Raw genomic sequence first — 115,343 nt, 5'->3', positions numbered from 1 at the left:
CTATGAAGCATACCATTAATGAAATAATCAACAATTCTGACTTTGTAATTATGATCCTTGAGCACAAAATAATCCTTAAAGCACTCCATAATTGCAGGATCCGGGACATTCCTTTGCCGGACTAAATCAAATTCTCGGTCGAACCGCTCCAAGAAAATATCATTCAGTCGGATTCTGGAATAAATCGCCCCCTCCGCTTTAAGATAAGAGAGTAAACCACTCAGCACTGCGCTCTTGTTCTCTGTATATAAGTGCTCATTCCCCTGCTCAATCTCATAAAATACGGCTAACTCATTATAGAGAGCGAGCGATAGTTTATGCTCAGGACTTTCTCCGCGAAGGATCTGATCGGCAAAACTTACGAAATCGTCGAGATCCCCTGGATTCAGAAGTAAAAGCTTCCAAACCAGATCAGCATACGGCTGACGGGACTCGCCAAAATCTACATTCCCCATCCGACCCGAAACCAAATCGAATGTGAAGTCCTTCTCGATGCTGCGATCACCGGGACGGAGCGAGCCTTTTTCCACAAAGCTAAGATGAATATATTTACGGCTTTGCGGTTCATTCGCATACGTAATCACGCCTAATCTACGGCGGAATTCATACGGCAGCACGCTATATAAAATCTCTGTAAGCTCCACCGCACGTGCGGACAGCTCCGTGATAGGTACATTTAGAGCGATATAGATTTTTTTCTTACCTGCCACAGAGAGCATCACCGCTTGCAGCAATGCCTTAAATATCCCTTCATCAATCCCTAGCAAGCGTAATCCCGCTATAGGATCAGGTCGGCGATCCGTACGTATAACTGGAATAGCAGACAGCTCCGGCAAGGTTCCGCCCAGCTCTCCTTCATAACTTTTTGCGAAATCAGCATGCAGAAAGTCCCCGTAGCTCTGAATAATCTCCTCTGAACGTGAGGCTGGAACTACAAAGTTATGTGCAAAAAAGGCGCTCCGCTGGCCCGTAAAATCCGTCGCTTGATAACGACTCGTCCCAAGAACAGTGTCGCCATTCTCTGCATGGAACAGGTGCAGCGCACTAGGATATAGAGTCTCATCCTTCTCCCCACGCGCGGCCAGCTCTGCTGGAGCATCGTAGAGACAGAAGGGATGCAGTGTTTTTTTGATAAAATTATTGTCCAGACTGTCCGATTTCGCTACTGTATCAAAACCTTCAGTGGAACGAAATAATCCGCGGCGTTCGCGGGTATACATTTGTTGGGCGATCTTAGACCCTGAGAAAACATTCACGGGCCGTCGCTCCCCTCAATATACTTCAGCTTATGCAGCAGCCAAATAAACGGCTCGTCTACGCGAATCGGGCTTACTACACCCTCAATCTTCTGATTCACAGGATTACTGCCCAACGCAGATACCGCAAAATAGCCCGTATTCGAGAAGTACACATCCATCGTATCTTTAAAAGGTCTGTCCACCTTACCAATAAATCTGCGGATTTCTCCGTCGATGTTATGGAATTCATCCATATTCAATGTTTTGCGATGGACATAGTTATTGAACACATTACTGTTGGACTTGATGTAATCGCCATCCTCATCCTTCAGCGAATGCAGCATATCACTTTTCGCAAGAACGACTGCTGTTGGAATGTCAGTTTTGCTCTTTTCCTGATAAGCGATAAAATCACCGAACATCGTCAGCACAACATCACGCGGCTCGTCATATTGCGAGACCCATTCGCCCGGGCGATCACCGATGTTAATATGAATCTTCTCACGGATCGAACGGATTTGCAGTGGATCGACCATAAACAGAATACCGGCAGAGTTCTTAATATGTTGACCGTGTAGTCCGAGATAATCCTGATCCACCATGCCCTCACCCGCTACATCAAAGAACACAAGTGTCAGCGGCGGCTTTTCTTCATCCTTAAAAACAAATTGAAAGATAAACGGCTCCTGCATTTTCTCCTTCTGTGTGGAAGCTAGCAGATCCCCGCGTTCAAACAGCGGTTCTTCATAGAGCGTACGGAACTTACGGCTAATCTCCGCGTTGAGCGGCATACAAGCGGCATCGAAATGTCCTGCTGTCGTATGCTGCAAGGTATGAATCAGCGCGGTCATATATACCGACTTCCCGACTTGGGAAGCTCCGATAATCGAGATAATGTTACTTGGAACCTTACCTGCAGTCACAGGCAGCTCGTTATGGCAGGATGGACATAGCCGTCTGCGTGTAAGCACTCCATAGCGATCCGTAAGCCCTGTTAACACATGATCGGTATAATGATGGTATTCTTCCGGAATATCCGCCGGATTAATGATTGCTTCTATGTCATCCACCGTATCGAGCCCAAAGCGCTCACGGTATTTATTCAAGGCATCATCCTCGCCCAGCGCGTAATTCTCATCGTCCTCTCGGCTATGCATAGCCCGAAAGACCACATCCTCCGGAGAGAACTTGGTGAAGCAATACGGACACACAATATCGTAAAAAAGTGGCCTTGGCTCCGGCTGATTCTTTTTCATAAAACGGCTAAAAAAAGACATCTACTCATCCTCCCAAAAGTTGTATCTGCGTATCTTGCTATGGACAGGCATTGTCCAACACTCGCTTGTACGCATAGACTGATCTTACTCCGGCACCAGCTCGTAATAAAGCCCATACTTAGGACCGTCGGTGAAAAAGATGCGTACAAAATCATCCTTACCGATCTCAATCGGCGGGAGTACATTGCGTCCAGGGGCGAAATCCTGTACAAAGGGAAAGAGAATACCATCCTCTTTCCCTGCCGGATGTCCTCCCCGTTTCTTAACATAACAGAGGACATCTCGAGCCACTGGAACTTCTGCCGTAATCGCCATATGTACGGTCTTTTGTTTTCCGAATAATCCTCTTTTTTGTTGAACGGAATAATAGATTCTGGCTTTGCCTGCACTGACCACCACACGGTTCGCACCGTCACTTTGCCTCACCAGCAGTGTCTCTCCGTTCTCAGCAAGGCGAGCGTATATGGTATAGGAGACTAGGCCGATCTCATCCAATCGATCACGGTATCCATTGTTAGATTTGTATTCCTCACGAGTGTAGAGCTTCATTCCGACCGGAGGAATATCCCCGGTGCCAATAGAAGCCTCTTCTGCGGAGGTCTTATGGATGTACACCGCCTGCACGCCGTCCGGCCAGCGCCATCTCAGCGTACAGAACCGTTCATCCACTTGAGATGTCACATCCGTTATTACCAGAGCGGAAGCATTATCCTCGGCGTACCTCATTACTGTAAACCCCTTTCAACTACTAGAATCCTTTGCTATTCCGATTTCTCCGTCGATCAGGAAAGCTTTCTGACGGTGGATTAGGAGCTGCATTATTTCTTCTATTACGGTAAATACGTCCTTCACCTACTGGAATGACGCCTGTAAATAATGAGATGATTGCAGCCAATATAAGAACAGCAAGGAGGCGAATTAGGCCGTCAGTGAAATTGTGCCCGCTAAGTCCAAATTCCAGAATAAGCCCTGCGAACAACCCTGAGATAACGCCGCCAATCCCGAAGCTTTTTGCTAAATGACGGTTATCAAACATAATACCAAGACCGAGTCCAAGTGCAGCACCGATTAGCATCAGCGACAAAATACGAACTGCAGCATAGTATGGACTATCTGCCGTAGCATCACTACGCACCGTAAGCAATGTCCGATCTCCCAAACGATCATAGATTTGCTGGAATACATCACCCAAAAGAGCCGTATCTGTCACATCATAATAGTGACCGCCCGTTATTTTCGCAATATCCTGCAGCAACTGGGTACCGGCAGGATCCTGCATCCCCAGACCAATGGTATTTACGGCAATGCCACGATCTATATAGGTCTGTAATTCTCGTGAGGTGTCGAAATTACTGACTCCGTCCGACAGCAAGATGACCATAGCGCCTTGATTTTTTCTGCCGTCACTGTCTATCTCCTTAAGTGCTTCCGAGATCGCACCACTTATGTTCGTGCCACCCTCAGTTGGTTTCAAGTTATCAATGGCAGTCAACACCTTCTCACGATTCTGCGAATCCGAGAGTGGTGTTAACGGCTGGACGACTACAGCTTCGTGGTTAAATGTCACCACCGCTACCTGATTGTCATTGTCCATTCTCGCAATTAACGCCTTAGCGGCTGAATAACGGCTGTTATCAGGATCACTCTGCGCCATACTGCCAGAGTCATCGATAGCCATTACAACATTTTTAACCGGTTTAGCACCGCCAAAATTCAGCTCATAAACAAATTCTGTTAATGCTCCAACTCCAAGTGCAAGGACAATCATCAGAGGCAGGAGCTTCCAGGATAAACCTAGGTAGCGCTGCTTCCACGAGGCTCCGTTCAGCCGTGGCGAGATCATTTCTGCAAGCAGACAACCGATGCCGATACCGAGTGCTACTATGGCAAAATAAATGCCTACGAGCAAGATGGAAGGCAGATCGTTGTACCAGCTTAGCAGCCACTCGCCAAAAAGAAAGGCGACCCCGCCGCCGATCAGACTGAAGAAGAGCAGGAGCAGATTGATTTTTCTCTGCATCGTTATACTTCCTTTCCGGGAGAAACCTGAATTGTTCTCTGTGCAATAGAATGGAATAAAAGAAACATCTATTTCTATTCTATTGCATAATGTGCATTGGAAATAAGGAGAAATGTCCCTATTCCAGAAATTTACTTAAATCTATTGTATCAAATACAACAGAACTCTAATTAAAGGTTATATCCGATGAATCTATTGCACAAAATGCAATAAAGAGACTCAAAGTGAGGGTACCCATCTATTACGCCATCAGCGCATCTCGGGAAGCTGCTCTTCACTCACCCCATGAAGCTGATAGCCATTCTGAGCATAGGTTTCATAATAAACCTTACCATTACGGTAGTAGAGCAGGTCTTCTAAATGGAAACCACCCATCAGATTTAACTTCTCCACTCCGCTCCTACGCTGTTCATGCACGAAGCCTAAGCGATAGATGCGGGTCGTCTCATCCACACCAAATGCATAGCGCAGGAATTCAGATGCGCTGTCTCCGAAGAAATATTTTTCCTCATGACGATGCTCTTGCGTGTATTCGAACAGACGAACATTGATCGTCGCGCTATCCTCCAGATTATGGTACAGACGCTTGAACAACTCTTCCTTGGATAGAACCTGACGGTTCTCATAAGCAGCCGCAACATTTGCACGCCGCAGCAATTCTTCTTCGAAAGAAAGAGCAAACGGATCAGCCGTTAATATTTCCCGCTGACAAATGCCAATCAAACGCTCCGCTACTGCTTCTTTGCCTTGCTCTAAAAGCTTAGAAACGCTACCCATGTACTTGTCACTAAAGAATATTCCTGGCCCACGCCGGGTCTCGATCTCTTTCATTACTTCTTCTGTGACAACTCGATAGTATTCCATCACGTTCTGGCCAGTGGTTTCGTTCGTTCGCCCAATGCTGTCCATCACAGTAATACGTAACTCTTCTTCGAGCGTCTCCATAGCTTTCACACGGGCCACACATTCCACGTGAAGCTGCTCAAGCGCAGATTCCAAACGACTGCACAGCGCAAGCTCACTTTCCATGCATAATAGCTCATATTTTTTGCCATATACCGCAGAGAATAAGTAATGAATGAAGTTGCGTACCGTTCGTTTGTCAAAAAGCGGCACACGCTGGAACGGTTGGCGCTCCACACTTTCCGCATAAAGATCCTCAAGCTCATCCTGCGCGGAGACAAGTGCTGAACGCAATCCTGTCATATGCTGACGCAAAGCATGCAGCACACTGCCACCCTCATCACGATCAGCTGTCCAGTCCGCAAGCTGATAGAATGTTACTGCTGGCGTAGCTGTTTCCTGTGCCGTCAATAGGGTGCGCCATCCACGAAGAGGATGAATACCTTCTACTCTCCGGTTAGACTCTGCGACAAAATTATTACGGAAATAAGCTTCGCCCCCATCATCGAACAGCTGCTGTTCAGCTTCACGAAGTGACAACTGCTTCAGCTCATTGTAGGACGGACGTCCATGGCTCATTAGCCCCGTCATTTCACTAAGGCCGTCTTTCTCCGGGACTAGCTGCGCCCTATGCTCCCGCAAACTATCAGGATCCAGCCCTAATAGAGATTGACGCTCGCGCATAGTCCATGGACTACCCTCACGCATATCCGCTGCAAGGCGCCGGAAGGCGTGATACAGCACCGCCAAGGCAATTTGGACATTAGGTCTTCTCACGCCAGAAAAGCCTGCGGAGGCGTAGCCCTGTCTTCCTGTGCTACCTCTGATACCGCTTTTGAAGGTCATATTGTTATAGCCACCGTGTCCGGTTGCCTGATCAGAGGTCGGGCGGACACGGTTCTTAAGTAGACTAATATGGGAGATGATCTCATAGTTATCATCCATGCCGTGAGCCGACATCATGCCGCGCTCATTCTTATCGGAGAGCAGATACACAAGGTCAAATAAAGCGGAAGGACCATGACTCACTGGAATCGACAGACCATCCTCGGTTACAAGCAGCGGTGCATTAAACGTATAGTCCGTAGCTTGCATTCTGTCCAATTCACGCAGAAAAGCCAGCCCTACTGAGCTGGAATATCCAAAATTATCCCCTTGCTCCCGCTCATTGATTAAAGCGTAGAGATCCGTCTGTACCGACTTGAAGGACTGGCTGAGTATTGCTCGAGCCAGCAGTGTAATTTCTGGCAACAATACATTAAGCGGGTCATCGACCCGCGTAATGATAGAGAGATGGATCACGTCAAAAGATGAATATAGCCGTCCATAATCCGCTATACTGTTGCTCAGCCGCCGAATAACTTTATTCATTTCAGCAAGATAACGTGTATCCTCATGAAACTTGCGGTAAAGTTCATGACGCACAGTGCGTGGATCTGACCCTGCCATATCCGGCAAGGCCATGGCCAGCACCCGGTCTTTTCCTCCTGCATCAGAGCCCCTCTTACTTCTGTCTGTGTCCTCACTCTTCGTGCCTGACACAGCATGCAATGCCATAACACCGCCGGCGTTATCCCATTTTCGTTCGCAGCTATCCAGCACCGGACCGATGGCCGGAGCAACCTTGTCGCCTACGAACAGAAACAGGGCAGGGTAATGGATGCTGCTGCGTCCATCCCCTTTACTGCGCTGTGCCTCTTCCTGTACCGCATATTGTTCACCATAAGATAATGCCAGTGTTTTGATCATAGGCCTATTTCAACTTTCTGCGGATGCTGCCGAGTTTGCTAGTCATACTCTTGTAGAAACTATACATCTCATCGCCGCTCTCATACTCTACCCGTTCATACTCCAAGCTGTCGCGTGCTTCAAGGAAGGATACATACAGCCCTTCCAGCTTATAGAGCAATGGGGTTACGTCTTCAGCGGCAGTCATTTCACTCGCACGACGAGCTGCCTTACGCAGTAGAACGCTGCGGCTCTTCTCATCCAGCTCCCGGAAATGACGGTACACGGCATATTCCACGTAGCTACGTTCTTTCATCAAGTTGGCAAACGGCTCCCAAGCGTCCTCTTCTTCATCACGATCATAAACGTAGAGTGCGCCTTTCTTGATAATGCTGTCCGTGTACAACGCCTCGATGAATTGGTCCATCCACTTGTCTTCGTCCAGATATTGATGGAGCAGCCCTTCAAGCTCCGTTGCTTTTGCAGTCAGCTCAGCATATTTAGCTAGCTCAACACGAACACGAGAAATCAGCTGCGGTGAACGAATTAGATTCTCCTGTGCCATATCTTTGTTAATGCTGCCAAAAATATCTTTAATGCCTTCGCGTTCCAAGCCCTTCTCGCGCAGATTCTTAAGTTCATCAGCCGCCTTCTTCACTTCTCCGAGATTCGGACGTGAAGAATTTAACTGCATATCAAATCCACTCAACAGAGCATCCATATCAAATGGTTTCGTGAACACAACAGAGTATCTGTTGCTTGTGTTCTCGTCTACACCTTTTTCGATGATCACTCCGCTGGCCAACGCCTTTGCAAAGTCTGCACGTACACGTGCGTTATAATCACGTACACGAGAATTGACGTAGGTGTCACCCCATGATTTTTCCGGAATCGGAGAAGGCAGATACGTCCAGTTGTTCTTATCCGTCATCACCAGATGGCGGCCGATCCCTTCCTTATCGAGAATGGTCCGCTCATAGTTCTCTTCAAACACCCGCAGCGGCGTGTATACGAATAGTGGCACACCGTTGCGGGTGTTAAGCCAGAAAATACGGTTTTTCACTTGGCTTTCTTTGATTGTAAATTGTGATTTTCCAAGCGCATTATTCTGATAATTACGAATCCCTTTCAGGATGCCAGGTGCTTTAACAGGTACGGAAACGAAGCCCCATGATGGGAAATGCAAGCTGCCCGAGCTGTTGCTAAGGTGGAAGGTAGGCACGGCCTCTTCGTCCAATTTACCGGCAATAATCCGCTCTACGAACTTATCCAACGGCTCTTCATGGCCGAATTTCATCACAAGGAAATCTTCCATCGAACGGGTGATCAGATCCCCGAACTTATCACTAAGGAACTCTGAAATCGAGCGAACGATATCAATCTCCTGTTCCTTAACCCAACGTCCGGAATGCTTCAGCATTTCACGGGTGAAGTCGCGAATCAAGTCGTCGCCGTCCTTCTGATCCATGATTTTGGAGATCGTCGCCGAAATATCCGGCACGTTAACAATGTTCCAATAATAAGTTTTGTTTCCTTTATAATCCGCTTGCTCCTCGCCATTGATAAGGATGTCCCCATTCTTGGCAAAAATCGAGCTAAGCGCACTAAGAATCTCCGTAAACACACCATAAATCCGGCTGTTTTCATCGTTTAAGAGCTCGTATAAGTCCTCATAAAATTGAATCATTTGCTCAGTACGTTCTACATCGGCATGCAACCAATACTCATTGATTTTAGCGTCAATATAGGCATTTTTCTTCTTCTCTTTGGATACAAAAGCACTGCGTGCATCGCTCAGCTTCTCATCCGCACTGTCCTGTGCCGTCTCAATATCGCGTGGCAGACGCAGCAAGCTTTCACGTAAAGCCTCAATATAAGACTGAATCAGCTTCAAAATACAGAAGCCCTTCTCTGTGTACAGCAGGCGGGAAACGTAGAATGGCCCTTGCTCTGGGTGCAGGAAGATGCGCTCCAGCTCTTCACTGAAACGTCCAACAATTTCGCCAGGCAGCTGCTTTTTCGATTTAATATATTCCTCACGGGCACGAGCCAGGAAGTTCTGCTCCAGCTCTGTATCCATACTTACCACTTGATTCTTGACTACATTGGCATGACTCAGGCGTTCGCTGTTCTCGTAACCTGGCAATGGCTCAGGCACACGGGATTCAAAGGTTTTAATCATACTGTCGAGATCAATCCCAAGCTTACGTGCGAATTTCTCTACATCCTCTTGACCAGGCGCCTGCTGGAACATTTTTTCCATTTTATCAAACAAGCGGAAAGCCAGATAAGTCGTCATTTCCTCAATCGGAAGCACGGCAGACGAGGCACCGATAATGTTGTACTCATAGTTAGCTGGATAAGTCTTATTCATCTGCGCAATATTGGTGCGGATATTACTGATATAGTCATGGATGGCGAATTCTTCACCAGACTGTTTCTCTTCACTTGCCATAAAGTTCGTGATGTTCTCAGCCGTTACGTTCATACAATAATCATACGCATTCTCTAACAGCTTACCTTCGGTATTCGTTGCAGAGATCAAATGGCATAAATTAAACGGAGGCAGTGGAGAGTTTACCGTCAAAATATTCCCGTATTGCTGCTGGAATCGCTCCCCACGACTATCTACATTCATCCAGTAATCCAGCTCTTTTAGCGCCGCATAACCGTTCTTGCGAATATATTCACGCGTATGCTCACTTAGACTTTTATTAGACAGGTTCACGTCCGGTGTAAAGAGATAACCCAGTGTGTTCACACGGTCAATACCGGCTGATCCATAATCACGTTCAATAATACCGCGTACGATATAGGCAATATCAAGGAACGCTCCACTACCTGTACCCCCTGACAGACCTGTCAAAAGGAAGACCATCAGCTTTTTGTTCGTGCCTACAGATAAGGTCTTGATCTTCTTATCAATCGCTCCTACAACCTGATTAATCTTGGTGAACAAGAGCAGACGTCCAGCCTGCCGCACACCAGCGGCACCGTTCATACCATCTGTGATACTCAGCTCGGGTGACAGCCAATCCGTGATGTACGAATCAAGGATACTGCGGTTCTGCAGCAATCCGCCGATTTCAGCGTTCGCCAGCAATACAAATTCATTCTGTGGATCGAGTCCGATCCCTTTGTATTTCTTTCCGCGATCCTGTTCATTCGTTTCAAAAGCTAGAAACTCTACATTATCCGGCTTGTCCCGCTTCTTCTTGGATATCGGATCTTCCGGCAGCTTAAAGCGGCGGTTAATCTGATATTTAAGACGCAGCAGGGCATCAATGCCCGTGCCGCCTAGTCCAATGATCAGGATCGGATTATCAATCGTATCCACCCTGATCTTATCGCTGACAATCCCGCCGCCTAGTGATACATCCAATTGCTGTATATGCTCTCTTACTACTGGTTTCATATGCTTTATCCTCCTAAAAGTTTTGCGGAAGCTGTACTTCAGATTTCTTGCAAAACCACTTCTATACTAAATATTCGAGATAAATCGTCTTATCTACCGTGTGCAGGGACACTGAAACGCGGTCACCACTCTTCAGCTCAAGACCACGCGAGGCATCCGCAGCACGTCCGGATCTCTCTACAGTAATACCTTCTCCACTGCGTAACAGCAATCGGTCATTCTTAGCTGGTGTGAAAATAATACTCTCGCTTTCCTTCAGCTCAGGCGCTAATTGCAGCAGCTGATGAAGGGTGAACTTGCCTCTGAATCCAGCAAGTTTCTTATATTGTGGGTAGGTCTTCTCACCCGTATTGCCGTCTTTAACCTCAATTACCAGCTGTCCAACAAAACCACGTGCCGATTTCTTATTCAGCACATACCATGCCGCAGCGGCTGCCAACACCAGAAGAATACCACCAATAATGTAATACAAGGTATTGGACGATGCTTCTTTCAGAGGTTCTTCTTTGCCCGTTCCTGTCGAAGGACTGGTAGTTGCAGCGCCACCTGCCTTCGCGCTGATTTTTACAGGAGCACTTTCACGATAGAAACTGCTTTCCTCTGCACGAACCTTCAGCTCATAGTCATGGCTTTCTTTTACCTCGAAGGTGCCCTTAAAAACATCCCCGGAGTTATCCAGTTCGATTTCCTGTACATCACCTGTATCGATATCTGTAGCAAGCAGTACCGCCTTCATATCTTGATACAAATTACTGAGCGTTACCTGAGTACCATTGCTGAACAGGTGAGAGGTAATATCAATTTTATCACCTTTTTTATAGGTTGCTGATGGCAACGCATCGATCTTAAGCTCCAAATCGTAGTTAAAAACTAGATTAATATCAATTTTATCCTTTGGCACACCTTTGACCTGAAGCTTCCAATCTCCTTCTTGCGGTGACAACAGCTTGATCAAGCTATACGTAGAAGACTTCGACAGCACAACATCCTTGGACGGGATGGCGACAGCATTTCCTGAAGGATCAGTTAGCTTCGCGGTCACAGGCTGTGACGACATAATTGAGATATTGGCTTCCAAAACACTGCCGTTAGGCACGTTGACAGTCACATCCTGATAATCCCCATTTGCAGTGATCGACTGCACAGGTACTACCTTTAGCTTCAGATGACTAGCAAAAATTTCACTAAGTATTTGCGGAAGATCATCAGCGGAGTCCGTCGAAAATGCTTTACCACCTGTCTCAGTGGACAGATCAGCGAGTTTCTGTTTATTCAGCTTGCCGTCTGCGTTAAGACCAATCGTATAAATGGGATAGCCATTCTTCTTGGCAACCTCCACAGCGGCGTTCAGTTCTTTATCCGATTCGCTTTGCGTCCGGCCTGTTGTTTTGTTGAAATCGTTATTGCCGTCAGCTAGCATTACGATGATTGGCTCATGTTTCGGATCGCTACCATTCTGGAGCACCTTCACAGCTTCTTCCACACCGACAGCAATGTCGGTATAAGCTCCACGGTCCAGTCCATCAATAAAATCCTTCAAATCCTGTTTATCTGTCTCTGAGTTAATTTCCAGCAGGGCCTTCTCCCGCTGCACTTTGTCGGTATAGGCAACAATACCTACTTTATCACCTTGAGTGGATAGCATATCTATGAACATTTTCATCGCTTCGTTCGCGACCTTGTTCTTGTCACTAGTCTTCATGGAGTTACTGACATCGATAAGAAGCACCGCATCAATGTGAGATTGCGCCGACGTAGCCGCATAGGCCTTAACAGCTGCAAAAGGCGAGGCAGCTAGACAAAGAGCCAGGAGCAATGCCGGAAAGATACGTAGAAAGAGAGTCTTGGTTGTTCTAATACTTTGATATTTACGAAGCATAAATAGGGCTCCTCTTGTGTTATATTAGGCACATATGACAGCTTCAGCACTGTCGCTAAAATCTGTAAATAGTATGCCATTATGATATAATTAAACCTTGTAAACTTCAACTTTAGGACCGCCGGACCAAAGTAGCAATGATGCATAGAGTGATCATTCTATGAGACATCCGATCTGCAAGGCGTCCATGAGAAAGGACTGTTCCATGATTTCATACGTCATTCTTGGGATTACGTTCCTAATTGCCGTAATTCAGATTTCCATTTATGCCGCACATCAGCGCAAACCACTGACACGTGATGATATTAACGATCGACTGCTAGCCGCTTTGAACGGAGGCGATAAAGGCCGTGAATAAGAAAAGACCCGTTACCTTCCGGCCTTTCAAGGCCCCGCGTTATGCTTATGACAAGCTTCGTATTTGTCGCCACTGCGGACAATACACCGCTCTCGGTGAAGATCGATGCACCAAATGCGGTAAAGACTCACTAATTACGGTAGAAAAGCAAGCTGCATCTATTGCAGGAAGAAAAATGCATACGCGCCTCCTATTCATCTTACTGCTTACACTAGCCTCCGTCTATTTTGGGAATAGCATAGAGCAGATGATGTTATGTGGTGCCGGAGGGATTCTCCTCGCTGGACTATTGTACTATACGCAGCGAAAAGCACGGCAGAACGAGAATCTTCGTTCTCTTAACGAGCTGCTTGGACGAGGGATTGGCATCATCAAAGAGGGACTGGAGATCAACCGTCAGGAGGCTGTCTCCGTACTCCGTGAGGATGATGTGCTTGCCTACGAGAAGCTGCGCGAACTCTCCATCCTGCTTCGTGGTGACCGGATCGCACGGCAGCGTATCGCCTTGCTGCATGGATTTTTGCTTCGCAAGGATATGGATTTAGAACTGGAGCAGCTTCTTCTTAAGGATTTCGAGCCGCTGCTAGCCGAATATATCGGCGAGATCGCTAAGGTCCGTCCTGATCTGATCAAAGATCGTACACTACGATACGTAAAGAACTATGAAGTAGAAATTCGTCATATGAATAATGGTATGACCATCCTTACGGGAGTTGCCGGAGCTGCAGTAAGAATGAAGCGTTATGCCCTGCTCTATTCCAGTATGATCGGCCGATACGTGCAAGATCTGCCTAAAGACCGCTTTATGCGGTTATCCAAACTCATTGCTGCGAATCCCCATGAACCGTGGAACGGCTTGGACCAAAGAGTAGCTGACATTCGCGAAGCCAAATACCGCTGGGACCCCGAAGTTCAATAGAATAAAGAATGATGTGAAACTATGCTTTCTTATATTTTGAAAAAAGAGGCTACTCTATATGACGTTCAAACAATTAATAACCCTGCGAAACTTTATGATCATTTTGTGTATAAGTATGTTTGTGATGCTTGGACAGAAGGTTTTTCTCATCGCCGACAAAATACAAATAACCAAGGAAGCCGACCGTCTCTATGCTGCTGGCGATCTGATAAGTGCAGAGAATCAGTATCGCCTAGCGGCGGCAAACCATTCCATTCTTTATATGGAAGAAAAGGTTGCGAAGCGACTTGATGAGCTGTCACCAATCACGGCCATCCGCCAAGGTTTGAAGGCCTTGGTATCTTCCGCTAAAGCACAAGCTGCGACTAAAGATTTCACCGGATTTATGAAAAGTTATGATACTCTCCTCAGCTTAAAAGCTACATATATGAAGCCCGGTGGTCCTTATGAATCCTATTATCGCCAGTTATCGACCGATTCAGGCATTTCTGACCAGTTCACAACCTACTTCCGAGAATTTAAGGAGCAGTTTCTTACCGAACTTGCTCAGAGCCAAGAAGGAAACACGAGTGAAGAGGACACTTTTAAATGGAATCTGTTGCAGATTCCCGATGCTTATTACGGAAGCGCTGCATCCAAGGAGGAGTTGCTAGCCTCCAAGTTCAAAAGTCATGATACAGCTAAACTAAAAGCCTTAGCAGGCACAGGAAACTTTACAGGCATGCTGGAGAGCACCCTCTCCATGATGAATGCTTACAGCCAGCATAGTTACGAAGCGCCATGGGTACTTGGGCAGGCAGAAAGTAGCGGAAAGATCATCCTGAACAAAGATCTAGAGAGCGATAACATCACCGCCTTTGCTGGGCATGCTGTTGCTTATCGCAATTTTGCAGGATCGTCAGGGATTACTTCATCCAAAGTACTAACCTTAGTAGATACTAGTAAAGCTATACTACTTAAAAATGCCAAGCGCATGACCAGTAAAGGTCAATATGCTGAAGCTATTCAGCTATACAGTGATCTTGCTCCGTTAGAGGATACTTCTTCAATCATAGCCGCTACAAGATTGGCTTGGAATATTGCCGAGCCTGTGCGCCTTCTCCCGGGCGGTGAAGAGCAAGGCAGATATGGGAACGTCATCTCCAGCAAGGGACTACACGATAAGAAGGTCATTGTGGCTGGAACGGATAGCAATGGTGTCCTCTATTATGCAGCAATGAATAGCGACGAAAGTGTCATAACTTTAACTGGAAATATTTTACCAAAATTCGAGAGTCTGCGCAGTCTAACTTTTAATGACCAGCTTGCTGCCTCTTCAGGTTCTGGTGCCCCCGTGGTTCTGGCTGAATCTAAGGTCGAAGGTGGACGTACCCTTTTTACAGCATATGAAATGAAATCGGATGGTATTTCGCAGTTGTTTTCAGTGTCTGGAGATAGCTATGAACTGCAGTCCGATGATTCCTTACTCGTATCTAACGCGGATCTCGGAGTCGGTGTCGTTGGACAGACGGCACGTTATCGTAAAGTAGATGGCAGCTATCAATTTGCTGAGATTGTTCAGGAGTATGCGGTAATTTCAGCTTCCGATGTAGCGCTTCATCCTTTTGAAAAGGTATCTTTTCACTGTGAAATCGTCGCAGATAACTTCGGTAATATGCTGGCTTATTCGAATGGGGTTTATATTTTGCTTCAAGGAGACTTGGGTTCCGTTACAGGTAACGCGTTAGTTAGTGGTCAATATCAGAACGGTTATCAGCTTGTTGGAACGGAAATGGGAGAGCAATATGTGCCTGTGTTTGTGGTAGAATCCGTGGGTAGTATGAGTTTTGGACAGTAGAATATATGAGATAACTGCTTAGTCGAATTGAGAGATCGCTCATCGTGACGAATGTGAAACTTTATATACATGAACCTAGGATCACCATGTCCGCTTAGTTTTTTTGTCCAAGGGGTGTCGGTAGCCCGTCTATACTTGTGGTGTTCTTCTCTTGTCTATATTCTTTCAGACCTGCTTCGCCCTTTTGGATAGACCAACGTTGTAACGTCTCTCGCTCACCATCATAACTCATGAATGGGACCGAAAATCCGCAGGAAGTCTGTACCTTATGAACATCAATTAAAATGATCTGTCTAGCTCCAGGCAGAGGTGTAAAAATAGGGTACAGTGCTTCCCATTCTGATGAACCAGGCAGGATTACTGTCCCTGTTCCATACAGTCTCAGAATATTCGGCGGTCCTTCAAACGCACAAAACATAACCGTCACTCTTCCATTTTCCAGCAGATGTGCGCTCGTCTCATTACCACTACCGGTCATATCGAGATAAGCCACTTGATTAGGAGACAAAATCCGCAAACAATCATGACCCTTAGGTGAAAGATTAACATGCCCCTCTTCAGATAGCGGCGCTGACCCTACGAAAAAAAGATGCTGCCGAAGAATAAACTCCTGATGTGCAGGTAATATAGCCGTGAATTGTTTTCCCATTTGGTGTTCTCCGTTTCGTTTTGGTTTGTGTGTGATTTGTTTGGTGGGACTGTCATGCTCCATCGAACATATTAACTAAACCAGCTACTTCAGCTACACTTCCTTAGTTCAACTCCATCAAAGCTCATCCACTTCACTCACTCAAACAGCTACATCGTCTACTTCACTCCATAAAAGCTCATCGACTTCACTTGCTCCATCTACTTCCAAACGGTTTGGAGCATCATTAGGGTAAATGAAGGGTATTTCTGCCCCTCTTTCTTGCTTTTTGGGCTCTTTGAGGCAAATGTAGGGTATTTTTACCCCTCTTTCTTGCTTTTTGGGCTCTTTCCGGTAAATGTAGGGTATTTTTACTCCTCTTTCTCGCTATTTGGGATCTTTGGGGCAAATGTAGGGTATTTTTACCCCTCTTTCTTGCTTTTTGGGCTCTTTCCGGTAAATGTAGGGTACTTTTGCCCCTCTTTCTTGCTTTTTGGGCTCTTTCCGGTAAATGTAGGGTACTTTTGCCCCTCTTTCTTGCTTTTTGGGCTCTTTGCGGTAAATGTAGGGCATTTCTGCCCTTGAAGATTGCTACTTCAGCTAGACGCAGCTAATGTGGGAGATTTTTACCGTTCTGTTGCACCACTTCGGCCTAACACAGCGAATGGTACGAAATTTTTACCGTTTACTGGTTAACGACACATCCGCATTTAAATATGAAGCGTATTTACTCATTCCTTCTATTGATATATATTCGTTTTATTCGTTGAGTAACCCTTCACCCTCACCCAAGGGATTCAGCTCATCCGCGAAAAAAGGAACTGCCTCTCGGCAGCCCCAAATCCCCACGAAACATTTCTTTTAGCTAAAATATCTTTCACCCGATCTACTCAATCGCAATATAAATCTCAACCTGCGTGTTAGCAGGATCAAAATTCCGCGAATCATAAATTTCAAAATCGCCCGTGTAAGTTCTTACCTCTGTAGATGCCTTAAAATAAGCCCAAATATCCCCCCATGCTTGCGAGACTACTTCAAATACCGGACCTTTTTTCGTCGTAAAAACCATATACTTGCTCTCCGGAACAGCCGCACTCACGATGCCTCTATCCGCTAAATATCTCTCCCCAGCCACTTCATGCCCAATCACAACGGTATAAGCTCCTGACGCATCACTCTCATAATCTGTATACAAGGCATAGATATACTCAGGCTTAACCGTATCCATCTGCCCCGCAATATTACTTTGGAAATACGTTTCCCACAGCCGCGATAAGCCCCCATCGGGACCCATTTCTACTTCATTTGTCGTACGTATGCTAACCCCAGCCAATGTCATTTTCGGTTTTTGTGCAAAATAAGTATTCATTATTCTCCCTCATTTCCTGTAATTGAGTTCAGTATACACAAGGGAAGTGGACATCTGTCTGTCCAGTTAGAGCAGAATTATCGATTTGGGTTATAAAAGCATCAATGGGGTAATTAATAGTATGGAACTACACTCGAAGGGAATGACTCCAGCATGTCAAAAATTAAATTAGCCGTCATCTACTACAGTGCCACAGGAACTAACTACCAGCTAGCACAGTGGGCCGCGGAAAGCGCCGAGAAAGCAGGAGCTGAGGTAAAACTGCTGAAGGTGCAGGAGCTGGTTCCCGAGGACAAAATTGCGGCAAATCCGGCGATGAAGGCCCTGGCTGAGAAGACAAAAGATATCCCAGTCGCAACACCCGACGATATTGTCGAGGCCGATGCGATTATTTTCAGTTCTCCAACCCGTTACGGTAACATTGCTTCTCAAATGAAGCAGTTCATTGATACAACCGGAGGGATTTGGGGCAAAGGACTCACCGTAAACAAAGTCGTCAGCGCCATGAGCTCAGCACAGAATCCACATGGAGGACAGGAAGCAACGATCTTGGCACTCTACACATCGATGTATCACTGGGGAGCGATTGTCGCAGCACCAGGTTACACAGATCCCGTCACATTTGGAGCGGGAGGCAACCCGTACGGAACAAGCGTCAGTGTAGATGGAGACGGTAAAATGATCGAAGAGCAGGATCGGATCCGTGATGCTGTTTTTCATCAAGCGAAGCGCACCGTTGAAGTGGCCGGCTGGGTCCAAGCAGGCAAAAGTAAAAACGCCAATAGTCAGAACTAGACTTCCACCTATCGTTCGATATAGCAAACACCCCTCGGAGCTACCTTGTAGCGTGTAAACCGAGGGGTGTTGTTTATTTTATTTACTCTCCAGGATACTTAAGACCCCACTGCGCACGTATTTGATCCAGCAGTTTCAGAATCGCTAACGATTCATCCAGTGACATGACTGGGCTTTCTGTTAGCCCTGCTTGTAGACAACGGCCTACTTCCTCTGCTTCAAAACAATATCCAATAGAAGCTCGATCATCCACAAAGCTCTCTACCTTCTCATCCCCTATATAAAGCGAAGCAGATTTCGGGTTCACTAACGTCCCTTCAACAATTATACGACCCTCTGTTCCAAACACATGCGCTTCCTCCAGCATATTAAGACGAATGCCGCCGTTCAACGAAGCGGTTTTTCCATTGCCATAATTCAGCAGCATGGAGAAATGCTCGTCCACTCCAGTCTCACCAATATGCACCGTACTGGAGATAGATTCAGGATGAGGTCCAAACACCATCGAGGCAAAAGAAACCGGATAAATCCCAACATCCAGCAGCGCGCCTCCGCCCAGCTTCGGATTCAGCAATCTGCTTTCCGGATTCCAGTCGGTGCGAAATCCTAAGTCTGCCTTCACCAAGCGAACTTCACCGATTCTACCCTCGGCGATCCATTCTCTAACCTTCACAATCGCCGGGATGTAACGACTCCACATGGCCTCCATCAGGAACAGCTTATGATCTCTAGCGTAGGCCACCACTTCTTCCAATTCTCCGCTATTCACGGTAAAAGGCTTCTCACATAGGACAGCTTTGCCTGCACGTAGCGCCAATAATGCATTTTCTTTATGAAAAGGATGTGGCGTTCCAATATATACCGCGTCTACATTCGGGTCATTTACCAATTCCTCATAAGTAGCATAAGCATGTGGTACTTCATGATCCCTCGCGAATTTATCTGCACTTTCCTGTGAACGCGAACCCACGGCATATGCCACGCCATTGCTGGCGTGAGCTAAATCAGTAACAAACTGATGGGCAATCCAGCCTGTACTGAGAATTCCCCATCTTACCTTGTAAGCGTTATCCATTTTCATATGCATGTTCCTCCTAATCCTTCTGCTAAGTCTCTTTTAATTCTATCAGACCATTCTAATAAATGTATAGGAACTGATGCCAGCAAACACCACCGTCACCACCAAAATAGCAATATTCCAGATCCTGCTCAAAGCCGCTGAATGCTCGTTAGAACTCTGAATAAACGCTTTTTGCAAAAGGAACTGCAGGAGTTTCATGATTATAAATCCCAAACATCCAAGCCCGCTTTGCAAAATAACCACCAGACTAGACTTACTTACAAATCTATCAGCCATGTTCCCATCGTAATGGATCGGGACCCTATCAGGCATTTTGGAATATAGGAATAAATAAATAGCTACAGGAATTAAGGCTACCACACCGCTTAAGATCATCATCAGTTTGGTTTTGGACAACATTAATAACCTCCTTATACGGAACAATAATCTCTAGTTATTCTCCTTCCACTTCAATCAAAAATATCCGTTCCTTAAATCCACCACGACTTTCAGCTTTCTCCGCACGAAGCTCCTCCAGCTCTGCGCTATTACTTCCATGGGTCTCCGCCAGCGCTTGAATTACTTCCAGCATGTCGGCAAGCTCCTCTAGAGCTTCTTCATTACTCACTGCCCGAAAATACTCCTCCGACTCTTCTTTCAATTTTTTACGTAGTTCAGTTATGTATTCTTTGGGAAGCTATCAGGTTGGGAATTCCGTCACGCACTAGCTTTTCATATATGGGCACTTAAGTTCTTCCCTTCTACTTGATGTTCGGACTGCCTTCACACTTGATCTGACCCCACCACTAGCCGTGCTACAAAAGGAATATCTGCAGGAGCAAAAGTGAACTGACCGAGTGTAGTTGGAAACACCCACCTATATTCATCGTGATCGACAAGTTCAATTACACCTCCCAGATATCGGGCTTTCCAAGCAAACAGTCTGATCTCGACACTTCCATAGTTGTGCTCGTTCACGCCAAAGCTTTCATAGGGAAGGATTGTTATCCCCATCTCCTCCTGAAGCTCTCTTTGCAGACAATCTGCGATGCTTTCATCCTGCTCTATTTTGCCGCCAGGAAATTCCCACAGACCTGCCTGAGATTTACCTTGCCTGCGCCGAGCAATAAGAATCTGTCCTTCTTCATTATGTATAATCGCTGCCGCCACCTGGATCACAAGGAACACCTCCTTTATTGCTATTTATTAGACAGATACTTCTATTAAAACATACATTTCATTCCAAACCAAAGAGACTCTCCCAAAAGCTATTAGGCCCGGGAAAGTCTCTTCCGTACAGTTTCTCTATAAATTCACAGCAAAGTCTTCTTTACGGAAAGACTGCTGCTATTTCTTCAGCACAAGCTCTAATCGGACCTCAAGATTGTTCTCCGTATCCAGCACAACGGTGTGTGGATTGCTTAAGCCAAAATCAGAAAAAGCCACTGTAGTTGTACCCGACAGCATCAGCTGTCCACCACTGTACGCTGCTTGAGACTGGAAGGTAACATCCTTTTCTACACCCTTCACTGTAAGCGCTCCTTGCATTTCAACCGGCACAGTTGCTCCTTCGGTCCATTCCGTTGGCAGCTCCGAGAATGATTTCACTACAAACGTAGATTGCGGAAATTCCGTAACGGCTAGAAAGTCTTCCCCTTTTACATGCTCATCTCTTTGACCATTGCCAGAGTCCAGAGCGCTCATATCTACTGACCCTTCTCCAACCATCGAAGTAGAATCTTCTATATTAACTTTCCAGGTACCTTGAACTTTGTTATCCACGAAGTTTACTGTTTCTTTAGAGGTGGTTACTGACCAATATACTTTAGAAGCATCCGTAACCGTCCAATCACCGTTTAATTGATCGGCTGTGACCGCCATACCTACTGGTGCTCCAGTGTTAGTCGTGCTTTCTCCATTACCGGCAGTTGTAGCTTGCCCTGGAATCACGGACTCGATCTGTACATTATTGCCCAGCGATTTATCCAGCAATGTATAACCTGTGACTACTCCTACGATAATGACTCCGGCAGCGATCAAGGCTATTCTTTTTCTCTTCATCCTGTTCCCTCCAATATTCAAAATATTCTGTATATTTTCAAGCTCGTCCCTCATTCTAACAAAGCAATAAGTCGGGAAGAAGTCAGAGCAGAGCGAGCTATGATGTGTTAAACTTGTCGTAATTTTATAGATTGGAGGACCACCACATGATGAGATCCATTCTAATTGTTGAAGATGAGGAAGCTATCTCCAGGGTCCTCAGTGCCTATCTGAAAAAAGCAGGCTTCCATGTCACCCGTGTAGCCGACGGACGTGCTGCGCTGGAGTCTTTTGCTATAACACCTCCCTCATTAGTATTACTCGACATCATGCTGCCAAACATGGACGGCTTTGAACTGCTAAAGCTGATCCGTGAAAAAAGCAGCTGTCCCGTGATCATGCTCACCGCAAGGGACGGGATCAATGACCGACTAGCTGGTCTCGACGGTGGTGCGGATGATTATATGTCTAAGCCCTTTATTCCTGAGGAAGTGGTGGCACGGGTGAATGCTGTATTACGCCGTCCTTCGCAGTGGTCCGATGGCAGCCGCAAACGGCATTATGGCAGTTTGTTTATCGACTTTACTGCACGAGCTGTCTTTTTAAACGGGGTTGAGCTGAGTCTTAGTCCACGCGATATGTCGGTCATGTTATTTCTGGCTGAAAGACCTAATCAAATATGTACTCGCGAGCAATTAATAGAACATGTCTGGGAGATGGATTACGAAGGAAGTGACCGGGCCGTGGACTTGTCTATCAAAAGACTTCGCCAAGCGCTGTCGCATTGGCCAGTAGATGAGGGGGAAATCCGTACCCTGAGAGGAACAGGATATCAATTATGGACAACCTAAAGAAAAGCAGCCCCAAACGTACTTCGATTCTCTCCTATTGGACGATTCGTTACCTGCTCATCATTAGTGTTGGCCTCCTGCTAACTGCACTAACGACGTTCTGGTGGATCCAACAAGAAGCTATGAGTAACCGGATGCAGACTACTGGATTATTAGCACAGGAGATTGCCGACCGGAGCGTAAATCGTGAGGGTTCAATAGAGATCAGCCAAAATCTTGGAATGCTCATTGAAGACCGAAAACGATTCTTCAAGTTAACCGTAGAAATGTGTGTAATCATTACGGATCAGCAAGATCAGATGCTGTTCTCTATGCCACCACTAACTGAAGATGAGATGAGGCATAAACTTAATGATAGTCTTAACGACTCTCGCAGTCCGGAGTTCAAAGCTGCAGTAGCGTCCATAAAATCGGATGGGGAAACGCTGGGACAGGTGATTGTCCTTCAATCCAAGAAATCGCTGCGGCATATTCCGCAGGAGGAGATCATTTTTTTCTCCATTCTGTTGCTATTTCTAATCATATTAAGTTGGCTAACCATTTACCTCTTGTCTCGTAAACTGGCAAAACCGATCCAGAAAGTAGCCAAAGCAGCCGCTCAAATCAGCCATGGCCGTTATGATATTGTTCTGGATAAGGACGCCAAAGAACGAGAAATCCATGAACTGATGTTATCTTTTGAAGAGATGGCAGGCAAGTTACAACAATTTGAGCAGTCCCGTGCGGTTATGTTAGCCGGTGTATCCCATGAACTAAAGACACCAGTGACCTCTATTAAAGGCCTAATCCATGCCGTTCGTGAAGGGGTTGTCGAAGACGATGAAGCTATGGAATTTCTAGATATTGCTTTGCAGGAAGCTGGACGATTGCAACGTATGGTTGCCGATCTTCTGGATTACAACGCACTGACTGCAGGAATCGTTTCTGTCCGTCACGATCGACTGGATGCCGTGCCACTGTTATCCGAAATCGTGTATCAATGGAAGCTGACACAAGCGGATGAAGTCGAGGAGCCTGTGCTCCATATGCCAAGAACTCCCTTATTTTTGCGTGGGGACCCGCTTCGCATCCAACAAATCATCGTCAATTTACTTAATAACAGTGTACAAGCCAAAGCCCCAGACCGAATGGTGCAGCTTACAGTAGAGTTGCTTGAACAGCAAGGTCATGGCATGGCGGAGATTCGTGTTCAGGATAATGGGCTGGGCATCTCATCGAATCATAGTGAGCACGTCTTCGAGGCTTTTTTCCGAGGTAGCGACAAACAGAGCACACTACGTGGTCTGGGACTCGGTCTCACCTTCAGCCGTCTTTTGGCCGAATCTATGAACGGAAGCCTTGTGCTTGAGAAGCACTCCGGGGAAGGCTGTACCTTTGTGCTGTCTCTGCCGCTTGATCACTAAAAAATAGTCTGCGGGCCATCGTCATGGTATAATCATGTGCACAATCACACCGAAAACCGGAGGCTGTATATGCTTACTTTTGAACAAAAATTAGCGATTCTCGACTCTTACCCCCAACTGGAACGTAAAAACGTATCCCTTGGGCGCGTGAACTATCACTACGAGGAAAGCCAGCATGATAAGAAAACCGTTGCTTACCATCTGCATCCTAATGGGAATGGTTATGTGTTCGCAGGCTTATTGCGGGGCTATGAGGCAGATGATAAGGGCTTTGTGAACATTCGCGACTACTCGGAAGCCGAGCTGCGGAGTCTGCTGGATGCCTCCATCACCTCACTGTCTATCTACATTCCAGACGCCCCTGTAGCCAGCAAAAGAAAGAAAAAGGCTGCGGCTGCCGCCGACTCACTCTGGACTAATGATGAGGGCCATACACTGACTCTAAAGCTTGAGGATGATTTATGGTATGTCTATGCCGACCTTAATCTAGAAATGGCCTTTGAGACCCTTGAGGAAGCTAAAGAATATTTAGCGGAAGAGGGATTTACAGCGCAGGAGTAAGCAGGGGTAATAATAACTCCTATCAGAAAAAAATAAAAAGAGGTGTCCTAACAGCCATTTATTTTGGCCATTTGGACACCTTTTTTCAGTTGCGCGCTTGCAAGCTCTACCCAAAACTTCGCTAATAAAAAACATTAATAGCCCCTCTAACTACCGAGACCATCATTCAATAATTTGTAGTATAAAAAGAATACTACCACTAATACCCAAATTATGGTTAGATGAAGGGGAAGCTATATCCTAAAGGGAAAGAAGCGTGAACGCACATGAGTTTTGAAATCGTAGAAGCCACTATACCGGAGATCCAAGCTGCATTAGAAGCCGGAGAACTTACGTCAAAACAACTAGTTCTCATGTATTATGAACGCATAGCTGATCATGACAAAAATGGCCTGACGATTAACTCTGTGCTGGAGATCAATCCTGATGCATTATTTATCGCAGAATCTCTAGATGTTGAACGTACGATCAACGGCTCCCGGGGACCCCTGCACGGCATACCTGTGTTATTGAAGGATAACATCAATACAGGGGATAAAATGCATACTAGCGCAGGCTCGCTGGCTTTGGCGAATTCTTTTGCCGGAGAAGATGCGTTTATAGTTACAAAACTGCGTGAAGCCGGAGCAATCATTATGGGTAAAGCCAATATGACCGAATTCGCCAATTTTATGACAACCGGCATGCCCTCCGGCTACAGCTCCCGCGGCGGGCAGGTCCTTAATCCCTACAATATATCTACACCAACAGGTGGCTCCAGTGCTGGTTCTGCGGTAGCTGTCGCTTGTAACTTTTGTACAGTCTCTGTTGGCACAGAAACCTCGGGATCGATCCTTAACCCCGGTAACTTAGGCTCCATTATTGGCATTAAGCCAACCGTTGGACTGCTCAGCCGTTCGGGAATCCTTCCGCTATCCAATACACAAGATACTGCTGGCCCTATGGCCAGAACCGTTCGTGATGCTGTTTTGCTGCTAAACGCAATGCTTGGCAATGATCCTCAAGATGCAGCAATGGGAACGAATATAGGTAGAATCCACGAAGATTACACTGTATTTCTAGACGAGAATGGCTTGCAAGGCGCGCGTATAGGTATCCCGCGTGATTATTATTTCGAGGAGCTGACAGAAGAACAACTTGCACTGTTCAATGCTTCCGTAGATAGAATGAGAGAGCTTGGAGCTACTATTATTGATCCTGCGGATATTAAGACCGCCCGGGAAATTAGTTATTCTTCGGTGGTATTGAATGAATTCAAAACAGCCTTGAACGCTTATTTATCTCGCTTGGGCCCTGGGGCACCGATGCGAACCTTAAAGGATATTATAGATTTTAACCATGCACATCCTGTGGAGACTTTAAGATATGGTCAAGCTACGTTAATAGATGCGGAATATACCTCTTCCGGCACACAAACCGAACCAAAGTATTTGCTGCACCGTGCGACTGACCTAAAACTATGTAAGGAAGAAGGCATCGACGCCACTATGAAGGAGCACAATCTGGATGCCCTGCTGTTCCCCGCCGATTTCGGCGCCAGAATTACCTCCAGAGCAGGATATCCGTCCATCGTTGTGCCTTCCGGTTATACATCAGCCGGCGCCCCCTTCGGTGTAACGTTCTCAGCGAAAGCTTATCAGGAGCCTACACTCATCAAGCTCGCCTATGCTTATGAACAAAACTACAAGGTGCGAAAAGCACCATCGCTAAAGAGTTTTATCTGATCACTTCTTATATCAAAAAGCCCGTAAACGGTGATGGTCTCATTCACTGTTTACGGGCCTTTACTTTTCCAAAATCTACATATACTTACTCATAGTCACGTTGATTCTCTTCATCGGCAATATTCTGTATTTCATCAGAGTGAATTAGAAACAACTCATACTCTCCTTCAGCATGCAGCTTCAGCGCCCGCTCTTTAAAAAACTTCGGACTCCCCTCCGCCGCATCCTCATCATAAAAGAGCAATATTCCGTCACTTTTGCGGAACAACAAATCGTCTCTAGCCCGAAACTGCCAGCTACCGTCATAAGGAGCATTACTGACCGCCCCGAAGAAATCCGCACCCGCAATAATACGCCGATACTCGTTCTGCTTTTCTTCTTTCCATTTCTCTTCCTGTCCGGTATGCGCTGTAATGATCCCAAGCTTTAAGTCCGGATATTGCAGCTTAAGTTCGCTCACCACTTCGCATGCCCACAGATCCACACCATACTGGCCGGGCGTAATCACCCATTCCACGCCTTCTTCGATCAAAGGTTTTAATCGGTTAGCTAGTGCCTTTTTGATATAAGGAATCCCTAGATGCTTATTGTCAAAAATACCGAGCTCGTGCGCACGATACCCCGTTACTAGTAAAGTCTTCATGTGCTGCCTCTTTCCTGAACGTTGGCTTATCCTTTAAGTCTGCATATTTGTTCATTATATAACATTTGCATATTTCATTTCTTTAGGCAAACTCTCAGCGGAAATTAAGCAAACTTTCAGAACTGTTTGTTATATTTCTCCTAATCTATCTTTAACCTACTAAGGAGGAATAAAAAATGAGAAAGTTCGTTCCTATTCTAATATCTGGAGGCCTACTCGCTTCTCTATTATTGGCTGGCTGCAGCGCGAATTCAGAGGCCGAAGAAACAACTGCTGCAAATAACCAAGCAGACAGGGGTTCAGCAGCCAAACAACCACAAGCAAACGGCGATCAACAGAATGGCGGACCTAATATGTCCATGAATTTCGGTAAGATTAAGAGTGTAAGCGATACTACCCTTACCATCTATAAATCGGACATGTCTATGCCCCGACAAGGTGCTGGAGAAGGTGACGGGCAGAACAGTCAAGGCGGTACCCCACCGGAAAGACCTGATGGCGATCAAAGTACAGGAAATGGCGCTGCGCCCGAGGGTGGGATGCCACAAGGGGAAATGCCGGAAGGTGGCGGAGGACAAGGCGGTGGGCTACAGGGAGGTAGAATGCAGCAAAGCTTCTCCGATGAAACCACAGACATTACGATTGATGCGGATACTAAAATCGTAGCGGTTACCTTCGACAATGGCACGCGTCAAGAAAATGCGATCACCTTAGCAGAACTGAAGGCTGATGATATTATCCAATACACACTTAAATCAGATTCCACCGTGGCGGAGAGCATTATATTAAGTAATGGCAATCCGGGTGGAGCTACTCCAGATGACAGCGCGAGCAGCAGCAGCTAATGAAATGCTGCACCACAAAAAAAAGATCTTCGGGGACAAGCTGGTTCCCCGGAGATCTTTTTATATATACTATGAATTAGTTCTTATCCGACAAAATCAATACTCCACGGGCTGGCACAACAGCAGAACCGCTAACCTTATTGCCAGTCAGAAGATCCGTACGCTCAGTAGCACCAATATCCGCACTCAAATCACCAGTGGTGTGGTTCAGCAAGAATAGGTAGGATACGCCTTCCTTCACACGTTGCACAGATTCGATACCTTCCGGTGCAGTTACTAGCGGCTGAATGTTCTTGTCGGCACACAGATTGGCTAAGAATCCTTTCAAGAATCCCGCTTCTGGGCTGGTAGCCACGTAATACGCTTTACCTTCACCAAAGTTATTCACAGTCAAGGCTGGCATTCCTTTATAGAAATCAGATCCGTACTCTGCCAAAACCTCAGCACCTTCGGCATGAATCAGATCGCAGAGCAGATCACATTTGTAAGAACCACTCAAATTGCCCCACGCTTTGTCCATCACAATCTCATTGCTCATCCCTGGCAGCAGTGCATCAATTTCCTCTGCCCAAATCCCGAGTACGTTGCGCAGTTCCCCAGGGTAGCCACCTACGGTTACGAGGTCGTTCTCATTAACAATTCCACTGAAATAAGTCGTAATGAATGTACCGCCTGCTTTTACAAAAGCTTCAACCTTCTCAGCAAAACCCGGCTTAACCATATACATCACAGGTGCGATTACAATCTCATATTTGAACAGATTCTCTTCTACACCGATCATATCGGCTTCAATATTTTGTTGGTAGAGTGCATCATAATATTTATGAATCTCATTCACATAATCCAAAGCTACGGATGGTCCGCTTGAAAGGTTGATGGCCCAGCGGTTTTCCCAGTCATAAATAATCCCTACTTTAGCTGCACTCCGCGCATCCAATAGCTGATCTCCAAGCTGTCCCAGCTCTTTACCTAGCTCAGCGCATTCACGGAATACACGCGTATGCTCATGTCCCACATGCTCAATAACAGCTCCATGATACTTCTCACATGCACCAATTGAACGACGCAGCTGGAAGAACAGAACAGTGTCTGCACCACGCGCAACAGCCTGATAACTCCACAAGCGCATAACCCCTGGACGTTTCAAAGAGTTATATGGCTGCCAGTTCTGCTGGCTTGGCGTTTGCTCCATCAGCATGAAAGGTTGTCCATTCTTCAATCCACGCATGAGATCATGCGCCATGGCTGTGAAGCTGACCGGTGTATCCAGCGAAGGATAGTTGTCCCAAGAAATGACGTCCATATGTTTAGCCCACTCAAAATAGTCCAATTCATCATAAAAGCCCATCAAGTTAGTGGTAACAGGTACGTTAGGACTGTGCTCCTTAATCGCATCGCTCTCAATTTTGTAGCATTCCAGCAAGCTATGAGACATAAATCTACGGAAGTCTAATGAAATGCCTTGGAAGTTGGTGCGGTTGCCATCCCATTCTTCACTCAGCTCACTAGGCAGTACAATTTCTTCCCAATCATAAAACGTATGTCCCCAAAAACGTGTATTCCATGCTTTGTTTAATGCATCCAGAGAACCATAACGTTCCTTCAACCAGACACGGAACGCCGCTTCAGATAAATCAGAATAATCATAGTTACTGAACTCATTCGAAACGTGCCAAGCTACAAGCCCCGGATGATCCTTATAACGTTCAGCCAGCTTTCCTGCCAGCTTCGCTGCAAACTTGCGGTAAACCGGACTGTTTGGATTCGAGTTATGACGTCCACCGAACTTGCGTTTTCTGCCCTTCACATCAACACGAGTAACTTCAGGATAACGATGAGCCATCCAAGCTGGGTGCGCTCCTGTACCTGTTGCCAGACATACGTAAGTACCATTTTTATATAGTCTATCCATTAATTCATCTAGTGATGAGAAATCATAAGTGTCTTCGGAAGGTTGGATCAGCGCCCAGGAAAACACATTAATTGTGGCAACATCAATTCCTGCCAGCTTAAACATACGCTCATCCTCTGCCCATACAGGCGCATCCCATTGCTCTGGATTGTAATCTCCACCGTACCAAATCTTAGGTAATTTATCGTTAATCACACTTCGCACATCCTTTATAGTATAATTATATATATATTGTAATCGGTTAACCTGACGCTATAAATATAAAATAATCTTCCCAGCATATAAGAATATGGAACTAAGAGGAGATGGAATCATTGAAGGGAATCGTGCATCGTAGAATTGTGTTCCCCCATGAGGGTGGACAGGATCTACCTATCACATTAGACAGTATCGGTCACAATCATCAACAGGAAAAAGTATCCCGCTTAGATGGCTACGAAACCTATCATTGGCTCCAAACGGCGTCTGGTGAAGGGGTGATTCATTTTGAGAATAAAAGCTTCTCCCTTCCCGCAGGCAGTGGTGTATTACTTCTCCCCTATACTCCACATCGCTATGAAGCTTCGGCTGCTAACTGGAGCACCTCTTATTTAACGTTCGGAGGCAGCTCTGCAGGGTCTATTTTGGAGACGCTGGGGATGAATATGAATTCTTTTTACCGCTGGGAAAAAGAGGCGCCTCTCTCCAAGCTGCTAAGAGAAATACTTGATCAGTATGATGCCTCACAGGACATGTTTGGTCTGACTGCCTCCACTGATGCTTATCGCTTTCTGCTTACTTTAAGCAAATATGGGCAACTGCATAACAACACAACGATATCCCGTAATGTCGATAAGCTGCAGCCGCTACTGAAATGGATGGACAGCCATTATGGTGATCCTGATCTCGGACTTAACGATCTAGCCGGTCAGCTTGGCGTCTCAGGGCGATATCTCAACAATCTATTCATACAAACCTTTGGGCTATCTCCTTATGCCTATTTCGTACGGCTACGTATCCGTAAAAGCAAAGAAATGCTCGTAAGCCAGCCGGATCTTACTGTAAAAATCATCTCGCAGAGAGTAGGCTTCCGTGATGTTAGCCATTATGTTGCCACCTTTCGCAAGCAGTCAGGGACTACACCGGAGCAGTTTAGACGACTTCACTAATACTCTAAGGTGTACAGCTTAATCGCCTCCTGCGTAGTGAAATGCTACATAAGGTTGCTTATGACAGAGCTCATCGCTGTGTGGATCTCATTAGTATGGCATGTGTGTCAGAGTAACTGCATTTTGTACACTTAAATCAGCCTGTTCAGCACAAAATATCCATATAAGTGTATTCTGTGCAGTTATATTCTCAGCATTTGGCTGTGAACCGTGATACTTCGCATTATAGCTGCACTAAATACAACTAAATCCATTTCATAGGCCGAGAGCATAAAATAAGTGTAGAAAGTGCAGCTATTCTGTATCAAACCAACTCTCCGTTCCTTCCAGTTCAGCTATTCCGCATCGTACCAACTGACTTGTCTCGACAGCTACAGTCCCCGCCAAAATGTGTATTCTATTGCACTTCATACATTAGAATGCCCTTTTCCATCTCATTTCGAGCATTCTATTGCACTTCGTGCATTAGAATCTGGTGAAACCCATCAAAATGGACGTTTCCCACCAATCTGATTGCACAATCTGCAACAGATCTCAAATCCCCCCACCCAAAAAGGAATTCTATTGCACAGAGTGCAATCACATTCACATTCACATTCACATTCACAAGGATTAGAACATACGCCGAAGGAGATAAGAATGCCCTTCCCATCATCGGTTACTTAGAATCCCTACATCTCCAGAATATCCACACCATACGGCTCAAGCTGCAGCTCTCCTGAACAAATCGAGTGGTTCAGCAGACTGTTATACTCCTGCGGCAACGGGATCGTCACAGACTCCCGGCTCAAATTAAGCAAGAATAAGAAGCTTCCTTGATCTCCCGAACGCACAGAGGCCTGTACTCCATCCGGCAAACCCTCAAATCTAAACAGCCCCTGCTGTTTGGAAAGGCGCTCCAATAAAACTGACCAGAATCTCTCTTCCATATGAGTCCCAAAGTAATAAACCTGACCTTTTCCAAAAGCATTGACGGTTACAGCCGGAGTTCCACTATAGAAATCATCGCCATACCACGCAATCGGCCATGCCACAACAGGTCTCAGGATGTCGCACCACTGCGTGCATTCATATTGGTTCCCCTCAGCATCAACGACCTTATGGGTTTCAGCACCTATTGGATCATACTCCAGCACTTCAACCCCTGTGCAATAGCTCAGTAGCCCCGGTAGTGGCTGCATGACTGCGATGTTATTTGTAGTTTTCACGCCACTTCGATTGGTAATAAGCAAAGTTCCGCCAGCTAGTGCAAAATCCTCCAAACTACGTACAATCTCCTCATCCAGCAAATATAAATTCGGAGCAATCACTACTTTATAACCATCCAGCGATTGTCTAAAATCGATAACATCGCAACCCATACCGAGCTTCGTCACCGCACGGTGTATCTGTTTAATATTCTCATAATAATCGAATCCTTCAGCCTGAGGCTGAATATCCAGCGCTGCTTTTTCTTCATGAGAATGGAGTATAGCTACTTCATTCTTTAGCGTCGTTCCAGTCAGCTTCTCCCCGAGTGTATTAACCTCATGGCATAGCTGAGTGAACTCCGCAAACCTGCGTCCTGGGACATTGCTGTGATCAATCAGTCCGTGCCAGAATTGCTCTGCTCCCGCGACTGCACTACGCCAGCGGAAATGAACGACGGTATCCGCACCTCTGGCTATCGTCTGCCACGCATAAGCACGAATCATCCCAGGATACGGCGTTCTCCACATCGGCATCCAACAACCTGGTGAACCACTTAGCTGCTCCATGATCCAGAAGTTTTGACGTTTAATACCACGGGTTACATCTAGTGAAAGTGCTCCGCTATATGGTGTTGTCGCTTGCTTGGTTGGCGAAGTATTCGGATAATAGTCAAATGCAGCGACATCCAGATCAGCACCGACTGCGTACATATCCAGACGCTGCGGATAGCTATGAAAGTTATGAGTGATAAAATGCTGCGGACAAATAGACCGCAAAATATCAATCTGCGTCTTCTGGAATGCTACCACCGAATCCCACTGAAACCGCTGATAATCTAGCAGGAATGATGGATTCTGATGTGGTGATCCACCCAGTGGAACAGTAAGCTCATTCCAATCGCTATATTCTCCACTCCACACAACCGTTCCCCACTCTGCATTCACCCGATCAAGGCTGCCATATTTGGCTTTCACCCAATTGCGAAACGCTATATTACAAGCATCACAATGACAATCTAACATCCCGAATTCATTATCAGTCTGCCAACCAATAACGGCCGGGTGTTTACTATAGTGCTCCGCAAGTCGCTGCGTGATACGACTTCCGTATTCGCGCAAAGATGTACTATTATAGCAGCGGTGTCCGCGTACCCCCGGATGAAAGGTCTCTCCCTTCGCAAATAGCGGCAAAACGTCCGGAAATTTCGTAGTTAACCATCTAGGAGGTGTAGCTGTGGGCGTACCAATCACAACCTGTAATCCATACTTATGAAAAAGATCCAGCGCGCGGTCCAGCCAACCGAACTGGTAATTGCCCTCCGCTATCTCTAACCGGCTCCATGCAAACTCGGCGACTCGAACTACCTTGACACCTGTTTCCTTCATTAATTTGATATCTGGTTCCCACATGGATTCTTCCCAATGCTCCGGGTAATAGTCCACACCTATCTGAATAAGATCATATCGTTTCACCGGCGTCCTCTCCCCCTATCTTGTTATCACCAAAATAAAAGGCGCTCCCCGTCTCATAATGATGAGGTATACGGAGAACGCCTTTGTTAACCACTAGTCCATTTTAATCTTATGAACGAGCTTCACTTATTTCTTAAGCTTGTCCCAAGCTGCTTGCATGCCTGTCATCCAGCCATTCACATCAACCTTGCCAGCGATCATCTGTTGAATCACACTAGCAAATTCTTGAGTTACACCGTCAGGGAATTTAGAGGATTGCAAACCATACACTTTGTCTTCTTTTACATAGTTCCATACGTCAGATCCAAGCTTACCGATATCTTCAGGAGTTGCTTCGATGGTGGACAACGCAGGGATGAATTTCCATTTTTTAACGATGTACTCTTTACCCATATCTGAAGTTACCAACCAGTTCAAGAATGTTTTAGCTTCTTCTTTAGATCCGGAATCTTTGTTGATAACAAGGTTTGCAGGAATACCTACAGTCATTTTGTCATTCTTTGCAGCATCTTCATTGATTGGCATAGGGAACATACCGATGTTCATGTCAGGTGTAATGTTATCAACAAGGGTTTGTGCCCAGTTACCTTCTTGCATCATTGCAGTTTCACCTTTAGCAAACATAGCCAAGTGAGTGTTAGCATCTGTAGTCAACGGATTTTTTTGTCCGTATTTCAAAGTCAAGTTGAGCAAGTTGCTCCAATCTTCAAACACTTTGTTACCTACGATTGTACCCGTACCATCATTCAAGCTCTTAATGAAGCCATTTACATCATCTTGTTGAGCAAATGCTACGCTGATCCCTTGGTTACCAAGGAGCCACCATTCTTGATACGCATTACCAAAAGGAGTTACGCCAATCGCTTGCAATTTCTTAGCCGCATCTTCTAGTTGTGACAATGTTTTAGGAGTTTCAGTGATGCCTGCTTTTTCGAACAGGTCTTTGTTATATACAAAACCAATTCCTTCAAGGTTCATTGGCATACCGTACACTTTACCGTCTTTAGTCATTGGCTCTGCTGCCATAGGAATCAGATCTTTCACCCAAGGTTGATCGGACAGATCTTCCATCTTATCTCCCCAAAGCTCCATTTCAGCATATCCGCCATTTGAGAAAATGTCAGGCGCGTCGCCGGAAGCAAACTTAGTCTTCAGTGCTGCAGCGTAATCGGCACCACCACCAACGGTTTGAATATCCAGCTTGATGTTAGGGTGTTCTTTTTCAAATTCAACCTTAAGCTCATTAAGACCTTCAACGATTTCAGTTTTGAATTGAAAGATCTTAACCGTCTTTACTTCACCTTTATCTGTGCCAGCGCTTCCATTTTGTGAGTTACTAGAAGCGTTATTGCCTCCACCGCATGCTGTTAATGCTAAACTCATCGCCATTACTGCCGAAAGTGCAACTGCCGAGCGTTTCTTATTCATTATATTTTCCCCCTTAAGATAGTGGACTACTTATGAAATATTTGGAACGGAGGGCTCGGTGTTAACCTTTCACCGAGCCAGCCGCTATTCCCTCAACAATGTAACGCTGCATGAACAGATAGAAAATGATAATTGGAGCAATCCCGATTACGAGAGCCGGAAGCGCCATATCCCATTGTTTGGTGTATTGACCAAAGAAGGAGAAGGTCGCCAGCGGAATGGTCCGAAGTTCTGGTGCCTGAAGAATCAAGGAAGGCAGCAGATAGTCATTCCATATCCCAAGTGCATTAAGCACGATCGTTGTCATTACCATTGGCTTCAGCAAAGGAAGTACTATGCGGAAGAATACGGTAATTGGATTACATCCATCAACTGTAGCCGCCTCTTCAATTTCAAGCGGAACGGACTTGATAAAGCCGTGGAATAGAAAGATTGCCATTGGAACACTGATCCCTAGATTCGTGATAATCAAACCCAGGAAGGAGTTGTTTACTCCCATTACATTTACAACTTTCAAGATTGGAATCATGATCGTTTGAAACGGAACAACCATTGCGGCTACGAACAACAGTAACAAAAACTGATTAAATTTCGTATTCGCCCGAACCATACGATAAGAAGCCATCGCACTAAACAGAGAGATTAGAATAACACTGATAACAGTTATGATAACCGAATTTCGGAAAGCTTCACCGAAACGTGCCAATTTCCAAGCACTTGTATAGTTCGACCACATAAATGTCTGTGGCCAGCTTGCAGCATCACTCAGAATTTCACCGAACGATTTCACTGAGTTTGCTAGCAAGAAATAAAATGGAGACAGGAAGAGCAGGGCCAGAAGAATCATCAACACTTCCACGCCGATATTCCATCTGCTTTTTGTCTTGGCGTTCATTAAGCTTCTACCTCCTTGCTCTTCGTAATACGGACTTGAATCAGAGTGATAATCGCCACGATAACGAAGAACAGCAGCGCTTTAGCAGTACCCAGACCGTAACGATTGTTCAGGAAGGCTTCATTGTAAATATTCATAGCAACTGATTCTGTAGATTTGAACGGTCCGCCTTTCGTCAAGGAAAGGTTAAGGTCAAACATTTTGAAGGACCAAGAAATGGCCAAGAACAAACCAATGGTTACAGCCGGCATAATCAACGGAACTACAATGCTGCGTAGTACCTGCCAACGGGAGGCACCATCAATATCAGCCGCTTCCAGGACTTCTTTCGATACGTTACTGAGAGAAGCGATGTAGATAACCATTAGATAACCGGAAGACTGCCAAACAAAAACCATTACAATCGCCCAGAAGCCGGTTGTTGCATCACCCAGCCAAGGAAGATTAAAGAACGACCAGCCTGTGAGTTCTCCCATTGTTGCGAACCCTTTGATGAAGATAAATTGCCAGATGAACCCGAGCAACAATCCCCCAATAACGTTCGGCATAAAGAAGATCGTCCGAAGCATGTTACGTGTCTTTAATGGTTTCGTTAACAGATAAGCTAGGAAAAACCCTACCACATTAGTCAAAATTACACCTAACACAGTAAATCTTACGGTAAACCAAAAGGAAGACCAGAAGTCGGGGTCATTCGTAAATATAGTGGTGAAGTTTTGAAATCCTACCCAACTTACATTACCGGATACACCGTTCCAGTCTGTGAAGGAGTAATACATCCCCATGATAAATGGGATAATCGTTATTAAGGTAAAAAACAAAACTGCAGGACCAACGAAGAATACCTGTTGACCTAACTGGGACAACTTAGTGCCGCGCATTTATTGTCCCCCCCTTTCTTTTGCTCACTTACTTGTTTATGCTTTATACACATATTATCTGTTTTTTTGAGCGCACCTCACACCTACGGAAGTGATCTTTCAGGTGTAAAATATTGATCGGATGTGACAAATTTCGATGAAATGGAACACGATTCGCACAAAAATGATCGTTTTCATCCTACTTCCAACACTAATTTGTATTATGGCCACGATGTTTATAAGCTACCACTTTAGTACTCAATCCTTAAGAACAAGAGCAGTAGATGAGAATACGAACCTTCTCTTTCAAGGTACTAGAAACATTGAAAGTTTGATTCAGGAAATCAATCGACTCTCCCTTATCGTCTATTCAGATTCAGAATTCTACAGATCTCTCGAAGCTGGATACGAGGATATGCTAGCAAATGCACGAATTTATTCTTCTCTGAATTACATTTCATCATCTATGCCTGACATATCTCAGGTCTATTTATACGGTGTCAAGGACAGCAAAGCCACTCTGCTCACCCAAAATACACCGAAACGTTGGCAGGGTGTTCCACCTTATCCTGATTCCAAGATCAATACCGATTCTGCGGTATCCTTACAGAGTACGCATTTAAGTCATAGCTACGGCCTAACGGCACCGATCCCGCAATTTATACCGGAGCCAGTGTTTACCTTACACAGAAGAATCGAAAGAGTCCCTACCACAAAAGCGCTTGGTTACCTGTCGATTGATGTCAGGCTAACGGCTCTAACCGACATCATCAGTCAGTTATATGATCAGAAGCAGGAGAACATCTGGCTGCTGGATGGCAACGGAAACATTGTCTATGGGGACAATAGTGAAGAATACGGCAAGAAACTGAATGCAGCTTGGTACGATACGAATATCAGGGACAAGCAAAGCTCACAAGGATACTTTGAAGAGGACAAAGCTATGTTTATTTACCAGAATATCGAAGGTCCAGGGTTAAATTGGACGTTGGTGAAGCAGATTCCCGTATCTTATCTTTTTCGAGAAGCCAATGAGGCGGCAACGATCAATATAGCACTAATGGTCCTGCTGCTGATTACAATTACAACGCTAACGATCCTAATCTCTTTTCGAATCACTGCCCCGATCAAGCAATTGACCCGCTACATGAATCAGGTCCAGACCGGGAAGCTTGATATCGATATCCGTCCCATGGGCAAAGACGAGATCGGTGTCGTTACAGAACGGTTCCGCAGTATGATGGATACGATCAACAATCTGATCCTAAGAGAATACAAGCTGGAATTAACTAATAAAACGAATGAATTGCGGGCTTTGCAAGCGCAAATCAATCCGCATTTCCTTAACAACACCTTGCAGATCATCGGTACGCTTGCCTTGGAGCTTAAAGTACCCCAAATCTACTCTCTTCTTTCGGCGCTAGCGAAAATGATGCGCTACAGCATGTACAATGAGGAGAAGATTGTCACGGTTAAGGAGGAACTGGATCATGTCAAAGCTTACGTCGAACTACAGAAGGAACGTTTTGAAAATAAATTCAGTTTCCGTTACGATATGGAGGAAGCTCTTTTAGAGACATTTATGCCTAAGATGATTCTGCAGCCTATTGTAGAAAACTATTTCAAACACGGTTTTAACCATTCCCGCTCAGACGGATTTGTTGAGATCACCGCGGCCAAATTGGGCGACAAGCGAATGGAAATCTGTATTCAAAACAATGGAAATGCTATCCCTTCAGCGAAACTGGATCTTTTGCGGCAGAAGCTTCAACATTCCACTAGAACAGATATAGATTTATTAAGAAATACAGAGCAAGACAAGGAAGCTACAGGCTCTGGTATTGGTCTGCCGAACGTTCTGGCTCGGCTCAAGCTCGTATGCGGAGATAGCGCCATCTTGACGGTGGACAACCTCAGAGCAGGTGGAGTAGTTGTAAGACTGGAAATAGACATTATAGCGGAGCGTGAGACGATATGAAGGCGTTAATTGTTGATGACGAGGCGAGAGTCAGAAAAGCTGTTAGACTTCTTGTCGACTGGGACGCACATCAAATCAATGAAATTCTGGAAGCCGGAAACGGAAATGAAGCTATTGAGATCATTCGGCAAGCGAAACCAGCCTTGGTCATTATGGACATGATGATGGAATCCGGTAATGGCGTAGAATTAATGACATGGGTTAACGAATTTGCCGGCAACATCAAATTCATTGTGGTTAGCGGACATAATGATTTCGAGTTCGTGCGCCAGACTGTACGTCATGGTGGAATTGACTATATCCTTAAGCCCATTGAAGCGGAGGCAATCAATGTAGCAGTCGCTAAGGCAGTGGCTGCCTGGCGTTCAGAGGAAGCTGACCGTAGCGAACGCCAGAAGCAGAGCATCCAGCTTAATGAGTTCAAGCCCATCTATGGAGAAAAGCTGCTGTCCGCACTAATCGATGATCCGATCAACTCGGAATTATCTCTTCGAAGGTTGCGAAGCGATGGCATTATCCCGGAAAACGTCCTCTCTTCGCGCCTAATACTGGTGCAGACAGATACAGGAAATAATCTCCTACTTAACCGTTTTGGAGGAGACACCGGTCTCCTGAACTACGCTATCGTCAATATTTGTAATGAATTTTTGCAAGGTCAGCGTAAGGGTGTGGCTTTTCGTTACTGGGGAGGTCCTTCGGAGATTGCCATCATTCTATGGGATATCCAAACGTCTGTTGTCGAGCTTATAGGGAGAATTAATCAGGGGATCTACTCTACTTTGCAGGTCCGAATGCATTTCGGAATTAGCTGCATCGGTAACCTACCTAAGCAATTATCTTATCAGCGTGCAGAGGTGGCTGAGGCCTTACAGCGTAGAAATTTATTAATTCATGAGGATTACTGCCATTTTTCTACTTCCTCCGAAGAGTTTAAAGAGCGCAATGAAACCACAAAGACAGAAATTCAAGGACATGCATCGCCGACGATCTTCGCACATGTGAAGGAAGATTGGAAAATGGCGGTCATCAGCGGAAGCACTGATGTATTGTCCGCGGCAGCACAGCACTGGGTGGACGAGCTTAGCCGATGCGGAATTGTTACACCAGAGATTCTAAACTCGTGGAAGAATGATGCACTCTTATTTCGTTCCCAGTTGGTACGGGAAACGTTAGGCCCTGATGCCGATAGCGCACTAGTCGAGTTAGAACAGGCCGATCAGCTTCACCCAGCTCCTTATACGAATGGTTACTCGTTCTCCTTATTTGCTTGGCGTGACTGGTCATTTGATCTGATGGAGCGAATATCAGAAGTGATAGCCGCTAAACAAGCTAAAGAAAGCAATCCTATGCATGATATCGTGAAATATATCGAACTTAATTATGCCTCTGATCTATCCTTACAGGAGATTGCCGGAAAGTTTTTTGTTAGCCGCGAATATATTTCACGCCGATTCAAACAGGAATACGGCATTAATTTCTCCGATTTCATCGTTAACGTCCGGATAGATAAAGCTAAATTGCTTATGCAGAACCCTCGTCTAAAGCTGTCGCAAATTTCCGAAATGGTGGGGTTTCATGATGTGAAGTATTTTAGCAAGGTATTCAAGAAACAGGTTGGTGTATCACCCAAGGACTATCGAAACCAGTTTTAAATTTAATTAATACCACGCTACGAGAAAACGGTTATCTCCTTTATGGAAGACAACCGTTTTCTCGCAGAAATATAAAGATAATGTATAGCGTGAAACTTATATTTTCTTATATTTTTAAAAAGGCGTCCGCGACCGTCTTACCGGCTATGCCGTTCGGATGCGGGTCGTCTGTTCCACTCATAAACTCTGGTCTGATCCGGTGATCGTCTGGTGCAGGCAATGACAATAGGCTTGCTATATCAAACACCCGGCTCACACCTATAGGTGGATTAGACAAAATCTCACGATTCACCTTGCGCCAAGTTTCTTCTCTTTCACCCTGAAAATTGAACGGTGGCACCGTACTTAGAATAATATTAGCTTCAGCATTTGCCCCCTTGATCTTAGAAATAATGGTCTGCAAGTCACCCAGAAGCTCGTCCGCCGAACGGCAGCCAATATCAATATCATTTACTCCGAGTACGATCATCACTTCATCACTTTGCTTAGTTTTGTTTAGCCATGGACCATCTGCAGCGACATCATAAGCTCTAGCCCAGCCAGAGCCGAGATTCCATACACCAATATCCGTGCCAAGACCATCCGCAATTCTCGCGACCCAATATTCGTACTCATCCTTTAATGTCCGCACACCTTGAGTAATCGAATCCCCCAAGAATACTAGTTTCTTGGTAACAGATTTCTTATACCCAATGAAGCTTGGCAGTACCAAAAGATTATCAGACGCTGTAAAACCATCCGCTGATTGCTGTGCGGCAAGATTTCCGGGCGCGTCATAAGCTGAAACCAGCATCCCTTCAACATTGAAAGGAATCGATTTACCTGCAGTGAGTGTCTTAATCGTCCACGTAAACGCCAAGTAATGACCCTCCGGCAGAACAATGCTTGTCTCATCACTCCAGAAACATTCGCCAGCCGCAACGGTTTTTGAGGCTTTGCCCTCAAAGGTAAGTGCATGCTGTGTATTCTCAGCTATTGTTCCGTCTGGTTCTGTTCCTCCGTCAGCGATATAAGCTGTCTCGATAACCCAGTCGCCTCCAGGTTCACTGCCTACAGCTTCTTGCCCTTGATCCCATGTAGAATCCACCGCGTTGCTATGCCAGAACTTCAACTTCAACGTACCATTTTCCCTTAAACGAATATAAGTCCGGAAGGTATGCGTAAATGGTTCTTGCCTATTCATTATAAAATTCGCTGCAGTTGAAAGAACCGTTGCTGAGGTATATTCCGTCTGGTTCAATACTCCACTTCCCTTTGTTAAATTAGTATCCATAACGTTCCCCCGTTATTCAGTAAGATTGTAACACTAAAACCTCTCTAATAAACCAAGAGAACAGATCGTCCACCCAGTTTACAAGAGAGGTTATGGCTATATCAATATGCTTTAAGAAACAATCTTATTTCAATGTAATCGTAAACGATACGGTTTTTGCACCTGCGTTTACTTTTACTGTAGTTTCATCTACTTGCTCTGCACCTTCTACAGAAGCGATAGCTCCCAGATCTTTAAGTGAAAGCGAGAATTCTTTACCGCTACCTTCCGCAGTAACTGTTACCGTACTGCCTTTACGGTCAGCCTTCACAGTCAATTCAGGAGCACCTTTGAGATCACGAACGGTTGCAGAAGTCGTAGTGCCATCTTCAAGTGAATATAAGCCGAATTTAACGCCATTCGCATAGTCGTAATCCGGTTTGTTATCCACACTGCCGATTGCCAGCAAGGAATTCTGGCGAACGAATAGTGGCAGGCTAAAGAAATCATATTTCTCTTTGCGCCATGATCCACCTTGTACGGTTTCACCAGTAAGCAAGTGAGTCCAGCGCCCAGCCGGCAAGTAGTACTTCGCTTCGCCGTTTTCTTGGAAGATTGGGGCTACAAGCAAGGATTCACCTAGCATGTATTGACGATCCAACACTTCGCAAGTAGGATCTTCCGGGAATTCCATAACCATAGCCCGCATAGAAGCCCAGCCATGTTCATGAGCCTGTCCTGCTACATCATACAGATAAGGCATCAAGCTACATTTGAGTTTGGTGAAGAAACGGGTAACATCACAAGCTTCATCATCATAAGCCCAAGGCACACGGTACGAAGTGCTACCATGCAGACGGCTGTGACTGGACAATAGTCCAAACGCCAACCAGCGTTTAAATACATGTGCCGGAGCCGTGTTCTCAAAGCCACCGATATCATGACTCCAGAAACCGAAACCAGACAATCCTAGAGACAATCCACCGCGAAGGCTCTCTGCCATGGATTCATAATCTGCGTAGCAGTCACCGCCCCAGTGAACTGGGAACTGTTGGCCACCGGCAGTTGCAGAACGTGCGAACAATGCCGCTTCATTTTTACCAAGCTTCTCTTCTAGCACTTCAAATACAACCTTGTTGTACAATTGAGTGTAGTAGTTGTGCATTTTCATCGGATCAGATCCATCGAAGTAAACTACATCTGTAGGAATACGCTCGCCGAAGTCTGTCTTGAAGCTATCTACGCCCCCCATATCTACCAAATCACGCAGGTAGCCGGCATACCATTCACAAGCCGCAGGGTTGGTGAAGTCCACCAGTGCCATACCTGCTTGCCACAAATCACATTGATAAACGTCACCGTTAGGTTTTTTGAGCAGATAACCATTTTTCTTGCCTTCTTCAAACAAGCGGGAACGTTGCCCGATATAAGAGTTGATCCATACGCAGATCTTCAGCCCTTTATCTTTCAGTCGTTTCAGCATGCCTACTGGGTCAGGGAATACGCGCTCATCCCACTGGAAATCGGTCCATTGATATTCACGCATCCAGAAACAATCGAAGTGGAATACGCTCAGCGGCAGATCGCGCTCTGCCATACCATCTACGAAGGAGTTTACGGTTGCTTCATCGTAGTCGGTAGTGAAAGAGGTCGTCAGCCACAGGCCGAATGTCCAAGCTGGAGGAAGTGCAGGTTTGCCAGTAAGTGATGTGTAGTTGCTGATAACTTCTTTGATGGTAGGACCATCAATCACGAAGTATTCTAAGCTTTCTCCAGCTACGCTGAATTGCGCTTTTTTCACTTTTTCCGAAGCGATCTCATAAGAAACCAACTCAGGGTGGTTAACAAATACGCCATAGCCTTTGCTGCTTACATAGAAAGGAACATTCTTATAAGCTTGCTCGGAGCTAGTACCACCGTCTTTGTTCCAAAGATCTACGGTCTGTCCATTCTTTACAAAAGCGGTAAAACGCTCGCCCAAACCGTAAACGAATTCACCTACACCGAGATCCAGCTCTTCACGCATATACGTGTTGCCGTCTTGATCCGTGATATAAGCCATGGACTTGAAACCGCTGCCTGTAATTCTCTCGTCTCCACGATAGAAATCCACAGCCCATTGTTGGCCTTTGCGAATCACTACACGAAGTCCGCCGCTGATCAGCACAGTTTCGGAATCGTTTTCTTCAATCTTAACGTGATCTCCAGTACCTTTCGTGAGTTCGAAGACTGGACCGCGTTCTTGTACGCCATCATGATGAATAATCTTAACCCCTACCACACCTGGAAGCGGGGAATGAAATTTTACAGTAAGCAGGGTTGAATTCAGCGTCGCTGAACGCCCTGTGATTGGAGTTGTTTGAGTAATTGCTGTTAATCCATCTGGAGTCTTTTCTACAACATAATTTTGAACTGCACCGTTAATCGTGATACCATCACGCACCAGCCAGAGACCATCAGTAAATTTCATTGTGTACTTGCCACCTTTCAATTTGGTGTTTATAGTTGCATTATACCGATAAAAAATAAACAAAACTAATACTATATAGCTCATTTATAACACTATTTTGATGTTTTATCCGAAAGGAGTGGCATTTATGGACCGTACAACCCAGAGTTTGCTAAAAGAAGACAGAGTGCATGGCGATAGCATGTTTCCGCTTGCAGCTTATTGGATAGAATTACCAGCTGGAACACATGTCCTCGATACTCATTGGCATGAAGAAGCGGAGTTTTTTATGCTGCTCGAAGGAGAAATTCTGTTTCAGGTGGATACCGAATATTTCCCACTTAAAGCCGGTGAGGCTGTATTTATCGAGTCCGGTGATATTCACGCTGCCTATGTACTGAACGAAGATACGCCTTGCAAATTTTGTGCGCTCGTGTTTCTTCCTGATCTTCTCGCTAGTGCCCAATATGATACGATCCAGCAGAACACCATCTTACCCCTTCAGGAGAAAAGACAAAGCTTTCCTCGCCACCTAACACCGGCTGTGAAATGGCAGCATGAACTTCTCGGGCACTTAGAACGCATGATGGACGCCTACGCCGCGCAATCTCCCGGGTTTGAAGCTTTTATTAAAGGCACGTTACTCATCATGCTCTCGCTGATTGCTCCAGAGGATCGTTTTGTAAACCGCAGCCAGCTGGATGACGCTGATACTACTAAGATCAATCGACTTAAGAAGATTATTCTCTATATTCAGGATAACTATCAGGAGCCGATTAGAACTCGGGACCTCTCCGACCTTATCCCCATGAGTGAAGGACAGTTCTGCCGTTTTTTCAAAGAAATGACCCGTAAGACTCCAGTAGATTACATTAACTCTTACCGAATTCGCCAAGCCGCCGATCTACTGCAACAAAGCAACAGAAAAATATCCGACATCGCATTCGAGGTCGGATTCGATAATGTGAGCTATTTTATTAAAGTGTTTCGCAGAGCGATGAAATGCTCGCCTTCGGAGTTTAGGAAGGGGTCCCGTTGACATCTTGTTGTTCGACTTCTATTCATCGGTCGTTCTGAAGCTAATGGCTCTCTTTATTAATTCTTCCTGTTCATCTACCGATATATTATAGATAAATCTTATCGTCGTAGGAGGAGAATAAGCTATGCATATAACGAATATGACCTCTGCTATGGGAACGAGACTTAATGTAGCTGTTAGTCACCAAACTAACGATAAAACCATAAATTCAAACAGCAAGACAAGTGGTAGCGGAGACCACTTATCGTTAAGCAAATCTGCAAAAGCAGCTTTTCAAAATCAATCTAAAATGAGCGGAATGGTTGATTCTCTACTTAAACAAAAACAGAGTATCATCGATAGCAAGAACAGCCTAATTGAAAGAACCACCAAAAACTCACATAACCTTGATTCTATTCAAGATCAACTTAAGGAATTCGATAAACAGCTCCAAACGATTGACCAACAAATTGCGAAGTACACCTTTGAAGAGCAACAAAAGAACTTAGAAAAAGCTCAAAAAGAAGATCTATCGGATGAACCTAAAACCGAGCAAGAGATACAAAACGAAAGATTGAATACGATTGTTGCTATAAGCCAAAATGTTTCACAAATGGAGGTAGTTTCTTCTACCCATTCTAAGATGCATGGCGAGGCAAGAGTTCTGACCAAGGAAATCGAATCGGATGAAGCTCGTTCTACTCATTCTGCAACAGCCAAACGAGAGCAGTTATCCAAAATCGAAGATAGAATATCGGAAATGAATGAAACGTTAGGCGATACCATAAAAGACACCGGAGATAAAATTAAAGATCAGGAACGGACTGAGAAATTAGCCACCTACCAAGAAATTCAGCGTTTAGCCGAAGATTCTGATAAGTCGCAGCTAGAAATACTAATCTAACAAAGACAAAATTCTCTATATAGAAAAAGCAATCGGACCTCTACCACATCAAAGGGGTTGCCGATTGCTTTTTTATATGCAGATGATGTTATCTTTCAACTATTCCTTCCGAATCACGATAAAGCAGGTGCTGTCTGGCAAGGCCACTTCCTGTCCGCTCTCATCCATGAACCTTACTCTATCGCGCAGCGCTTCGGTATAACCTTCTTGCAAGTAATGCCGGAAGACTTCAATCTTCGCTTGCTTTCCTAAAGTCTGTTCAATAAATGAGGCAAACTCCGTAGGGGTAAAATAACCAAACTGTTCCTGTACTTCATGAATGTAAGCCTCTTCGCCCCAGGTATACGTATATAAAAACTCCATGGCATCATTAACAGGCATGAGTACTTCTTCTTCCCCTAATCTCTGATACTGAAGCTGACGTCCGGCAAAATCCTTCGCATAACGCTCCAGCCACGCCATACCGTCCTCCTCCAGAAAACGAACTTTCCGCAGCAATGCTGTGGGTTCGGTCATTATCCCATCGCGGATAATGATAACCCCGCCCACTGACAATACATCAAAAGCACTTCGCAGGGCGGCCGAGACGGTGTCATGATTGAACTTTTCACCATTAAGCGGCACATAAGAATATAGCTCATGCAAAATCGAAGAAAAAATTACCGTACCCACCGTTTCAGCCTCTACGAAATCTTCAAGGTTCAATGCATCTCCCTGCAGGACCTCCCACTGACGACCTTCCCGTTGCTTGCGCTGCCGCAGAGCTTCCACTACATTGCTCGATATATCAATGCCGATAGGGGTAACCTCTGGCATCCGCTCTTCCAGTAAATCCAGCAGCACACCGCCGCCTGGGCCGATATCCAGCACTTTTTTCCCAATGACATGCTCCAGAATCACAGCCTTATAATCTGCTGTATTATTCATTTGACTTAAGTAGGTATCTTCATTATGAAAACGGTCGAAGGCGTCCCTGCGTAGCTCGAACAAGTCGAATAACAGCAATACAGCACGTTTATACAAGGGCGATTTTTCAGCTTCCATACAGAATTCGATCAGCTTCTCTGCCGCTGCCGAGAATTGAAACTGAAAAAACACCGTGTCTGGCAGATGTTCCTTAGCGTATGGACGAAGCATTAGATGAGGATTCTCATCAGGTAAAGTCCCTTTTTCGATATCCTCCCATCTAAGCTCCGATAAATATTTTTCTATAATCCGCTTCTTATAAACATTGATCTTCTTAACACCCTTGTAGTCATAGTAAATACTGTTCATAACCTGCTCGAAGCTGATATGACGTAGGGGTTCATTCTGAGCCCTTTGAGCTGCAAGCAACATCACCTTCAGAAATTGCTCCAACGAGAAAGTCTGCATTGCAGATTCCACATACCAGAAGATAGTGTTACTTAAAGACTCCAACCGTTCCGCATGGAAGCCTTCCTGTGTCAGCTTTGCCCACTCCGTAGTGAAATCCTCTCCTCTAGAGATCGGACCTAGCCGCATTCTGCGCAGTCTTTCTTTCATCGGCATTGGACTAGCAAGTTCACCGGATGCAATCAGAGTGATAAGCTGTTTCACTTCATGCTCTACATTCAGCCATAGCTCGGGAGATACAGCTCCGATGATGCAATGATTGAGTACGGTTAGCAAGCGTTCAAGTTCCTCGGCAGTCAGTAACTGTTCCTCCACAAGATCACGAAGCGGCTTATTTACTTCCGGAGGCACCTCCCCGCGGATTTGCTGTCCTATCAGTCCATGGGTTTCAATAAGCCGATGAACCAGTGCGCTTTTGTCAGAGTCCGTACCGCTCAAATGTTTCCCGTATAACTGTGCGGAGCCAATGTTATGTACAAAACAGTTAATGCCTTCCTCCTGCCAAAGTAACCGCTCCTTCAATGTGCCACCCTTAGCTGCTTCTGACCAGATTAATGTTTCTTCCACAAGCTCTTTGATCCAAATCGAACGGGGAAGCTGGTCTAGCAGCTGCAAACTGCGTTCCACATAATCCAGCACGGGATTCCTGTGCTCCAACTCCTCCAGAGATTCCACACGCTCCAAATTTACAATCTGCTCCTCGGCTTGGACAATAAGCTTCAGCCAGAGGTTATCCTCCAAATGATCTTGTATTCCTTCACGGTATAAGGTGATGGCTTCCAACGATTTCAGCATATACTCCTCCTTCGCTCCAAAGTGGAGACTATAAAGACTTATTATTATATATACACTCCCGTTAATTAAAAAACAGAACCAGGATTCATGAAATTGCCATGTCCCGATTCTGTTTATATTCCAATCCTCAAGTTCCGAACCGTTGCCGATATCCGCACTTGCGGCACAGCTCTTCTACTGCCTCTCTACGAGAGAACCCGTAAAACAGATTGTTCGCTCGCTCACCCTCTACGATTTCTGAGAAAGGAGTCTCATGAATGTTTCCGAGGTTAATGACTCCTTCACCATCCAGACAGCACGGTACAACGGTACCATCCACAAGGATTGCCGCTTGGCTGCGTAGTGCATGACAGAACCCTTTTCCGTCATCTTCCGGCTCATTCAGTGCAGGCCATCGGAACTCATGGTCCTGATTGAGATATACCCGTGGGGCAACCTTGACGCCGCTGCCAGGTACAACCTTTTCTTCGATCTTGAAATCAAGGTTAAAGGCTTCCTCCAGCACAGCAAGGGTCTCACGGTTCCGATTCTTCTCCAGATTGGTCAGATTATCCTCCGTCAAATTCCACAGCCGGAAGGAAATAATGACCCCTTGCGCGGAGGCTTCCCGTACAAAAGAAATAATCTCCGACAAATACCCTTCGCGGTTCTCAGATCCTTCATGCCCATCAAAGCTATGCAGAGAGAAGTTCATCTGTCGAAGTGCAGGTTTGCCGAGAATCTTAGGGCCAGCCTTATGAATTAACGTACCATTGGTAGTAATATTGACCTTGAACCCTTTGGCATGTGCCGCATCCAGCAGCTCACCAATCTTGGGATGCAGCAATGGCTCACCTTTTACGTGAAGGTAAATATGATTACTATGTGGCTTAATTTCATCTAATATCGTATTAAAAGTATCGAGCTTCATAAAGTTCTTCGTTCGGGCGGTTGGTGGACAAAAGCTGCAGGCCAGGTTGCAGACGCTTGTTATCTCAATGTATACCTTTTTAAAAGTCTTCAAGTGCTGCTCCCCATTCTATTTATAGATCTGCGGCATAGCGGAGGCCGATCTGTGCTCTGGCTTCCTCCATAACTTCTGCTACTGCCAAGGAATTCGCATGTGTATTAACTTTGCTTTCCCGTTCACCATTCTTAATTAAGTTGATAAATTCCTCAACCTCATAATACATAGACTCGAATACTTGAGGCTGCGTAAGCTCCTCGACGGTTCCGTCGCGATAATGAATCTTTACTTGGTAAGGTTGGTTGATCTTATCGATCACCATTGTACCACTTTCCCCTTGAATCTCGGCTGGCAAATAGGAATCAGCGATCTTGGAATGCATCACAACTGCATCCATATCATCATATTGCATGACAATACTTCCTTCTCCATCCACTCCAGAAGAGAGCATTAGACCCACGGCCTTTACAGACTTCGGTTTCCCGAACAACACTACCATAGGATACAGGCAGTAAACACCAAGATCCATCAACGAGCCATTAGAGAAGGCTGGGTTAAAAGCATTTAATACCGTTCCCTGTCTATAGGCGTCATATCTCGATGAGTATTGACAATAGCTTGCAAAATAACGACGTACTTGGCCAATCTTATACAAATTGTCTCTGATCACTCCGAAATTCGGCATGAAGGTCGATTTCATTGCTTCTACCAACAACACATCATTGTTCTGAGCGGCTTCAATCATTGCTCTAAGCTCCGCACTGTTTGAGGCAGCTGGTTTCTCACAGAGCACATGTTTGCCATGATTTAAGCACATAATCGCCTGCTCAGCATGCATGGAGTTCGGGCTTGCAATGTAAATAGCATCGACATCTTTACTGGAAACCATATCTTCCAAATTCGTATAAATTGTAGCTCCAGCATATTTTGCAGCAAAGGCCTGACCTTTCTCCATTGTGCGGGAGTACACGGCTGTCAGGATAAACTCCTCATTCTCCAAGCCGGCTTGCACGAAGCGGTCTGTAATAAAGTTTGTTCCAATGACCCCGAAACGAATTGTCATGATAATCCCGTCCTTTTTAGTTCTTACTAAAGCTCTATATGCTATTTTCTCACTCTCAGGGTAGTCATGTCTACTTTTCAGGACAAATTTCCGACAAATTCCGATAGATCCACTTTGTGAAAAAAAGCACCACTCCTTCATCTTTTGTCGATATCAAACTATTCATAGTAAACAGCGACATTATTTGTCGAAAGATGCAGTAAAGAGGCTCCCATTCTTAACTTAAGAACAGGAGCCTGCTGAGCCATATGGACTTACAACTTATTTATAAAAAGCCTGCAATTGACGCACAATTTCATCCTTGTCATGATCCACTACGGTTTGGTGTTGTGGCATCTCGAACAACGCTTTAATTTGTGCCGGGAACTCCTGCTTAATGTCAATCAGAGTAATCGCCTCGTCAAACTTAGCTGGATGTGCGGTCGCAAAGGTAATCCCAATCTCATCCGAGCCATTAAAAGCTTCGTAAGCTGCGATTCCACATGCAGTATGCGGATCAAGTAGGTAGCTATATTCTTTTTGATACTTAGCAATTGTATTCAAGCATTGATCATTCTTCACGCCAAGCGCTGCAAAATCCTTCTGCACCTGCTGAAGCGCCTCGCCTTCAACCGTAATCTTGCCCTCGGTTTGCAGCTTGGACATATACGCGGATAGTTTCTCGGAATCCTCGCCTACCAAATAATATAGATAACGCTCAAAATTGCTCGCCACTTGGATATCCATCGAAGGACTGTATGTGCTTGTGAAGCTGCCCGGTTTGTATTCACCCGTGTTCACGAAACGCTCCAAGATGTTATTTTCATTCGTAGCAATAATCAGTTTGTTAATTGGTAATCCCATTTGCTTCGCCAAATATCCGGAGAAAATATTACCGAAGTTGCCGGAAGGCACGCTGATGTTAATCTTTTTCTCGCTGCTGCCATCGACATGCAAATATGCATAGAAATAATAGACAGTCTGCGCCAGAATACGTACAAAGTTAATGGAGTTGATCGCACGCAGATGATAGCGACTCTTAAAGTCGAGATCCGCGAACAGATCCTTAATCACCTTTTGGCAATCATCAAAATTACCATGAACAGACAGGTTCAGTACATTGCTGTCATCAACCGTAGTCATCTGCAGCTCCTGCACTTTACTAACCTTTCCATGCGGATGAAGAATACAGATCTTGATTCCTTCTTTGCCGCGGACACCCTGAATCGCAGCCGCCCCAGTATCCCCCGAGGTTGCTCCGAGGATGTGGATGATCTTGTTCTGCTTTTTGGAAATATACGAATACAGCTCACCCATAAACTGCAGTGCTACATCCTTGAAGGCAAAAGTAGGGCCATGGAACAATTCTAATACATACAGGGAATCATTCACTTGGTGAATAGGCGTTACTTCTGGCGTGCGGAAATTGCCATAACTAGTATTGACCATTTCCTGCAAATCTTCTAAAGGAATCTCATCATTAGTGTAATAGGCGAAAATCTTCAGGAACAATTCCTGATAGCTAAGACTTCTCCACTCTTCTAAAGTAGCTGCTGAAACGACAGGAATCTCGGAAGGAACCATCAATCCGCCGTCATCGGCAAGTCCCATCAACACCGTATCGATAAAGCCTTTAGGTTCCACATTGCCTCTTGTGCTTATATACTTCATGCTCATCCTCCTGAACCCCTCTATATACTATATATAATTATAAGTTTCACTTAATCGTTGCCTGTTTTCCCTATATACTACCACGTTTACGCGCTAAAGTCCGTTAATTCTTTGTCTTATTTTGCAGCTCTTTCCAGACGGTTTTGTTGCTGTACTGCCGTTCCGTGCTGACATCCTTGCCGAACCATTCCGGCGCCTTGAAGCTTTCCGCTTCCTCCAAAGATTCAAATTCAACCTCCAGAACGGACAATTTCAACTGAGAATAGACATCGATCTCAACCGTTGTGCCATTCCACACCGCCGTAATCCGCTCTTTGACCAAGGCTACCGCATTAACCGCCTCAATCATCTGATTATATAAACCCTCTGAGATAAAATATTCGATCTCTTCGCGCTTGATCCCTTTGCCATCCTTAAACGTGTGTGTATACGTTACCTCACCTGAGTCCAGATCCGTAATTTTACGCACACGCAGCTCTTGTCCGCCGTCTATCGCCAGATAGGTCTGATCGATATTATGCCGGGTCACAATCTTCAATTCGCCTTCTTGAATAAGTTGCTCCGGAAATTCCGGCAGCAGAAACTTGCGTTCGATCTCCAAAGCCATGATGTTTCGCTCCTCTTCGTGCCATTTATTTTATATTAATAATCATCATAGGGGTGAGACAAACCCAAGTCAATGTAGATTATGGGGAAAAAAGTCTTGTTCTTATCGAATTACCTCAATAATAGAAACAGCGGCAGTCATGGACGTGGAGACAAAGCCCTAGACTGTCGCTGTTTAGTTGAGCAATAGTTACCCGTCAGCTTAACGAATAGTGGTTAATTTTACGCTGTCTAAAGATTTCCTAACAAAGCGGACATATTTTTTTGATTTTCCGCAAGCCAAATCATTTCCTTCGCAAAGCGAGCTGGCGGTACACTATGTTGATCCATGTTAGCATTAATCCACCATGTGCTTTCCATATACCACAACAACTGTAATGAATGTGTTAAATAGCCCTCTACCACGTCGCGTTCCTCACTGTACCCTTCCATAAACGCCGAAGCCAGGGAGACATCTAAATTATCATCTAAGGCACATGACATCACAGCACGAGCTACATCAAGCTGCGGATAGTCATATTTTAGTCGATCAAAATCTAGAATTGCAGATAATCCGTTATCATTAAATAAAAGATTATCTACCCAAAGGTCACGATGTGCCCATCCTGTTTGAAGTAATCCGAGTAGTTCTATATTCATTTCTTCAGTAGCTTTAAGTTGAGTTTCTATATCAGCAAGCAGCTGAGGTTTACCAAGTCCCTTAGTCTTTTCCCAAACGGAGTTCCAATGTGCTAAACGCTCCTCACGACTTGGAGGAATAAATTGCGGACTATTTTTAATGCCAAGTGTCCCGTCATTTAACAATCGATGCATTTTTCCTGTTGCTCGACCTAAATCATATATTTGATGGACATTGATTTTACCTGGTGAAATTAGTTTTCCCTTGCAATACTCCATCACCAGGAAGCGTTCTCCATTTTCAGATTCAAGCAAAATACTTTCATTCTGTGATAACACTTTGGGGCACGCTAGATCTTGGTCATACAATCTAATCTGTTGAGAGAGTGCTAACAATATCTCCTCTGACTTATATAATTTATATCTTTCTTTATTGTATTGTTTAAGTATCAATTCCCCTGCATCCGTCGTAACTTTCCACTTTAAGTTTAACCAGCCTCGTTTTATCGAAGTAGTTTCAATTACATTCAAACCGAATAAACGATGAAATGTTTTTAGTAGGTCATCCAAGATCATTTCCTCTGTTAATATTGTCTCCATCTGGTCAACTCCTATATTTATAGTGAATAAGTTTTTATTCCTTATGGAGACCTATATAACCTCTGGGATTAAATAATCAATCTGTTATTAATTTTGAATACATATTGAGATCTATAAACTTTCCGTTTACTCTTTCATACCTTCTTAAGGTTCCCTCAAACATAAAGTTCAGCTTTTGCAAGACTTTTACTGAATTCACGTTTTCGGGTTCCACTTTTGCTTCGATTCGATTCAGCTTCAAAGTTGAGAATGCGTAATCTAACAAAGCACTTATAGCTTCTGAAGCATAGCCTCTTCCCCAAAATGCTCTAGCAATGTCATATCCAATCTCCGCTTTCTCATTTTCAAAGTCTAAGGAATTAAAACCACAAGAACCTATGATTTCATTGGATTCCATTTCAATTATAGAGAAACGAATAGCTTTGTTAGCTAGAGAAAATTCATCAAGAAGTTTTATCATATCTTTTGCCTGATTTTCATCAGTAAAACTATCAATATTCATGAACTTGGTAACCTCTGGATCAGACCAAATTTTAAACAAACTTGGTGAATCCGATACCTTCATTTTTCTTAAATGTAATCGTTCTGTGTGTAACTCTGTAGTTAACATTATTTTTACCTCCATTAAATTTTAATAGTTGGTTTAAAAATAATGATCTCTGCGCATAGTTCAGTCCCTTCATTTTTCATTCCCCATTAGAATATCACACCATCGTTAAAACGAATAATATACCTCTTTCCCCTCAAGAAAATCCCGACATAACGTACTGCATATTTTGGAGGCGTGCAATTTTATCCAACCGTTCCTCTCAGGGTCATGAATAAAAAATACGTAACTAATAAAAATATCCATAAATATTTGTCCTTCAATGTACCGAATCTCATCAAGCGAAAAGCTTGATTTAGAAGCATAACCCTCCAAAAGCGTTTTGCGCAGCTCACTTTTCAACATGGAAGATGCAGAGCCCAAATCAAACAGGTAGTAACCATAACCAAATAAACAATAATCTATTAAGATAGGATTTTGTTCTGACACAACGACATTGCCCAGTTGAAAATCAGCATGAATGAATCCCCATGAATTGTCCCTAGCGTCTAGCTCTGCTAATTGTTCTTTTACTACGAGTAGAACGCTACTAATAACTTCGTAATCCTCCTGATTAAGGGCTCCTTTGTCTGTTCCCTTTCCAAGTTCTATTAAAGTTTCATCAATCTTTGTGACATTGTATACAGGTCTATGTAACTCCAAGGGCATTAGCGTTCGTGAGAATTCATGTAAACTAGCAAGATTTCTACCTAATCTATAAACAATCTGTTCAATGTTATCTTCATCTTGGGTTAGCGTCGAGCCTTCGATCCATTCTAAAAGAGTGGCCAAACTAGCCCCAAATTGCTCCGAACTATATTCAGTAACCAGTTCCCCTTTTTGATTTAGAACAGGTCTTTGAACTTTTAGTATGTTCTTCTGATCGATTTCTCGCAGAAAAAACATTTCTGCCTGTAATCCATCTCGAGTATGTTGTAAGCCTGAGAACCCTTCAGATATTGGTTTATGTATACGTAACAAATAATTCTTATTATCCGTTTTGTCGGTCACTTTAAATGTAATATTCTCATTATGTCTAATAAATTCAATGATTGGATCGATGAACGAATACTGCAACAATACTTTCTCAGCTTCAATGATCATAAGACTTCCCTCCTTCAAATCTAGAATATTCTTTATATTGTACCTGTTGCTCGTTGTATTTTGTTGGAATTAATAACTATATTTAAAAAGTATCCTTTTGAATATCTTCTATAAAAAAATAGAGTTACATATTAGTTCTCTAATACGCAACTCCATTAATATCATTATTTATTCATAGCGTTAATGTAATATCAATACACCGAAGCCTTCCAAAGTAACCTCACCCGATAATGTTGTTCCGCTCAGTAAATCCGTTTTGGTCTCATGAAGATGGATCGCGACAGGAGCTTCACTATAATTAAGCAAAAAAGTATAACTGGAAGAAGTCCCGTTACGAACTTGCAGCTCTACATCTTCAGGGAGCACCAGCCAATCTACTGGCGACTGCAGGCTGACTTGATCTATGATTATGGACGCTGCTTGTTCATTAAAGACTGCTCCGTAATACCAAACCTCGCCTTTGCCGCGACGATTTCTTGTAACCGCCGGTTTTCCCGCATAATAGTCCGAGGCATAGACCGCCATGACTTCGACCGAATCATCCTCAATCTGGAGAATATCATTAAAATCATCTGCCCCAGTAACCCCTTCTGCCGCACCCGACCAGCTAATCGTCGTTGGCTGACGACTACCTTTAACCATTGTGAATTCTTCGACTGTGATCCCGCATAGATCTCTAGCAGCACCTGGGAAAGGACGCATATAACATTGGCCGCGTTCATCCTTATAGCCGGTTCTGCATCCGAAGATCAGTTTTCCACCTTGCTGAACGTATTCATCCAGAAGCGACGCTGTCTCATCTGTCATAATTGCCGGGTGAGGATAGATAAGCACATCGTACCGTGCGAGCTCTTCCAGCGTCGTCTTTTTGCGTAAATAGAGTACGTCATTCGGGATATGCTTCTGCTGGAGTGCCTTGTACCACTCCTTATTACTCTTCCACATAAATGGACCATGCCACACATCATACTCTCCATCCCACTCATTAGCATAATCACGAACAATAGCAACGTTAGCCTGATTACGGGTGCCGATAAGTGCTTGCCCTGCCCCCGCCAGCTCTTGACCAATCTGTCCCGCTTCCCGTACTCTTCGGTTCGGCTGGTTATGGTAGTCGTTAATGCCATGCCAATAAATTTCATTGCCCATCGTGGCTGTCCGCCAGCGGAAATACAGCACCATATCTGCGCCATGAGCGATCGATTGATAGGTCCATAACCGCATCTGTCCCGGCTTCGGAGATGGCATATCCATCCGGTTCACCCAGCCACCCGGTCCCGACTGCTGCTCCATAATACAGAAATTAGGGGAAATAGAACGGACAACAGATAATGAAAGTCCCCAGCCTCTGTCATTCAGCGGATTCCGCTCATTCGGATCATAAAAAATAGTCGAGAACTGCGGATAGGAATCATAGCTGAAGAAATCCAGTAATTCATCCGTCAATTCATGGCTGTCGAGATGCCCGAACAGACCGTTCGTTGTTACCCACTGCTTAGGGGCAAGTTTACGGATGATGTCCGCTTGGTTTTCGGCAAAAGAAATCGTATTATCCGATATAAACCGCTTTTCATCCAAAGCCTGATGGGGATTGGGCTGCTTGGGTGACGGGGTAGGACGCGGAAGATACACCTGAGACCAATCACTATAACTCTGATTCCAAAAAACAGCCCCCCAAGCCTCGTTTAGCCGCTCAAGCGTGACATATTTCTGCTGCAGCCATTCCCGGAAAGCCTTATGGTCACTCTCTGAATAAAATTCACTGATCTCGCAGTTGAGCTCATTATCAATTTGCCAACCGACCACACCTGGATGATTGCCATAATGTTCAGCCATCTGTTCCGTAATCCTAGCACACAGCTCACGGTATTTTGGGCTACTGTAATTATAATGACGGCGCATGCCATGCTGAAGGGTAACACCTTCATACGTCACGTTTAATACTTCTGGATACTTATGGGTCAGCCAAGCTGGAGGTGTTGCCGTCGGCGTACCGAGCACAACCTGAAGACCATGTTTATGAGCTAAATCAATCGCCCGATCAAAGAGCCCGAACTGAAATTCACCCTGGACTGGTTCAAAAATAGACCAAGCAAACTCCCCGATCCGAATGATTGTAAAGCCTAGTTCTCGCATCCGGCGATAATCGTCCTCCCACATACTTTCCGGCCAGTGTTCCGGATAATAACAGACGCCAAGCTCGAATTTATCTGTTGCGACAGGTTTCTTCATGATTACCTCCAAAGTATTAAAAATATGCTTTCAGTATTTCATAATTCTATTGTAGTATCAGTATTAATAAGGCTTATATAACAAAATATTGCGATCATATAACTATCTTGCGTTAATTACCTTAATCCAACTAGCGCTCTGATGCGCGACAGAAATGAGTGCCATATAACATGAAGAAACAATGGTATTTGCCGACGCCAGCTTTTTCAAAATATGTCTGTTATCCTGAATTTTTGGGACATTACAGTCACTTTCCACAGCATACCGAGAGAAGAAGTGAAGGATTCCTGGGAAGCTATAACCTGCATTTAATCTTTGGTGGGGAGGGTTATGTATTCCATGAGGGCGAACGTATTCCGATGAGCAGAGGACGAGGGTTTCTTTACCCTAAAGGGGCCTACCAGCAGTACGGCTCTGATCCCGGAGAGCCTTGGGATGTTCGTTGGGTTCATTTTAGCACTCAAATTGTACTCCCCTTATTAGAAGAAGTGGACCAGTCTAGTGCATACCTGTTCACTTTTGATTTGGACGCTAAGCTGGACGAGCTATTCGAGGAAATGTACTTGCTGAGCGCTTCCTATGTAACACGTAGTGAGCCAAGGCTATCCGCGCTTCTGTATGAGCTTCTAGTGAAATTGCTACAGAATTCCGAACCGCTTCACGGCTCAGTACCGCACGAGGTCAGGCAGTCTATCCGCAGTGCCGCAGATATCATTCATGTCGAATGTGCCCGTCCTTGGTCACTGGAGTCGATGGCAAGACTAACCGGGTATAGCAGCTATCATTTTCTACGGCTGTTCCGAATGGTTATGGGCAAAACACCAAACCGTTATTTAACGGATTGTCGACTGGCCAGAGCCAAGCTTCTACTGGTTTCTACTGGACTCTCCATTGCTCAGGTTGCGACTCAGTCCGGTTTTGCCCAGTCCAGCTATTTCATTAAAGTGTTCAGAACGTTCGAGGGGATGTCCCCCGTAAAGTACCGTCAGGCTTTTGGATCATAATTCCTTAAACGAGAAAAAACCGAACGACAATCAGAGAAAACCCTGAAGTTCGTTCGGCTCAAACAGTCATTTACTTAGCTTCTTCCATAAATACTCTGAAGTTTTCTACGATCTCTTTTGCTTTAGTACGATATAAATAATGTCCTTCTTCAAATGTCAGCACTTTTCCATGTACAGAGTCTTTTACTTGCTTTTCATGCTCTGGTATCCATCTATCCGTTGCTGGTTGATTCGCTTGTATAAAGAAAATAAGAGGAAGATTTTTAGGAAATGTTAAGCTTTCAGCTGATTTAAAATTAGAATACATCATTCCAGCTTCATTTAATTGGGTGGGATTAAATATGTTTTTGCGATTGATCAGTCTCATTTGTTCTTTTGTTTTATCATCAAATGGTAGTTCAGCAATGGGGTCAGCACTAAATTTCATTTGCAATCTGATTAAACCTGATTTTTTGAGCAGATTTATAGTTCTTAATTCCGAAGCTTCGATCTTCATCTCGCTTATCGATGGAACACTACTATCAAGCCCGACAAATGCACTCACTTCATTTTCATACTTGTTAACATAATCTAGTCCATATATGCCTGAAATAGAGTGGCCCATTAGAATATAACGGTCAATATTAAGAGCCTGTAAAGCTTCATGAATTTCACTTACAATATTCTCCGTGCTGCGCTCCTTTTTGGTCAGATCACTTAATCCATACCCAAAAGGCTCTATCATGACAACTTTGTAAAACGGCGACAGTTCATCTATTAATGCTTTAAAATCAAGAGCTGGCGCTGCTGTGCCATAACCCGGTAGTAGCACGACTGTTTCTTCACCTTTTCCTTGAATATAAACATTCATGTTTTTCCCATCTACGGGTACTAACTGACCATAGGGTTCTATTTTATTTTGTTCCGATTTATTGCTGATCAAATTAACTGTATATACGATGGCGAGAAAAAGCATGATTGCTATGATTATTGCCCCTATTACTTTAAGTATCATGTTTAGTATTTTACTTGTTCTCGTGCCCACCTTTGTTGTTATTCCCTCTTTTATTTTCACTCGTATCTTCTCCTGTCATCCTCTGTGTATTGGACTGCCCCATCCGACTGCTAAGGTAAGACTAACCAATGAAGATGTACTCCCCATGACGTTAACATGAACGGGGTATGAATAGGAAAAACAACATTTATACCAGCACACAAAAAACAAGCCAAGAGCCGAGCTCATGGCTTGTTTCCTTTTGAAATAAATTATCTCTCCTTAAGATTTACAGTAAATCTTCGCTCACAAAATCAACCATCGATTGAACCTTCAGTCCCTTAGGAGCTCCTGGAATCCAGTCCCTTCCATCGTTCCCGCGTTCCGAGAACGTTATCGTCTTGGGCTGCCCTGGGAGAAGATCAAAGTAATTGTCAGAGAATATTCCTTCATCTTCTGAGGTCAGGTATACGCCTCTAGCTAATACATCGCTTGTCACAGTGAAGCTTAGACCTCCGCTATCTGGAGTTTCCATTATGTTAATTACTGAACGCTGCAACCGAATTTCTTTTTCCGGGATAAAATAGTGCACCTTACGATCTATCATCTCGCCATTAGCCTGCAAGCTGATCTCAAGCAATACATCGTTCGATCCATGACCTTCTAACAGTTCCGTCACTGGAGACGAGAATACGATAGCCGCTGAATCGGCTCCCAGCTCAACGGGATGTGTCCACTCTCGCAGTGTCGAACCGTTAAACTGATACAATTTAAGCCCCAAATCAGCGGTGACTGCTGTTCTTAAATCAGATACGACATGAACGTCAATCCGCTCACGGTCTGTACCGTCAATAGACAACAGAACATCTTGAAAGCTTGAGCGCACGGTATATTGCAATGCTTTCCAGCGTCCGTTGTAATCCATCCCCGCCCAAGAGGCGACCGGCCAGCAATCATTCATTTGCCAGTATAAAGTGCCCATACAGTAAGGTTTATTTCTTCTGTGACTTTCAATCGCGATTCGAATCGCTTCGGCCTGGAGGATTTGACTCATATACAGAAATGATTTAAAATCCTTCGGCTGCGGCAGATACATATCCATGTATTCCTTGATCAGCAGATTTCCGCGTCCATTCTTCTGATGCGCCAGCATCACCTCTGAGGTAAGCTCCAAATCCTGCTCTTCAGCATAGCTCATTACGGTCTTTAGTTCCGGGAACGACTGGAATCCGTATTCACTCATAAAGCGGCCAACCTTGGTATTATAATTCTCAAAAGGCTCAATCCCGTGCCACACGCCCCAGTAATGCACATCCCCATCGCCCACAATCCGCGTCGTGTGTTGATTCATATCTCCAGTCAAATTCCGCATCGGTGAAGACGGCCAATAGTCCACACCTGGATGGAACGCGGCTACAGCCTCCGGTAGAATCCGGTGGAATATTTCCTCATAATCAGCCCACATTGTAGCTCTTTGCTCCGCGCTGAGTTTTTCTTTCCAGCCCCAGCCCATATTTTCCTCGAACTGTGACCAGGCCGAATCAATCTCGTTATTGCCACACCATAGGGCGATGCAGGGATGATTGCGCAATCTTTTGACGTTATACTCAGCTTCTTTCTTCACATTTGCAAGAAACGCATCATCTCCCGGATACATGCTGCAAGCGAACATGAAGTCCTGCCAGACCAACAGCCCGTATTCATCACAGAGCTTGTAAAATATCTCCTCTTCATAAAAACCGCCACCCCACACTCGCAGCATATTCATGTTTGATTCTGCGGCCGTGGCAATTTCATGCCGATACCGATCTTCGGTAACTTCTGTGATGAAGCTGTCATTCGGAATATGATTGGCACCTTTGGCGAAGACCGACACACCATTCAGTACAAAAGAAAATGAAGTCCCTTTCGCATCATGCTCCCGAATCAATTGAATGCTGCGGAGACCTGTTCTTACACTTTTGCTAACTTCAACTTCCTTACCTTTCACCAAATCCGCTTGGAATGTATATAAATGTGGCTCGCCCAGCCCTCTACACCACCAGAGCTGCGGCTGATCTACCACGATATCCATCTCTATTTGTTGCTTGCCGCTCTTTAAGGAAACCGCTTGCATCGACTCTAAACCATCAGCACTCATTCGCAGCATTCCCTGCCATGCCGCAGGAGCATCTACTTCAATAATTGCGGTTAATTGAGCCTCTTCCTTTGTGATCACATTTTGGCGGATATAGAGATCTATGATTTGAACTGAATCACGTCCCTTAAGGGCCGCCTTACGCCATATTCCACTGGTCAAGAAACGCGGACCCCAATCCCAGCCGTAATGATAAGGTGCTTTGCGGGCAAAGACACTAATCCGCTGTTCCTCTAGTCCCCCAAGCTCGGATTGATCATTCGGTGCAGGTAACGCATACCCCAGCTTCTCTAGCTTAGGTAGATCCTCTTTAACTACAGAGCGGAATCTCACTAGTATATGGTTTTCACCAATCTTCAACTGATCTTTAACATCCACTCTCCACGCCAAAAACATATTGTCTGCAGCGAGCACATGTACATTATTCACATACACGTCAGCATATGTATCAAGACCTTCAAAAATCAGTTCTGTGCAAGTAAGCTCCAACCACTCTTCACCAAGCTGCAAAGTGGTTTGATATTCCCAATCCTTCTTATCAATCCATTGTAGGTTATGTTCATTTGTTCCATAGAAGGGATCTTCAATCTTTCCGTTCTTCAGTAAATCCGTATGGACCGTGCCTGGCACAGTAGCCGGAAGCCACTCCTCGTCACCACAGCTTCTAAATTCCCACTTCGCAAGATTCATCTCTAGATGTTTCATAATATCCTCCTAATTGCTAAAAGTTTTGTAGAGCATATGCTTCTCCAAGTGACTTCGTACAAAACTCACTTCGGAAGCGTTCGCTTAAGTTTTGTAAGCCTATTCATCTTTCAAAATAACATACCTCTTCTAGCATTTCATTGAATCCACTTGTTATTCTTGGTATTTTGTTATCCATTCGTTAGGTATACACTAATTATAATCGTTCAAACAAAACAAATAAAGACAATAAATAATAATACAATACATTTCTAAACGCTTTATTTAAAGCTATAATGTTCATGTAAACGCTAACAAAATAATGAAAAGGGGATTAAGTTATGAGAAATAAGTTATTTTCGTTATCTTTTGTTATGGTTATGATTTTATCATCAACGCTTGCTGGCTGCGGCTCGAACAATGGCAACAGCACCAATAACGGGGCTTCTGCAACCGATAAGCCCGCAGTGACTAACACAGAGACTACCGGCGGTGACACAACAAGCAACGCAACAGCCGAACCTGCAGCAGGAGCTGACATTAGCGGCAAAATCACCTTCCTGACTAACAGAACAGACATGATTGGCAAAGAATACGATGAATATTTAAAGCGCTTTAATGAAAAATACCCGAACGTTAAAGTCGAATTCGAGGCTTCCCAGACCGACTATAATCAACAGGCTAAAGTCAGAATGGCCAGCGGCGAGCTTCCTGACGTTATGTTCATTCCTACCATTCCTAACTCCGACTTACCGAAATACTTCGCTTCACTGGATGATCTCGGCCTGAACGATCAAATCACCTTTAAAGACTTCAAATCCTTTGATGGCAAGCTGTACGGAATTACCACAGGGAACTCTACATCCGGGATTGTTTATAACAAAAAAGCATTTACGGATGCTGGCATCACAGAAACCCCTAAGACTTGGGATGAATTCCTGGCTGCCTGCGAAAAGCTGAAAGCAAAAGGTGTCATTCCGCTGTCCTCTAACTTCAAAGATAAATGGCCACTGGGTACATGGGCTTATGATACTCCGCGCCTAATTGCAGGCAACCCCGACTTCCCTAATGAGAAGCTGAACTCTGAAACACCATTTACCATGGACAACGGCTATGGTAAAGCCTTTAGCCTGCTCAAGGAGCTCAACGAAAAAGGGTATCTGGAAAAAGACATCAACTCCACCAACTGGGAGCAATCGAAAAAAGACATCGCTTCTGGTAAGTTCGCCATGTACTATCTCGGCAACTGGGTCATTAACCAAGTTATTGGAGTAGGAGCTCCTTCAGACGATGTTGGCTTCTTCCCGTTCCCTTATGACAATTCAGGTAAACCATCCGCTACTCTTAGCCCTGACTTCTTCTATGCTGTTGCTAAAAACAGCAAAAATTTAGAAGCTGCCAAAGCTTTCGTAAAATGGATGATTGAGGATTCCGGCTATGAGGACTTCGCGGGCTTTATCTCCCCACTAAAAGGAAAAGAATCTAATCTGGCTCAGCTAAAAGAATTCCAAGCTACCGGAGTAGAGTTAGTAGAAGGAACTGTTGACGATGCGAAGGTTACAGAAATCGGCAACAAGGCACAATTAGATCTCCCTGCTGTTGTACAGGAATTTGTGCTTGCCAAAGATCCGCAAACTGTATTAGACAAATGGAATAAAGCCTGGGCTAAAGCTAAGAAAGATCTCGGCTATTAATACAAACTTTTGACCAGAAGTACAACACGGTGCAAAATGGATTATCGCCCTTACGGATAGTCCATTTTGCCTTTCTATACCAAGCTTTTATGAAAGAAGGGCTAGCGATGTTCGGAACACTTTCCTATAACAAACAAAAAATGATAATCATTGTATCATTCCTTACGATCCCATTGTTGCTCCTTGCGACATTCACGTATTATCCAGCGTTTAAGCTGATTTATTACAGTTTCACCAATTGGGATGGCTATAGCCCAGAGAAACCATGGGTCGGACTTGCTAATTACCGCGAGGTCTTTTCTAATCCTGATATTTTCAAAGTATTTACACATAACTTTGCTTACTTCGCTATGGGAATTGTTCAGAACATAGTCGCCATTTATTTTGCGGTTGTTCTTAATAGTAAGCTCAAAGGGAAAAACGCATTCCGAATCTTACTTTTCCTTCCTTACATCATGAACGGAGTTGCCGTTGCTTTTATGTTTGGTTATGTCTTTGATACTACTAACGGATCTCTGAATATGTTCCTGAATAGCATCGGTCTAACCGGACTAGGACAGACCAGCTGGCTTGGAACAGAAGGACTGGTCAACTATTCTCTGGCATCCACAGGATTTTGGCGTTTCATGGGTTATAACATGGTCATCTACATCGCCTCCTTGCAGGCCATACCAAACGATATCTATGAGGCTTCAAAGATTGATGGTGCTGGACCTTTCCAAACCCTTTGGAGAATTACTTTACCGAATATGAAGCCAGTCATTCAGCTTAACTTATTTCTTACCGTCACAGGAGCACTGGAAGTCTTTGATCTCCCGTTCGTATTGACCAAGGGTGGTCCTGCAGGCGCCAGCGAAACTTACGTACAGAAAGTTGTAGACACTGCATTTGCTTACAACAACTATGGTCTCGCTTCTGCCATGAGTATTATCTTGCTCTTCTTTGTCGTCATCGTACTATTAGTACAGCAACTAGTTCTTAGCCGGGGAGGAGACAAATAGACATGACAAACTCCAAATTCCGCTTTACAGATGTTATTAAATACTTCTCGCTAATCATCGGCGTATTTGTCGTGCTTTTCCCTCCTTATGTAGTTATCGTAAATGCCTTCAAATCGACTGATGAATTTAACAGTAGCAGCTCCATGACACTGCCAAAAAGCTTTTTTAATTTCGATAATTTCATTGCGGTGTTCCAGCGTGGAGGTTTACTTAACGGATTTGGTAACGTATTAATTATTATAGCTATTACTTTAATTCTGAACATTCTATTTGGAACTATGGTAGCATTTGTACTGGGACGCTTCTCTTTTAAATTAAAACCTGTTGTCTTTGGTGCTTATCTAATAGCCACTATCATTCCTAGCATCACGACGCAAGTAGCCACTTTTGGTATCATCAAAAGCATGGGGCTTTATAATACACTCGGCGCCCCTATCGTGCTATACATCGGAGCAGATGTGATTCAAATTATTCTTTATTTGCAATTTATCCGTAACATTCCCGTGGATCTAGATGAGAACGCGATGGTAGAAGGTGCATCTCTTTTTAAAATCTATCGCTCGATTATTTTTCCATTATTGACGCCGGCTACGGCTACTTTGATTATTTTGAAGACGATTAGTATCTATAATGACATGTACATCCCTTATCTATATATGCCAAAACAAAGCCTGGGCGTAGTTACGACGATCCTGATGCGTTTTCAAGGGGTCAATTCGGGCGAATGGAATTTGATCTGTGCGGCCATTCTGCTTATCCTGCTCCCCACAATAATTCTATATTTCTTCCTACAACGTTACATCTTTGAAGGCGTAACCAGCGGCGCAGTTAAATAAGGCAGTTCACTTTAAGAAAGGATAACGCAAATGGTATCATTCATCCGGCTAGCCTTACGAAAAATGTGGTTGTTCCTTGCCAATCTTCCGATGGAGCGAAAACTGATCGTCATATTTGTCTTTCTGATCTCGCTTCCAATCACTTATGTTAGTTATTTGTCCTCCCGCTCCATGTTCAATTCTGTTCTTATGAATGCAACGGAAGGCGCGAACCAAATGACATCGAATGCCTCTGATACCATTGACCGTTATGTTGCCGATCTAAAAAGATACACAGCGCTACCGCTGTATAACACCGATGTACAATTCTACCTAACTCAGCAAAATACCGACTGGGATAAAAGTACTGGCATGGCGATGTTCCTGAGCTACTTGAAGCATACGAAGGAAGAGATCATCGCCGTGTACATGGTGGATCAATACGGTTCTGTTTTTTATGATAGAGTCCCCGGGATCCACGAGCTGTATCCTGAAGAACGACTAGCCGAATGGAGAACCTTAAGTGAAGAAGCTGGGGCCGCTCCTGTCATTCAAGGCAGACATACGATTCGTATAAACTCCAATGTCCATAGAGAGGTTTTCAGTGTACTTCGCACCATTAATTCTGTAAGCACGCTAGATAATATAGGAATTCTCGTATTTGATGTAGACATCAACTTGTTTAAGGGGATCATTGATCCCGTAAACGCAGTTACACAAGGCAACACACTAATTGTAGATAATACCGGAGAACTGATCTATGACGGTGAAGACGCCTCAAATACGATGCAAACCGGTGAGGGGCAAAGTCTGAACACGCAGCTTTTGCTGCAGCATGTGAATCAGCAACAGGATCATTTTCAAATAGAAATGAATGGCCAGTCTTATCTTGCAGTGTATACCGTCTCGAAACAGACAGGTTGGACGACTATGGTTACGATTCCTTTGGCCCGGATCCTGTCACCTGTACAGAAGAATCGCAATGCTCTTATATTAACTACACTGATCATTATTGCTTTTGCACTTTGTGTTGCGACGTTCATCTCACATGCGCTGACCAAACCCCTTAAATCTTTAGTCCGTCTAATGAAACGGGTACAGCACGGTAATCTAGATGTCTGGCAGCACTCCAAATATAATGATGAGATTGGAATGCTTGGCAGTCATTTTAATCGGATGATCATAAGGGTCAAGGATCTGCTGCAGGAAGTATCCCTCACCGAGAAGCGTAAGCAGAAGGCTGATATGAGGGCACTTCAGAATCAGATCAATCCCCATTTTATTTATAATACGCTGGAGTCTATCCGTATGCTGGCAGAGAGCAACGATGACCCCCGTGTAGCGAAACTCACCTATTTGCTTGGACTTCAGATGCGTTACAGTATTGTCCGAAGCGAAGAAGCCGTTACGATCAGACAAGAGCTGGATCATGTACGAAATTATTATCATCTGCTACAAATCCGGTTTCCAGATAAGTTCAATCTACACATTGATGTGCCAGAGAAATTTCTACATCTTCCTGTAATCAAGCTTGTCTTCCAACCCATTGTGGAGAACGCAGTTTTTCATGGCTTAGATCAAAAAGTAGGTCTCGGCACCTTAAGCATCACCGCATGGAGTGAGCATGGAAATGTCGTATTCTGTGTAGAAGATGATGGCATCGGTATGGATGCAGCTACCCTTCGTTCCTTAAATAATAGTCTGCAAAATGGGACTGAAAGTGAAATGTTTGGTATTGGCCTACGAAATGTGAATGAGAGAATCCGTCTGCATTACGGTAGCTCATTCGGGCTCCTTGTAGAGAGTAAGCTCGGAGTGGGTACTCGTGTTACGCTGCGCATTGAGGACATTACCTTCACTACTCATAGTGAAGATGATATGAATTACGGAGAGGAGATGCTCTGATTGCTGCATATTGCAATTGTTGACGATGAAATCCTGATCCGCGAAGGTCTGGCCCGAATGATCAGCAAAGAAAACACTGAATTTCTGGTCATCGGCACCTACTCCGATGGGAAACATCTACTTGACGAGTTACCTTCACTTCAACTTGATGTTGTGATTACTGATATTCGTATGCCGCAAATTAACGGCTTGGAATTAATTAAACAATTAAAAGCCAGTCACCCACAAATCCGCTCCATTCTAATGAGTGGATTTGTTGAATTTAATTATGCCAGAGAAGCCATACGCAGCTCTGCAGTAGACTATTTATTAAAGCCAATCGATAAGGAGCAATTATTCGAGCTGCTTTATCAATTAGAGGAAGAGCAGCAGTTCTCTCGTGACAAGGAGGTACGTCACCGTTCTGGTCTCTTACTGACCCTTCTTCAAGGCGACGAGCCCCCTTCACCCTTGCTTTTGTCGAGCCTTACTTTGCCCCAGCCTTATTTCTCAGTCTTTGTGTTCAAAGGAAGATCAAGAGAACCCGTCTGTTTTTGTGTAGACAGTCTGCGGCAAGTGATGGCATTTAGTATCGACAGCTTAGAGATTCAAAATGGACTGCATGTCTGTATCCTGTATTCTACAAAGCAACTCTCAGACAGCGATAGGAATGAAATCGGCGACAGAATCCGTATCTCTGCCAATGGTATGATACTGCATGTAGGTACTAGCAGTTCCTATAATGATACCGCCAAGCTTAGACAAGCATATCTAGATGCTAAGTTAGCCTGCAGCGTCGGCATCTATAATCCTGACCGACTGCACTATGCAAATATTCAGAACATTCAGCAGTCTGAGATAAATATCCTTGAGCCTTTTAATGCGATCAAGGAACCATTAATCCATGATCTGCAGATCCTGAATATGGAGGGTGCTTTAGAACGCGTGCATAACTTATTCTCAGTGCTGAAATCACAACAAGCTGTGCCCGATCAAATTCTCCGTGTCTGTCGATGGGTTATTGAATCTGCGCAGAAAGAATTGCAAGAATTTGAGGCCCTCTACAAAGGTGCACCCAATCTTGGGCTGGATGAAAGCATCGCGTCCAGTATGAGCTTCAGTGAAATCGAGCGTAGTTTTACCAACCATTTCTCAAGCATTCTATTTGAGATCAGAGCCCATCGCCTAGAGATGTCCGGTACAGCTGTAGAAACCATAAAGCGCTGGATATCAGCCAACTATAATCAGCATGCGGATCTGAACACCTTAGCGAATATGGTTTTTTTGACACCAAGCTATTTAAGTAAGCTGTTCAAACAAGAGACTGGACTTACATTAACGGACTACATCACGGAAATCCGGCTACGTAAAGCCAAGCATCTGCTTAAGAATGCCCCTGACCTAAAGATTCACGAGATTGGAGCAGAAGTTGGATATGGCGATCCTGCCTATTTCAATAAGCTTTTTAAACGTGTAGTCGGCGTTACACCCAATGAATATAAACGAATTTCTATCGTATAAGGAGTTTGATCACTTGCAATCACAGATTCACACGAGCAGCGATAATCATGAAATCACCGTCTATGACACCACAGATCTATACGGTGAACAAGGTGCGTTCCGCGTCATGCAGTTTTCCAATCAGGCCATTCAAGGTGCGATGGATCTCAATCACCCAGAACGAGTTGTGTTTGAATATCCGCGAGCCATCATTCACTTGATGGAATGCAATGCTCCCTCTTTCGAGGATGCCTTTCTTATAGGTCATGGGATTGGAACGATTGCTGGGCATTTTATAGACAAAAGATTTAAAGTAGCTGAGCTAGACAGTGAAGTAGTCGAATTAAGCCGCCGCTATTTTGGATACAACCAAGATAACGTAGTGATCGGGGACGGACGTCAGATCCTTGAAGGTGAAGAACCACAGAAATATGATTACATCATCTTGGATGCTTTCACCGCCGCGGGCACGCCGAGGCACTTAATCTCCAGTGAATTTTTCAGCATCGTGTATTCAAAACTGAATGCCAAAGGGTATCTCCTAATGAATCTAATGGGAAAAGGTGAAAATGACCCACATATTAATGCGATTCACACCACGCTCGCGGAAGAATTCACCTATATCAAATCCTTTTCACTGCCTTCAGATGGGGCTGCGGATATCAAAAACATCATTATTATAGGTGGATTTAAGCCGATCCGCTTTCAAGCTCGCCACATGGCAGGCTTGAAAGAAATCCAGCTTGGTCAAGGATATCTTATTCGGGATTAAAGTTATGCAAATAAAAATGACCTCACCCTCCACTTCACTGTGGATTTTGAGGTCATTTTTGGGTTGTTACTATCTGATATCCTTTACACCGGATTAGGGACAAAACTGCCACCTCGGCAATACTTCAAATAATTTAGAGCATGTACTTGTCCAGTCATTTCTAGTTCACCCTGATAGACAGGATCATGCCAGCCTTCAATATCAATAGTTCCCTTATAGCCGGCTTGGCGCAGAATCGAGATGATATCCACCCAGTTCGTATCTCCGAAGCCAGGCGTCCGGTCCCACACATAAGACTTAGGTCCGTGAATTCCGTATTCCTTGACGATATCCCAGGCAATAGTGGCATCCTTGCCATGTACATGGAATACCTTATTCACCCATTTGCGTAGCTGCGGAATCGGATCAATGAGACCTATCAGCTGATGGCACGGTTCCCATTCCAGACCCAGATTGTCTGCCGGTACAGCATTGAACATTTTCTCCCAGGCTGAAGGATTGTGAGCGATGTTCCACTCTCCGGCCTGCCAGTTTCCACCCATAGAGCAATTTTCAAAAGCAATTCTTAAGCCACGATCGGCTGCCCTTTTGGACAATTCACTAAACACCTCTGCAAATCTCGGAATCGACTCGTCAATCGAAGAACCTGGAAGACGTCCAGTGAATCCGCCGATAATATCTGTGCCGAATAAATGGGCATGATCAATCAATCGCTCCCAGCTGGCGAGTGTGTCAGCGTTGTCGCCTGTTCCTGAAAGTGGATTGCCATAAATCCCAACAGAAGAGATGACAAAATCATGTTCAGCAGCCAGTTCCCTAAGTCGTGCAGCTGTTTCTACAAGATTGGCTTCACCTGTGGTCTGCCAAAAGTTCAGGTTAAAGGATTCAAAACCATGCTGAACGATTTGCGGAATCACGGTGACGGCCTCCCCGCCACGAACCAGAGTACCTATTCTCAATGTGTCTTGCATTTGGGTTACCACTCCAATGATAGCGTTTATAGTCAGTATTAAACCTTAAGTGTTTTGAGCATCTTGCAAGAGCCTCGCTTGAGCAATACCGCATCGTAGACAATATGCTGATGACCTGACCGTCCAGAAATTAGATCAAACAGAACGCCCACGCTGGATAAAGCCATTTCTGTACCCGGTTGGCTGATCGTATCAAGTGAAGGATGAAAATATTCAGCCATTTCGATCCCGTCAAAGCCAATGATTGAAATATCATCCGGAATAGACAACCCTGCAGTAAGCACCGCTTTGGCAGCACCAATAGCAATCGTGTCGGAGGCTGCAAATATTGCGGTTACTCCCTTATTCCTTTTAAGCAATCTTCGCGCTGCATCAAATCCAGAGCTAGGACTGTATTCACAATCTTCCACAAGCTGTGCATCATAAGGCAGATTATGTTCTTCCAGTGCTTTTTTGTAGCCCAAATAACGCCGGTTGCCTGTCGTTTCATCCAGTAATGGGGACTTGGCTAGAAAACCAATATTCTCATGCCCTAGTGATATCAAGTAATTGGTGGCCTTATAAGCTTCCTTCAATTCATTAATGGTGACACTGGAAAAAATATCAGGGTCCACCTCTTGTGTGGAGGTGATCGTCGTCAGTACAAAAGGAACCGTCAGCTGCTTGAATTTCTCTTCGGAATGATTGTAGGTTCCGCCCATGAAGATGATCCCGCATAGATTCTTTTCTTTGGTCAGCTGAATCGCCGCATTAATTTCATCCGTTCCATCCTCTACCTGATGAATGAGGAAAGGGTACCCTCGCAGATTAGCCTGCCGCTCGATTTCTTTGATCATATTAGAGAAGAACGGATTCGTAATCCCCTTAACCATAAGTGCAATGTTCTTAGACTCCGTAGTTTTTAGATTTCTCGCATTGGAATTGGGAATGTAATTGTATTCCTTAACAACATTCAGAACCTTTTCCCGTGTAGCCTTGCTCACCAGCCCCTTATTGTTGATGACCCTGGAAACCGTCGAGATGCCCACACCGGAAATCCGCGCGATATCCTTGATATTTACGTCCACTATACTCCCCCACTTATAAGTAAGGGAGCTATATGCTACTATAGCTCCCTTACACCTTTTAACGTTCTTTAGTTCACTGGAACAAACTCAGCCAATTGCTTTTCTACTTCGGCAATAACCTTGTCAATTCCTGCTTTTTTCAGTTGCTCACGGTAATCCGCTACAGCAGCTTTAGGATCTTTGCTTGTTTTACCAAGCATCAATTGAATACCAAGCTGGGAATTCACGTTGGAGATGGAAGCAATTTCTGTAGTTACATTCGATGGATCAAAGCTAAAGCCATTGTATGGATCATCGATAGCGACTTTATCCCACTCTGCAAACAAGGAGTTACGAATTGGGTTTTCTGTATCCGTAGGAACTACGAATTTGTCGTTACGAAGTGACCAAGCAGCGAAACCTCCGCCGTCCGTTTTTTCGTTGAAGCCTGGAGGCTGCTTTTTAACACCATTTTCCATAACATATTGTTTGCCTTCAATACCGTTTTGGATGAGGTTGTAGTAGCTTTCGTCAGTCATGAACTTCTCGATTACCATCAGAGAGCGCTCTGGATTCTCGGAGCTCGTGCTGATTACAGTCGAGTTGTCAACGCCCATCTTACGTTTGATCTTCTTGTTGGCTTCCGCAAAAGTAAAGAATGCAGTTTCTGCCTCTGGTTGTGCCTTCAAATCTGCACCGTATTGGCCGATCCAGTCCTGAGCATGAGTCAAATAACCTGCGGAGTTTGCTGCTCTGAAGTTATCTTTACTTCCAAGAGTTGCAGACAGCACATCTTTGCCCCAGTACCCTTTATCTGCCCATTCACGCATCTTCACAGCCCAATCTTCGAATTCTTGAGTGTATGCTGGATGGAAGACGGTCTTGTAGTCCTCTGGACTTTTCGTCACAAGATTCAGTTCATTCAAAGATATACCAGGTGCGTTAAGCCACATTCCTGTAGTATCAACGAGCATTCTGAACATATTGGCCGCATCTTCAGACTTACCGTTAATTGGTGGGAAGGACTCATTGGCAACAACATTATCCATGTATTTAACCATATCGTCGAGTGTGGTGATTTTTTCCATGCCATATTTTTTCAGCAAGTCTACACGATAGGCATAACCATTCGGTGTATATTCGCTATAAAGACTCGGAACACCATAGATTTTACCTTTGTATTTAGTATTTTCCCATACACTAGCAGGAATTTCTGCCTTCAGCTTAGGAGCAACTTTATCGAGCATATCTGTAAGGTCCACTAGAGCGCCTTCACTAGCCAATGTGAAATAGGATACTGGTGCTCCAGGAGATGCATGAGACATATCAAATTGCTCACCAGAAGCAAATAGCAACGGATATTTGGTATTGATATCCGGCCAGTCAATATACTTCACTTCAATTGTAGCGTTAAGATCAGCCTTAAGCTTTTTGTTAATCTCAGCAAGAATCGCCTTATTTTGAACGCCTTCACTGCCCCACAGGTAGTAAACCAACTTAGCTTCTTTAGAAGTATCTACTCCTCCTGCATTCGTTGAAGCTTCTGGTGCCTTCGTAGCTGCCGGATCATTACTTGCCTCGTTGTTCTTCGATGAACAGGCTGTCAATGCCCCAGTAAGCATGAGTACAGCAATTAAAGAAGACGCAATTTTTTTACCTTTCATTAGGTAAGCCTCCCTTTTCTTTTCTATTTATGAATTGCATTTATAATAAACGCGCCTTCGAAAAGGAGACGTCCATTAACCCTTTACAGCCCCAACGGTGAGGCCTGTTACGAAATAACGCTGTACAAATGGATAGAGAAGAATAATTGGCCCGGTGGCCAGCACAGCTGTAGCCATCTTGATGGATTGCGTTGGAAGATCAGCCGTATTGATAACTGCCCCCGAATTGATTAGTGTACCGAGATTCGTCTGATTGACCATTCGCTGCAAAAAGTATTGGAGTGGATATTTCGTCGGGGAGTCCATATATAACATCCCGTTGTACCACTCATTCCAAAAGCCTATCGCCGAGAAAAGCCCGATGGTAGCTAAGGAAGGAACCGCCAGCGGAATAAATATCCGCCAATAGATATGGAAGTCGCCAGCACCGTCAATGGTAGCAGATTCATATAAGGAATCTGGAATCGCCTTCATGAAATTACGCATCAGGAAGATCGACCAAGCGCCAACTACAGCCGGTAGAATCATGGCAAATAAGTTATCTTTCATATGCAGGTGCTTGACCATCAGGATATACGTTGGAATCAAGCCACCGCTGAAGAGTGTCGTAAAGTAAATTAGAAAGGAAAAGAAGTTGCGATACTTGAAATCCTTGCGGTTAAGCACGAAGCCAGCCATCGACATCATGAACAGTCCAAGGACCGTACCCACTACGGTTATAAAAATAGTGATCTTATAAGCATTTACCAATTGCGTAGAGTTGTTAAATAACAATTCGTAAGCCTTAAATGAAAATTCCTTAGGCAGCAGCTTGTAGCCTTCACGGACAATTTCCTGCTCGTTCATGAACGATGAGGAGATCATTAGTGCGAAGGGAAATACACAGAACAGTGCAAAGATACTAATGCAGATATAGCTAATCACTTTTATGATAATACTTCCCGAATCCTGTTTGATTTTTTGAGTTTCCATATTCATCACCCCTGTTTCGTGTCTGGTTTTAGAACAATGCGCTGTCTGGCTCGACCTTCCGTACAATAAAGTTAACTACTAGCACCAGAATCAGGCCAAACATGGATTGGTAGAAGCCCACAGCGGCGCCCATAGAGAAGTTGAATTGTCCCACCAGTGAACGGAAGACATAGGTATCGATAATATCCGTCTGCGGATACAGCACCGAGTTCGTACCGATCAGATTATAGAAAAGGTCAAAGGAGCCCTTGAGAATTCCACCCATACCAAACAGTAAAAGCAGAATAAAGGTTGGCTTCAGAATCGGTAAGGTCATATAACGGATCCGCTGCCAGGTAGTGGCTCCGTCCATATAAGCAGCCTCGTACAGATCATGATTAATCCCTGTGATCGTTGCCAGATAGACAATCATTCCATATCCGGTAGCGGCCCAGATCTTGAAGGCTACAATGATATATTTCCATATGCCCGGATCAGAATAAAACTCGTAACGGTCTAGCCCCATTCCGGTTAGCATCGTATTGATGAACCCGGAATTGAAATTGAATATATTGTAGGCAAACACACCGACGATAACCATAGAGATAAAGTAAGGTAGGAGAATAACGGATTGAGACACTTTCTTGAACCACTTGCCCGAGATCTCCGAAAGCATAATGGCAAACACAATTTGAATAATGTTACCCAGAGCTAGGAAGACGATGTTGTAGAGCAGTGTATTCTTGGTAATATTCCACAGATCGCCATTCTGAACCAGAAATTCGAAGTTTTTCAGACCGATAAAGTTACTTCCGAAAATACCCTTATTGAGCTTGTAATCTACGAATGCGACGTAAGCGCCAGGCATTACCGCATAGTGAAAAATAATGAAGTATAGGATTACAGGCAGCAACATTAGAAAAAGCACTTTGTTCTTAATGACTTCCCGGACAATATTTCCACCCGCAAGCTTAATTCTTGCCAATGAGCCCACCTCCAATTTGAAAGATGCATTTCATCACATGCATAACTTAGCTTCCTTTCTTGTCCCGCAACCAGCTTGAAACTGATTGCTCATCCTTTATGATAAAGCGTATCGGATGATATAGAAACGTTTCCATAATTTCTTTGAAACTCCCTGTACGAAAATCATACTCCCTAGATGTATGCGCTGTCAATTCATTTTATTTTTGTTTTTCTAGTAATAAAAATCACATTTTACAACCTAAATATAATGAATCGGCCGATTTCGCGAAGATAATTGACTTTTTATGGTCTTCGGACTAAGATCGATATGTATCGTTAATGGAAACGTTTCTATCTGTTCTTTCATAGACATGTCAGTCTTATATATGATGTCTGACAATGAACTCCCCGTTCTTATCTATTGCATGTCTCATCCAATTATATTTATCTGCGTGTGCACTGCGGCGAACTCAAATAGCAAGCGCTTTCTTATTGGTATAGCACATCTATTTGTCACAATAACTTTCAATGCGCTCACGAGGAAGGTGTTAACCATGACTAAACTGTTTATCCAAGATCTTGTGAACGATATGACTCTAGAAGAAAAACTGGCCCAATTAACCCAGCTAGGCCCTCACTATTGGGGTTTGGATGATACCGTAGATTTAACCGGTCCATTCAAGGAACTGAACATTAAGCCGCAGGTAATGCAGAACATCGGAAGCGTTCTGAACGGCATTGGAGCCAGGAATGTGATTGATCTACAGACCCGGCATTTGCAAGCCAGCCGTCAGAAAATCCCCTTACTCTTCATGGCGGATGTGATTCATGGTTACAGAACGATCCTACCGATCCCGCTTGCGATAGGTTGTAGCTTTGACATGGAGGCCTGTGAAAGGTTCGCTGAAATTGCAGCCAAGGAGAGCGCAGCTGCCGGTATTCACCTCACTTTCTCGCCTATGACGGATCTTGTACGCGATCCGCGCTGGGGACGAGTGATGGAGACATCCGGTGAGGACCCTTATCTGAATGCTCGTGTAACTGAGAGCATGGTACGGGGCTATCAGGGCAAAGACCTAAAAGAAAAAGGTCGTATCGCTGCCTGTGTGAAGCACTTCGCCGGTTATGGCGCTCCCGAAGGCGGTCGAGAATACAATACGGTGGATATGTCCCTCGGCGTATTACGTGAGTTCTATCTACCAGCCTATAAAGCTGCTGTAGATGCTGGTGTAGCCATGGTGATGGCCGCATTCAATACGATTGATCGTATACCTGCAAGCGGTAATTCCAAACTTCTCCGCGGGATTCTGCGTGAGGAATGGGGCTTCGATGGCGTTACCATCGCCGATTTCAATTCCGTAAATGAACTAATCCCTCATGGCGCTGCCGAAGATGGTCGTGAAGCAGCTGAGAAAAGTCTGGCTGCCGGACTAGATATTGAAATGATGTCCACCCATTATCTAAACCACGGCGCTGCTCTCGTCGAGGAAGGCAAGCTTGATATCTCCTTGATTGATGAAGCCGTTATCCGGGTGCTAGAACTCAAGGACGCTCTCGGCTTGTTTGACAATCCATTCAAGGATGCAGATCCACTAGTAGATGAGGCGCCCACGCCGAGCGCGGAGAATTTACAAGCTGCGAGAGAGCTGGGTGCAAGCTCAGTGGTGCTGCTGAAAAATGACAATAACGCTCTGCCCCTTAAACACGGTAAGAAGATTGGATTGGCTGGTCCCTTCGCTACCTCTATTCATGTGCTGGGCGGCTGGTCTGGAACGGAAAAAGACCCGGCCGTATCACTCTACAACGGCGTTTCTCAAAAAACATCTGCCGCGGATATTATTACGGCCATGACTGGTGAGCTGGGAAGCATGCTAGAGGGTGTTTTTGATGTGGAGGATGAAATCGAAGAAGCCTTTCAGCGCCTAAAAGATTGCGATGTAATTCTCGCTGCTGTCGGTGAGAATCAGCAGGATACCGGGGAAGGCGGAAGTAAAACCAATCTGCGCTTGTCGACCAATCAGGAGAAGCTGATCTGGCGTCTGAAAGATACCGGCAAAAAGATTGTTACCATTGTATTTAGCGGCCGACCACTGGAACTAAAGCCTGTTCTTGAGGCCAGCGATGCTCTACTGCAAGCCTGGTTTCTGGGAACAGAATCCGGAAATTCATTAGCTGATGTGCTGTTCGGAGATTATAATCCGTCCGCTCGTTTATCTATGAGCTTCCCTTACTCGGTTGGTCAAATTCCTGTTTATTACAATGCCTATCAGACGGGACGTCCCTATGATCCCCTATATCCGAACGTGCGTTATGTAACCCGATATCTGGATTGCCCTAATGACCCTCTTTTCTGTTTTGGCTATGGTCTGAGCTATTCCAGTTTTGATTACAGCAACTTCAATGTTGATGCTAAGGGTCGGATTGTTGCCTCCATTGAGGTGGAGAATACTTCAGACATCACCGGCAAGGAAACCGTTCAACTCTATATCCATGATGTTAGCGCAAGTGTCGTACGCCCGGTCAAGGAGCTGAAAGCCTTCCGACAAATTACACTCGCAGCGCATGAGAAACAAGTGGTTTCTTTCGAGATCACTAGAGAAATGCTGATGTTCTACGGAAAAGATGATCAAATGGTCTTCGAACCCGGGGAATTTGATATTATGATTGGTAGAAGCTCCGGAGACCATTTCACCCAGCGGATCTGGATCGGCTAACTATATTAGACAGTAAGGGAGATAACCCCAATGAGACACAGCTTATCATTTCAGCAAGATGGAACCTTGAAAATTGTACAGTTCACTGATCTTCACTGGATGGATGGAAGAGCCGAAGATCAGCGTACCCGGGAACTGATGGAACGTGTTCTAGAAGCAGAACAACCTGATCTTGTGGTCTTCACGGGAGATCTAATTTACACTGCCCCTGTCTCTCCTGGCGAAAAGGCATGTGAAGACCCTGCCCAAGCATTTCGGGATGCTGTCGCTGCTGTAGAAAAAACAGGTACCCCTTGGGCCTTCGTATTTGGTAACCATGATACAGAAACCCTGATTTCCCGCAGTGAATTGATGCAGATAGCATTAGAACATCCCCACTGTCTGGCCGAAGCCGGTCCAGAGGATCTTGAAGGTTCAGGCAATTACACGCTTGAAATAAAAGATCAGGATGGCCAAGCAGCCGCTGTCCTTTATTTTGTTGACTCGGGCAGTTACTCCGAGATGGAGCATATCCCAGGCTACAATTGGATTAACCGGAATCAGATCAACTGGCTAACTGCTGAATCCGCTCGGTTGAATCCTAAAACTGCTGAGAACAGGCTGCCTGCATTGGCTTTCTTCCATATCCCGATTCCGGAATATCGTGAGGTCTGGTCTACACAAGTCTGTCATGGGTATAAGTATGAGCGTGTATGCTCACCTGAGGTTAACTCGGGATTATTCTCGGCTTTGCTTGAAATGGGTGATGTGCTTGGCACCTTCTGCGGACATGACCATATCAATGATTTTACGGGCAGCCTGTATGGCATACGTCTTTCCTATGGCCGTGCTACCGGCTACAATACTTATGGAAAAGAAGGCTTTATGCGGGGCGCACGCGTCATCAGACTGACCCAAGGCACCCAAGACTTCGATACCTGGCTTCGTCTTGAAGACGGATCTGTCCTGCTGGAACAGCCAATTCATCAGCCTGAACCTGCTGCCGGTTCAGAACATTAATCGTCTTACTTTATTGTCTGCAATCTTTTTGCTCATTAATAGTTATAAAAAGAACCCGCATAGTGCTGGTTCTTTTTTATGTTCCAATATTAGCTTGTTCCCATACTCCCCATTACATCGCTTTTTTTGTTAAAATAGAGTAGTCGACGTATTAAGTACTACAGCGTCAGTCATGGAACGGAGGCAAGTACCTGTGGATTATATTATTCTGGACATCGAATTCAACGGCCGTAAGTTTGCCAGCGAGCACCCTATGGAGGTCATTGAGATTGGAGCTGTCCGGTTAGACTCTTCATTGCAGTATAAGGATGAATTTTCTTCCTTGATCAAACCCATATATTTCTCCACCCTTAATTCTTTTATTAAGAAAAAAACCGGTATTCCCCAAGAGGAAATCGATATCGCACCCCGCTTCCCGAAAGTCATCACTGCTTTTAGAGAGTGGCTTGATCTAAGTACAGATGGAGTGTTGCTCCTTACTTGGGGTGGCGAAGACATGAAGCGAATCATTCAGGATGTACGTATGCACAAGATGGACGACTCCTACTGGATGTCTGCAACGTATTTCGATTTACTGAAGGGTGTGCTGCGGGCTCGCGGCCTAAGCAATGATATCAGTGTCGAAGGCGCGATGGCTTTGTTTGAACTTGAACCGTCTGGATCTGCTCACCGTGCGTTGGATGATGCAAAGATGACTTCGGAAATCTTCCGCGCTGTGTTTAAGGATCTGGATTTTGAGCGCTCACAGCATTACGTAGATACTTTTTCTAATGCCAAAGAACGCAAGACGGTCAAAGTCGCCATTAAAGCGATGAACTCACAAAAAATAGTACCTACCTGGGACCTTGTTCTCGAACATTACTTCTCAGACAAAACAACCCTAGCTGATCCTCGGAAATTAGAGGAATTACAAAATTATTTTGCGGCGCAGATGGGTCAAAAATAACTTCAAACATCAGCAAATCATAGTAGCGGCAGTCTTCCCAATGATCTTCAGCGGGTAACTGCCGCTGTTTGGGATACGCTAAAAAAACATTTGACCTTCACGCTACGTAAAGGTGTACATTGAATTTGTGGGAGGTGATACTACGGAATACACAGTACAGAAGCTCGCTGAGCTAGCTGGAATCAGTACGCGAACCCTGCGCTACTACGACGAGTTTGGCATTCTTAAGCCGGCGAGAATCAACTCCTCGGGGTATCGTATCTATGGCCGCACCGAAGTAGATCTTCTACAGCAAATTTTATTTTATCGAGAGCTTGGCTTAAGTCTGGAACGTATCAAAGCTATTATGACTGAACCGTCATTCGACGGAGCCAAAGCGCTACGGGAGCATCATGACAAGCTGCTTGAAAAGAGACATCAATTAGATCTATTAATCGCTAACGTCGAACAGACGCTGGCTCACCAAGAAGGGAGAATGACTATGAGTGACGCTGAAAAATTCGAAGGCTTCAAGCAAAAGCTGGTAGAGGATAACGAGAAGAAATACGGTCAAGAAATACGGGAGAAATATGGGGACAGCACCGTAGAACAATCCAACAAGAAGCTTAAAGGTATGACAGAAGAACAATATGCGGCTATACAGCAGCTTGAGGAGGAAATGTTCGAGACGCTCTTGCAAGCGATGGAGTATGGAGATCCTGCCAGTGTATTGGCGCAAAAAAGTGCTGATCTACACCGCCAGTGGCTCTCCTTCTACTGGGATTCCTATTCCAAAGAGGCACATGCCGGTGTCGCGCAAATGTATGTTGATGATGAACGTTTTACCAAGTACTACGACAAGCATCGCCCTGGACTTGCAGCGTTCCTAAGAAATGCCGTTCACGTATACACGGGAACAAAATAATAAAATAGAAATAGAGCGGCACCGGAAATCCGGTCGCCGCTCTATTTCTATTATCTGAACCTCACTGATAGCTCCTATAGACTGCGATGCAGCAGTGACAGTACATTTCGCAGCTCAACCACAGCTACCTGTCCAGGCGCAGAGGGCTTATGCGCCGCTCCAAAGGTAAGCGCTGAACCGAATATTTCACCGGCTAGACGGCTAATGACCCCAGCTCCCGCCATGGACATTGTAATAATCGGGCGATCTGCATATTGTTCTTTCATCATATGGGTAGCTTCTAGTAAAGTCAGTACATCCCCCGCATCCTGAGGCATCACCGCAATTTTAGGCAAGTCCCCGCCAAGCTCCTGTGCCTTGCGTAATCGCGAGATGATCTCCTCTTGAGAAGGTGTTCCATGAAAATCATGATTCGAGATAATGACAGACACGTTATGAGTATGAGCAGTCTCGACTAGTAGCTTTACATCCTGTTCCTCATTGAATAATTCAACATCAATTATATCTACTAGACCACTTTCAGCTGCAGCTATATTCAGTGCTATGTAATATTCTGTGCTAACCTGCTTCTCGCCGCCTTCTTTGGCACTCCGAAAAGTAAAAATCAGCGGTAACTCAGGAATTACAGAATGGATTTCTTTTAGTGCTAAATTGACCGCCTCTACGTCTTCAACTTCATCAAAAAAATCCGTCCGCCACTCCACTAAATCGGGACCAAGCTCTTTTAATGATTCGGCTTCCTGTTTCAGTTCAGACAAGGTAGCTCCAATCAACGGAACACATATTTTAGGGATTCCTTCGCCAATGATCACATTTTTAACGATTACTGTCCTGCTCATTATTTCAGCCCCTTATCCAGTCGTCTGCTATAGATTCTGTATTGTTTATTTTACTGCCGATACATGTTTTAGAAACTGTTCAACCTCTGATAACTGCGGCAGCGATGGGATCGCGCCTTTTTTCCCTACAGCCAGTGCTCCAACAGCATTAGCGAAGCTCACTGCCTCCTCCAGCGTTTTGCCTAAGACCAATTGCTGGGATAATGCCCCATTGAATGAGTCTCCGGCAGCAACCGTGTCTATCGCCTTGACCGGGAATCCAGGAACTGACTTAGCGCCTTCAGCATTAACGATCAGTGCGCCTTTAGATCCCAAGGTTACGATCACATTTTTAACACCTTTTTGCAGCAAAATACGGGCTGCCTGCTCAGCAGTCTCTAAACTATCTACAGTCATTCCAGTCAAAATCCCCGCTTCTGTCTCATTAGGTGTCAGATATGATACTTGACCCAGCATCTCGTCTTTAAGCACTCTAGCTGGTGCTGGATTCAGAATGACCGGAATTCCATGACGATGTGCAATGGCAATAGCATGCTCACTCATCGCCAGTTCCATTTCAAGCTGCATCACAATCATCTCAGCCTGGCTGATTACAGTCTCTAACGCCTGTATATCCTCTGCAAAGAGATCAATATTCGCTCCGGGTACAACGATAATCCGATTCTCTCCATCTTCTTCAATAACGATTGAAGCTACACCTGTTGCCTCCGTTTCACTCACTGAGATATGTTCTATATGAATACCTTCCTGCTTAATAATCTCCAGCATTTCGCTTCCAAAGGTATCTTTTCCGACGCTGCCGATCATACTAACCTCAGCACCCAGACGTGCTGCGGCAACGGCTTGATTCGCTCCTTTTCCACCGGGAGATAGAGCAAATGCTTGTCCCATAAGCGTTTCTCCTGCATTCGGTGCCCGGTTCGTACGTACTACCATATCCATTTTAAGCTTCCAATCACAACTATACCCAACTTAAACACCACCAATAATTATTTCTTCAATCTCTTTATCTTAGGGTCTTCTCTTCACTTTATCAATCACTTCCGTTGATTTTGCCCCTAATTGGCTATTTTCACCAAATTGACGTTATGCTTTTGTAGATAAAGTGTGCTAGAATGATGGTGCAATCGCTTCCACAACGATTGATGACTGTTTTTTGAGCAAACGTTTGCATCGTAGATAATGCCAGCAGCTTTACTGCAATTCAATCTAATCCGCGATTAGGAGGCTTATCAAGTGAACGAACAAAAATTACCATCAGTAGCTTATTTCAGTATGGAGTACGGGTTACATTCCGATTTTAAAATGTATGCCGGAGGGCTTGGAATTCTCGCCGGTGACTACATTAAGGGAGCTAAAGACATCAATGCTCCTATCATCCCTATCGGGCTGAAGTGGAAACAAGGTTATACGGATCAAAAAATTGATGCAAACGGTAATCCATACGACTCCTATCACAATTATGTTTATGATTTTCTTGAAGATACAGGGGTGAAGGTAACTGTAAAAGTCAGAAAGACCGATGTGGTGTGCAAAATATGGAAGACTGATTATTTTGGCAACAGCACGTTGTATTTACTGGATACGGATATCCCCGAGAATAATGATGCATGGATTACTGGACAATTGTACGGCTGGTTCGGTGAGGAACGGATCGCTCAAGAGATCGTACTCGGGATCGGCGGAGTAAAAGCTATGCGTGCTCTGGGCATTCCGATTGATGTCTATCATTTCAATGAAGGCCATGCAGCCTTAGCAGCCATCGAGCTCATTCGTGAAAAGATGTCCGGAGGCAGCACCTTTGAGGAAGCTTGGAAAGCTACTCGGGAAGAGGTTGTGTTCACTACACATACGCCGATAAAAGAAGGCAACGAAACCCATCCACTCGACCGCCTAGAGTATATGAGTGCATTCAATGGCTTAACCCGCGACCAGATGGAGCGTATCGGTGGCGAGCCGTTCAACATGACGGTTGCCGGTCTACGACTCTCACGTATTTCTAATGCAGTGGCTCAGCTTCATGCGGATACAGCCAATAAGATGTGGAAAGAGGTTGCCGGAAGATCGGACATCATTGGCATTACTAATGCCATTCATACCCCTACCTGGGTAGATGAAAGAATGACACAAGCCTATGAACAAAATGGCGATTTATGGGCAGTGCATAAAGAAATTAAGGGTGAACTGATTGATTTCATCAAAGAACGGTCCGGCATTAGTCTAAATGCTGACAATCTACTCATTGGCTTCTCACGCAGAGCTGCTCCTTATAAACGCAGTGACCTGATCTTCTCGCAGCCGGAAATTATTGAGCCTTATCTGGAGTCCGGCAAAATACAAATCGTCTTCTCTGGCAAAGCCCATCCACTCGATGATAACGGCAAAAAAATCGTCAGCAATTTAGTGGCGATGATGAAAAAATATCCGAAAAGTGTTGTCTTCTTGGAGAATTACGATATGACTATCGGCGCACAGCTGACACGCGGTTCTGATATTTGGCTCAACAATCCGCGTAGACCACTGGAAGCAAGTGGTACCTCCGGGATGAAGGCAGCCATGAACGGCGTATTGAACTGCTCTATTCTAGATGGCTGGTGGCCGGAAGCCTGTATAGATGGCGAGAATGGCTGGCAGATCGGAGACGGCTTCGAGACTACTGACTTCGAGGTTCTGGATAAGCATGATAGTGATGCGCTATACGACACCCTATTGAATCGAGTACTCCCAACCTATTATGAGAATCGTGAACAGTGGGTACAAATGATGAAGAAGAGTATCGAAACCACTCGCACCGAATTTGCCACCAAAAGAATGCTGGATGAATACTATAACAGAATGTACATTAAAAACTAAGTACAGAAAACGGATATTCCTATATCAAAATAGAACAGCGCACCCTCCAGTGATGGTAGAGGTGCGCTGTTTCTTTTTTAACTCTGCTTAGTAATTAATCACTCTATCTATCATATATATCTGAATGGGACGACGATTACCACATACTGTAATGTGTCAAATATTCAAAAAGTGTTGCATTTTCCCCAAAAAACATTAATATAGAACTTATACTAAATCTAAAATCAAATCTTACGAGGTGATTCTATTAATGAGCTCCAATAATAATAATCTTACGACCAGCTGGGGTGCTCCAGTAGGCGACAATCAAAATTCAATGACAGCCGGTGATCGTGGTCCTACTTTGCTGCAAGATGTCCATCTGCTTGAAAAATTAGCCCACTTTAACAGAGAACGTGTTCCTGAACGTGTCGTTCATGCTAAGGGTGCTGGCGCTCATGGGTATTTTGAGGTCACTCAGGATTTAACTCAATATACAAAAGCTAATTTTTTATCTGAGGTAGGCAAGCGTACCCCAATGTTCATCCGTTTCTCAACCGTAGCTGGGGAGCTAGGTTCTGCTGATACTGTAAGAGACCCACGTGGTTTTGCAGTGAAGTTCTATACCGAAGAAGGAAACTATGATCTCGTAGGTAACAATACACCTGTATTCTTCGTTCGTGATGCAATCAAGTTCCCCGACTTTATTCATACACAGAAGCGTGATCCACAGACACACTTAAAGAACCCTAATGCGGTTTGGGACTTTTGGTCTTTATCGCCGGAATCTCTTCATCAGGTTACGATTTTGATGTCAGATCGCGGAATCCCAGCTACGTTGAGACATATGCACGGGTTCGGAAGCCACACCTTCAAATGGGTAAATGCCGAAGGCAATGCCGTCTGGGTGAAATATCATTTCAAAACAGAACAAGGCATTAAGAACCTTGCTCCAGATCTTGCCGCCAAAATAGCTGGGGAGAACCCAGATTATCATACAGAAGACTTGTTCAATGCTATTGATAAAGGAGAATTCCCAGCGTGGAAGCTCTACGTGCAGATTATGCCGATCGAAGATGCGAACACTTATCGCTTTGATCCATTCGATGTAACAAAAGTATGGTCGCAAAAAGATTATCCATTAATTGAGGTTGGCCGCATGGTACTGGATCGCAATCCAGAGAACTACTTTGCGGAAGTAGAGCAAGTTACGTTCTCTCCTGGCTCTTTCGTCCCTGGTATTGAAGCTTCTCCTGATAAATTGCTACAGGGTCGACTGTTTGCTTACGGCGATGCTCACCGTCACCGGGTAGGTCCTAACCATAACAGCCTGCCTATCAACCGACCAAAAGTAGAAGTGAAGAACTATCAACGTGACGGTGGCATGGCACTCGGTAACAATGGCGGATCCGGTGCCTATTACGAACCTAACAGCTTAGGCGGACCTAAAGAAGCACCACAGTACAAAACATCACCTTTCGAAGTATCTGGAAATGCCGACAGTGTCTCCTATAATAGTGATGACCATTATACACAACCTGGTGACTTGTATCGCCTGATGAGTGAAGAAGAACGTACCCGTCTTGTTCAAAATATCGTAGGCGCTATGACACCAGTTGAAAGTAACGATATTAAACTTCGTCAAATTGTTCATTTCTATAAAGCTGATGCAGAACTGGGACAGCGTGTTGCATCCGGTTTAGGATTATCCGTCCCAGGCGGATTATAAGACTGTAATTGCACTTATACAATCAAAGAGGACCTTTACCCGTAAATGGGAAAGGTCCTCTTTGTTCATAAGAAAAGCTAAAACATATAATATATAAGAACGATCACGATGCATAGCGTGGAGACAACAGATAAGCACGAAAAAAAAGTATTCCAGTTATTGCCCTTCATTTGTCTTATACACGACCAGTATACTGCTTCTTTGATGCTCTGCCCCATCACGTGAAGATTTAACTACCGAACCGTAACAGATATTCACAACCTGTTCCTCACGCAGCCCCGCCAAGAACTCATTCGCCTTATTCTCAGCATACGAATTATCAGCATCTACAAACTCTTTTACTTGAATCATCCTGATCTCTCCTTTAATAAATTATAGTTACTTTTTATGTCTAGATTCTATAGGTGAACTCAACGAAATGTACATGGCGTATCACTCCCCTGGTAACATTTAATGTAAAATTATCTTCGAAATATAGTATAGGCATTCCGCAGTTTTCTACGAAATGCCTATAACATCAGCCTATCATAGCACCCAACTATACAATAGTCAAACGTTTTAAATACAATATTTAGTAAGAATTTATTGCCTTTGCAAAATGGATTGGATTTACATATAGAAGCTGTTATACTGATCAGAAGGTTCCCTCTAGGGGACCTCTATTTGTATAGGAGGGATTTTAATATGGCAACGCGTCATAACAAATTTGCAAAGAATGTGCTACTTAGAGGGGGTGAAATCTACTATGAACCATAGTCTAATTTATGAAGGCTCAAGGACACAACTGGTCCAGCAGCTTATTTATTTTGATGAGGAAAAAATCGCATTTCTAAATCAGTATTTCCCGGAACGAAGCAAACAAAGAAGTAATGCTGAAACGCTGTTGTCCCGTTATTGCTCCGAGCTGGAACAATTACTTTCCCGTTTTAGTGGTGAAGAATTGAATTCACTCGTATTGATTGGAAGTCAGCTTCAGCTACGCTACTTAGACGACAATACTACAGATACCTACACCATCGTATTTCCAAACCAGGCAGAACCCAATGATAACAAGATTTCAATGTTCTCGCCTATTGGCATGCAGTTGCTGTTAGCTCAGATCGGCAGTACATGTCAGCTAGCTATTCCTTCAGGTGAGTTATCAGTAAAAATCGAAAGTATTAAGTTTGTGAATTGTGGTGAGGTGGCCGTTCTTATTTAAGCCCACTTGCACATATCACCAACATTAACAGCGTCCCTTTCCAATCTTATGGAAGAGGACGCTGTTCATCTATTCAGCCTGCTAAGCACTCTTCATACTTTTATTTGAGCCTCAAGCCTTCACCCAGTTTACTGACTGATTTTTCGATACGAGATGCTCTGGTTTCAGGTCTTTTCGCCGCTTCGATCCAAGATACATATTCCTTCTGATAAGAATAAGCCAGACCGTTATAATAAGCTTCTGCCTGCTCATGACTACTCAACGCATCAAGGAAATCCTTAGGGGCTTCTACCTCCCGTAATTGATGATCTTGCTCCATCGTCACATGCACAATATCACCAGGTTGAGCTTTGGCTAGATCCCGTAGTTCTTTCTTTACCACCATAAAATGCTTTCCGTTTCCATGGGGCATAAGCGTTCCTCTATAGGGGATTCCATTTACACTTCCTTTTACCTGTATTCTGGACTTTGTTTCAAATATTTGTTCGGCATCAAAAGGGACGTTAAGATAAGTCCAGCTCCCACTTGCATCAGGTCGCACTAATTTAGCTTCAAATTCAAACATTGCTACCTCCTCAACTAAAAGCCCTAAGTTCTATTGTATCCATATGAATGTAACTATACAAAAAAAACACCTGCCTATAATAGACAGATGTTTCTTAATTATAAGCGGGTGATGGGAATCGAACCCACGCTATCAGCTTGGAAGGCTGAAGTTCTACCATTGAACTACACCCGCAAAGGTATAAAATCGGGATGACACGATTTGAACATGCGACCCCCTGGTCCCAAACCAGGTGCTCTACCAAGCTGAGCTACATCCCGTCAAAACATGTAATTACTTAGTAATAAAAATGGCGCGCCCTGAGAGATTCGAACTCCCGGCCTTTTGATTCGTAGTCAAACGCTCTATCCAGCTGAGCTAAGGGCGCAAAAATTATGGAGCGGAAGACGGGAATCGAACCCGCGACCCTCGCCTTGGCAAGGCGATGCTCTACCGCTGAGCCACTTCCGCAAAATATGGTGCGCGTGAAGGGACTTGAACCCCCACGTCGTGAAACGCCAGATCCTAAGTCTGGTGCGTCTGCCATTCCGCCACACGCGCACACTTTGAAAATAATGGTGAGCCATGAAGGACTCGAACCTTCGACACCCTGATTAAAAGTCAGGTGCTCTACCAACTGAGCTAATGGCTCTCATAAATGGCTGGGGATATAGGATTTGAACCTATGCATGACGGAGTCAAAGTCCGTTGCCTTACCGCTTGGCTAATCCCCAACAATAATTAACTAAATGGCGGAACCGACGAGATTCGAACTCGCGATCTCCTGCGTGACAGGCAGGCATGTTAGGCCAACTACACCACGGTTCCATAGACATAATGCATAAGAGTAAATTGGTTGCGGGGGCAGGATTTGAACCTGCGGCCTTCGGGTTATGAGCCCGACGAGCTACCGGGCTGCTCCACCCCGCGTCATTTAATAATTATATACTATTCATTTACACTACGCCAGCTAGTCCCAAAACATCATGCTTAAGGAAAATTTGGTTGCGGGGGCAGGATTTGAACCTGCGGCCTTCGGGTTATGAGCCCGACGAGCTACCGGGCTGCTCCACCCCGCGTCGTTCTTAAATGAATATGGTGGAGGCTGAGGGGATCGAACCCCCGACCCTCTGCTTGTAAGGCAGATGCTCTCCCAGCTGAGCTAAGCCTCCATGTTATGACCCGTATGGGATTCGAACCCATGTTACCTCCGTGAAAGGGAGGTGTCTTAACCCCTTGACCAACGGGCCATGCTAATAAACTTTGTGGCGGAGAGAGAGGGATTCGAACCCTCGAGACGCTTGTGGCGCCTACACGATTTCCAATCGTGCTCCTTCGGCCAAACTCGGACACCTCTCCATAAATGGCTCCCCGAACAGGACTCGAACCTGTGACAACTCGATTAACAGTCGAGTGCTCTACCAACTGAGCTATCAGGGAATATGGTGGGCCTTAGTGGACTCGAACCACCGACCTCACCCTTATCAGGGGTGCGCTCTAACCAGCTGAGCTAAAGGCCCTTTTTAAGACACATCAATATTAAGGGCAAAAAAAATACCACGGGTTATGTGGTTGTCCGCTTGGCGACGTCCTACTCTCCCAGGACCCTTCGGTCCAAGTACCATCGGCGCTGGAGGGCTTAACGGTCGTGTTCGGGATGGGTACGTGTGGAACCCCTCCGCTATCGCCACCAAACGGGCATTTACAGCGTAAATGCTCAGGCTTGAGTCGCCTGAAAACTGAATCCGAATTGAATTTGCGTTCTAAGTATAGGATAAGCCCTCGACCGATTAGTATTGGTCAGCTCCATGCATTACTGCACTTCCACCTCCAACCTATCTACCTCGTCGTCTTCAAGGGGTCTTACTAATTGGGAAATCTCATCTTGAGGGGGGCTTCACGCTTAGATGCTTTCAGCGCTTATCCCGTCCGTACGTAGCTACCCAGCCATGCTTCTGGCGAAACAACTGGTGCACCAGCGGTACGTCCATCCCGGTCCTCTCGTACTAAGGACAGCTCCTCTCAAATTTCCTGCGCCCACGACAGATAGGGACCGAACTGTCTCACGACGTTCTGAACCCAGCTCGCGTACCGCTTTAATGGGCGAACAGCCCAACCCTTGGGACCTACTTCAGCCCCAGGATGCGATGAGCCGACATCGAGGTGCCAAACCTCCCCGTCGATGTGGACTCTTGGGGGAGATAAGCCTGTTATCCCCAGGGTAGCTTTTATCCGTTGAGCGATGGCCCTTCCATGCGGTACCACCGGATCACTAAGTCCGACTTTCGTCCCTGCTCGACTTGTAGGTCTCGCAGTCAAGCTCCCTTATGCCTTTGCACTCTTCGAATGATTTCCAACCATTCTGAGGGAACCTTGGAACGCCTCCGTTACTCTTTAGGAGGCGACCGCCCCAGTCAAACTGCCCGCCTGACACGGTCCCCGTACCCGATTAGGGTACTAGGTTAGAACCTAGATACGATCAGGGTGGTATCCCAACGGCGCCTCCACCGAAGCTTGCGCTCCGATTTCTACGGCTCCCACCTATCCTGTACAGATCGTACCCAAATTCAATATCAAGCTGCAGTAAAGCTCCATGGGGTCTTTCCGTCTTGTCGCGGGTAACCTGCATCTTCACAGGTATTAAAATTTCACCGGATCTCTCGTTGAGACAGCGCCCAAGTCGTTACGCCATTCGTGCGGGTCAGAATTTACCTGACAAGGAATTTCGCTACCTTAGGACCGTTATAGTTACGGCCGCCGTTTACTGGGGCTTCGGTTCATAGCTTCGGGTTACCCCTAACCACTCCCCTTAACCTTCCAGCACCGGGCAGGCGTCAGCCCGTATACTTCGCCTTGCGGCTTCGCACAGACCTGTGTTTTTGCTAAACAGTCGCTTGGGCCTTTTCACTGCGGCCCCCTCGTGCTATTCACACTACCGGGGCACCCCTTCTCCCGAAGTTACGGGGTCATTTTGCCGAGTTCCTTAACGAGAGTTCTTCCGCGCGCCTTAGAATTCTCTTCTCGCCTACCTGTGTCGGTTTGCGGTACGGGCACCTTCTCCTGGCTAGAGGCTTTTCTTGGCAGTGTGAGATCATGACCTTCGCTACTATAATTTTCACTCCCCATCACAGCCCAGCCTTAACGATGTGCGGATTTGCCTACACATCAGCCTCACTGCTTAGACGGACATATCCATCAGTCCGCGTCACTACCCTCCTGCGTCACCCCATCGCTCATAGCGGATTACGGTGGTACAGTAATTTCAAACTGTTGTCCTTCGACTACGCCTTTCGGCCTCGCCTTAGGTCCCGACTTACCCTGAGCGGACGAGCCTTCCTCAGGAAACCTTGGGCTTTCGGCGGATCAGATTCTCACTGATCTTTTCGTTACTCATACCGGCATTCTCACTTGTATGCTGTCCAGCGCTCCTTACGGTACACCTTCAACCCACATACAACGCTCCCCTACCCCAGATACATACGTATCTAGCCATAGCTTCGGTGGTGTGTTTAGCCCCGTTACATTTTCGGCGCAGAGTCACTCGACCAGTGAGCTATTACGCACTCTTTCAATGGTGGCTGCTTCTAAGCCAACATCCTGGTTGTCTGTGCAACTCCACATCCTTTCCCACTTAACACACACTTGGGGACCTTAGCTGATGGTCTGGGCTGTTTCCCTTTTGACAATGGATCTTAGCACTCACTGTCTGACTCCCGGCAATAAGTATATGGCATTCGGAGTTTGACTGAGCTTGGTAATCCTTGCGGACCCCGCACCCAATCAGTGCTCTACCTCCACTACTCTTATACCGAGGCTAGCCCTAAAGCTATTTCGGGGAGAACCAGCTATCTCCGAGTTCGATTGGAATTTCTCCGCTACCCCCACCTCATCCCCGCATTTTTCAACATGCGTGGGTTCGGGCCTCCAGTGCGTGTTACCGCACCTTCACCCTGGACAGGGGTAGATCACACGGTTTCGGGTCTACGTCCACATACTAAATCGCCCTATTCAGACTCGCTTTCGCTGCGGCTCCGTCTTCTCGACTTAACCTTGCATGTTAAACGTAACTCGCCGGTTCATTCTACAAAAGGCACGCCATCACCCATAAATAGGGCTCTGACTTTTTGTAAGCACACGGTTTCAGGTTCTATTTCACTCCCCTTCCGGGGTGCTTTTCACCTTTCCCTCACGGTACTGTTTCACTATCGGTCGCCAGGTAGTATTTAGCCTTAGCAGATGGTCCTGCTGGATTCATACGGGGTTTCACGTGCCCCGCACTACTCGGGATCCGTCTCGGAGAGAACACAGTTTAGGTTACAGGGCTTTTACCTCTATCGCGGGCCTTTCCAGACCTCTTCGCCTACCATATTCCTTTGTAACTCCATGTGAGACGTCCCACAACCCCTAAGAGCAAGCTCTTAGGTTTAGGCTGTTCCGCGTTCGCTCGCCGCTACTGACGGAATCACTATTGTTTTCTCTTCCTCAGGGTACTTAGATGTTTCAGTTCCCCTGGTCTGCCTCTACATCTCCTATGTGTTCAGAGATGAGTAACTGCGAATTACCACAGCTGGGTTTCCCCATTCGGACACCCCCGGATCAAAGCTTGCTTACAGCTCCCCGAGGCAGTTTCGTTGTTCGCCACGTCCTTCGTCGGCTCCTGGCGCCTAGGCATCCTCCGTGTGCTCTTATTAGCTTAACCTTGATTTTTCCGCAGGAAAATATCATAGAATGACATTTCTTTTGGAATCATCTCACTAATAACATTTACTTGTTTGCACAAGTTGCTAAAAGATGTTCTAAAACGCAAATTCGTTTCGGTATCCAGTTTTCAAGGATCAAGTCTTACTTGAGAGCTTAAACTCTCAAAACTGAGCAACGAGTGAGTAACAGGCCTAAACCTGAGATTTGGAAGTTTAACTTCCGATTTGAATGTCTTCATTGCAGAAGACGATTCTCCATAGAAAGGAGGTGATCCAGCCGCACCTTCCGATACGGCTACCTTGTTACGACTTCACCCCAATCATCTACCCCACCTTCGGCGGCTGGCTCCCTTGCGGGTTACCCCACCGACTTCGGGTGTTGTAAACTCTCGTGGTGTGACGGGCGGTGTGTACAAGACCCGGGAACGTATTCACCGCGGCATGCTGATCCGCGATTACTAGCAATTCCGACTTCATGCAGGCGAGTTGCAGCCTGCAATCCGAACTGAGACCGGCTTTGATGGGATTGGCTTCACCTCGCGGTTTCGCTTCCCGTTGTACCGGCCATTGTAGTACGTGTGTAGCCCAGGTCATAAGGGGCATGATGATTTGACGTCATCCCCACCTTCCTCCGGTTTGTCACCGGCAGTCACTCTAGAGTGCCCAGCTTAACCTGCTGGCAACTAAAGTTAAGGGTTGCGCTCGTTGCGGGACTTAACCCAACATCTCACGACACGAGCTGACGACAACCATGCACCACCTGTCTCCTCTGTCCCGAAGGCCGCCACTATCTCTAGTGGATTCAGAGGGATGTCAAGACCTGGTAAGGTTCTTCGCGTTGCTTCGAATTAAACCACATACTCCACTGCTTGTGCGGGTCCCCGTCAATTCCTTTGAGTTTCAGTCTTGCGACCGTACTCCCCAGGCGGAGTGCTTACTGTGTTAACTTCGGCACCAAGGGTATCGAAACCCCTAACACCTAGCACTCATCGTTTACGGCGTGGACTACCAGGGTATCTAATCCTGTTTGCTCCCCACGCTTTCGCGCCTCAGCGTCAGTTACAGCCCAGAAAGTCGCCTTCGCCACTGGTGTTCCTCCACATATCTACGCATTTCACCGCTACACGTGGAATTCCACTTTCCTCTTCTGTACTCAAGTCACCCAGTTTCCAGTGCGACCTCAGGTTGAGCCCAAGGTTTAAACACCAGACTTAAATGACCGCCTGCGCGCGCTTTACGCCCAATAATTCCGGACAACGCTTGCCCCCTACGTATTACCGCGGCTGCTGGCACGTAGTTAGCCGGGGCTTTCTTCTCAGGTACCGTCACTCCGATAGCAGTTACTCTACCGGACGTTCTTCCCTGGCAACAGAGCTTTACGATCCGAAAACCTTCATCACTCACGCGGCGTTGCTCCGTCAGACTTTCGTCCATTGCGGAAGATTCCCTACTGCTGCCTCCCGTAGGAGTCTGGGCCGTGTCTCAGTCCCAGTGTGGCCGTTCACCCTCTCAGGTCGGCTACGCATCGTCGCCTTGGTGGGCCGTTACCCCACCAACTAGCTAATGCGCCGCAGGCCCATCCCTCAGTGACAGATTGCTCCGTCTTTCATTCTTTCTTCAGGAGAAAAAAGAAATTATCCGGTATTAGCTACCGTTTCCGGTAGTTATCCCAGTCTAAGGGGCAGGTTGCCTACGTGTTACTCACCCGTCCGCCGCTAAGTTATTTTGAAAGCAAGCTTTCAAAATAACTCCGCTCGACTTGCATGTATTAGGCACGCCGCCAGCGTTCGTCCTGAGCCAGGATCAAACTCTCCAATTAGTATTGAAAAGAGCGATATGCTCATTTTGAAACATCTGACGAGAAAATTAATTCTCTAATTTTGGATTTCACTTTCGTGATTTCCTACTCACTCGTTGTTCAGTTTTCAAAGATCAAGTTCTCGTTGGCGCCGTTTAATGTCTCAGCAGCAACTCTTATACTATATCATGTTCAGCCGTTTAATGTCAAGCTCTTTTTTTAACTTCTTTTTCGAGCTCGGCATGTGTGTCTCTCGGCCAGAAATAGAATATATCATGTATAGAGATTCATTGCAAGCATTATTTTAAAATTCATATTATTTTGTATTCTGTTACTTCTTCATCATAATAGTCCACTTCCTTAGTGATGTTTCCGGCAAAGTGATGGCCTCTTATACAAAAAGCATTAAACACAAAAGAGCCCCAGCAGATAAGCTGAGACCCCTTTGTTAGATACAAGCTAAGCTTGAGTTCAATTCACGCAGATAATAGATTACTTCTGCCCTTTTTCTAATAATGCAAGGATTATGGTAACCGCCTCTGCTCTTGTTGCCTTCTGGTTAGGTGCAAATTTATTCTGCCCTACACCATTCACAAGGCCTGATTTCGCTGCTGCTGCAATATATGGCACTGCCCATGCTGGTACATCCTTAGCATCATTGAAGGTTAATGTCGCTTTAGGATCTACTGTAATACCAAGAGCGCGAACAACCATAACTGCTAATTCTGTACGTGTTAGCTCCTGTGTAGGACGGAATGTTCCATCATCATAGCCACTGATAATTTGCAGAGATACAGCCTGTGCCACAAAAGACTTAGCCCATGCTGGAATCTTCGCAGAATCCTTAAAGCTTGAAGTGTCACCATTCTCCGGTAATTGTAATGCACGTGCCAGCATTGTGATAAATTCAACCCGATTTACTTTCTGATTCGGACGGAAAGTATCATCCGGATAACCACTAACGAAGCCAGCTGCTACTGCTTTCTCGATAACAGCAGCCGCCCAGTGATTGCTAGTATCCGTTAAAGATGGCTTACTAACTGGCGTCGCAGTTGGTGAAGGCGCCGTTGTCGGTGCTGGTGTAGCTGTTGGCGCTACTGTTGGTGTTGGTGTTGCTGTCGGTTTTGTTGTTGGTGCAGTTGTTGGTGCTGTTGTTGGTGCTGTTGTTGGCGCTGTTGTTGGTGCTGTTGTTGGTGCTGTTGTTGGTGCTGTTGTCGGCTCTGTTGTTGGCGTTGGTGTTGGCGTTGGTGTTGGTGTAACTCCACCATTCTCATCGCCCTTAACAATACCGAACTCTTCAAGAACATATGGTTTAGCCTCATTAACATTCTGATCAATCTCATAAGATACAGCTGTCAGCTTCCCTGCATCTACAGTGATACCAACAAAGGTCTGAACTTGACCGCGCATTGGACGCGTAGCATCACTTGGGTCCGCTCCGTATTTAGCTGCTGTATTCTCATTGGCTACTTCAAAGAGATTATAGTAAGCATCTCCCAATTCTTTCTTCATGTTCTTATAGTAAACCTTCGCTCCTGCCGTAGCTGGAATCAGATAGATTGTTCCATCTGGGTTTACTGTGTACTCTACCGTTTGACCATTGAAGCTTTCCTTGATTTTCACTGTGTCTGCTGCAGTTCCGTCAGCCTTGATTGGCTTGGTTCGTGCATAGATATGATCGTGACCTTGAAGCACCAGGTCAATACCCAGTTCAGCCATCATTGGAGCGACTTTCGCTCTTTCTCCATTAGCGCCCATAATATCTTTGTCAGTAGCGTGGTTAGAGGTTGTGTATGGTCCTTTATGCATAGCGACGATAATCCACTTCGCTCCAGCAGCCTTCGCTGCTTTTACATCGGCCTTCATCCAATCCAACTGTGCCTTGCTGAAGTTAGCATATTCATCCGAATTCTCATTCGTGTTCAAGACTACAAAGTGCGCATTGCTGTAATCATAGGAATAGTATGCTCCTGTTTCTGTTGGTGAGCCTGCGGCTTCCTTAATATTGTAGTGCTCATAGAAGGCATTCGCTTTATCCTCATGGTTCCCCGCAACTGGAACAATAGTGGTATTGAGCAAGGTTTCCTGTGAATGGCCAAGCAACCAATTCCATTGTGATTCATTGGTTCCAGTATCTACGATATCTCCGTTAATCGCCACAAACTCAGCATTCGGGAATGTCGTAAGTGCTTTTGCCATCGTTTCTCCAGAAAGAATAGCCTCATCTTCGGTCTTAGCTTGTGTGTCCGCCAGATCGATGAAAGTAAATGCACCTGTCTTAGCAGCTGTTTCGAAAGTTCCCACTGCACTCCACAATCCCAGTGCTTTATCACCTACACGGAAGTAGTATTTCGTATCAGCCTTAAGGCCAGAAGCTTCAGCTTTATGAACTAATTCATCCTTTGAATTTCTGGAAACAGCTGAACGGCCTGTAAACTCAGCAGCTTTTGTAAAGTCTGGAGTAACGCCCGTATTCTCTACAATCTGCAGGTCGCTTCCTGCAGATTTCAACGCTGTGTACCAAGTGAATCCTTTTGCACTCACTGGATCGCCGTTAATGGTAACGGTAACTTTTTTGATAGAATCGCTAGAAGCAATTTTAGCTTCTGAATTGGTTCTGTCACTTACAGCTTTGATAACAAATTGATAGGCTTGGTTCGGATTAGTATTTTCTACAGTGTAACTATAAGAAGTTTGACTTTCCGTATTAGGAACACTGACCGTCCAGTTTGCAGATACCAGATCATTTTGCTCATAAATGCGATATCCTGATACCGGTGCACCGGATGCAGGCGCATCCCAAGTTAACGTGATTTTACCGCCATCTGCTACAGTAGCTTTTGCATTTTGCACAGGTTTAACAGCTACATCAGACTTATGAATGCTGTATTTATCATACAAGTCAGTAGATCCACCAGTTGTCGTGGTGTAGGCTTCGTATGAAAATTCATTATTCGTTACAGTCATTCCTGTGAACATTTCCTTACCAGGCTGCTCGTATTTAGCTGCAAAAGGAAACGGACCTGCGCCAACATTATATTTTTTATTGCCCGCTGCATTTGTAATCAGGTATAACGTACCCTTAGGATCAGTTACCACTCCGTTTTTATCCGGCTTAATATCCGTCAACGGCTGATTGTTGTACATTTGATAGCTTCTAGTATAGGTGTGGTCATGTCCTCCGATAACCATGTCAATACCAAGCTCATCAAATACCTTTGTCAAATTAGCTCTGTAATAGAGTACATCTGTATCATTTGTGTGACTGGCAACAGAATAAGGTGATTTATGCAAGAGCACAACCTTCCACTTCTGATCGCTTTTCGCGGCTTCACTGCGCAGCCACTCTACTTGTTTTTTGTAAATTTCGTTATTCTCAAGACTCGAGCTAGCACCATAATATTCTGTATTAATAACCATAAAGTGTGCTGAACCGTAGTCAAAAGAATATACAGAGCCATCTGGTTTTGCGCCCGTATTCGAGACATTAGGTAAATTAAAATGAGTTGTGTAATTGCTATAACTCTTACTTTCATGATTACCTACCAGTGGAACCAATGGAATATTTGCTAGAATATCCTTTGGTTTATTGAAGAACCATCCCCATTGCTCCTCAATATCACCGTTGTCTACCAAATCACCGGAATTCAGAATGAATTCACTTGTCGGGAATTTAGCCAATCCCTCTTGAAGGGTATGATTCCAAATATCAAAATCACCTTCAGTTGTACCTTGAGAGTCCGTTGTATATAAGAACTTAAATGCCTGATTACTGGAGCTTTCTGTTGTAAACGTTCCGATGTCACTCCAATTGTCAGCTTGTCCATCCCCAGCACGGTAAGCATACACCGTTCCCGGCTGCAGATGATCAGCAATGACCTTATGACTAGTCAGTACTACTGGTTTCTTGGCTGACTTATCCGCTTTGGTCATATACACGCTTGTTGTAACCGATGTTCCTTCGTAAGTTTGAGCACCTACCGGAAACTGACCATCCACTAATTTAGAAGCTTCTACTACTTCAAGCTTGGTACCCGTCACACTCTCAGGTGCATACCAGTTGAATCCCATACTAGTCTGAGGGTTTCCGTTAAAAGTAAGTGCGATAGACTCAGGCTTCCCAACTCCAGGGTCTACAGGCTCTACTACCGGATAAGCAATCAGGTTCATATCCCAATAGAGGTCAGAGCTACCATCACTCGACTGATGCACCTCAGCTGAAAGCTCATTACTTCCATCCTTCAAGTTAGCCTTTACTACTTCGGTAAGGTCTACCTTGGTATATTCGTTTGGATCACTTAAGTTAGTTGAACTTTTTGTTTGAAAATTAATTTCGCCCGCTGGCATAGCCTCACGGTAGATTTCTTTGCCGTTCAAATATAGTACAGCTCCGTCATCAAATGCGAAGTTACCCAAGATTTTATCTGATTTCGCAATCTCTTCCTTATTCACCGTTACGTTTGTACGGAAGTAAGAAGTACGATATTTCATACTCTTATTAGAACCGTAGCTTATATTTGTGTTCAGAGCACCAAATTGCTTGCTGCTGACTCCGGATCCACTATCTTTATAACCAAGCGGCGCTTGGCCAGACGCCCATGTTGAATCATCGTACACGGACCGCCATACCGTCCCTTGATCTGTTCCGTGATCTAGATACTTCCACGTAGAATTCCCTGCCAATAATGTAACAGGCTCTAACGATTGTAATTGCAGTAGTCCAGCATCCCCATTGCTGTCTTCAGCATAAGCTGGTATTCCTGTGAATGTAATTCCCAGTACCATAACGAAAGCTAAGGTCATGGATACAGCTTGTTTAAATAACCTGTTCATAATCAGTCTCCCTTACTGTTCTATGAAATGCTTGCATCCATTTATAGTAACTATTAAATATTTTCGCAATGTCTTTATAAACATAGAAGTTTGTAAAGTACATCGTGTATGTATTCTTACAAAAGTGGTTACAGTAACGGCAAGGTTGCCAATCAAGGAGGATAAACATGGACGATACTCATGCTTTTGTAGAAAAAGTACACGATACTCAAAAGAAAGCTGAAAAGAATAAAGAAAATCACGGTAAAAGTACACCAAGTCAAAAGCTGCCAAATAAACAGCACAGTAAGTAAAAGCGTTTAAATCATTGGCTCCCAAACACGACAAAGAAGCAGCAAGCCTCTCCAACTATGGGAGACTTGCTGCTTTACTTTTTAAGGCACAAAGATAAGTGCTAATGAGGGCTTATTTCGTCCATTTCACTACATTCACTGCTACTTTTTCTAATTGCGTCTTACTCAGTGTTTTATTCGGGGAACTAATAGTAACAAAACGATCATCCAGTTTATAGGTCAAGAACAACGAATCGGTAGATGGACTATACCATTTAGCTTCGGTTCCGTTAGAGAGCTTTACGGTTTCACCTTTATATTCGTAAGCGTAATCACGAGGAGAAATGTTCACCTTCATCTGCTTAAACAGAAAGTTCACACCATCATCTGAACCCACTACTTTTTGAAATGCGTCTCCACTCACCATTTGAGTAGGTGCATAGGCTGTTTCAAAACCCTGGAAATTAGCGAAGGCTTTAACAATCTCTTCTTTCTGAGTGTTGCTGTATTGTACTGGAGTCAGAGAAATAGTGTCAGTCACTGAGCCTCCTGTGCCAAGAATAACCTGATTGTTCACCGCATCAAAGGTCACGGGCACCTTCATCACATCAGCAATCGCACGTACAGGAAGATAGGTTGTATTGTTATACGTAATTGGTGCCAGTGCATTTCCTTTATTATCAACTGGCGTATACGCCGTGCCATTCACCTTAAATCCTATGCTGTGATTGAGATATGCCGTGATTTTCTGAAGTTTAGTTCCTGCGTACACACCGGCTGATCCTGTGACTACCATCCCAAACACCATTGTTGCTATAATTATTTTTTTGTTTTTCATAAGTAAGCCCTCCTCGAAAGTTCAATCTTTGTTCTTACTTTAGCTCAAACAAAATAAGATTATGTCTCTAAGTTGTTTCTTACTTGTACCCATTTTGTAATTAAAAAAATCAAAATATCATTAATTCAAAAAAAATAGAAACAGCAACCCGCTTGTCCTAAAAAGGATCGTACGGATTGCAGTTAGATTAACTTTGATACGGCGTTGTAACCTTATACACTTCTGTATATAAAATTTCTCTATAAAGATTGAATTCTTCTACATCGACTGGGTTAGGGTAAGTCATAATTTGAAGCGGTAAATCCGCATTTCCCTCACGCAGAGGGGGCTGCACATACGCATAAGGATTCAAATGGAAGCCCAGTCGCTCATAAAAGCCAATTCTCCGTTGTTCCATTTCACCCAGTGGCGGCTCTACTTCAAGAAGCACAGGCTTGCCCGACTGACGGATATATTCTTCCATCAGCTTTTTACCAATGCCCCCACCTCTTATACTTGGGTCCACGGCAATATGTTCTACAAATCGAAATCCTGGAAACTCCCAGCAAGCTATAAAAGCAATGATTTTCCCCTCAGCATTCCCTTCGGTAATCAATCGGTAATGTGAAACATCCAATAACTCCTGTTGTCCCTCATAGGTTCTGATCTCGGAGGTAGGAAAAGAGGCTTCCATAATGGCGAATATTTCATCAAAAGTTGTGTGATTCATAACATAGTTCTCACTTTCTGGATTTATATTTACACAAGTTATCTTAACCTTCTAAACCCTATGATATCAAATTTAAGCCTCAAGGTACTAGTACCTGGTACTAGTATAACGTGCTATACTAAGCATAACAGTTATACACATCTTGTTTTATATAGGAGAGGTTCATATTGGATAATCAGCAGTGGATCGCACCTGAGTACTACAATCTCACTTCGGAAATGGAACGTCATGCTCCGGAAAAAATTGCGCTTAAGTGGTTGAATGAACAAGGAGACTACGAGGAGATCACTTACGGAGATCTTCGCAAGCAAGCTAACCAGCTTGCCGGAGGGCTCGCAGCACTCGGCCTTCAGCAAGGGGATCGTGTTCTTGTAATGGTTCCCCGTCGAATCATCGCTTATGTCATCTATTTAGCATGTCTGAAGCTAGGACTTGCCATTATCCCTTCATCGGAAATGCTTCGCGCAAAGGATTTATCTTATCGTCTGCGGCATTCCGAAGCCAGAGCTGTTATTGCCTGGTCCGAGGTCACTGATGAAGTTAATAAAATCTCGGACGATCTGCCTGCTCTGGATTACCGTCTTTCCGTATCCGGCGACCCTGACGAGCTCGGTCATGGATGGCTAGATCTGGAAGGCCTAATGATTGATCAGCCAGATAAATTCACAGCAGTCGAAAGCCACCGCGACGATATGGCGATCTTGGCATATACCTCTGGAACAACTGGCAACCCTAAAGCAGTCGTTCACAGTCATGGCTGGGGTTATGCTCACTTACGTATCACATCGCCTCAATGGCTCGATATCAAAGAAACCGACACCGTTTGGGCAACAGCAGCACCGGGCTGGCAGAAGTGGATCTGGAGCCCCTTCCTAACCGTCCTTGGCAACGGGGCGACCGGCTTTGTATATAGTGGATCTTTTCATCCCAAAAAATATTTGCAGCTGTTACAAGATCACAACATCGAGGTATTATGCTGTACGCCAACCGAATATCGCTTGATGGCCAAATTAGAAAATCTCAATCAGTATGACTTGTCCCACCTTCGCTGCGCGGTTTCCGCTGGAGAGCCTTTGAATCAAGAGGTTATCAACACCTTCCAGCGTGAATTCAATATCACGATTCGTGATGGTTACGGTCAAACAGAAAGTACGCTTATTATCGGTACTCTCAAAGATACACCTATCCGAATAGGTTCTATGGGTAAGTCTATTGCTCCTGGTCTAATTGAAGTGGTAGATGAGGACGGTATTCCGTTACCTGCTGGAGTTGTTGGAGATATCGCAGTGCACCTAAGCATGCCAGCGTTATTCCATACCTATTACAAAGACCCTGGCAGAAAAGAAAGCTCTACTCACGGCGAGTTCTTCATAACTGGTGACCGGGCACGGAAAGATGAAGAGGGTTATTTCTGGTTCGAGGGCCGTGGAGATGACATTATCATTAGTTCGGGCTACACCATAGGTCCTTTCGAAGTAGAAGAAGCCCTTATGAAGCATGCTGCGGTTAAGGAATGCGCGGTCGTTGCAAGTCCGGATGAAATCCGCGGACATATCGTTAAAGCTTTTATTGTACTAAAAGATGAGACCGCCGCTTCTCCAGAGCTTGTGAAGGAGCTGCAATCCCATGTTAAAGAGTGGACCGCTCCTTATAAATATCCACGCAAAATCGAGTTCATTCAAGATCTTCCGAAGACAACCTCCGGAAAAATACGGAGAGTAGAGCTTCGCGAGCAGGAGAAACGTGCTGCGCAGGAGTAACATAACAGTAGATATTTAATAAACAAAGAGCAGCTAGTCCGTAATAGGACTGCTGCTCTTCTTTATAGGGTATCAGCTTGTTACTCGGACCAATATTTCGCATCCGGGTTTAGAGCCGCACCTACTTCGCCCTCTTTTACTAAATCGCAATCGAGGTAACCCTCTTCATCCAGGAAATAAACCTCCTGCTTGTAGAACTCACATAAAGTCTCCAGGAACTTTTCAGGTGATTCATACATGACAATCAGATCCCCAAAATCATGCAGCAGGTCACATACACGTTCCACACCATCTGCAGATTTATAGTAACAAATGAAGTCGCTACCGTAATTCGTTAAGATCGGCAAGATAACGCCATCCGCTTGATGGCCTTTTTCCTCCAATATTCCAGCTAAAATCTTCATCTCTGCTTCATATTCATTAATATGAATTAGACGATATCCTGGAATAAATTCGATCAGACTTGGTTCTTCTTCCTCACTGCTTGTACCCGAAACTGTGTTATAAATGGCCTTCAGCAGTTCAGGGGCTTCCGGAAAAATCGCCGTAATCTTCGCTTCATTATCACCCTTACCTAAGCTGGCAATATAGTCAGGACGTAAGTCAGCGGAAAGCTTGAGATATTCTTGAAATTGTTCTGTCAATTTGTTAGTTTGCATGTTGTCATCCTTTACTTGTTCGAGGAATTCCACATCTTCATCAGCCAAGCGTCAAAGTCAGCGCCCTTTTCGCCTTCGTAAATATCGTACACGTCGATTCTCATCTTCTTCAGTTTCTCTTTGAAATCTTCGTACGAATGATCTCTTGGCAAGCTCTTCTTGATTCTCAGGAGTATTTTGGATACGCCTTTTACTAGCTCCGGTTTATTCTTGGAAGGTGCTTTAACATCTTCGCCGAATGCCTTCAGTTTAAGGTAAGCCGCTTCTTGAACTGTATATACAGGATCGCTCTCCATTAAACGCGTCAGGATATCGATAATTTGTTTGTGGTTAGTCTGTCCCAGTTCTTCAACAGCTTCTAGACGGGCTCTCCAATCCGCAGAGCGGTTGGCAGCTTTCTTTAATTCCTCGTAATTCTCCGGTAGTCCATTATTGTTCAGTTCTTCGATCATTCCGTTCAATCCCCTTCTATTCAAAACTATCTATCTAACATTAACAGTATAACCAACCATTGCGCAAGCTAAGAGAGGAAGATCTTTGCATGACCTTTTCCTTCAAACATATTTCCACAAAATTGGGGTAAAGTATTCGAAAGAAAGTGTCCCGCAACATTCTATAGACTCTTTACGTTAGTTAACTAGAGAAACGTAGATCAAACACACCAAGGAGAGTGACCTAATTGAAAAAACATACCTTCATTCTAGCGTTAACTATTGTATTAAGTGTAATGCTTAGCGCCTGTTCCAGTAGTAACAATGAAGCCGTTGTCGAAACCAATCTGACGCCGAAAGAAATGATCGACGAGATGCTCGCAAAAGTGGAACAGCCTTCATTAATGGAAGTTGAAGAAGATATGGTGGCTCAGCTGTACCATCTAGCTCCATCATTACTTGAAGATTATAGCATTAGAATGCCAATGATGAATGTGAAAAGTAACGAAATTGCCATTTTAAAAGTTAAAGATGCAAAAGATATCTCTACTGTCGAAACCGCCGTCAAAGAGCGTGCGACTGATATTCAAAAGCAATTCGAACAATACCTTCCGGATCAGTATGAGAACGCCCAAAATTATAAGCTGGTCACAAAAGGCAATTACATCTTATTCGTGATTTCGGAGAGTGCTGATCAGCTGGTGACTGAATTTGATACCTTGTTTACTAAAAAATAATTAGCGATGGTATTCAGCAGCCTACTGTTCCTATTCCTGTTCCTGCCGGCTGTCCTTGCACTCTACTATGTTTCGCCTTGGCGAATCAAAAACCTCATATTGTTCTTAAGCAGTCTGGTGTTTTATGCTTGGGGCGAACCCGTCTACATTGTAATTATGTTGCTGTCCACCATTACGGATTACGGCTTTGGTCTACTTCTTAGTAGACCGAAGCTAACTAAGGTACAGCGCAAGTGGATTGTGGTTAGCTCTATGGTTATTAACCTGGGCTTATTGTCGTATTTCAAATATGCAGATTTTCTCATCCAAAATGTAAATGAACTCCTCGGTACTCATATCCCATTAACTGATTTACCACTACCTATTGGGATTTCGTTCTATACCTTTCAATCCATGTCGTACATCATTGACGTATACAGAGGAACTGCTAAAGCACAGCGAAATTGGATTGATTTCGGTACGTTTGTAGCCTTGTTCCCGCAATTAGTAGCCGGTCCTATCGTTCAATACAACACCATTGCAGAGCAATTACGAGCGCGTTCGGTGGATATCCCCATGTTCGCAGAGGGTGTACGAAGATTCATTATCGGACTAGCCAAAAAAGTGCTGCTTGCCAATAACATCGGTTTGCTCTGGCACACCATCTCCAGCTCCAATCTAGATTCCATGCCTGCTTTAACCGCCTGGATTGGCGTTATTGCATTTGCTTTTCAGATCTATTTTGATTTCAGTGGATATTCGGATATGGCGATTGGCCTCGGACTTATGTTCGGCTTCCGCTTTAACGAGAACTTCAACAAACCTTATATTTCACAGAGCATTACCGACTTCTGGCGGAGATGGCATATTTCCCTTAGCAGTTGGTTTCGTGACTACGTATATATCCCGCTTGGAGGCAACCGCCGGGGTTTAGGCATTCAAGTGCGCAATATCCTCATTGTCTGGCTGTTGACGGGAATCTGGCACGGGGCGAGCTGGAACTTTCTGTTCTGGGGATTATACTTTGGGGTCATTCTTATCTTTGAAAAATGGTGGGGACTAAAACTGCTGAGCCGTCTACCGCGCTGGACTAGGCATCTCTATTCCATTGTACTTATCCTCATCGGATGGGTCTTGTTTGCCTTTGAAGAACTTCCGTTGGTGCTGAGTTATTTGCAAGCGATGCTCGGTTTTAATGGCCAGCCATTGTGGAATAACACAACTTTATACTTCACTTACACAAACGCGATTCTACTTTTGGTACTCATATTAGCATCTGTACCTTTGAAACTCTCCAAGCGTATGGATGCTGAAACGATTCCTTCTCTGGTTTGGTATGGCGTGCTATTCTTCCTATCTGTCGCTTACTTAGTGGATGCTACCTTTAACCCATTCTTATATTTCCGATTCTAGGGGGTGATTGTTTATGAAGCAGAGAACGGATCGAATACTAGTGGTGGGATTTGTCGCGACGCTGTTTCTGGTGGGTATAACCTTTTTCTTACTGCCTGTTCAACGTTTCTCTGAGCTAGAAAACCGATATTTGCAAAGCGCTCCCCAACTGACATGGGACAATTTATTATCCCATACCTACGCGGAAGAGGCGGAAAGCTTCGTAACCGATCACTTCCCTTTTCGCGCCAAATGGGTATGGGTGAAATCGGCGATGGAGCAAATGAGGTTGCAGCAAGAAAATAACGGAATATATAAGGGGAAAGACGGCTACTTATTCGAAAAATTCGAGGCACCTGATCACAATAAGGTTCAGCAATATACAGCGGCTGTGAAGCGTTTTGCCGATAAAAATGCTGAAGCTAAAACGACCTTTCTGCTTGCGCCGACATCGGTAGGCTTGTACAACGAGCGTCTGCCCTGGTTAGCACCCGTATATTCGCAAGCCGAGGTGAATCAAACGATTGCTGAGGATGTAGGGAATAGCCTTACTTTTATAAATGGATTTAATGTTCTTGCTCCTCATGCCGCAGAGGACATTTATTATCGGACCGATCATCACTGGACAACCTACGGCGCTTATTTGGCTTATGTAGCTTATGCTAAAAGTCTGGGATGGCTGCCTCTATCCCAGAGCGAATTCGAGATTGAGACGGTAAGCGATTCGTTCCTTGGAAGCTACCATACGCGGAGTCAATTTAACGGAGTGGCGCCAGATTCCATTCAAGTGTATAAGCCTGTTCATGATGTATCCACCAAGATGCATATTGTAGATACGGGTGAGACTTTAACAAGTATGTACGATTCAAGCTATTTGGAGAAAAAAGATAAGTACTCTTATTTCCTAGGGGGCGTTCATGCCCTCATGAAAATCACAAGCCAGCTTGATCCTAAAGTGGTCAAACAGGAGAAGCTGCTCGTCATCAAGGACTCCTATGCGCATAGTGTCATCCCTTTTCTGGCTCAGCATGTGCATGAGATCCACGTGATCGACATCCGTTATTATAACGGGAGTATCAGTGATTATATGGCTCAAAATGATATTAAGGATGTATTGATGCTGTTTAATACGGCTACTTTTGTTGATAATTCTTCGATATTGAAGCTTAACTGATGGTAGGGCGATGAATATGGTGACGGGGCGTAACTGCGGGAAGTTTGGACTTTCGGTCGCTGTTGTCTCCAGATGTTTTTGATTTTACCGCTATCAGCGGATAACATCCGGAGACAAAGGCGAACGCTCCGCTCCTACAGTTCCAAAATTCCCTCCGTTACTTTCCACCATATTTATGGGTTAAATCTAAAAACCATTCACGATTATGTGTAGAATCGTGTCTCTGCCGATAGCTTTAAAGCGAATGAATCCTCCTTGAAGGAGTGCTTCATTTATTATGAGCTGCAATTCAATTCCACTAACGTTGCATTAAGCTTCACATCACACCACTTTGCGGATTAGGGAAATCCTTCCTAAAATTAGTCAATTATCTGCTCAATTTGTGACTTTCAAGGAAATCCTCCCTAATAAATACGAGAATACCCTCTTTATGAATGAAACACCCTGATAATTGGGGAGATTTTCCCTAATTATCGCTTGGAGCACGATTAATCTCACATAATTAGGGAGGTTTTCCCTAATCTAAACATTTAATCATTGATAGTGCCTGATACATCTTCATTGATTAAGAGTGAAAGAGTTGCAACAATAACTGAAGATTTCTTAAGGGACATTTTCCTCCCACTAGCAATTATTTTCTGTAACCACTACATCAAACCAAACACTAAAACTAATATACGAATCCTCTAATGTGGCTTCATATTTGAGATCATTCTTAGCTAGAATCTCCGCGACGATAGACAGGCCAAGTCCAGTTCCTGAGATTTCTTTATTCCGAGACTCCTCGATGACATAGAACGGGTCCCAAATATACGCTAGATGCTTCTCTTTTAGGCGCGTGGTTTTATTAGTAATGGTGAATTTCAAAGTGCCGAGCGTATCATTCACTACTGAGATGCCAAAGACATTCTCTTCCCCATATTTAATGGCATTACTAATTAAGTTGTTGAATACAATTTCTATCTGGCTGCTATCCTCCTCAACGATGGATCTTTCAACCGAATGGAAGTCGGTCTGTAAGATCAGGTTTTTATTTTTGAACGTAATATTATATTGTGAGATCACTTTGAGCAGAAGCTCTTTAAGATCGAATTTTTCTTTATGCACTACGGTCTTTTGGATCTTGGACAGCTTAATTAAGTAATCCACCATATCAGACGTATACTTCACCTGTTCCAAAATGATATCCGTATAGGTGCCATCATCCAGATCGTCTTGAATACCAATGGTATACGCTTGGATTAAGGATAACGGTGTTTTTACCTCGTGTGAAATGCTTGAGATCAGTGTGTTTAAGCTTTGATTTTTCTTCTCCAGCTCTGCATGGGCACTTTTCAGGCGCTGACTCATCTGGTTAATGCTCTTTGATAATTCTTCGATTTCATCCCCCGATTTAATCGTCACTTGTTTAAAATCAAGATTGGAGATATCCTTCGCCACATCCTGCAATTGCTCTAACGGAGTAATGATTTTCCTCGAAAAATAAGCCACTAACAGCAAACTGATAATAATCCCCAAAAGAATGGAATAGAAGCTGAATTGGTTTACGATGTTTAAAGCATCTGTATTGTGCACAACCACTGTGCCGATGAGGATTAAGCTACCATCCTGCTCATATATTTTCGTTAACAGGCTGGACTTCAATTTCCCCTGATTAAATAATAGATTCACCGTTTTTCCTTCATTTACCTTTTGCAAAACTTCTTCCGTAATCCAGAACTTATTAAGTGCCACTTTATCTTTGTACAACGCAAATTGAATGTTCTCGTTGATTATTGTTGCGCTTCCGTTGTTCTCAACCCTAACTATCGTTACATTGTTATTGTTCTCGATCGCTGTTTCTTTCTCCATGAGCTGATCCAGACTGAGATCCTTTACTTCGTCATATATGTCGTTAATTTTGGTTTTCATTTTGTAAAGGTAATAATCGGACGAGAAAAAATTGTGCAATGAATAGGACGTCCCAAACACAATCAGCAGAATAATACTTACCATAATCAATAACTTCGTGCTTATTTTATTGATTTTTATCATGGAAGCTGTACCCCATTCCCCTGTGTGTAATTACGTGGTCAGCCCCAATCTTATCGCGTAATCTTTTGATATGTGTATCCACGGTTCTCTCTTCACCAAGATAATCCATCCCCCAAACGGAAGATAACAAAGAATCTCTGGACAAAATCCGGCCTTTATTCTCATATAGGAAGGTTAGCAGTTCAAACTCTTTTTTATATAGGGACAGCTCCTCCCCATTCTTGAACACTTTTTTTCGCTCAAAATCAATTTCTAAATCCCGTATAGCAGCTACTTTTTCGGTACCCAGCATTTTTTTGATTCTCAGCATTAAGATCCGTGGATCGAATGGTTTTCTTATATATTCATCTGCACCGATATCTAATGCGCTAAATTCATCGTCATGGGAAGATCGAGCGGTCAACATGACCACCTTAACTAAACTAACCTGCTTGATTTCATTACACACCTCAATCCCGCTTCGCTTAGGCATCATCCAATCCAGTACCACAAGGTCGATCTTATTCGAAAAAAAGAGCTCCAGCGCCTCCTCCCCATCCGCTGCTACCCAAACGTTATAGCCCTCTTTTTCGAAATAAGTCTTCAATATAGTGGTCATGTGTTTCTCATCATCGGCAATTAGAATGTTCAAGTAGCATCATTTACTCCTTTCCTTCAAGTCCTTTCTTCAATACTTCCCATATTGGGCTATCGACTACTTTTCGAGGAGGCTGTTCGCCATTCTCTATCGCTTGCCAATATTCCCAGGTTGGGGGCTTACTTCCCAATTCATAATCCATACCGTCCCAAGTATCCTCGCGGAAAGCATAAAACGCCCAGTGCCAGCCGAAATCATCAAAAATCGAAATTAAATCAGCCATGTATTGATCTGCACCTTTTACTAATCGATTCGTTCCAAATTCTTCTGCAACAATCCGGTTTGCGGGGATGTTATTTTCCTTTGCCCACTGTGCAACAGGTTCCAGAAATTCCTTTAAGGCTTCCTTGTTAAAAACTTTTTCCGTTTTATCTTCTCCTACTTTTATCGTTCCAGGATATTCATAGGTTAACCCTTTTTTCTTATTTTGACTGGTTAGCTCGTAAGGCTCGTACATATGAAAAGCATACAACACATTTTCATCATCGATCGGTTTTAAATATTTAAAGGCCCAAGGCGTAGCATACAGCCCAGAATTTACGATAATTGGCGTCTTGGTATCTACGGTACGAATAGCGGTCACTATCGTCTCATATAAAAGATTCAAATCCGCAGGGGTGTTCTCTACTGAGCTATACCATTCGCTGTAATCCTGTGTCCAGAAGTCATTAAATCCCGTGGCGGTCTCTGGATGCGGCTCATTTATCAGGTTATAACCGATTACCGCAGGATGATCTTTCAACCGGCTTGCTAGATCCCTCCAAAACACTGCCGCTTGTTCATGATAACTGAAATCTTTCCATATCCGATCATCATTTTTGTAATTATTGAACTGCCTCCAGCGATCTCCGGGGAGACTGAGGACGGTCAGCACCACTTTGGAGCCCCGAGCCTCGGCTGCATCTAAGTCCGCTTTTAACTCGGCAAAATCCTCCTCAACAATCCCTTCATACTTATTTGCATTCCCTATTAGAAAATCTTTATCCGGGTTCGCATCCGGTTTGTCATTAAATAAAAAGTCACTGTCTTTTGCCCATTTATCTGGTGCCAAACGAATGAATTCAATATTCTGCTCTTTCGCAGCATCATAGTTTTCCGGTAAAGATTTTGAATTCATGAAATTGGTTCCTTTTCTCTGGCCATCCCAGAAGGCTAACTTCTCATTCCTTTCTTTCGTTTCTTCCTTCTTCTCTTCTTTCTTCAGTTCTGGATTGGCTTGCGGTGGTACCGAACTGCATCCGACAACCAACAATAAGATCAACACGATAAAAGCTTTAGAATTCTTCATTTTCTCACCTCGTAGCCTATCGTAGCGAATCTCTGTTACAAGAGTGTCACAAGGGGTGGGAATCAAGCCGTACAAGTAGGTAGCTGATGAATTTCATACGAATCCAAGAGTCGAACCTTACTCTCTCATATTCTATTTCTAGGAGGTGAGTATAATATGACCATTCAGTTTGTAGATTTAAGACTTTCCAACCAAGCTGCTTCCGATGCTACACCAGCAGTTATTCCACTAGCAGCGACTCCCCTTGTTTTTGGGGATATTGGTATTCAGACCGCAGGCGTATCGGCTGAAAATCAAGGCAATGTCCGCATACTTTTGACTGGATTTCTAAAAGTAGAAAACAATCCTCTTTTCAACACTAATACCGTTAATGTTCGTAGAAACGGAACCATCATTTTCACCACAACATTTGGTGTTGCAATCAGCAGAGAAAACGAGGCTTTCGGTTTTACAGCAGTAGATGTTCCACCACCAGCAGCGGTCGCAGCAGGTCAAATTCAGTACACGGCGGAGATCTTCACTAATGCTGCTGCAACAGATCCCTTTAATAATGTCCAAGCCAGAAACTTTAGCGGCGTTGCAGCAGCAGGTAACTTCTAGGATTAATATGCAGCGGGTGGATGAGCGAATTGTGTCGTTTAATAACAGAAGCTCAACCAAAAGTACTGGTTGAGCTTCTGTTCATTCTCCAAACAACAGATCCAAAATCCGTTCATCCGCTTGGCGGTTCTTGCCTTTATAAGGATAACAATGAATATGAATCGCTGGATTAAAATTGATCTCAATAATGCTGTAATTGGTACCCTTCGCCTCTTCCCTAATATTATCAATCATCATGTCTACTCCACAAATAGTGGCCCCTGCAGCTTTAGCTGATTGAATGGCTAGATCTTTATAGCTGTCCGGAATCTCATCAGTAAAGTCTAAGCTATCTCCACCGGTACTAATATTCGAATTCTCCCGCAGGTATATGATCTCATTCAATGGAGGAATATCGCTCCAAGTCATAGTGTGATTCTTCAAAAACATCTCTTCTGCTTCGCCAATCCGAATCTTCTCAAGCGGAGTTTTGTAGCCACGACCTCTTAGCGGATCCTTATTCTTTTCGTGGACCAGCTCTTCAATCGTATGTACACCATCACCGACCACATTCGCCGGAACCCGGTGCAATACTCCGACTACTTCATCACCCATGACTAGAAAACGATATTCTTTCCCCGTCATAAATTCCTCAAGCAGCACTGTTCGATCATGTTCGAAGGCGATTTCGAAGGCTTTTTGATAATCTTCTTTGGAGAAATCATCTGTAAAAATAGTAATGCCGAGTCCAAAGTTGGTTGATTTGGGTTTGATCACTATTCGCTTATTACGATAAGTTCCATATGCATTCATTGCCGCTTCCAGATCTCCAAATGCCTCACCTGAAGGAACACGAATGCCTTGTTGTTTGAGAACTTCCTTCGTAACAATTTTATTCTCCATAATTAGTACCGTGCTGTAAGAATCCAGGGATGTCTTCGTAGCCTGCTTAACGTATTCTTTATGACCGCCTTTCGTAAGTACAACAAAGTTCTCTTCCCGATCAAGCAATTGTAACTTAATCCCACGTTTAACTGCTGCCTTCAGTAGAAGCTGTGTAGATAGCTCCAAATCCTCATATCCTACAAATCGGTATCCATTTGCAAGACTTTCCTTAGCATATTGTTTGGCTTTATTCAGATGATATTTAATAAAAGAGGATTGTTGAACTTCCGACTTCACAATCCCTGCAAAGCTCTGATCTGGATTTAGAATCTTATCCTTAGCTCCGTTCAGAACGTTCGAGAACTGTTTATCCTCTGGGTTCAATAGCTGAATCATATCCTGCATTTCTTGCATACAAATTAAAGCCTTCTGTTCCATTGTCCCGCAAGAATCTCCGTAATCATGCAAACAGCCTTTGATCCCCTCCATGATCAATTGATCATGATTAAGATTCGCCATCTTCTGATCCTCTACTCCGAACGGTTCATCCTCTTTTAATAGCATATACAGGATAAACAGATGAATGAAAGTCATTGATTCTTTGCTAATTCCTATTTTATAGAGTGGATTGAGATCAATAAAACGAAGCTCCAAATAGGCAATCCCATCCTGCAGCAGCTCCTCTAACGGATGTTTACCTCTTGCCGTCTTCACTCTAACCGGGCTATAGAACTCTTTTACACTTAATAATTCTTCCGATTCAATCAACGCTTGTAAATCATGTACATATTCGGTAAGCGAGTCAAAAGATACATAGAGAGGCTTTTCATTCCGATACCCGCATTCGCTATTTCGCAGGGAATTCATATTCAGATAGTAGAAGCTTTTTTCATCATCTGATTCACCACGTGCCACACATTGCTCCATATAAGTCTTATCAAAAACAGGACTAGCACCTGTTAAATAGATTAGAAGCCAGCGGTATCGCAATAGGTTGCGGGCTATTTTTAAATAAGTAGCATCTTTGAAATCTTTAAAACTCTCTTGTGGATCAGCGATATCATGAAGCTTTTTTAGAAATTGTTCATCAAAAGAGAAATTATAATGGATCCCACTCAGCAATTGTCTTTTACGACCATACTTATCGGCTAACTGATGTCTATACTCGTCCTCTACCGGATTACCCATTTTGGCAATAGGAATTTCCTTATCATTCGGCAGCATGGGAGGATTACTACTCGGCCACAGATATTCTTCATTAAGCTCTAGCGACACAATATCCTGCAGCGCCTCCAGAAAGTTATAAGTCTCTTCAATAGAATCAAAAGAGGGTGTCACCATTTCAACCTGACTCTCTGAGAAGTCCGTTTGAATGTAGGGGTTCTCCAGCTTGTTTCCAAAGACTTTTGGATGTGGTGTCAGCGCAAGTCTTCCCTCTGGATCCACTCTGACATTTTCTTTTTCCAGTCCAAAATCTCCGTGAAAAATCTCCTTAATCAAATGGTTATCCTTTAAAAGCTGTATGAGTTTACGATTTAATAAAGCCATTCCTACGCTCATCCTTTGCTTAGTAATTTGCCTGCTGTTTATTCATTCTGAACAAAGATCTTCTAAACCAGAACACAAGAATAACACCCTTAAACACACTGCTTAGCGCAATCGACATCCACACCCCATTCAAGCCAAAAGGTTCGGATAAGAGTAAGGCTAGTGGAATTCGGAGTGCAGTAAATGAAATACTAAAGATCGGTGGGATGTGGGTTTGACCCATGCCGTTAAAAGCACCTACTGTCATCAATTCCATACACATGAATAATTGTGAGTAACCGATGATCCGCATATAATCTGCGCCCAATTCCAAACTTGTCTGGTCTGATAAAAACAATGAAAATAGCTGCTGCGGGAACGCAAAAAATATAAGCGACACGATCACGCCAAAAATGGAGGTTAAAATTAAGGCCTGACGATACCCCTGCCTAATACGATCGAAGCGACATGCTCCATAATTTTGACCAAAAAAGGCAGCAATAGCTCCCTGTAGTCCGCCAATGGTCATATAGGAAATGGATTCAATTTGGATTCCTACTTTTTGAACCGCAATAGCATCCGCTCCAAATCGTACAATGATCTTGGCAATGATGATCGATATGATCGTAAAGGTGACCCGTTGGATCGTTATCGGTAGCCCCATGCGGATGACTTCTTTCATTTGACGACTGTCCCACGCGGATGTGTTTGAAATGAGTTCTGACTTTCTTGTCTTCACGATAAAAAGAGCCGTAACCAAAATGTTCGCCGTTAATGTTGCAATAGCTGCCCCCGCTACTCCCCATCCTTCAAAACTGCCCCAGCCAAAAATCAAAAATGGATCAAGGACAATATTAACCATAAGACCAATGGAGAAGATCTGAAACGGTTGTTTACTATTTCCCATAGCGTTTAAGAGAGTTGCGAATAACGTATTCACGATGGAAAATACCGATCCAAATATCGAAATCACTAGAAATTGACTAGCCATCCGCTCTACTTCATCACTTCCAAGATCAAAAAAACCAATCAACTGATTCTTGGTTAGTAGCACTAAACTCATATAGAGAAGCCCTAATAAAATAGACATCATAAATCCGTTCTTTATATAAGAT

General features: G+C 44.5%; 85 protein-coding genes, 15 tRNA genes, 3 rRNA genes and 1 pseudogene (2 of these 104 cut by a window edge). 34 read left to right on the top strand and 70 right to left on the bottom strand.

Features of this window, described 5'->3' with window-relative positions; translation table 11 throughout:
• From NSS87_RS04520 to NSS87_RS04490, 7 genes are all read right to left on the bottom strand, one after another.
• Positions 1 to 1,256, bottom strand: partial view of a glycosyltransferase gene (locus NSS87_RS04520; RefSeq protein WP_339245092.1) — the 5' portion only. It extends 1,705 nt beyond the left edge of the window; the window shows 1,256 of its 2,961 coding nt (coding positions 1–1,256); its start codon is at positions 1,254 to 1,256; its stop codon lies beyond the left edge, outside the window.
• Positions 1,253 to 2,515 (bottom strand): hypothetical protein, encoded by a 1,263-nt coding sequence (locus NSS87_RS04515; protein WP_042124368.1) that lies wholly within the window; start codon positions 2,513 to 2,515, stop codon positions 1,253 to 1,255. The genes NSS87_RS04520 and NSS87_RS04515 overlap by 4 nt, the downstream gene beginning before the upstream one ends.
• Before the next feature lie 84 nt (positions 2,516 to 2,599).
• Positions 2,600 to 3,241, bottom strand: coding sequence for a hypothetical protein (locus NSS87_RS04510; protein WP_042185104.1), 642 nt, complete (start codon positions 3,239 to 3,241; stop codon positions 2,600 to 2,602).
• A 22-nt stretch (positions 3,242 to 3,263) separates the two neighbouring features.
• Positions 3,264 to 4,535, bottom strand: a complete 1,272-nt coding sequence (locus tag NSS87_RS04505) for a vWA domain-containing protein (protein WP_042185102.1) — start codon at positions 4,533 to 4,535, stop codon at positions 3,264 to 3,266.
• Between the two features lie 249 nt (positions 4,536 to 4,784).
• Positions 4,785 to 7,187 carry a transcription initiation factor TFIID gene (locus tag NSS87_RS04500; RefSeq protein WP_339245088.1) on the bottom strand — a complete coding sequence of 801 codons (2,403 nt, stop codon included), beginning with the start codon at positions 7,185 to 7,187 and terminating at the stop codon, positions 4,785 to 4,787.
• Between the two features lie 4 nt (positions 7,188 to 7,191).
• Positions 7,192 to 10,581, bottom strand: coding sequence for a tubulin-like doman-containing protein (locus tag NSS87_RS04495; protein WP_149646437.1), 3,390 nt, complete (start codon positions 10,579 to 10,581; stop codon positions 7,192 to 7,194).
• Positions 10,582 to 10,642: 61 nt separating this feature from the next.
• Positions 10,643 to 12,460: a vWA domain-containing protein gene (locus tag NSS87_RS04490; protein WP_339245085.1), complete on the bottom strand. Its 1,818-nt coding sequence runs from the start codon at positions 12,458 to 12,460 to the stop codon at positions 10,643 to 10,645.
• A gap of 205 nt (positions 12,461 to 12,665) precedes the next feature.
• Between NSS87_RS04490 and NSS87_RS04485 the strand changes: the two genes are divergently transcribed.
• Genes NSS87_RS04485 through NSS87_RS04475 form a run of 3 tightly spaced genes read left to right on the top strand, consistent with a single transcriptional unit; the run spans position 12,666 to position 15,574 of the window.
• Positions 12,666 to 12,818 (top strand): hypothetical protein, encoded by a 153-nt coding sequence (locus NSS87_RS04485; protein ID WP_155986556.1) that lies wholly within the window; start codon positions 12,666 to 12,668, stop codon positions 12,816 to 12,818.
• A complete protein-coding gene (locus NSS87_RS04480) occupies positions 12,811 to 13,737 on the top strand; it encodes a hypothetical protein (RefSeq protein ID WP_149646435.1) in 927 nt (308 codons plus the stop codon). The genes NSS87_RS04485 and NSS87_RS04480 overlap by 8 nt, the downstream gene beginning before the upstream one ends.
• A 58-nt stretch (positions 13,738 to 13,795) precedes the next feature.
• Complete coding sequence (locus NSS87_RS04475) at positions 13,796 to 15,574, top strand: hypothetical protein (protein ID WP_339245083.1); 1,779 nt, start codon at positions 13,796 to 13,798, stop codon at positions 15,572 to 15,574.
• A 94-nt stretch (positions 15,575 to 15,668) separates the two neighbouring features.
• On the opposite strand, the gene NSS87_RS04470 is transcribed toward NSS87_RS04475, so the two are convergent.
• Both NSS87_RS04470 and NSS87_RS04465 read right to left on the bottom strand, forming a co-directional pair.
• A complete protein-coding gene (locus NSS87_RS04470; RefSeq protein ID WP_042185093.1) occupies positions 15,669 to 16,223 on the bottom strand; it encodes a pyridoxamine 5'-phosphate oxidase family protein in 555 nt (184 codons plus the stop codon).
• An 865-nt stretch (positions 16,224 to 17,088) separates the two neighbouring features.
• Positions 17,089 to 17,571 carry a GyrI-like domain-containing protein gene (locus tag NSS87_RS04465; protein ID WP_339245080.1) on the bottom strand — a complete coding sequence of 161 codons (483 nt, stop codon included), beginning with the start codon at positions 17,569 to 17,571 and terminating at the stop codon, positions 17,089 to 17,091.
• A 153-nt stretch (positions 17,572 to 17,724) separates the two neighbouring features.
• Between NSS87_RS04465 and wrbA the strand changes: the two genes are divergently transcribed.
• On the top strand, positions 17,725 to 18,366 hold the full coding sequence (gene wrbA, locus NSS87_RS04460) for an NAD(P)H:quinone oxidoreductase type IV (protein ID WP_076299112.1): 642 nt from the start codon (positions 17,725 to 17,727) through the stop codon (positions 18,364 to 18,366).
• An 82-nt stretch (positions 18,367 to 18,448) separates the two neighbouring features.
• Here the strand turns inward: wrbA and NSS87_RS04455 are convergent, their stop codons facing one another.
• The 5 genes and pseudogenes from NSS87_RS04455 to NSS87_RS04435 all read right to left on the bottom strand — a co-directional run bounded on the left by NSS87_RS04455 (position 18,449) and on the right by NSS87_RS04435 (position 21,487).
• Complete coding sequence (locus tag NSS87_RS04455; protein ID WP_339248429.1) at positions 18,449 to 19,441, bottom strand: Gfo/Idh/MocA family oxidoreductase; 993 nt, start codon at positions 19,439 to 19,441, stop codon at positions 18,449 to 18,451.
• Positions 19,442 to 19,492: 51 nt separating this feature from the next.
• Positions 19,493 to 19,846, bottom strand: coding sequence for a DUF1648 domain-containing protein (locus NSS87_RS04450; protein WP_339245077.1), 354 nt, complete (start codon positions 19,844 to 19,846; stop codon positions 19,493 to 19,495).
• A 34-nt stretch (positions 19,847 to 19,880) separates the two neighbouring features.
• Positions 19,881 to 20,172 (bottom strand): annotated as a pseudogene (locus NSS87_RS04445) (nucleoside triphosphate pyrophosphohydrolase).
• A 37-nt stretch (positions 20,173 to 20,209) separates the two neighbouring features.
• On the bottom strand, positions 20,210 to 20,605 hold the full coding sequence (gene mutT / locus NSS87_RS04440) for an 8-oxo-dGTP diphosphatase MutT (protein WP_339245075.1): 396 nt from the start codon (positions 20,603 to 20,605) through the stop codon (positions 20,210 to 20,212).
• Between the two features lie 168 nt (positions 20,606 to 20,773).
• The gene (locus NSS87_RS04435) at positions 20,774 to 21,487 is read right to left on the bottom strand and encodes a YceI family protein (protein WP_339245073.1); all 714 of its coding nucleotides are present in this window, start codon (positions 21,485 to 21,487) and stop codon (positions 20,774 to 20,776) included.
• Positions 21,488 to 21,636: 149 nt separating this feature from the next.
• Here NSS87_RS04435 and NSS87_RS04430 point away from each other — a divergent pair, with 149 nt between their 5' ends.
• The 4 genes from NSS87_RS04430 (at position 21,637) to NSS87_RS04415 (ending at position 26,005) form a co-directional block, all read left to right on the top strand.
• Complete coding sequence (locus tag NSS87_RS04430; protein WP_042193322.1) at positions 21,637 to 22,317, top strand: response regulator transcription factor; 681 nt, start codon at positions 21,637 to 21,639, stop codon at positions 22,315 to 22,317.
• Positions 22,305 to 23,720 (top strand): HAMP domain-containing sensor histidine kinase, encoded by a 1,416-nt coding sequence (locus NSS87_RS04425; RefSeq protein WP_339245070.1) that lies wholly within the window; start codon positions 22,305 to 22,307, stop codon positions 23,718 to 23,720. Before NSS87_RS04430 ends, NSS87_RS04425 begins: the two co-directional genes overlap by 13 nt.
• Positions 23,721 to 23,789: 69 nt before the next feature.
• Positions 23,790 to 24,281 carry a hypothetical protein gene (locus NSS87_RS04420; RefSeq protein ID WP_042185078.1) on the top strand — a complete coding sequence of 164 codons (492 nt, stop codon included), beginning with the start codon at positions 23,790 to 23,792 and terminating at the stop codon, positions 24,279 to 24,281.
• Positions 24,282 to 24,547: 266 nt separating this feature from the next.
• Positions 24,548 to 26,005, top strand: a complete 1,458-nt coding sequence (locus NSS87_RS04415; RefSeq protein WP_042185076.1) for an amidase family protein — start codon at positions 24,548 to 24,550, stop codon at positions 26,003 to 26,005.
• Between the two features lie 85 nt (positions 26,006 to 26,090).
• Here NSS87_RS04415 and NSS87_RS04410 read toward each other — a convergent pair whose 3' ends face one another.
• Entirely contained in the window at positions 26,091 to 26,648 is a 558-nt protein-coding gene (locus NSS87_RS04410) for a DUF1273 domain-containing protein (protein ID WP_042185074.1), read from the bottom strand.
• Between the two features lie 176 nt (positions 26,649 to 26,824).
• Between NSS87_RS04410 and NSS87_RS04405 the strand changes: the two genes are divergently transcribed.
• Positions 26,825 to 27,493 carry a hypothetical protein gene (locus NSS87_RS04405; RefSeq protein ID WP_339245066.1) on the top strand — a complete coding sequence of 223 codons (669 nt, stop codon included), beginning with the start codon at positions 26,825 to 26,827 and terminating at the stop codon, positions 27,491 to 27,493.
• 76 nt (positions 27,494 to 27,569) lie between these two features.
• Here the strand turns inward: NSS87_RS04405 and NSS87_RS04400 are convergent, their stop codons facing one another.
• Complete coding sequence (locus tag NSS87_RS04400; protein WP_339245064.1) at positions 27,570 to 29,600, bottom strand: beta-galactosidase; 2,031 nt, start codon at positions 29,598 to 29,600, stop codon at positions 27,570 to 27,572.
• A 119-nt stretch (positions 29,601 to 29,719) separates the two neighbouring features.
• Here NSS87_RS04400 and NSS87_RS04395 point away from each other — a divergent pair, with 119 nt between their 5' ends.
• Positions 29,720 to 30,553: an AraC family transcriptional regulator gene (locus NSS87_RS04395; protein ID WP_042185067.1), complete on the top strand. Its 834-nt coding sequence runs from the start codon at positions 29,720 to 29,722 to the stop codon at positions 30,551 to 30,553.
• A gap of 671 nt (positions 30,554 to 31,224) precedes the next feature.
• Here NSS87_RS04395 and NSS87_RS04390 read toward each other — a convergent pair.
• The 4 genes from NSS87_RS04390 to NSS87_RS04375 form a co-directional block, all read right to left on the bottom strand.
• Complete coding sequence (locus NSS87_RS04390; RefSeq protein ID WP_339245060.1) at positions 31,225 to 33,216, bottom strand: beta-galactosidase; 1,992 nt, start codon at positions 33,214 to 33,216, stop codon at positions 31,225 to 31,227.
• 126 nt (positions 33,217 to 33,342) lie between these two features.
• Positions 33,343 to 34,644 (bottom strand): ABC transporter substrate-binding protein, encoded by a 1,302-nt coding sequence (locus NSS87_RS04385; protein WP_042185065.1) that lies wholly within the window; start codon positions 34,642 to 34,644, stop codon positions 33,343 to 33,345.
• 61 nt (positions 34,645 to 34,705) lie between these two features.
• Positions 34,706 to 35,539, bottom strand: coding sequence for a carbohydrate ABC transporter permease (locus NSS87_RS04380; protein WP_042185063.1), 834 nt, complete (start codon positions 35,537 to 35,539; stop codon positions 34,706 to 34,708).
• Positions 35,539 to 36,420 carry a sugar ABC transporter permease gene (locus NSS87_RS04375; RefSeq protein ID WP_042185061.1) on the bottom strand — a complete coding sequence of 294 codons (882 nt, stop codon included), beginning with the start codon at positions 36,418 to 36,420 and terminating at the stop codon, positions 35,539 to 35,541. Before NSS87_RS04375 ends, NSS87_RS04380 begins: the two co-directional genes overlap by 1 nt.
• A 136-nt stretch (positions 36,421 to 36,556) precedes the next feature.
• On the opposite strand from NSS87_RS04375, the gene NSS87_RS04370 reads away from it, so the two are divergent.
• Positions 36,557 to 38,377: a histidine kinase gene (locus NSS87_RS04370; RefSeq protein ID WP_339245059.1), complete on the top strand. Its 1,821-nt coding sequence runs from the start codon at positions 36,557 to 36,559 to the stop codon at positions 38,375 to 38,377.
• Complete coding sequence (locus tag NSS87_RS04365; protein ID WP_339245056.1) at positions 38,374 to 40,029, top strand: helix-turn-helix domain-containing protein; 1,656 nt, start codon at positions 38,374 to 38,376, stop codon at positions 40,027 to 40,029. The genes NSS87_RS04370 and NSS87_RS04365 overlap by 4 nt, the downstream gene beginning before the upstream one ends.
• Before the next feature lie 106 nt (positions 40,030 to 40,135).
• Here NSS87_RS04365 and NSS87_RS04360 read toward each other — a convergent pair whose 3' ends face one another.
• Positions 40,136 to 41,302, bottom strand: a complete 1,167-nt coding sequence (locus NSS87_RS04360; RefSeq protein WP_339245054.1) for a GDSL-type esterase/lipase family protein — start codon at positions 41,300 to 41,302, stop codon at positions 40,136 to 40,138.
• Between the two features lie 124 nt (positions 41,303 to 41,426).
• On the bottom strand, positions 41,427 to 43,751 hold the full coding sequence (gene yicI, locus NSS87_RS04355) for an alpha-xylosidase (RefSeq protein WP_339245051.1): 2,325 nt from the start codon (positions 43,749 to 43,751) through the stop codon (positions 41,427 to 41,429).
• 127 nt (positions 43,752 to 43,878) lie between these two features.
• Between yicI and NSS87_RS04350 the strand changes: the two genes are divergently transcribed.
• Both NSS87_RS04350 and NSS87_RS04345 read left to right on the top strand, forming a co-directional pair.
• The gene (locus NSS87_RS04350; protein WP_042185052.1) at positions 43,879 to 44,769 is read left to right on the top strand and encodes an AraC family transcriptional regulator; all 891 of its coding nucleotides are present in this window, start codon (positions 43,879 to 43,881) and stop codon (positions 44,767 to 44,769) included.
• A gap of 124 nt (positions 44,770 to 44,893) precedes the next feature.
• Positions 44,894 to 45,652 (top strand): hypothetical protein, encoded by a 759-nt coding sequence (locus NSS87_RS04345; protein ID WP_339245047.1) that lies wholly within the window; start codon positions 44,894 to 44,896, stop codon positions 45,650 to 45,652.
• A 99-nt stretch (positions 45,653 to 45,751) separates the two neighbouring features.
• On the opposite strand, the gene NSS87_RS04340 is transcribed toward NSS87_RS04345, so the two are convergent.
• The 9 genes from NSS87_RS04340 to NSS87_RS04300 form a co-directional block, all read right to left on the bottom strand.
• Positions 45,752 to 47,821 (bottom strand): class I SAM-dependent methyltransferase, encoded by a 2,070-nt coding sequence (locus NSS87_RS04340; protein WP_339245045.1) that lies wholly within the window; start codon positions 47,819 to 47,821, stop codon positions 45,752 to 45,754.
• Positions 47,822 to 47,948: 127 nt separating this feature from the next.
• Positions 47,949 to 48,824, bottom strand: a complete 876-nt coding sequence (locus NSS87_RS04335) for a radical SAM/SPASM domain-containing protein (RefSeq protein WP_042124302.1) — start codon at positions 48,822 to 48,824, stop codon at positions 47,949 to 47,951.
• A 19-nt stretch (positions 48,825 to 48,843) separates the two neighbouring features.
• Complete coding sequence (locus NSS87_RS04330) at positions 48,844 to 49,830, bottom strand: Gfo/Idh/MocA family oxidoreductase (RefSeq protein WP_339245042.1); 987 nt, start codon at positions 49,828 to 49,830, stop codon at positions 48,844 to 48,846.
• A gap of 261 nt (positions 49,831 to 50,091) precedes the next feature.
• Complete coding sequence (thrC, locus tag NSS87_RS04325; RefSeq protein ID WP_042185043.1) at positions 50,092 to 51,480, bottom strand: threonine synthase; 1,389 nt, start codon at positions 51,478 to 51,480, stop codon at positions 50,092 to 50,094.
• Between the two features lie 103 nt (positions 51,481 to 51,583).
• Positions 51,584 to 52,087: a CYTH domain-containing protein gene (locus tag NSS87_RS04320; RefSeq protein ID WP_076283838.1), complete on the bottom strand. Its 504-nt coding sequence runs from the start codon at positions 52,085 to 52,087 to the stop codon at positions 51,584 to 51,586.
• Between the two features lie 230 nt (positions 52,088 to 52,317).
• Positions 52,318 to 53,304: a phosphotransferase gene (locus NSS87_RS04315; RefSeq protein ID WP_339245038.1), complete on the bottom strand. Its 987-nt coding sequence runs from the start codon at positions 53,302 to 53,304 to the stop codon at positions 52,318 to 52,320.
• A 76-nt stretch (positions 53,305 to 53,380) separates the two neighbouring features.
• Entirely contained in the window at positions 53,381 to 53,929 is a 549-nt protein-coding gene (locus tag NSS87_RS04310) for a GNAT family N-acetyltransferase (protein ID WP_339245036.1), read from the bottom strand.
• Positions 53,930 to 54,019: 90 nt separating this feature from the next.
• Positions 54,020 to 54,994, bottom strand: a complete 975-nt coding sequence (locus tag NSS87_RS04305) for a phosphotransferase (RefSeq protein ID WP_339245034.1) — start codon at positions 54,992 to 54,994, stop codon at positions 54,020 to 54,022.
• A gap of 180 nt (positions 54,995 to 55,174) precedes the next feature.
• A complete protein-coding gene (locus NSS87_RS04300; RefSeq protein WP_339245031.1) occupies positions 55,175 to 57,226 on the bottom strand; it encodes a beta-galactosidase in 2,052 nt (683 codons plus the stop codon).
• Positions 57,227 to 57,396: 170 nt separating this feature from the next.
• Between NSS87_RS04300 and NSS87_RS04295 the strand changes: the two genes are divergently transcribed.
• The gene (locus NSS87_RS04295; RefSeq protein WP_076283833.1) at positions 57,397 to 58,230 is read left to right on the top strand and encodes an AraC family transcriptional regulator; all 834 of its coding nucleotides are present in this window, start codon (positions 57,397 to 57,399) and stop codon (positions 58,228 to 58,230) included.
• A gap of 70 nt (positions 58,231 to 58,300) precedes the next feature.
• On the opposite strand, the gene NSS87_RS04290 is transcribed toward NSS87_RS04295, so the two are convergent.
• Both NSS87_RS04290 and NSS87_RS04285 read right to left on the bottom strand, forming a co-directional pair.
• Positions 58,301 to 59,224 carry an alpha/beta hydrolase gene (locus NSS87_RS04290; protein ID WP_339248427.1) on the bottom strand — a complete coding sequence of 308 codons (924 nt, stop codon included), beginning with the start codon at positions 59,222 to 59,224 and terminating at the stop codon, positions 58,301 to 58,303.
• A gap of 268 nt (positions 59,225 to 59,492) precedes the next feature.
• Positions 59,493 to 62,045 carry a glycoside hydrolase family 2 protein gene (locus NSS87_RS04285; protein WP_339245028.1) on the bottom strand — a complete coding sequence of 851 codons (2,553 nt, stop codon included), beginning with the start codon at positions 62,043 to 62,045 and terminating at the stop codon, positions 59,493 to 59,495.
• A 320-nt stretch (positions 62,046 to 62,365) separates the two neighbouring features.
• On the opposite strand from NSS87_RS04285, the gene NSS87_RS04280 reads away from it, so the two are divergent.
• The 6 genes from NSS87_RS04280 to NSS87_RS04255 all read left to right on the top strand — a co-directional run bounded on the left by NSS87_RS04280 (position 62,366) and on the right by NSS87_RS04255 (position 69,690).
• Complete coding sequence (locus NSS87_RS04280) at positions 62,366 to 63,718, top strand: extracellular solute-binding protein (protein WP_339245025.1); 1,353 nt, start codon at positions 62,366 to 62,368, stop codon at positions 63,716 to 63,718.
• Between the two features lie 107 nt (positions 63,719 to 63,825).
• A complete protein-coding gene (locus NSS87_RS04275; RefSeq protein ID WP_339245022.1) occupies positions 63,826 to 64,719 on the top strand; it encodes a sugar ABC transporter permease in 894 nt (297 codons plus the stop codon).
• 2 nt (positions 64,720 to 64,721) lie between these two features.
• Positions 64,722 to 65,555 (top strand): carbohydrate ABC transporter permease, encoded by an 834-nt coding sequence (locus NSS87_RS04270; RefSeq protein WP_339245019.1) that lies wholly within the window; start codon positions 64,722 to 64,724, stop codon positions 65,553 to 65,555.
• 30 nt (positions 65,556 to 65,585) lie between these two features.
• Positions 65,586 to 67,439 carry a sensor histidine kinase gene (locus NSS87_RS04265; protein ID WP_339245017.1) on the top strand — a complete coding sequence of 618 codons (1,854 nt, stop codon included), beginning with the start codon at positions 65,586 to 65,588 and terminating at the stop codon, positions 67,437 to 67,439.
• The gene (locus NSS87_RS04260; RefSeq protein WP_339245014.1) at positions 67,440 to 68,939 is read left to right on the top strand and encodes a response regulator; all 1,500 of its coding nucleotides are present in this window, start codon (positions 67,440 to 67,442) and stop codon (positions 68,937 to 68,939) included. It abuts the gene before it with no gap.
• Positions 68,940 to 68,952: 13 nt separating this feature from the next.
• A complete protein-coding gene (locus tag NSS87_RS04255; RefSeq protein WP_339245012.1) occupies positions 68,953 to 69,690 on the top strand; it encodes a fused MFS/spermidine synthase in 738 nt (245 codons plus the stop codon).
• Positions 69,691 to 69,773: 83 nt separating this feature from the next.
• On the opposite strand, the gene NSS87_RS04250 is transcribed toward NSS87_RS04255, so the two are convergent.
• From NSS87_RS04250 to NSS87_RS04230, 5 genes are all read right to left on the bottom strand, one after another.
• Positions 69,774 to 70,661, bottom strand: coding sequence for a sugar phosphate isomerase/epimerase (locus tag NSS87_RS04250; RefSeq protein WP_339245009.1), 888 nt, complete (start codon positions 70,659 to 70,661; stop codon positions 69,774 to 69,776).
• Positions 70,662 to 70,699: 38 nt separating this feature from the next.
• On the bottom strand, positions 70,700 to 71,728 hold the full coding sequence (locus NSS87_RS04245) for a LacI family DNA-binding transcriptional regulator (protein WP_339245006.1): 1,029 nt from the start codon (positions 71,726 to 71,728) through the stop codon (positions 70,700 to 70,702).
• Between the two features lie 68 nt (positions 71,729 to 71,796).
• The gene (locus NSS87_RS04240; RefSeq protein ID WP_042185012.1) at positions 71,797 to 73,371 is read right to left on the bottom strand and encodes a DUF3502 domain-containing protein; all 1,575 of its coding nucleotides are present in this window, start codon (positions 73,369 to 73,371) and stop codon (positions 71,797 to 71,799) included.
• Positions 73,372 to 73,446: 75 nt separating this feature from the next.
• Positions 73,447 to 74,343, bottom strand: coding sequence for a carbohydrate ABC transporter permease (locus NSS87_RS04235; protein ID WP_197071264.1), 897 nt, complete (start codon positions 74,341 to 74,343; stop codon positions 73,447 to 73,449).
• Positions 74,344 to 74,371: 28 nt separating this feature from the next.
• The gene (locus NSS87_RS04230; protein WP_231573385.1) at positions 74,372 to 75,307 is read right to left on the bottom strand and encodes an ABC transporter permease subunit; all 936 of its coding nucleotides are present in this window, start codon (positions 75,305 to 75,307) and stop codon (positions 74,372 to 74,374) included.
• 535 nt (positions 75,308 to 75,842) lie between these two features.
• Here NSS87_RS04230 and bglX point away from each other — a divergent pair.
• From bglX to NSS87_RS04210, 4 genes are all read left to right on the top strand, one after another.
• Positions 75,843 to 78,002, top strand: coding sequence for a beta-glucosidase BglX (gene bglX, locus NSS87_RS04225; RefSeq protein ID WP_339245001.1), 2,160 nt, complete (start codon positions 75,843 to 75,845; stop codon positions 78,000 to 78,002).
• A 30-nt stretch (positions 78,003 to 78,032) separates the two neighbouring features.
• Positions 78,033 to 79,001 (top strand): metallophosphoesterase family protein, encoded by a 969-nt coding sequence (locus NSS87_RS04220; protein ID WP_042185003.1) that lies wholly within the window; start codon positions 78,033 to 78,035, stop codon positions 78,999 to 79,001.
• Positions 79,002 to 79,194: 193 nt separating this feature from the next.
• Positions 79,195 to 79,947 carry a 3'-5' exonuclease gene (locus tag NSS87_RS04215; RefSeq protein ID WP_339244998.1) on the top strand — a complete coding sequence of 251 codons (753 nt, stop codon included), beginning with the start codon at positions 79,195 to 79,197 and terminating at the stop codon, positions 79,945 to 79,947.
• 127 nt (positions 79,948 to 80,074) lie between these two features.
• On the top strand, positions 80,075 to 80,851 hold the full coding sequence (locus NSS87_RS04210) for a MerR family transcriptional regulator (protein ID WP_339244996.1): 777 nt from the start codon (positions 80,075 to 80,077) through the stop codon (positions 80,849 to 80,851).
• A gap of 74 nt (positions 80,852 to 80,925) precedes the next feature.
• On the opposite strand, the gene aroD is transcribed toward NSS87_RS04210, so the two are convergent.
• Positions 80,926 to 81,690 carry a type I 3-dehydroquinate dehydratase gene (gene aroD / locus NSS87_RS04205; RefSeq protein WP_339244994.1) on the bottom strand — a complete coding sequence of 255 codons (765 nt, stop codon included), beginning with the start codon at positions 81,688 to 81,690 and terminating at the stop codon, positions 80,926 to 80,928.
• A gap of 45 nt (positions 81,691 to 81,735) precedes the next feature.
• Entirely contained in the window at positions 81,736 to 82,632 is an 897-nt protein-coding gene (gene rbsK, locus NSS87_RS04200) for a ribokinase (protein WP_339244991.1), read from the bottom strand.
• A gap of 294 nt (positions 82,633 to 82,926) precedes the next feature.
• Between rbsK and glgP the strand changes: the two genes are divergently transcribed.
• Together glgP and katA are read left to right on the top strand one after the other, a co-directional pair.
• Complete coding sequence (glgP, locus tag NSS87_RS04195) at positions 82,927 to 84,543, top strand: alpha-glucan family phosphorylase (protein ID WP_339244989.1); 1,617 nt, start codon at positions 82,927 to 82,929, stop codon at positions 84,541 to 84,543.
• Positions 84,544 to 84,793: 250 nt separating this feature from the next.
• Complete coding sequence (gene katA, locus NSS87_RS04190) at positions 84,794 to 86,251, top strand: catalase KatA (RefSeq protein ID WP_339244987.1); 1,458 nt, start codon at positions 84,794 to 84,796, stop codon at positions 86,249 to 86,251.
• Positions 86,252 to 86,407: 156 nt separating this feature from the next.
• On the opposite strand, the gene NSS87_RS04185 is transcribed toward katA, so the two are convergent.
• Positions 86,408 to 86,602, bottom strand: a complete 195-nt coding sequence (locus tag NSS87_RS04185; protein ID WP_042184993.1) for a sporulation protein Cse60 — start codon at positions 86,600 to 86,602, stop codon at positions 86,408 to 86,410.
• Positions 86,603 to 86,996: 394 nt separating this feature from the next.
• Here NSS87_RS04185 and NSS87_RS04180 point away from each other — a divergent pair, with 394 nt between their 5' ends.
• Positions 86,997 to 87,452 (top strand): GreA/GreB family elongation factor, encoded by a 456-nt coding sequence (locus NSS87_RS04180; protein WP_042184991.1) that lies wholly within the window; start codon positions 86,997 to 86,999, stop codon positions 87,450 to 87,452.
• 100 nt (positions 87,453 to 87,552) lie between these two features.
• Here NSS87_RS04180 and NSS87_RS04175 read toward each other — a convergent pair whose 3' ends face one another.
• The 20 genes from NSS87_RS04175 to NSS87_RS04080 form a co-directional block, all read right to left on the bottom strand.
• Positions 87,553 to 88,017, bottom strand: a complete 465-nt coding sequence (locus NSS87_RS04175) for a YdeI/OmpD-associated family protein (protein ID WP_042184989.1) — start codon at positions 88,015 to 88,017, stop codon at positions 87,553 to 87,555.
• A 103-nt stretch (positions 88,018 to 88,120) separates the two neighbouring features.
• Positions 88,121 to 88,191 (bottom strand) — tRNA-Gly (locus NSS87_RS04170).
• 12 nt (positions 88,192 to 88,203) lie between these two features.
• A tRNA-Pro gene (locus tag NSS87_RS04165) sits at positions 88,204 to 88,277 on the bottom strand.
• A 30-nt stretch (positions 88,278 to 88,307) separates the two neighbouring features.
• A tRNA-Arg gene (locus tag NSS87_RS04160) sits at positions 88,308 to 88,384 on the bottom strand.
• An 8-nt stretch (positions 88,385 to 88,392) separates the two neighbouring features.
• Positions 88,393 to 88,467: transfer RNA gene (locus NSS87_RS04155), tRNA-Gly, on the bottom strand.
• 6 nt (positions 88,468 to 88,473) lie between these two features.
• Positions 88,474 to 88,557, bottom strand: a tRNA-Leu gene (locus tag NSS87_RS04150).
• A gap of 15 nt (positions 88,558 to 88,572) precedes the next feature.
• Positions 88,573 to 88,648, bottom strand: a tRNA-Lys gene (locus NSS87_RS04145).
• 7 nt (positions 88,649 to 88,655) lie between these two features.
• Positions 88,656 to 88,730: transfer RNA gene (locus NSS87_RS04140), tRNA-Gln, on the bottom strand.
• A 16-nt stretch (positions 88,731 to 88,746) separates the two neighbouring features.
• Positions 88,747 to 88,824: transfer RNA gene (locus tag NSS87_RS04135), tRNA-Asp, on the bottom strand.
• Positions 88,825 to 88,849: 25 nt separating this feature from the next.
• Positions 88,850 to 88,926, bottom strand: a tRNA-Met gene (locus NSS87_RS04130).
• A 72-nt stretch (positions 88,927 to 88,998) separates the two neighbouring features.
• A tRNA-Met gene (locus tag NSS87_RS04125) sits at positions 88,999 to 89,075 on the bottom strand.
• Positions 89,076 to 89,092: 17 nt separating this feature from the next.
• Positions 89,093 to 89,168: transfer RNA gene (locus NSS87_RS04120), tRNA-Val, on the bottom strand.
• Positions 89,169 to 89,174: 6 nt separating this feature from the next.
• Positions 89,175 to 89,246 (bottom strand) — tRNA-Glu (locus tag NSS87_RS04115).
• Positions 89,247 to 89,262: 16 nt separating this feature from the next.
• A tRNA-Ser gene (locus tag NSS87_RS04110) sits at positions 89,263 to 89,355 on the bottom strand.
• Positions 89,356 to 89,360: 5 nt separating this feature from the next.
• Positions 89,361 to 89,436, bottom strand: a tRNA-Asn gene (locus tag NSS87_RS04105).
• A 3-nt stretch (positions 89,437 to 89,439) separates the two neighbouring features.
• Positions 89,440 to 89,516: transfer RNA gene (locus NSS87_RS04100), tRNA-Ile, on the bottom strand.
• A 58-nt stretch (positions 89,517 to 89,574) separates the two neighbouring features.
• Positions 89,575 to 89,691, bottom strand: a 5S ribosomal RNA gene (rrf, locus tag NSS87_RS04095).
• A 75-nt stretch (positions 89,692 to 89,766) separates the two neighbouring features.
• Positions 89,767 to 92,695, bottom strand: a 23S ribosomal RNA gene (locus tag NSS87_RS04090).
• 262 nt (positions 92,696 to 92,957) lie between these two features.
• Positions 92,958 to 94,515 (bottom strand): 16S ribosomal RNA (locus NSS87_RS04085).
• The 16S, 23S and 5S rRNA genes sit together here with 15 tRNA genes alongside, the layout of an rRNA operon.
• A gap of 471 nt (positions 94,516 to 94,986) precedes the next feature.
• On the bottom strand, positions 94,987 to 99,327 hold the full coding sequence (locus tag NSS87_RS04080; protein ID WP_339244983.1) for an S-layer homology domain-containing protein: 4,341 nt from the start codon (positions 99,325 to 99,327) through the stop codon (positions 94,987 to 94,989).
• Between the two features lie 167 nt (positions 99,328 to 99,494).
• Between NSS87_RS04080 and NSS87_RS04075 the strand changes: the two genes are divergently transcribed.
• Entirely contained in the window at positions 99,495 to 99,620 is a 126-nt protein-coding gene (locus tag NSS87_RS04075) for a DUF4023 domain-containing protein (RefSeq protein ID WP_052404154.1), read from the top strand.
• Positions 99,621 to 99,732: 112 nt separating this feature from the next.
• Here the strand turns inward: NSS87_RS04075 and NSS87_RS04070 are convergent, their stop codons facing one another.
• Together NSS87_RS04070 and NSS87_RS04065 are read right to left on the bottom strand one after the other, a co-directional pair.
• On the bottom strand, positions 99,733 to 100,437 hold the full coding sequence (locus NSS87_RS04070) for a hypothetical protein (protein ID WP_339244981.1): 705 nt from the start codon (positions 100,435 to 100,437) through the stop codon (positions 99,733 to 99,735).
• 187 nt (positions 100,438 to 100,624) lie between these two features.
• A complete protein-coding gene (locus NSS87_RS04065) occupies positions 100,625 to 101,146 on the bottom strand; it encodes a GNAT family N-acetyltransferase (RefSeq protein WP_339244979.1) in 522 nt (173 codons plus the stop codon).
• A gap of 164 nt (positions 101,147 to 101,310) precedes the next feature.
• Here NSS87_RS04065 and NSS87_RS04060 point away from each other — a divergent pair, with 164 nt between their 5' ends.
• Positions 101,311 to 102,906, top strand: a complete 1,596-nt coding sequence (locus NSS87_RS04060; protein ID WP_339248425.1) for an AMP-binding protein — start codon at positions 101,311 to 101,313, stop codon at positions 102,904 to 102,906.
• Between the two features lie 80 nt (positions 102,907 to 102,986).
• Here NSS87_RS04060 and NSS87_RS04055 read toward each other — a convergent pair whose 3' ends face one another.
• Both NSS87_RS04055 and NSS87_RS04050 read right to left on the bottom strand, forming a co-directional pair.
• A complete protein-coding gene (locus tag NSS87_RS04055) occupies positions 102,987 to 103,565 on the bottom strand; it encodes an SMI1/KNR4 family protein (RefSeq protein WP_042184979.1) in 579 nt (192 codons plus the stop codon).
• Between the two features lie 11 nt (positions 103,566 to 103,576).
• A complete protein-coding gene (locus NSS87_RS04050; protein WP_042184977.1) occupies positions 103,577 to 104,017 on the bottom strand; it encodes a HEAT repeat domain-containing protein in 441 nt (146 codons plus the stop codon).
• A gap of 227 nt (positions 104,018 to 104,244) precedes the next feature.
• Here NSS87_RS04050 and NSS87_RS04045 point away from each other — a divergent pair, with 227 nt between their 5' ends.
• The 3 genes from NSS87_RS04045 to NSS87_RS04035 are packed head-to-tail and all read left to right on the top strand — an operon-like array spanning position 104,245 to position 107,278.
• Complete coding sequence (locus tag NSS87_RS04045; protein ID WP_042184975.1) at positions 104,245 to 104,733, top strand: DUF4358 domain-containing protein; 489 nt, start codon at positions 104,245 to 104,247, stop codon at positions 104,731 to 104,733.
• Positions 104,734 to 104,739: 6 nt separating this feature from the next.
• Positions 104,740 to 106,125: an MBOAT family O-acyltransferase gene (locus NSS87_RS04040; protein ID WP_339244975.1), complete on the top strand. Its 1,386-nt coding sequence runs from the start codon at positions 104,740 to 104,742 to the stop codon at positions 106,123 to 106,125.
• Positions 106,126 to 106,138: 13 nt separating this feature from the next.
• Positions 106,139 to 107,278, top strand: coding sequence for a DHHW family protein (locus NSS87_RS04035; protein ID WP_339244973.1), 1,140 nt, complete (start codon positions 106,139 to 106,141; stop codon positions 107,276 to 107,278).
• A 624-nt stretch (positions 107,279 to 107,902) separates the two neighbouring features.
• Here the strand turns inward: NSS87_RS04035 and NSS87_RS04030 are convergent.
• From NSS87_RS04030 to NSS87_RS04020, 3 genes are read right to left on the bottom strand one after another with little or no spacing between them, the layout of a single operon-like run.
• Positions 107,903 to 109,312, bottom strand: coding sequence for a HAMP domain-containing sensor histidine kinase (locus NSS87_RS04030; protein ID WP_339244970.1), 1,410 nt, complete (start codon positions 109,310 to 109,312; stop codon positions 107,903 to 107,905).
• Entirely contained in the window at positions 109,296 to 109,943 is a 648-nt protein-coding gene (locus NSS87_RS04025; protein WP_076286170.1) for a response regulator transcription factor, read from the bottom strand. Before NSS87_RS04025 ends, NSS87_RS04030 begins: the two co-directional genes overlap by 17 nt.
• 10 nt (positions 109,944 to 109,953) lie before the next feature.
• Entirely contained in the window at positions 109,954 to 111,237 is a 1,284-nt protein-coding gene (locus NSS87_RS04020) for a cellulase family glycosylhydrolase (protein WP_339244968.1), read from the bottom strand.
• Positions 111,238 to 111,393: 156 nt separating this feature from the next.
• Here NSS87_RS04020 and NSS87_RS04015 point away from each other — a divergent pair, with 156 nt between their 5' ends.
• Positions 111,394 to 111,837, top strand: a complete 444-nt coding sequence (locus NSS87_RS04015) for a hypothetical protein (protein WP_339244967.1) — start codon at positions 111,394 to 111,396, stop codon at positions 111,835 to 111,837.
• An 81-nt stretch (positions 111,838 to 111,918) separates the two neighbouring features.
• Here NSS87_RS04015 and gshAB read toward each other — a convergent pair whose 3' ends face one another.
• The gene (gene gshAB, locus NSS87_RS04010; protein WP_339244965.1) at positions 111,919 to 114,249 is read right to left on the bottom strand and encodes a bifunctional glutamate--cysteine ligase GshA/glutathione synthetase GshB; all 2,331 of its coding nucleotides are present in this window, start codon (positions 114,247 to 114,249) and stop codon (positions 111,919 to 111,921) included.
• Between the two features lie 19 nt (positions 114,250 to 114,268).
• Positions 114,269 to 115,343 carry the 3' portion of an MATE family efflux transporter gene (locus NSS87_RS04005; protein WP_339244964.1) on the bottom strand. The gene runs 278 nt beyond the window's last position, so only the last 1,075 of its 1,353 coding nucleotides appear in the window; its start codon lies off the right edge, out of view — the gene reads right to left on this strand; the stop codon is at positions 114,269 to 114,271.

The organism is Paenibacillus sp. FSL F4-0243, from assembly GCF_037963295.1.
In the GTDB taxonomy this organism is placed as follows: Bacteria; Bacillota; Bacilli; order Paenibacillales; family Paenibacillaceae; genus Paenibacillus_AQ.
Note: the sequence above shows the minus strand (reverse complement) of the source record. Positions and strands in the feature narration are given on the sequence as shown.

Bases quoted from the DNA above. Each gene is read 5' to 3' on its own strand.
- NSS87_RS04515 (WP_042124368.1), bottom strand. From the start codon at position 2,515: ATGTCTTTTTTTAGCCGTTTTATGAAAAAGAATCAGCCGGAGCCAAGG.
- NSS87_RS04510 (WP_042185104.1), bottom strand. From the start codon at position 3,241: ATGAGGTACGCCGAGGATAATGCTTCCGCTCTGGTAATAACGGATGTG.
- NSS87_RS04505 (WP_042185102.1), bottom strand. From the start codon at position 4,535: ATGCAGAGAAAAATCAATCTGCTCCTGCTCTTCTTCAGTCTGATCGGC.
- NSS87_RS04500 (WP_339245088.1), bottom strand. From the start codon at position 7,187: ATGATCAAAACACTGGCATTATCTTATGGTGAACAATATGCGGTACAG.
- NSS87_RS04495 (WP_149646437.1), bottom strand. From the start codon at position 10,581: ATGAAACCAGTAGTAAGAGAGCATATACAGCAATTGGATGTATCACTA.
- NSS87_RS04490 (WP_339245085.1), bottom strand. From the start codon at position 12,460: ATGCTTCGTAAATATCAAAGTATTAGAACAACCAAGACTCTCTTTCTA.
- NSS87_RS04485 (WP_155986556.1), top strand. From the start codon at position 12,666: ATGATTTCATACGTCATTCTTGGGATTACGTTCCTAATTGCCGTAATT.
- NSS87_RS04475 (WP_339245083.1), top strand. From the start codon at position 13,796: ATGACGTTCAAACAATTAATAACCCTGCGAAACTTTATGATCATTTTG.
- NSS87_RS04470 (WP_042185093.1), bottom strand. From the start codon at position 16,223: ATGGGAAAACAATTCACGGCTATATTACCTGCACATCAGGAGTTTATT.
- NSS87_RS04465 (WP_339245080.1), bottom strand. From the start codon at position 17,571: ATGAATACTTATTTTGCACAAAAACCGAAAATGACATTGGCTGGGGTT.
- wrbA (WP_076299112.1), top strand. From the start codon at position 17,725: ATGTCAAAAATTAAATTAGCCGTCATCTACTACAGTGCCACAGGAACT.
- NSS87_RS04455 (WP_339248429.1), bottom strand. From the start codon at position 19,441: ATGGATAACGCTTACAAGGTAAGATGGGGAATTCTCAGTACAGGCTGG.
- NSS87_RS04450 (WP_339245077.1), bottom strand. From the start codon at position 19,846: ATGTTGTCCAAAACCAAACTGATGATGATCTTAAGCGGTGTGGTAGCC.
- NSS87_RS04435 (WP_339245073.1), bottom strand. From the start codon at position 21,487: ATGAAGAGAAAAAGAATAGCCTTGATCGCTGCCGGAGTCATTATCGTA.
- NSS87_RS04430 (WP_042193322.1), top strand. From the start codon at position 21,637: ATGAGATCCATTCTAATTGTTGAAGATGAGGAAGCTATCTCCAGGGTC.
- NSS87_RS04425 (WP_339245070.1), top strand. From the start codon at position 22,305: ATGGACAACCTAAAGAAAAGCAGCCCCAAACGTACTTCGATTCTCTCC.
- NSS87_RS04420 (WP_042185078.1), top strand. From the start codon at position 23,790: ATGCTTACTTTTGAACAAAAATTAGCGATTCTCGACTCTTACCCCCAA.
- NSS87_RS04415 (WP_042185076.1), top strand. From the start codon at position 24,548: ATGAGTTTTGAAATCGTAGAAGCCACTATACCGGAGATCCAAGCTGCA.
- NSS87_RS04410 (WP_042185074.1), bottom strand. From the start codon at position 26,648: ATGAAGACTTTACTAGTAACGGGGTATCGTGCGCACGAGCTCGGTATT.
- NSS87_RS04405 (WP_339245066.1), top strand. From the start codon at position 26,825: ATGAGAAAGTTCGTTCCTATTCTAATATCTGGAGGCCTACTCGCTTCT.
- NSS87_RS04385 (WP_042185065.1), bottom strand. From the start codon at position 34,644: ATGAATAAGAAACGCTCGGCAGTTGCACTTTCGGCAGTAATGGCGATG.
- NSS87_RS04380 (WP_042185063.1), bottom strand. From the start codon at position 35,539: ATGAACGCCAAGACAAAAAGCAGATGGAATATCGGCGTGGAAGTGTTG.
- NSS87_RS04375 (WP_042185061.1), bottom strand. From the start codon at position 36,420: ATGCGCGGCACTAAGTTGTCCCAGTTAGGTCAACAGGTATTCTTCGTT.
- NSS87_RS04370 (WP_339245059.1), top strand. From the start codon at position 36,557: ATGAAATGGAACACGATTCGCACAAAAATGATCGTTTTCATCCTACTT.
- NSS87_RS04365 (WP_339245056.1), top strand. From the start codon at position 38,374: ATGAAGGCGTTAATTGTTGATGACGAGGCGAGAGTCAGAAAAGCTGTT.
- NSS87_RS04360 (WP_339245054.1), bottom strand. From the start codon at position 41,302: ATGGATACTAATTTAACAAAGGGAAGTGGAGTATTGAACCAGACGGAA.
- yicI (WP_339245051.1), bottom strand. From the start codon at position 43,751: ATGAAATTTACTGATGGTCTCTGGCTGGTGCGTGATGGTATCACGATT.
- NSS87_RS04350 (WP_042185052.1), top strand. From the start codon at position 43,879: ATGGACCGTACAACCCAGAGTTTGCTAAAAGAAGACAGAGTGCATGGC.
- NSS87_RS04345 (WP_339245047.1), top strand. From the start codon at position 44,894: ATGCATATAACGAATATGACCTCTGCTATGGGAACGAGACTTAATGTA.
- NSS87_RS04340 (WP_339245045.1), bottom strand. From the start codon at position 47,821: ATGCTGAAATCGTTGGAAGCCATCACCTTATACCGTGAAGGAATACAA.
- NSS87_RS04330 (WP_339245042.1), bottom strand. From the start codon at position 49,830: ATGACAATTCGTTTCGGGGTCATTGGAACAAACTTTATTACAGACCGC.
- thrC (WP_042185043.1), bottom strand. From the start codon at position 51,480: ATGAAGTATATAAGCACAAGAGGCAATGTGGAACCTAAAGGCTTTATC.
- NSS87_RS04320 (WP_076283838.1), bottom strand. From the start codon at position 52,087: ATGGCTTTGGAGATCGAACGCAAGTTTCTGCTGCCGGAATTTCCGGAG.
- NSS87_RS04315 (WP_339245038.1), bottom strand. From the start codon at position 53,304: ATGGAGACAATATTAACAGAGGAAATGATCTTGGATGACCTACTAAAA.
- NSS87_RS04310 (WP_339245036.1), bottom strand. From the start codon at position 53,929: ATGGAGGTAAAAATAATGTTAACTACAGAGTTACACACAGAACGATTA.
- NSS87_RS04305 (WP_339245034.1), bottom strand. From the start codon at position 54,994: ATGATCATTGAAGCTGAGAAAGTATTGTTGCAGTATTCGTTCATCGAT.
- NSS87_RS04300 (WP_339245031.1), bottom strand. From the start codon at position 57,226: ATGAAGAAACCTGTCGCAACAGATAAATTCGAGCTTGGCGTCTGTTAT.
- NSS87_RS04295 (WP_076283833.1), top strand. From the start codon at position 57,397: ATGAAGAAACAATGGTATTTGCCGACGCCAGCTTTTTCAAAATATGTC.
- NSS87_RS04290 (WP_339248427.1), bottom strand. From the start codon at position 59,224: ATGATACTTAAAGTAATAGGGGCAATAATCATAGCAATCATGCTTTTT.
- NSS87_RS04285 (WP_339245028.1), bottom strand. From the start codon at position 62,045: ATGAAACATCTAGAGATGAATCTTGCGAAGTGGGAATTTAGAAGCTGT.
- NSS87_RS04280 (WP_339245025.1), top strand. From the start codon at position 62,366: ATGAGAAATAAGTTATTTTCGTTATCTTTTGTTATGGTTATGATTTTA.
- NSS87_RS04275 (WP_339245022.1), top strand. From the start codon at position 63,826: ATGTTCGGAACACTTTCCTATAACAAACAAAAAATGATAATCATTGTA.
- NSS87_RS04270 (WP_339245019.1), top strand. From the start codon at position 64,722: ATGACAAACTCCAAATTCCGCTTTACAGATGTTATTAAATACTTCTCG.
- NSS87_RS04265 (WP_339245017.1), top strand. From the start codon at position 65,586: ATGGTATCATTCATCCGGCTAGCCTTACGAAAAATGTGGTTGTTCCTT.
- NSS87_RS04250 (WP_339245009.1), bottom strand. From the start codon at position 70,661: ATGCAAGACACATTGAGAATAGGTACTCTGGTTCGTGGCGGGGAGGCC.
- NSS87_RS04240 (WP_042185012.1), bottom strand. From the start codon at position 73,371: ATGAAAGGTAAAAAAATTGCGTCTTCTTTAATTGCTGTACTCATGCTT.
- NSS87_RS04235 (WP_197071264.1), bottom strand. From the start codon at position 74,343: ATGGAAACTCAAAAAATCAAACAGGATTCGGGAAGTATTATCATAAAA.
- bglX (WP_339245001.1), top strand. From the start codon at position 75,843: ATGACTAAACTGTTTATCCAAGATCTTGTGAACGATATGACTCTAGAA.
- NSS87_RS04220 (WP_042185003.1), top strand. From the start codon at position 78,033: ATGAGACACAGCTTATCATTTCAGCAAGATGGAACCTTGAAAATTGTA.
- aroD (WP_339244994.1), bottom strand. From the start codon at position 81,690: ATGAGCAGGACAGTAATCGTTAAAAATGTGATCATTGGCGAAGGAATC.
- rbsK (WP_339244991.1), bottom strand. From the start codon at position 82,632: ATGGATATGGTAGTACGTACGAACCGGGCACCGAATGCAGGAGAAACG.
- katA (WP_339244987.1), top strand. From the start codon at position 84,794: ATGAGCTCCAATAATAATAATCTTACGACCAGCTGGGGTGCTCCAGTA.
- NSS87_RS04185 (WP_042184993.1), bottom strand. From the start codon at position 86,602: ATGATTCAAGTAAAAGAGTTTGTAGATGCTGATAATTCGTATGCTGAG.
- NSS87_RS04180 (WP_042184991.1), top strand. From the start codon at position 86,997: ATGAACCATAGTCTAATTTATGAAGGCTCAAGGACACAACTGGTCCAG.
- NSS87_RS04175 (WP_042184989.1), bottom strand. From the start codon at position 88,017: ATGTTTGAATTTGAAGCTAAATTAGTGCGACCTGATGCAAGTGGGAGC.
- NSS87_RS04080 (WP_339244983.1), bottom strand. From the start codon at position 99,327: ATGAACAGGTTATTTAAACAAGCTGTATCCATGACCTTAGCTTTCGTT.
- NSS87_RS04075 (WP_052404154.1), top strand. From the start codon at position 99,495: ATGGACGATACTCATGCTTTTGTAGAAAAAGTACACGATACTCAAAAG.
- NSS87_RS04070 (WP_339244981.1), bottom strand. From the start codon at position 100,437: ATGAAAAACAAAAAAATAATTATAGCAACAATGGTGTTTGGGATGGTA.
- NSS87_RS04065 (WP_339244979.1), bottom strand. From the start codon at position 101,146: ATGAATCACACAACTTTTGATGAAATATTCGCCATTATGGAAGCCTCT.
- NSS87_RS04055 (WP_042184979.1), bottom strand. From the start codon at position 103,565: ATGCAAACTAACAAATTGACAGAACAATTTCAAGAATATCTCAAGCTT.
- NSS87_RS04050 (WP_042184977.1), bottom strand. From the start codon at position 104,017: ATGATCGAAGAACTGAACAATAATGGACTACCGGAGAATTACGAGGAA.
- NSS87_RS04040 (WP_339244975.1), top strand. From the start codon at position 104,740: ATGGTATTCAGCAGCCTACTGTTCCTATTCCTGTTCCTGCCGGCTGTC.
- NSS87_RS04035 (WP_339244973.1), top strand. From the start codon at position 106,139: ATGAAGCAGAGAACGGATCGAATACTAGTGGTGGGATTTGTCGCGACG.
- NSS87_RS04030 (WP_339244970.1), bottom strand. From the start codon at position 109,312: ATGATAAAAATCAATAAAATAAGCACGAAGTTATTGATTATGGTAAGT.
- NSS87_RS04020 (WP_339244968.1), bottom strand. From the start codon at position 111,237: ATGAAGAATTCTAAAGCTTTTATCGTGTTGATCTTATTGTTGGTTGTC.
- NSS87_RS04015 (WP_339244967.1), top strand. From the start codon at position 111,394: ATGACCATTCAGTTTGTAGATTTAAGACTTTCCAACCAAGCTGCTTCC.
- gshAB (WP_339244965.1), bottom strand. From the start codon at position 114,249: ATGGCTTTATTAAATCGTAAACTCATACAGCTTTTAAAGGATAACCAT.